This is a genomic window from Stenotrophomonas sp. FR010, from assembly GCF_047520755.2.
GTDB classification, from domain to species: domain Bacteria; phylum Pseudomonadota; class Gammaproteobacteria; order Xanthomonadales; family Xanthomonadaceae; genus Stenotrophomonas; species Stenotrophomonas sepilia.
Map to the genome: position 1 here is coordinate 1 of NZ_JAXBQT020000004.1, position 110184 is coordinate 110184.

A 110184-nucleotide genomic window follows, 5' to 3' on the forward strand; every position below is an offset into this window, starting at 1 on the left:
CGGCATGGTTCCGCTGGCGGCATGTCACCGGTAGAGTTCGAAAAGCGCTACGCGCAGAGCGGCGACTGAGTGTCTATGGAACTCTGGTCGGTCCAAGGAAAGCCTACGAGCAGTCGCCTGCGGCGGTGAGGAAATGGCTCGATGAGGACTACCCGGCGATTGCGGCACGGGCCAAGCTCGAAGGGGCTGAGATTCAGTGGGGCGATGAGAGCGGCATGCGCAGCGACGATGTGCGCGGACGCAGCTACGCGCCCAAGGGTGAAACGCCCGTGGTACGGGTGCCCAACAAGCGCCATGGCCTGTCGATCATCTCTACCGTCACCAACAAAGGGCAGATGCGCTGGCGCATCTTTGATGGTGCAATGAACTCGGACATCCTGATCGACTTCTTCAAGCGTTTGATCAAAGGACAAACGAAGAAGATATTCCTGATTCTGGACAACCTGCGGGTGCACCACAGCAAGCCGGTCAAGGGGTGGTTGGTCAAACATACCGATGAGATCGAGGTGTTTTACCTGCCCAGCTATAGCCCGGAACTCAATCCTGACGAGATGGCCAACGCAGACCTCAAGCAAGCCGGGACCAAATTGGCTCCGGCACGCACCAAGCTGCAACTGGTCAAGGCCACGGCAAGGCATTTGCGCAGTGTGCAGCGTCAACCTGAGCGGATCAAAAAATACTTCGAGCATGGCCCCGTTCGCTATGCTGCTTGATTCAAGTTCATTGATGCCGACTCAATAGCTATGACCAAACCGCGCCGCAGCCCCCGTACCGATGGCGAGCTGACCCGTACCCGCATCATGGAAGCCGCAGGATCGTTGTTCGCGGCCACCGGGTACGCTGAAACCACCAGCAAAGCCATCGCTGCGAAAGCCGGCGTGGACCTCGCTTCGATCAACTATCACTTTGGCAGTCGTCGCGGCCTCTATCAGGCCGTTCTTGTCGAAGCTCACCGGCGGATCATCAGCTTCGACGATCTGCAACAAGTCGTCGAAGGCGCGCTGCCCGCGCGTGAGAAGCTGAAATGGTGCATCGACAGACTGACCGAAGCCACGATAGGAAACGACGGCTGGCACGCACGGCTCTTTGCACGCGAGTTGCTAGCGCCGTCGTCGAATCTTCAGGTTCTATACCAAGAGGATCTGGAACCGAAGTTCACCTTCATCAGGCGCGTCATCGGCGAGGTCACTGGCATTCCTGAAAGCGACCCAGCATTGCTTCGCTGCATGATCAGCATTGCGGCTCCCTGCTTGATGCTGCTGGTCGCAGGCAACGGCGGACTACCAGGCCCCCCGCAGCAGGTGCTACGGATGCCAAGGCAAGAACTGACGTCACACCTGCACAAGTTCGCTCTTGCAGGGCTGGAGGCGATTGGCCGGGAATATGCTGAGAGTACGCCGAAGGGGCGCAAATCACCCTCGAAGCGACGCAGGGCTAGCGAGACGTGAGTGTGGGCGGCGCGTGCTTCGTCTACCGCAGGGATGCGACTGTCAGCTCAAGGATTGCCCTCGTTGTCGCCCGATCTCCCATGAAACACTGCCGCCGCGCACAGTCGCTGCAATCTGCTGCCCCAGCCGTTGCTCGATCACTGGCTTCCACGGCACCAGGCTGAACCCCTTGCCGTCATCGAGCATCGCGTAGCGCCCGCTGGCGAGCATGACGTTGCGCCGGTAGATGCCGGCCACGCGCTGCCCGTCGCCTACGGGGCGATGCTCCAACCCGGTTTCCGTGGCAATGTCCTTTGCGGCCTGGGCCAGTTCCCGATTGCGCAGAGTCGCCAGCAGATTGCGCGCCAGGATCACGCGCGGGCCGCGCTTCTCGGCCAATCCCTGTTCGGCGAGGAAGTCGGCGCGCTGTTGCAGCGCCTGTCGGGCTTCGCCGCCGAAGCCCAGCTCGCCCAGGCCCTTGCCGCCGCCGATCAACTGCTGATCCAGCCAGGTCGCGCCGATCACGCGGGCCTGCCGCTCGATGGGCAGGTGCGATTTCAGCTCCACAGCCACGCCGCCGAGGCGCTGTGCGTCGTACAGGCGACCGCGCTCGGCCAGGTTGTCCGGCACTTTCCATAGCCCCTCAGCCACGCGCTCCACGATGCCGGCCCGACGCAGGGCTTCGAGCCGGCGGACGTGGGCCGCGACGACTTCCTGCGGATCTCGGCCGGGAACGGCCTGACCTTGCGCGATGGCGAGGTGGTGATCGGTGCGGTACAGGCCATCGCTCGCCAGCGCAGCGATGTTGCGGTCGGCCGCGCGCACGTCGGCCGATCCCTTCACCTCCACCACGGCGCCGGTCTGGTAGTTCGCCAGCTCGTCGCGGACGTTGAGCGCGACGTAGTGGGCCTTGCCGTCCACCCCGTCGATGACCAGATAGCCCCGATCACGCAGCTCGTCGGCCAGCCCCTTCGCGGCCACGCGGCCGATGACGGTACGGCCATCGTCGCTCGGCTCGAACACCGCCAGCTCGCGCAGCTCGCCGCGCATGGCCCGCTGCATCGTGCGGATGATGTCGCCGCGCTCGCCCAGGGCGCGCAAGGTCTTCTCTGCATCTGTATGAATGGCCCAGGTTCCGGGCTGCATTTCGTCGGCCAGGCCCATGCGCTGCAAGCGTTGCAGTCGGCCGACCAATAGCAGGCGTTGGCGTTGCAGCTTCGGTTCGTTGAAGCGTTCGATCTGCACTCGGCCGTCCTCGCCGGCCTCGCGTTGCAGGGTGCGATCCAAGCTCGTCCACCGCTCTTGCTCTACCTCGCGCTGCAAGGTCTGCTGTATCTCCAACTCGGTGCGCGGCCCCAGCCATTCGGTCGCCAGCTCGGCGGCGCGATGGCGAAAGCCGTGCGCGATGTAGTCGCCGGCGATGATGAGGTCTTTGCCGGTGTCGTCACGCCCGCGCACGATCAGGTGAGTGTGCGGGTTATCGGTGTTCCAGTGATCCACCGCCACCCAATCCAGGCGCGTGCCCAGGTCGGCCTCCATGCGGCCCATCAGGTGCCGGGTGTAGGTGCGCAGGTCTTCCAGCTCCTCGCCATCCTCGGGCGAGAGGATGAAGCGAAAATGGTGCCGATCGTCGGCGCAGCGTTCCTTGAACGCATCGAGGTCGGCTTCGTCGGTCTGCGTCCCGTAGGCTTGGCCCGGCTCGCCATCGCGGCCCACGCCATCGCGCTCGATGTAGCGCAGGTGCTTGGCGAGCGACTGCGGGCTGGCCTGGCGCTGGTTGACCAGCAGCGTCTTGATGGTCACGCGCCGCGACATGGGCGTCAGCTTCGCGCCCGCGAAGCGCGCCGCCGTGTGGCCGCGTCCCAGGCGCGAGCCGGGGCGCTGGCCAGCGCGTGCGCCGCTGCCGCTGGCTGCGGGACGGCGCACCGAGGACTTGCCGCTGCTGGCCTTGCCCGCCTGCTTGAGCACCTTGGAGATGAAGCCCTGGCCCCGGTTCTTCGGGGCGCTGGGGCGGATGCGGAAATCGTCATCGCGGCGGTCGGTCATGGCTGTGCTCCCTGCAAGCGCCAGCGTGTCCGGTCGTGCGAAGCACGCGGACATGCCTGGATTGGCGCGGGCTTCGCGCCCCACGCGGCACGGCGGCGAAGCCGCTGCGTGCCGCGCCACCCCCATGTGCAGACAGGCTTTCGACGCGGCCCGGTGCCGCGTCCTTTTGTCTTGCCTTCCGCCTTTGCCCCTCGCTGTCGCTCCGGGCAGCGGCGGCCCGGCGGCGCTGCTGCGTGAGCAGCCAGCGCGCCGGCGAACGCGGGCACGGCCGCAGGCCGGGCGCGTTCGAAGCAAGACGACTGCACGTTGGACGGCTGCGTCGAAGGCAGCGCGAAGTGCGGTGCGAATGCACCCGCACTGCACGCGCGACGACACGGCGACGAACAGCAGAACGACACGCCCGATGGCACGATGAGGTGCACGGCGACGTGCAGCGAATCGGCGGCCATCATGGACGAGACTCCAGCCAAACCGGATGCGCGACGCCGAGCACGGCGGATGCGTTGACCGGCCCGAAATACCGGCTGTCGAACGACGCCGGGTTGGTCACGCTGAGCAGGAACAGTTCGCCGGGTTGAAGGCGACGGCATTGCTGCCGGGATGGCAGCGGCCGGCCCCAGCGATCAGCAGGCAGTACGGCGGCCGAAGGCACGCCGTCGATGCGGACGATGCGGCCAGTGATGCACACCTCCTGCGGCGCGGCGGCGCCCACGCGCTTGAGCAGCGGCACGCGCGCCGGCAGGTAGCCTCGCTGCGCGGCCAGCGCGGCAGCGTCTGGCGGCAGCGTGGTCAGGACGATGCTGCCCACGGAGAAGGAACGTGGCAGCGAGCCGGTGCCGTCGCCCAGCGGATCGACGCGATACCAGCCGACCGCCACGCTGTCGGACGGGTTGTAGATCAGGCGCGGCAGCGGATGCACGAAGGACGCCCAGGCCAGCGCAGCGAGGCCGCAGGCGGAGAGGCCCGCCAGCACGATGCGAGCGCGCAGGCGCGAGCGAGGACGCGGCGCGGTGCCGGCAGTCGAAACGGCGGTCATGGCAGCGCCCTCCCGGTCAGCCAGGCGGCGTGCCGCTCGGCGGTGTAGTCGGGCAGCGGCAGGCGCGCAGCGAGCCGGTTGGCGAGCGTGCGCCAGTACACGGGCGAGGTACCGACAGGCGCGATGCCCAGCGCCTCGATGGCGTCGATGCGCTCCAGCACGGCGCGCACCTGATTCTCGCCCTCGGCGTGCAGCAGCAGGCGCGCGCCCGGCTGCACGCCGGGAATGCGCTGCGCCGCATCGAGCGGCGTGCAAGCCTGCATCACCATGAGCTGCCAGCGAATCGTGCCGTAGTCGTTGGCCTGCCAGCGGATGCGGCAGTACATGGCGCCCGGCTGGAACACCGCGCAGCGCCGCCAGCGGTCGAGCTTAAGCGTGCGCGCGGGTTCGCCGAAGCGCAGGTAGAGCTTGAAGCGCGGTTCGATGTAGGTCAGCGCCACGCGCGTCAGTGGCGCGCAGGCAGGCTGGCCGGAAGGTGCTGCGAGCGCAGCCGTGGCCGCGAAGGCAACAGGCGCGGGGGCAGGCGAAGCAGATGCGGTCATGGTGTGTTCTCCCGGAGATGCTCTGGAAACTCACGCTCCAGCAGGCCACGCAGCAGATCGGCCACGGTCACGCCTTGCGTGAAGGCCGACACCTTGATGCGCGCGCGCAGCGCGGGCGTGATGTCGAGGGTCAGGCGGGCGGTGTAGAGGTCGCCCTTGTTCAGCGCAATGGCGTCGCCCTGACGAATCCACGCCTCGGCGTGCGGATTCGCGGGCGGACGCGCGCCGATACCGATGCGCTTTGCCGTGCGCTTGCTGTTCGGTGGCGGCCTCGCGGTCATGTCGGCCACCGCAGCAGTTCGTCCACTAGCGCGGTGATTTCGCGCGCGGCGGCGCTGTCCGGCGCCGTCTCGCGCGCAAGCCGGCCAGCGGCCACGCTGTCGGCAAACACGATGCGCTGATGCACTTCCGCGCGCAGCGCCGGAAGCGGCTGGTCGGCGAGTGCCTGGCGCGCTTCGCGCCCGATCACGGTGGTACTGACGCGCCGATTGATGACGAAGGCCGCACGCAGCGCAGGCCGAAACACCTGCGCCTCGCGGATCAGCGCCACCATTTCGGCGCTGGCCCACAGGTCGTAAGGGCTGGGCTGCACGGGGATCAGCACGCGCTCGGCCGCCAGCAGCGCGGAGCGCGCCAGTGCCGCGATGCGTGGCGGGCCGTCGATGATGACGTGATCGGCTCGCCTAGCGAGTTCTGGCGCCTCTTGGTGCAGCGTTTCGCGTGCGAGGCCCACGGCGCTGAAAAGCCTTGGCAAGCCTTGCTGGCTTCTGCGCTGTGTCCAGTCCAGCGATGAACCCTGCGGGTCGGCGTCCAGCAGAACGACGTGCTGACCGCGCATCGCAAGCTCGCCGGCGATGTGCGTGGCGAGCGTGGTCTTGCCCACGCCGCCTTTCTGGTTGAGCAGAGCGACGATCATGGCGCGGCCCTCCGTGCTGGAAAGCCGGGCTCTTGCTGCTGCGCTTGTGGCCGCGCGGTGGTTATCCACCGCAGCGGCGTTTCTCTACTAAAAGTTAGAGAAATTAAGTTAGGGAAGTTAGAGGGCGCGCAAACCCAACACTGACACGGGTTTGCAGCCCATCGGCACGCCTGATAGCACGATAGTCCCACGCCTGATAGCACGATACCCCGCACGCCTGATAGCACGACACCATCCACAGGCTTTTCCCGAGTTATCCCCGTGCCGTATGCGGCACGGGCCGGAAGGTCAGCAGCTCCATGCCGTTGTCGGGCATCCGCTCGATGCTCAGGACGTAGCCGGGCAGCGACTGACGCGCAACGAGCGCGCGCAGATCGCAGGCGAAGTCGTAGGGCTTGGCGGTGCTGCCGGATTTCTGGTGCAGGTAGCGAAAGTCGAACTGCCAGCCGTATGTCTGCTTGCCGCCGTGCTTGCGCACCAGGCGGTACAGCCACCGCTCGATGCCGCCGGTCAGCCGGAAATACGCCGGGTCGATGGTCAGCACCAGGGCGGCATCGAGCACGCCCGCGTAGAACCAGTCCGGCAGGATCAGTTCGATGCCCAGCGGCGTGCCGCTGGCATCGGCCAGTTCCTTCCATTCGTTGATCCACGAGAAGCGGTGCAGGCGCCGCCCGGTCGTCTCGCGGATGGACGTGGCCACCGTGGTCGATTGCAGCCGGTCGAGCGCGGCCTTGAGGCGCTGGTAGTCGCGCAGCGACTTGCCGCGCCCGATGAAGCGCAGGATCTCGTAGGGTGTGGCGCGCATCAGCCGCGATGGCCGCAAGCCCGCGTCCTTCGCCTCCACGATCTGCGAGGCCGCCCATATCAGCACGTCCGCATCCCAAATCGTGGCGATGCCGTGCTCGGCCGTGCCTTCCACGCGAATCGTCACGTTGCCCGCACGGAAGTCGATGGGCTTGACCCGCTTCGACTTGCCGAGCGAGAAGAACGGATAGGCCATCAAGTCCTGGCTGTCGCGCGGCGCCATGTCGCCGGGCAAGGCGCGGAACAGGTCGAGCTGTTCGCGCTCCTGCAACGGCCGCTGCCGGGACGGCAGCACGGTGCTGGACATGGCGATGGCCTGCCGCGCGCCGCCGATCAGCGCGCACGGCTGTCGGCCGAGTGGTGCTCGGCGTATTCGGGATCGGAAGTCGTCTCGAAGCTGCGGTCGGCGGCCCAGGCATCGAGGTCGGCCACGGCGTACATGACGCGTCTGCCGAACTTGCGAAAGCGCGGGCCGCCGCCGATCACGCGCTGCTTTTCCAGCGTGCGCGGCGACAGCCGCAGGTACTCGGCGGCCTCGTCGTTGGTGAGATAGCGTTGGGGCTGCGCAGCAGCGGTCGAGAAAGCGGCGGCAGGCCGCAAGGGAGTGGGACGCATGGTGTGAACCTCCATCGGTTGAAAGCGCCCGGCCACACAGCGCGACCGGATGGAGGCAGTCTCAGAAAACCAAGCTGTCCTGCTCAGGGCCGTTTTGCGTCGTCGTCAAAACGACCCTTCTCAAGTGGCGGAAGCTGTGCTAGGCGGCGATAGCCGCCGCGCATCAGCGCATCGCCGCGCCGCACCAGGCGGCGCACCTTCGAGCGCAGGCCGCCGTCGCTGTACCAGTCGGCCGCGGCGTCGGCACCGAACAGTCCTTCGCCCACATCACGCAAGGACGCGCCCGCAAGGGTCGCGTCGAGCGCCTGCAAGGTGTGCAGCTCCAACAGCGTGGAAGGTGTTGGCCGCGGCTTGGTGGCGGCGAAGGTCGCGCCGGGCGCATGACCGCGCGCAGGCGCGGCAGTGCTGCCCCGCTGGGCATAGGCGACGGCCATGCCGTCTTCCAAGCCGGGCGCCAGCGCAAAGCGCAGGCAATGGCCTGGGCTGCTCGCGATCAGCGCCAGCTTCTTGCCATCGTGGAACAGTTGTTTGTGACCGGGGATGCGCCAGAACGCGAAGGCGGTTGCATCCTGCGGTGGATCAGCATCGGGGTAGAGCTGCACTACGGCGGCATGACCAGGTAGCCAAGCTGGATGCGCGTCACGCGCATCCAGCATCGGGTCTTCCAGCAGGCGCAAACCCCAGCGATGCGCTGCTTCAGGCCGGCGATGACGGCGCAGCCAGTCGAGCCGGTAGTCGGGATACCTGCGCAGGTACTCCCAGGCGAGCGCAAGGCCATCCAGATGCAGCACGTACAGATACGCGGCAGTCGGATACCAGTGCTCGGCGCTGCGATCGACCATGACGCCACCTCCCTGCGAACAGGACTGGCCGCCACGGCAGGGCTACGCGCTACATCGCCATCGTCAGAAAGTCATGAGTTAAAGAGGCGGATGGGGCTGTCAAGACCGATTGGCTCCGATGCGTTGCGGTATTCGTCTCAATGCTGCGGCGGCAGTGCCCCGATGTGGGGCGCTGTACAGGCCAGCCTGCCGCAGCCCGCGCCAAACATCATGTCTATTTGGGTCAGACTGGTGGGGCTACGCCGCAAGAATCTCGATTGAGACTTACCCGGTATGACACCAGACTGAAAAAGTCACAGTAGGCCGTAGTCAGTCCGGGATTGCTCCGTCGCGCTCGGCCAGCCGGGTGTATTCCGACAGCGTGCGCGTGGGGCGGAAATAGAGGTCGCGCATCACGGGCTGCTGGCGCGGCCCGACGATGCCGGCCAGCTCGGACAGCTTGACGGTTCCCTGCGCCGGCATCCCGATTCCCAAGTCGATGAGTCCCCAGGCAGTGTCGCCATCGGCGGGATCGAGCGCGGCCAGCAGCCAGGTCACATGCGCGTCCGGCGTGAACAGCCGCACCACGGGCACCGGGTCGATGGCCCGGCCAGCGGCGCGGGCCTCGCCGTTGGCGAGCAGTTGCGCGCGCTCCGGGGCGGTGGCGAGTGGCTGGGACATGGTCGGCAATCCCACAAATCCAATGATGCACGGATACGGTTTCACGCCCAAGCGCAGAACCGTCAAACCGGATTTACGCCTCCGTGCGCAAGCACGGATGCGCTTGCGTGGCTTTGCTGGAATCCGCCGATGCGGATTTCCGTAAAGGCACAAAAACGTAGAACACCAAATGAACACTATAGATTGTAGTCCTATAGGGCGCAATGGGCTGTCATCTTGGTTTTTCGAGGGAAACCATAGGTGGCGGCTGGGAACTCATTGGCGAAGGCGTTGAAGATCGTTAGAAAGGCGCGTGGCTTGAGCCAGGAAGCCTTCTCTGACGTGTCCAGCCGCACCTATATGAGCACCCTCGAACGCGACCTGAAAAGCCCGACCCTGCATAAGCTGGCCGAGCTGTGCGAGGTGATGGAGATCCACCCGCTCACGCTGCTGACGCTGGCCTACGCGGGCGACAGCCCGCACAAGGCCGACGAGCTGCTGGCGCAGGTGCGCCAGGAGCTGGAGGCGGTGTTGAAGGAACGCGATGCGGCAAAACCGCGCGCGTGACGCGGTGATGTGCTGCGAACAGCAGCACAGCGCCCCGCCGCGGTGGGCGGGGCGCTGCGGCGGTCACGCCGCCTGGGGCTTGCTGCGCGACCAGATCAGGTCGTGCGTGCCGTCCTCGCCTTCGATCAGGCGGGCATAGACCGGAGCCGGGAACGAAGGATCGTCGAGGGTCACGGACTTGTATTCCCGCCCGGCCTCGCTGGTCTTGTTCCACGCCGCGCCGATGTCGTGGCCGGCGGCCTGGAGGCGGAAGTCGGGGGCGTTCTCGCTGCTGGCCTTGTCGTTGGGAACCAGCTTGACCTTGACGTTGAGCGTCAGGGTGCGCAGCGTGCCGGTGAAGCCGTCTTTGTCGGTGGTGAAGGTGCCGATGTTGGCCATGATGTTTTCTCCTTTCGGTTGAACAAGGTTCGCGCCCATCGCGTCCTTGTTGTGATCCGGCCGGCGGGGGACGGGCTGGCTGCACCGCTTGCGGTCGAAACGCAGTGGAGAGCCGGGAGGCGAAAAGAATTTGCTGCGCGAGGAAGCCGTGCAGCGGCGGGGAAATTGTTTTCGCCGGACGGTTGCAGCCATAAGCCCGAGGCGCAGCCGCACCCCCGCTAGGATTCACAACGAGACAAGGTCGCCTTGGGCCGAACCACTCCGAAAGGAGATGGGGCCGACTCGGCATCCCCGCCCGGAGGCTTTTCCGGCTCGCCCGCTGACGCGGGCCAGGTCAACCACCCGACGACAGGCGAGAACGCCCACGCTGCACCTTGCGGCGCCGGTCTTGAGGCGTGGCGTGGAAGCTCCATAGCGATGCCGGGCGGGTTGTCCGTGAACCGTCCTTCGTGACGTGATGGGCAGGAACCGCCAGCGTTGAGGACGACACGCATCCGCACAACCTGCCGCGGCAAGCACCAGCGTGTTCGCAAGCACTCCGTCCCCAATGGCGGTGGACAGGCACGACTGACCCGCTGGAGTCGTGCACCACCTTGGTGTAAAGTGGTGCATCATCTGATCCGACAGTATTTAGGCCATGCCAGCAACAAAAGACATTGCTACCTCAAAGCCCAGGCGTGATTCGGCTCCGAGGGCGTCCGTGACCTTTCCTCCCGAGCTATACGAAATGCTCGAAGCCATCGCCCGGAGCAAGAAAGTCTCTGTCGCTTGGGTCGTACGCGATGCTACGGAACGGTATGTCGCGGAACAGTGGCCGCTGCTGGGGAAGCCACAATGAGTTCCGTGCTAGTTGCCCAGCAGAGTGCCAGGGGACTTGCCGCCCGGCAGTCGTCCTTGCCGGGACTTTGCCCGGTCGCGCAGGCTGTCGAAGTACTTGCAACCGACGCAGGCATCGAGGCGCGCGGTGCCGTATTTACACGCCGCGAAATCGTCGAGTTCCTCCTTGATCTCTGCGGGTATAAAGCCGACCGTCCGCTGCACAAACTCAAGCTCCTTGAACCGTCGTTTGGCGGCGGGGACTTCCTGCTGCCGGCTATCAAGCGGCTTCTGGCAGCGTGGAACACCTCGGATGATCCGCGCATGTCCGTGAAGGCTCTGGCAGGCGCTATTCGTGCGGTCGAGCTTCATCGGGAGACCTTCACGCAAACGCGCGGCCAGGTCATCGACTTGCTGTCCCGAAGCGGCTTTACGGCTTCGCAATCCATCGCGCTGGCTGATGCGTGGCTGGTCAATGACGATTTCCTGCTGGCAGATCTTCCTGAACCCTTCGATGTCGTGATCGGCAACCCCCCTTATGTGCGGCAGGAACGGGTTCCCGATGTCCTGCTGACAGAATACCGCTCGCGCTACACAACGATCTACGACCGGGCCGATCTCTACATCCCGTTTATCGAACGGTCGCTGCGGTCGCTGACGAATGGCGGCGTTCTCGGATTTATCTGTGCGGACCGCTGGATGAAGAACCGCTATGGCGGGCCGCTTAGGAACCTCGTTTCCGAGCAGTTCCATCTGAAAGTCTACGTCGATATGGTCGATACGCCGGCCTTTCATTCGGAGGTGATCGCCTATCCGGCCATCACCGTCATTGCGCGTGAGCGCGGCAAAAGTACGCGGATCGCCCATCGTCCGCCCGTGGAGGCCAAGGCGTTACACGCGCTTGCGTTGGATCTGACTTCATCGCATCTCCCTGAAAAGGGCAGTGCCGTGCAGTTGATTGACGGTGTGGCGAGCGGCGCGGAGCCGTGGATTCTCGATTCATCCGATCAGATCGCCATCATCCGGCGTCTTGAGGCAGCCTTTCCTCTTCTTGAGGATACGGGCTGCAAAGTCGGAATCGGCGTTGCGACCGGAGCGGATAAAGCCTTCATCGGGCCGATGGACGAACTCACTGTCGAAGAGGACCGCAAGCTGCCGCTCGCGATGACGAAGGACATTGCGGACGGCACCGTGAAGTGGCGCGGCCTGGGCGTCATCAACCCATTCACCGACGACGGCAAGCTTGTCGATCTCGCGCGCTATCCGCTGCTCAAACGCTATCTGGAGTTGCGGAGGGAACAGATCGCTGGGCGGCATTGCGCGCAGAAAGTGCCTGCCAACTGGTATCGCACCATCGACCGGATCACGCCGTCCATTTCCGAAACGCCGAAACTCCTGATCCCCGACATCAAGGGGCAGGCCCACATCGTTTTTGAGGATGGCAAGCTCTACCCTCATCACAATCTCTACTACATCACGGCAAGCCAGTGGGACTTGAAGGCGTTGCAAGCCGTCCTTCTTTCGTCCGTGACCCGGCTGTTTATCGCAACATACTCAACCAAGATGCACGGCGGCTTCCTGCGCTTTCAAGCGCAGTATCTGCGTCGTCTGCGTCTGCCGCGCTGGAGCGATGTGCCGCAGGCCCTCAAGACTGCGCTTATCAACGCAGCCGACGTGCGCGACCTCGCGGCATGCAATGCCGCAACATTTCAACTGTACGGATTGAGCCGCCAGGAAAAGGCGGCGCTCGGCGGAAACGGGGACTAAGTTTATGGCGCTTGATCTAGCGGACTATGAAACGAAAGCACGGGATGCTGTTATGGCGTTCTGGGGAAATCGAGAGAAGGCGCGACAGAAGCAAGTCGAAGCTGGGGTCGTCGATCAGGGCGAGCGCGCCAGTGTCACCGGTGGCAAGAACATGGATGGATTCGTCGCGCTGATAAAGGACATCGTGCGCGCCAACGGCCTTGCTCATGCACAACTCCATTTGGAACGTCGCGTCCTCACACTGCCCGGATATTTCCGGCCAACAAAGCTCTGGGACTTACTCGTCATGAATCAAGGTCGTCTCATCGCGGCCTTCGAGTTCAAGAGTCAAGTCGGGCCGTCCTTCGGCAACAACTTCAACAATCGCACTGAAGAAGCCATCGGTACGGCGCATGATCTGTGGACGGCTTACCGCGAAGGCGCATTCGGGGAACAGACCAAGCCCTTTATCGGCTGGCTGATGCTGCTGGAGGATTGCCCGAAATCTGCCACGCCGGTTCGGGACACGTCGCCGCACTTCCCGGTCTTCCCGGATTTCAGGGATGCGTCCTACGCTCAGCGCTACAACGTCCTTTGCCGAAAGCTGATGCAGGAGCAGCTTTACACGGTAGCGTGCATCCTGACATCACCGCGCACTGCTACTACGACCGGCGACTATGCGGAGCTTTCCGAAATGACGGGGCTGCGCACCTTCGTAACGGAGTTCGCTGGGCACGTCGCAGCCGAAGCGTCGCGGACCTAAGAGGGATGCACCTTGCCTATCGTCCTAAACGCTTTCCCTCTCAAAACTCCCGAGCTGGAGCTTGAAGCCCGCCAAGTTCCCTATGACAAAGAGACGCTGGACGGCTTTCGCGCGACGCACGGATCGACCCACTCGTTCCGCCGGCAGGGCGACAATATCCTGATCTTCTCGGGGGACGGCACCTTCCCCGTGTCCGGCACCCAGCAGGCCATCGCGCTCAAGGACAATTTCGGCATCTTCTTTTCGCTGGTGAAGGACGGTCTGACGCGGCACTTTGCGGGTCTGGGCCGCAATCCCTCCGGCTTCAACCCTATCGAACTGGTAAGCACCAGGCCGGAAGACAATCTTCTGGTTCCGATTCTGGGCGATGCTTACCCCTTCAAGGTCTGCGCTAAATACGCCATCGACACGCGCACCATTCTGGGCCAGCCGTACCTTGTCATTGATTGCACAACGCGCCGGGTGGTCAAGGAGAATGGCCTGTTCTTCCTCAATGCCGGGTTCGATCTCACAGGCCGTTACGTGGTCACGCAGCAGGACGACGGATGCAGGAAACTCTTGGGCTCGGTGAACGCCCGCAAGGGCGAAACGCTCTTCATCACGCGGCCTGACGGCGAGGTCGTTCAGGCCGAGGCGAAAGACGTTTATCTGGAGGCCAGCCGCGAGAACTTCGATGCCTACATCCTGCATACGCACGCCACGAAGAAAGACGCTATCGTCGAGGGTATCCGGCAATCCGTCTCCATCTTTAATGGAGGTGAGAACAAGAAAGCGCGCATCGACACGCTTAAGAAGTACATCCAGTCGAAGAACATTACTCTGATCGACGGAACTCGCATTGAGATCGAAGATTCGCCCAACATTCAGAAGGATTGCGGGCAGATGCCAAAGCCGGTGTTCGTATTCAACGACAACGGCGAAGCGGATTGGGCCGAAAAGGGCCTGACCCAGAGCGGCCCGTATACGAAGCGAACCTTCGATAGAAACGATCCCTCTATCTGTGTGATCTGCGCCCAGCATGACAAGGGTCGCGTCGAGCAGTTCGTCCGCAAGCTTCTCAAAGGTATCTCGAACAGCAAATATTTCAGCAACGGCCTTGAAGGCAAGTTCACGCTCGGAACAAGCCGCGTTGAAGTGTTTTCGACGGCGACTGACAGCGTGGAGGCGTATAAGAACGCCATCGAAACCGCGGTTCGGAAGAAAGCGGATGACGGCGGGCGGTGGGACTTGGCGCTCGTTCAAGTCCGGCAGTCCTTCAAGAAGCTCAAGGTCACGGAGAATCCGTACTATCTCGGCAAGAGCCTCTTCTTCCTGCATCAGGTTCCGGTACAGGACTTCACCATCGAGCTTCTATCGCAGTCCGATTACTCGCTCGGCTACTCGCTCAATAATATGGCGCTGGCCTGCTACGCCAAGATGGGCGGCGTTCCGTGGCTGCTCAAATCCTCGCCGACGCTTTCCCATGAACTCGTCATCGGCATCGGCAGCGCGAATATCGGGCAGGAGCGCGGGGCCGATAACCAGCGGATCATGGGCATCACCACTGTCTTCTCCGGCGACGGCAGCTACATCGTCTCGAACACATCCAAGGCCGTCGTGCCGGACGCCTACTGCGATGCGCTGACCTCGGTGCTCAGTGAAACCATCGAGAAAATCCAGAAGCGCATGAACTGGCAGAAAGGCGACACGATCCGCCTGATCTTTCACGCGCAGGTCAAGAAATTCAACAAGGACGAGATCGCAGCCGTGCGTGCCGTGATCGACAAGTACCGCGAATATCAAATCGAATACGCCTTCGTGAAAATCTCGGAAGATCACGGGCTGCATATGTTCGACTCGGCGACAGCGGGCGTGCAGAAGGGGCGGCTCGCTCCCTCGCGCGGGAAGACCTTCAAACTCTCCAAACATGAAATGTTGGTCTATCTGATCGGCCAGCGGGAATTGCGGCAGGACACGGACGGGCATCCGCGCGGTGTGATCCTTGATGTTCATAAGGACTCGACTTTCAAGGACATCAAGTATCTGAGCGCGCAGCTCTACAGCTTCGCCTCGCATTCCTGGCGCAGCTATTTCCCGAATCCCATGCCGGTGACGATCAGCTATTCCGACCTGATTGCCCGGAATCTTGGATGGCTCAACCAGCTTCCTGGCTGGAACGACTCGGTGATGATCGGGAAGATCGGGCAATCCCAATGGTTCCTGTAGAAAAAGACAATGCGTACCAGTTGCGCGAGCACCTGCACCTCAAGGTTATTGAGAGTGCGCACGCTGATCCGTTCAAAGCCTGCTTTCTGCATTTCCTAGGATTGTCGAAGGACGACCCGTCATCCTTCGACTTTTCGGCGCTCTCCTTGTATCACCGCTGCGCGATTTCGGGCCTCGGCGTTCTCAACGAAACCGTCTCCAGCCCAGATGTCTCGCGCCTGCTCGGGCAGGCCGCAAAGATCGACTCCACGCCGCGCCCATGGGTTTCGGACGTATTCGGTGTCATGGCCGTGAAATGGCTGGTCGGGCGGATGAACGATGCGCGTGTTGCCCGCGAGTTCGAGAATTGGATATCCGGTTTCCTTGCGCAGCAGGCGGGCGGTGACCATCTCAATCTCTTCGAGAAAGATATCGCGGCGTATGTCCTCCGCGGCGAATCCTCTATCTATGCCAGCGCGTGCGTACCGCTCTTTCTTCACTACCGGACGATACGGCGGATCGACGATCACCAGAACCGCATGGCCCTGATCGGCCGTTTCATGGGCGAGTTCCGGGCGCAGGCGCAAGGCGGCGCCTCAACGGCGCTCTTGAGTTTGATGGTTTACGTTTTCGACCAAGTAAATCAGGACGTGGCTGCCGTGCCGCCAAAAGGCTGGAGTCTCGATGACCTCTTGGAGTTTCTGGAGCATATCCCTGTTGGCCTCAAACGATGGACGTGGGAGGATGCGGGCCGCACCAGGGGCGCGGAACCCGTCAAGTGGCCGGTAGAGAACGAATACCACGTCCAGAATCTTCTTTATTTTCTGCTCGGGCCGATCTTCAACGACATCGCAGACGAAGTGAACCTCCAGCCCGTCGGACAGAAGAATCCGCGCATTGATCTTTACCTGCCCTCGCTCCACACGATCATTGAGGTCAAATACCGGAAGGACGTGAAGAAGTCCTTCCAATCGCTTATCGGCGAGATTGCCGAAGACGCTTCGCTTTATCGCGCCGACGCGAAATACAAAGACGCGCGGATCGTCAGTATTCTGTGGGACTGCACGCGCGCGACACAAGAACATGCCAAATTCAAGGAAGGCGTCTTAAAGATCGACGGAATTGATGGGTGTGTAGTAACTAACGCGCCCTCAACTATGAACTAGCGAAATTCAGGTTCTTGACGACACTGGGTCGCGAGCTTCGACACGTTTGCTTTGATCTTTGTGAAACGTGTGCAGCAGAATAGCTGCCGCTTTTTGAGGTGCAGAAAGGCCCCAGCTTGGCGCGCCGGGGCCATGTTACGGAATCACGCGGCCAGTGCCTCGGCGGGCTCATCCGCCATTACCTCGGCACCTTCCGGGGCGTCCTGCGGCGCAGCTTCCGGGCCTTCGGTCTTGAAGATGGCGGGCATCCAGCCCGTACCATCGGCCAGCCGCTCGGCTTCGCTGGCAATGTCGGCCTTCTTGAGTTTCGCCAGCCGGGTGACGGATTCCGGTGCAAACGCGCCCACGGCATCCAGAATCACAGCCTTGGAAACGTGCTTGAAGTAGCCTTCTGCGGTCGGCTTCCACCATGCGGCCATGTCGAGGCCCACGGCTTGCGCCAGTTCCTCGCCGGGCCGGTGCGCCGTAGCGCGAGGCGTCACCACGTCCACCGTGGAAGCCACGCACACGGCCAGCAGCCGCACCAGCTCGTCTTGCGACTTTGCCAGCAGCGCGGCGAACAGTTCCGTGCTGTCCTCGGGCAAGGCTTCGCCGGCCACCTGTTGCAGTTCGCGCAGCGCCACGGCGGCGGGCGATTCCGGCCAGTCCGGGGCCATGCCTTCCAGCCGGTCTTGCACCGTGAGGCGCACGCCCAGCGGCAGGCCGTCGCCGTAGGCGTCGGGCTGCAAGACGGTCTGCACCATGCCATGCACCAGCGCGGCCAGCGCGACGTGCGGATGCCGTGCGACTTCGATTTGCAGCGCCGCCGTGCGATGGGCACTCAACCGCTGCGCCAGCCGGTCGGACAGGCTCGCGGCCTTGGGCGCGTCGCCGGCGTCGTCGCCTTCGTCGTTGGCGGCTTCGCCTTCCACGCTGCCGAAACCGCGCCGCAGCTTTTCCAGCGTGCGCAGCGCCTTGGCCTCGGCTTCGCGCAGTAGGCCGCGATGAATGACGGCCTCGCCGTGGCGGTCGATGGTGACGATGGCACCGGCCACCTCGCGCACCTCGGGGGCATAACCGTGTAAGGCGTCCTCCGCGGCTTGCAGTTCCCCGACCACCTGATCGCGCCGCTGTTCCAACTTCTCGACCTTGGCTTCGTCCTCGGCGTCGCAGGCTTCTTCCAGTTCGGCGTCGATCTTTTCGAGGCGGGTTTCCAGCGAGGCGATGCGGCGGGCCTCGCGGGGGGTCGGCTCGCGGCGATGGCGCGGGGCGTTCTGGAACGCCTGCCGTTCTTCGTAGGCCAGATGCGGCACGGCCTCCACCCATGCCCAGCCCTCGGCGCGCACGTCCTCGGCCAGCGTTGCCAGCTTGTCGCGCATCAGCGTTTCCAGCACTTCGGTATCGGTGAGGTAGGTTCCGGCATCGCCTTCTGCGAACAGGTCGCGGCGGATGCCACCGCCTGCCGTCCGGTAGGTGTCCAGCCCGACGAAGCGCACCAGCGCGTGCGCGGCGTCGATTTCGCGCTCGGTCAGGCGCTCGCGCAGCTTGGAAGGGCTGCGCTGCCATTCCGGCGCACCGTAGAACGCGGCTTCCTGCGCGGCGTGGTCGTCGGTGATGGTTAGGGCCATCAACTGTTCCAGCGTCACGCCACCGGCGCGATAGTCCGCCATCAGGCGCGGCGAGACATTCGCCAGCTTCAAGCGGCGCTGCACCACCAGCGGGGACACGCCGAAGTCGGCGGCAATGTCCTCGATGGGCCGTCCTTCCTTGACCAGTGCGGCGAAGGCCGCGAACTGGTCGGCGGGGTGCATGTTCTCGCGCTGCACGTTCTCCGCGAGGCTGACGGTGCGAGCGGAAGCATCGGCCACCAGCAGGCACGGCACTTCGTAGTCGGCGGGGATGCGCTTCTTCTTCGCCAGCAGCTTCAAGGCGGTCAGGCGGCGGTCGCCTGCGACGACTTCGTATTGCTCGCCATCTGCGGCGAGGATGACGATCAGATTTTGCAGCAGGCCGATGCGGGCAATGCTCGCGGCCAGTTCGGGGATGGACTGGCGCGGGGTCGTCCGCACGTTGCGCTTGGAACGGCGCGGGAGCAACTGTGAGAGGGGAACCAAGATCAGGTTCTTGGTCGGGTCGGCCACTTCCAGCGGTGCAGCGGCTTCGATGGCGACGGCTTCGGTTTTGAGTACGGCGTTCATGGTGATGACTCCTTGCGGTTGGGGTGCAGCAGCGAGAGAAGCGGCAAGGGCTGCTGCCTGCCCCTGCCGCGTGGGGATTCAGGCTTTCAACTGGCGCAGGCCATCGGCCAGCAGCCACAGGGCGCGGTTCAGGCGCACGCTTTGGTCGATGCCCTGCACGGGCCGGGTGGTCTGGCGGCGGCCATTCGCGGCGCGGGCGGACAGGCCGCCTTTGGTCAAGTTCTCCTGCATGCGGTTGAACACGCTCCACAGGTCGCGGCGGTCGTCGTCGTGGCGGCGCGGCATCAGGATTTGCGATTCCGTGATGGGCGCGGGCTTGTCCTCGTCGTACTTCAACGCCAGCGCAGCGCGGGCGAACACTTCCGATTCCCCGGCGTCGAGCGTGATGGCGCGCATGGCATCGCGGGATTCCTGCGCCCGGTCGAAGCCATGCAGGACTTCGTAAGCGCCTTCGATGACGTGCCCGGCTACGTCGCCCTTGTGCGGCACGCGCACGTCGGCCACGGTGTCGCCGCAGACAAGGCCATTGCTGCAAACGAAGCGGAACATCCCGGCCAGCATCTGATAGCTGCTGGTGCCGTCATGGGAGTTCAGCAGGATGATTTCGTTGGCCTCGCGGCCGTTGATCTGGCTGGCGTGGCGCAGCCGGATCATGTGCTTGGTGTAGTCGCGGCGGTCGTCGTGGCGCACGCGGGTCTGCGTCACCATGAAAGGCTCGAAGCCTTCCCCGCGCAGTTCTTGCAGCACGGTGGCGGTGGGGATGTAGCTGTACCGCTCGGAGCGGCTTTCGTGCGGGGCGTCCGCGAAGATGGACGGGGCCACGGCCCGGATTTGGTCATCCGACAAGGGACGTTCCGAACGCAGCACCGGGGAACGGGAAGCGAAGCGGGATGCGAGTTGCATGGTCTTTCTCCTGACAAAGAAGGTTTGCTGTTCACACCGCACACCGGATTCCTAGATTCGGAGCCCAGCCTTTCGGCTGTTCGGTGCGGTCGGCACGAGGAACCCGGTTGGCCCTGTTGCCACCGTCTTTCCTGAGTTCATCGCCCGCGACGGTCAGGAGCGCGCGGACGGGGACCGTCAAGGAGGCAAGCGCAGGGTTGGTGCGGCCCGCAGGCGCAGCCGAGGACACGGCCCTGCGCGCCTTGACGGCACACGGCCGCGGGCTACAGTCGCGGTGAAGGTGATGAAGTCAGGGGAGACGGCTGGACATGACAACGGCCGCCTCGATGTGCAGACCGCACGCAAGCGAAGCGCGCAGGCCTGAAGCTGGAAGCTGGGCCGGAGGCGTCAGGGATGTGGAAGGCTGGCGAATGCCAGTCCCGTAAGGGATGAGCGAATAGCGAACCTGGAGCAGCCCGGTCCGCGAGGCGGAGACGCACAAATTGTTCGTTTATTCTCTACGCTTGATATGTGTGACTTGCACTCAATGACGAGAAAAAAATGAAGATGATGCACGCCAACGAGATTCGCGCAGGCGACGTTCTGCTTTGCTATAAAGATGCAAAAATCGACCCGGTTGGGAAGGGCATCACTCGCGTTACGGACAGCGAATACACGCACGCCGCAATTTGTATCGGGCCTTGTGTTGCGGCAGAAGCAACGGTTTCAGGTGGTGTAGGCAAGGTTAAGATTGAAGACCTAATCAAACGCTACGATCATGTCGCAGTGTTCCGCCAACCCGATGCGTGGCGACCGCCAGAGCGCGTTCAAGCCATGAACGCTTTTGTAGATTCCATCGTGGCGTCTGGGGCGAAATACAACCTGCGCGACGTGGTGACTTTCAAGAAGAGAAGCGACGTTCACCAGCTTTCGCTCACTGAACAGCTCCATGCGTTCTTCAATGGAACGTACACATCCGCACCTATCGAGAAAGGTCGCTATTTTTGTTCCGAGCTTGTGGCGAACTGCTTTGTCGTCACTGGATTCATAGACCCGAGCGCGGCAGTGATTTACAAGTCGAATGTCACGTCGCCGGGTGCGTTGGGGCGAGATCCCACGTTCGGAACATTCTGCGGGTATGTTTCGAGTGTGCCGAATTACTCGGTGCCGGCTACGGATGAGTTTTTCAATCACTCGACATTCGATGAAATATTTGGCGATGGCGCATAGCGACGAGCCACTACATAGGCGGGTGCGGGCCGTAGGTATCAACGATAGAAGCCCAAGGGGGCGAGGCTCGATGTGAAACACGACAGCGTGGCCGGCCATAGACCGGAAGCGCCAAATATTGAGAATGAAAATAGTGCAAACTGCTATCGGCAGCGACCGACAGGTATGGGCCAATTACCTTGGCCGAATCATTTTTTCCATGAATGAGATCGACTGGCTTCTAGGGCGAATCCGCGTAGATGTGTTTAAGGAAAAATTGTCGGTGAATTGGCTCAACAAGACGTTCTCTGATCGTCTCGTTTCCATTGCAGAGGAAATCAAACAAGTGCCAGGTTCGCCAGCAATGGACGAATTGAAGCGTCTCATCGGGCGTACCGAGCCTCTCAATGAAGCACGCAATCACGTTGCCCATGGGATGCTTGGATTGGTCGGTGCGCCTGAAGGCGCACCGCGCGGCGCGTCGTTCGTGATGACCCGCTATCACAAGAAGAAAGTGCACGAAATCACCTTCGATATGCTGGTAGAACGAACGAAAGAGGCGATGCAATTAAGTGATGACTACTCCCAATTCTGCGCAATGTGCCGGTTGCACGCGGAGTTCATTGCCCCGTATCCGCGTAGCTAGATGCAGTAAAGGCGTAGCAAAAAGGGGGGCGAAGCCCCCCTCGCTCAGATCAGGCCACGTTCGGCAAAGGACGTGGTGGTGCCGCCAGCCACGATGATGTGATCCAGCATGCGGACATCCACCAACGCCAGCGCCTCCTTGAGTCGCTGGGTCAGCACCTTGTCGGCGCCGCTCGGCTCGGGATTTCCGCTCGGGTGGTTGTGCGAAACGATGGCCGCCGCCGCGTTGAGCCGCAGCGCCTCCTTGACCAGTTCGCGCGGATACACCGATGCGCTGTCGATGGTGCCGCGGAACATCTCGGCGTACTCGATCAGGCGATGCTGTGTATCGAGGAACAACACGGCGAACACCTCATGCTCGAAGCCGGCCAGCTTGGCGCGCAGGTACTCCTTGACCGCCGCCGGCGAACTGAACGAGGCACCACGCTGCATCTTGTGCTCGATGGCCTGGCGCGCGGCTTCCAGAATCTGGTCGGCCGTCGCCAGCAGGTAGCGGCCTTGTGCATCGCGCACCATCAGCGAGGCATCGAACGAGGAAAAGGACAGTTGCGACATGATCGTGCTCCGGTTGCTCGGGCGGAATTGCCCGGAACCGGCGCCAGCACGGCGCAGCGCAAGCAGTCAGGGGTCGCAGACGGCCGCCAGGACGCAGGCGCGCATGGCGCGCCGCCCTTGACGGCGAGAACGCCGTGATACGGTGAAGGGAACAGCAAGACCGCCCACACCCTCCCACTGCACACAGTCGCCTTTTGGGGCAAACGGGAGCGCGCAGGCCCGGGAGGGCCGGAGGCGTCAGGGGTCAAAGCCGAATGGCCGCGACTCGGCAGGAGGCGCGGGGCGCAGCCCGAGAACCAGACGGCGCATCGCGCCGGGACGCACGGCCTTGGCTTTCATGGATATTGGGGCCGCGGGTCGGCCAGAATGTGCGAAGCGCTTTGTTACTATTCCAAAGGACAAGTCCGGGGCGATCGGGTATCCGGAAGAATCCAAATACATCTGTAGGGACGACATGACGACGCCACAGCCGACCACCTTCGGTCAACAACTTTTCTTCAGTCCGGAAGCCGGCACTTGGAAGGCGCTCAGGCCGGACGCGGCTGGCGAGGCCGATGATGCGAAGAGGCAGCAGATGCTGTCGGAGGCCGCCGCAGCGCGCGAAGAACTGAAAGCGGTATTGCTGTCCTCGCTTCAGATGCAGCATGTGGTTGCACTCGCAGGAAGTGGAACATCTCTGGGAGAGATCAACGGTCCTTCGATGTGGACGCTGTGGGACCACTGCGTGAACTCGAATCCCGACACTGGAAAGGATGAGCGGAAGCCGACCGAGCAGGCTGAAGCTGTCATTTCTGAGATCGGTTATGAGACTGCCGTCGAACATGAGAACATCGAGGCCCTTCTTTCGCGGTGTGACGCATACCTTCAGATCAAGAAGAGCGAGCAGGTCGAAAAATTCGTATCCGCCTCAAAGGCCGTGATCCTGAAGAAGTGCTCCGCTTTTCTCAATGGAGCCGACGATTCAAAGTTGGCGAGCCATCGCACGTTCCTACATCGACTGTCTCGTCGCCGCGTCCGCGACTCGCGGATGAAGTTGTTCACGACGAACTACGATCTGTGCTTTGAGCGCGCTGCTGGCAAGCAGGGGCTGGTCTTGCTCGACGGTTTCTCGTTCACGCAGCCCAGGCAATTTGACCCGCGGTTCTTCCTATACGACATAGTCCGCCGACCTTCGACCGGCGATGAGGTCGGCAATCCGCTGGAGGGTGTGTTTCACCTCTACAAATTGCATGGTTCGGTCAACTGGGATCAGTCCAGTTCGGGCGATATCGAGATCAAGACCGATCCAACACCGGAAACGGCCTGTCTCATCTATCCCGCCAAAGGAAAATACCAACAGTCCTACGTACAACCGCACCTGGAACTGATCTCCCAGTACCTGGCGGCGCTGCGTGAACCGAATACCTGCCTCATTGTCTCGGGGTTCGGCTTCAATGACGATCACTTGTCTGAACCTATTGTCGCGGCGGTCCGCACCAACCCGCATTTGCGGTTGATCATCGTCAATCCATCGGCGGACGACCTGACCTCCCGGCCCAAGGAGAAAAATCGATACTGGGATGCGCTCTACAGCCTCGCCAAACAGGGCGAGGACGTGTGGCTGATCAATGCCACGTTCAGCGAGTTCGCCGAGATGATTCCGGACCTCAAATCGCTGACGCCCGCGCAGCGGCTCACGCGCGACATCAAGTCGCTGGTAAAACCGACATGAGTACCGCGCTTGACGTCACCGACGCTTTTCCGCGCGGATTGCTCCGACCGGAGTTGTATGTTGGCCAGTTGTGCTCCGGTTCCGCCCAGGTGGTGAAGTTCAACCTCAACGAGGCGGGCTCGCCCAGCGGTTCCCACTTTCTGGGTGGCCGATACGGAAAAGGTGAGGTAGGAGAGTTCGTCCTGATCGAGGGACAGATCAACCTCCTGCTTGGACGGGTGGTCGAGATCCATTTGCCAGATGCCGACAGGCGCCTGATCGACACCTCGCATGGCAGGGTGCCGGATCTGGACGGCATCGGGACGATCCAACTGCTGGGCTCCATCGCAATGGACTCACTTCGAATCTCGGCGGGCGTTGACTCCTATCCTCGCTTGGGCGACCGCGTCTACGCTGCGCCGCACAGCTTCATCGCCAACTTGCCGAAGTTCATGGAGGCGGCGGAGGCCGAAGCGAGCCACGTCCTTCTCAAGCTGGGCTCGATCGATGTCGCGCCTGAAAGCTACGTGTCGGTCAAGCCGGAGAAACTGTTCGGTCGGCACTGCGCGATTCTGGGCGCCACTGGCGGCGGCAAGAGTTGGACGACCGCTCGGATCATTGAAGAATGCCTGCGCTACAAGACCAAGATCATCCTCTTGGACGCGACGGGGGAATATCGCGGGTTCGACGGAGAACACGTCTCAAATCTTCACCTGGGTGCGCCGGTCAGCACTGCGAAGTCTTCTGCTTCTTGTTCGTTGCCGCACACGTCCTTCATGGAGTCGGACTTTATCGCGCTGTTCGAGCCTGCTGGCAAGGTTCAGGGGCCGAAACTGCGTGCGGCGATTCGCAGCCTTCGACTCGCCACTCTCGCTCCTCATGTTGCGACAGGCGGGATTATCAAGAAGATCGATCAGTCTAAGGTCCCGATCCTGACCGAAGAAGCCAAGGCTGGCATCGCGGAGAAACTTGATGATCCACAGCAAGCGTTCGACGTTTGGAAGCTCGTTTCTCAGATCGAGCAGGAGTGCGTTTACCCGGACGGATTCGGCGTGGCCCGGGGATCAAAGGACACCACAAAATGGGGTGGCGACTCGGGCGAGGTCTCGTACTGCCTGTCCTTGATGTCGCGCATTAGCGGCATTCTCAGTTCATCGTCCTTCGATTGTGTCTTCAAGTCGAAGGCTCCTGCATTGACGGAAAGCATCTCGTCCTTCGTCTCCAACGAAGATCGGTTGCTTCGGATATGCCTGAGCGGCGTTGCCTTTGAGTTCAAGGCGCGCGAGATCATCGCGAACGTGATCGGACGGCATCTTCTCAACATGGCACGCGATGGCGCATTCAAGAGTTGCCCTGTTGTCGTCATCGTCGATGAGGCACACAACTTTCTCGGGCGGCATATCGGAGCCGATGACGCGGTTGCCCGCCTGGACGCATTCGAGTTGATCGCCAAAGAGGGCCGTAAGTACGGACTCAATATCTGTCTGTCAACTCAGCGCCCACGCGACATAACGGAAGGTGTTCTGAGCCAGATGGGAACACTCGTGGTACATCGGCTCACGAATGATCGGGACCGCGAGGTTGTCGAACGCGCCTGCGGCGAAATCGACCGATCGGCATCGTCGTTTCTGCCCAATCTGAAGCCCGGCGAGGCTGCGATCATCGGCGCCGATTTCCCCATCCCGTTGACCATTCAAGTCTTCCCGCCGAGCGCGAAGCCTTTTTCTGACGGTCCCAACTACCAGACCCACTGGAAGGTATAGGGATCGCCTGAATTTCGAGTAGGCTGCCGAATGATTTGAGGATTAACGGCGGTGAGTCGAACTTGCCGACGATGGAGAAGCCCGCTGGGGGCGAGACTCGCACAGCGAGGCCTGATGTGCAGCAAGACAGCGCGCCGGCGGCGCGCCGGGACGCCCAAGCTGACACCAGGGCATGAACGGGAGAAATTGTCGTATCAGTGATACGAGAATCGGCGGGCGCTTTCCCGCCGAGGGTCAAGTCACGTGCGCGGACGGAGGCGAAGGCAGCGGCTGCACCGCCAAGCGCAGGCCCATCGCCTTGAGGATGGCGGTCAGGCTGTTCAGGGCGGGATTGCCCTTCGGCGACAGCGTGCGGTAAAGCTGAGTCGGGTTCAGGTGAGCCTGTTCGGCCACCGCCTGCACGCCACCGACTGCCTGTGCAAGCTGGCGCAGCACGGTCATCAGCTCGGCCTGGTCGCCATCGGCTAAGATGTTGTTGATGACTTCCAGTGCGAGCGCTGGATCGCTGCGGTACAGCTCGGCCATCGCCTCGTCATGGGGTCTGCTTCTCATTCGTCGGTTCTCCGTTGCCAGTCCTGCCAATAGTCCACCGCCCGGTCAATGTCCGCATCCTGCGTGCGCTTGTCGCCACCGCACAGCAGCAGCACCAGCCGCTGGCCCGCCAAGCCGTAATACACCCGATAGCCTGGCCCCACGTCGATGCGTAGCTCCCACACGCCATCGCGGCAAAACTTGTGGTCACCGAAGTTGCCTTGCTCGACACGGGCCACGCGACGGATGACCGCCACCTTGGCTTGGGCATCACGCAAGCGCCGTAGCCAGTCGGTGTAGAGATCCTTCTGGCCGTCGGCCGTGAGGTAGTGCTCGATTCGGTACATGGTCAGTTTCGTTTATAGACGAATGAAAGTCAAGGATGAAGGGGCGAGCCGGTGCCCACATTTCCGAGACACTGTCTCGGATTTCCTTGTTGGCAGGCTGCGGCAGATCCCCGCGCAACCGCAGTGGGCAGTGTCCTTCTTATGCTTCTAACTCTGCCGGGCGCTGCGCACCCGTGATCGTCTTGCGCCGGGCCGCCACCAGTTCGGCCGCTTGCCGCACCGGATCGTCCTCGGTATGGACGTAGCGCATGAACATCGCCACGGTCTTGTGTGCCGTCAGCGCCATGCCGACCTTGAGCGGCACACCGGAATTGGCAATGTCCGTCGCCGAGCGGTGGCGGATGCCGTGGGTGCCGACCTTCGGCACCCCGGCACGGTCAAGGATGCGCCGCCAAGCCTGATAGTAGGTATGGGTGCTGAGGGGCTTGCTGTGGTCGAGGATCGCCGGGCAGACATAGGGCGAATCGCCGTAGCGGGGGGCCTTGGTCAACCGCCGGCGGGCTTCCTCGCTCAACGGCTTGGACATATCGCCGGTCTTGCTGTCCGGCCAGACCACCCGGCCGTTGGGCAGGTTGAGCCAATCCCATTGCAGCAGCAAGATTTCCGACATGCGCGCCGCGAACTCGAATTGCAGCCGGACGGCCAGCAAGTGGATGGGATGCTCCAAGCCTTCGGCCTCGGCTTTCTCCAGATAGGCGAACAGCTTGGTCATCTGTTCGTCGGTGATGAGCCGGGTCGAACCCTTTTCTGGGTACTTGGGCACGTGGCGGCAGGGATTGGAGCCGTCGGGCCGATAGCCCCACAGTTCGGCCAGGTTGAACATCTTTCGGACGAGCGACAACACGCGGTTGGCCTGGGTGGGCGACTTCTCCATGCGCTTCATCAGTGCGGTGATGTCGTGGCGCGTGACCTCGTGAGCCTTCTTGCTGCCGAAGGCCGGGATGATGAAGCTGTCGATCTGGTACTGGTAGCCGGCCTGCGTGCTGGGCTTGTTGTGCGGCTTGGAATGGTCATCCATGAACCGGCCGCACAGCTCCTTGACCGTCGGTGCCTTGCGGGCTTCGGCCTTGTCGTGGCCAGGGTCGCCGCCGCGCCGGACTTCGGCCAGCCAGTCTTGCGCCAGCGACCGGGCTTGTTCGACCGTCAGCTCGCCGAATTGACCGAGTGCCGGCTTGCGCCGCACGCCGGAATTTGTGCGGTACTGAACCATGAATACCTTGCGGCCGGTTGGTGTAACCTTGCATAAGAAGCCTGGAATGAGCGTGTCACGGAGTTCCACGTCGCAGGTCTGCGCCTGCGCCGTGTCAACGACGGACTTGGTGAGTTTGATCTTTGCCATGAGGTGCTCCTGAAAGGCACCGATTCCAGGAGCCGACTAGGAGCCGGGCGGAAGGGGACCGGGGCGGTTTGCATCGCGTACCGGGATATGATGGAAGTCATTGGCCTCGGGGAAAACCTGCTACAGCAAGCCTCATCCAAGCCCAGCGTTAGCCCGGTGCGGATGCCATGCTCAGGCTTAAAATCCGCCGGGGGCAACCCCATGCCGGTTCGATTCCGGCTCCGGGCACCATCGCACTTTTCACGACGAACGTCAGATTGCACGCGAGTAGCGCGGCTGCTCGCAGGCGGCACGCAGGTACGGGTCGAAGCACATCGCCAGCAGCCGCAGCAACGGCCGTCCAGGCTCGCTGGCGCGCACTACACCGTCACGGTACTCGGCGAGGCCGTCTTCCTGCAGCCGCTGCACCGAACGCAGGTCTTCGGCGAAGTACTGCTCGAAATCCACGCCATGGCGCTGGCCCAGCACCGCACCGTCCACCTCGCCCTGGCACATCAGCTGCTGGATGAGTTCTGCGCGCAGCTGGTCGTCGGCGCTGAGCGCCACGCCGCGCCACACCGGCAACTGCCCCTGGTCCACGGCATCCTCCCACGACGGCAGGTCGCGCGGATTCTGGCTGTAGGTGGCACCGATGTGGCTGATCGCACTCACGCCCAGGCCGAGCAGATCGGTGTCGGCGTGGGTGGTATAGCCCATGAAATTGCGATGCAACTGCCCGGCGCGCTGCGCACGTGACAGATCTTCTTCCGGCAATGCGAAGTGATCCATGCCGATGTACTGGTAGCCGGCCGCAGAGAGTTTCTCCACCGCCAGGCCCAGCAGCGCCAGCTTGTCTTCCGGCGAAGGCAAGCGGCGTTCGTCGATCTGCTTCTGTGCGCGGAAAAGATGCGGCAGGTGTGCGTAGCCGTACACCGCCAGGCGATCCGGGCGCAATGCCAGCACCCGTTCCAGGGTGCGGCCAAACCCTTCCAGGCTCTGTCCCGGCAGCCCATAGATCAGGTCGACGTTGACCGAACGCATGCCGCTGTCGCGGCAGGCCTGCAGGATGTCCAGCGTCTGCTGCACGCCCTGCACGCGGTTGATCGCTTCCTGTACCTGTGGGTCGAAATCCTGCACGCCCAGGCTGGCGCGGTTGAAGCCCAGCCGCGCCAGCATGGCGACATCGCGGGTATCGATGAAGCGCGGATCGAGTTCGATCGAGAAATCGCGCTGCGGCGAATCGCTGAAATCAAAGCGCCGGCGCAGTCCTTCCACCAGCGTGGTCATCGCCTCGGCCTCGAGGAAGTTCGGCGTGCCCCCGCCCAGGTGCAGCTGGATGACCTCACGGCCGTCCTCGAACTGCGGCGCCAGCAGGTCGGCCTCGGCCAGCACGCGCGCGACGTAGCTGTGGCCACGGCCGCGGTCGCGGGTGATCACCCGGTTGCAGCCGCAGTAGAAGCAGGGGCTGGAGCAGAACGGCACATGCACGTACAGCGACAGCGCGCGGGCCAGCTGGTTGCTGTCGGCGATTGCCCGGCGCAGTGCCGGCGCATCGAAGCCATCGTGGAAATGAGGCGCGGTCGGATACGAGGTGTAGCGCGGCCCGGGCCGGTCATGCCGGCGCAGCAGGTCGGGGTCGAAGGTCCAGGCCAGGCCACCGGCGGCGGGAGAGAACGTGTCCATGCCGCCAGCATCGCGCCGGGCGGACGCCACCGCCTTGACCCAGATCAATCGCGGGTGGGGATTCCCAGCACCGGCAGGCCGACCTGCGGCCAGCGCAGCATCTGGTAGCGCTTCCAGAAGGTGTCACCGATGCGCGCGGCGACGTCGTTGGCCAGCGCCTGCATGGGCGGGTTGCCGCACTCGGCGGTGGTGATCCGGAACAGCACCAGCCAGCGGTCGAACAGGTCCTTGTCCAGCTCGATGGCCATGTGCTTGGACATCGGCGAGCCCTTGAAGCGGCGCGTACCGCGCAGCATTGCCGACCAGAAATCGACCAGCTGCGCCAGGTGTTCCGGCCAGTCGCGGACGTGTGCCTCGAACACAGCCCCCAACCGCTCTTCCTCGCGCACGCGCGCATAGAAGTCGTGGACCAGGCGGGTCACTTCCTGCTCAGTGCACAACCCGGGCGAGGCGACGGGCAGGACGGGCGGCGGCGTTGCGTTCATCGGGGCACCCAAAGCTTGCCGGCAGTGTGCCGTAGCCGGCCGGCACCGCCGTTGATCCAGATCAATGTCGGCGCAGTCCGCTGCACCTAGGCTGGCACGCGTGCAGGAAGCATGCCCTGCGGATGCTGCGCCAGCCTCGGCGGAGTATACGCGCCGCCCTCATTCCGATCCGGGACAGCATGAACAGACCCTCTCCCAGCCGCCGCCAGCAGCTGATCCAGCACTGGGGCGCCATCCTCTGGCCCAGCTTCATCGCTGCAGGCCTGGCCAGCGTGGTGTTCTTCGCCTTTGTCGACCCGCTGCGTCTGCAGGCGATCAGCTTTCCGGGTACGGCGATCAGCCGCGAACTGGGCTATACGGCAGGATTCTTCATGTTCTGGTCGGTGACCGCACTGTCCAGCGCGGTCACCTGGTACCTGCAGCGACCGATGCCAAGCGACGACGACGACGAGCTGCCGCTGGGATGAGCACGCCCTGCACCGGAATCCCACGCCGCTGGCATTGGCGCGGCGCGCTCAGCATGCTCTTGCTGGCCTTGTTCTATGCCCTGCCATGGCTGCGCTGGAATGGGCGGCAGGCCCTGCTGCTGGACATCAACGCGCGGCGCTTTGACCTGTTTGGCTGGACATTGTGGCCCAGCGATGTCGGCGTGCTGATCGGGTTGCTGGCGGTGCTGGCGGTCGGCCTCGCGCTGCTCACCCACCTCGCCGGCCGCATCTGGTGCGGCCACGCCTGCCCGCAGACGCTATGGCGCCGCGCCTTCGACTGGATTGCGCGCGCCATGGCCCGGGCTTTGCCAGCGCCCGTCGTGGGCCCTGCCACCCAGCTGGCATGGGGGCTGCTGTCGCTGTGGACCGGCATCACGTTCGTCGGTCTGTTCAGCCCGATCGAAGAACTGGTGGTCGCCGCGCCGCATGCCGGCTGGAGCGGCTGGGAAACGTTCTGGGTGCTGTTCTATGCCGCCGCCACCTGGGGCAATGCCGGCTTCCTGCGCGAGCAGGTGTGCCGTTCGCTGTGCCCGTTCGCGCGTCTGCAGCCGCTGCTGACCGATCCGCATACACCGCGCATGTTGTACGACGCGCGCCGCGGCGAACCGCGCGGCATGCGTCCGTCGGGGCTGGGGGGCGTGCTCGGACGCGGCCGTGGCCTGCTCGATCCGACCACCGCGCAGGACTACGTGTTCCGCGCTGCACACCCGCTGCTGGCCGGACCGATGCCCACCTTCAGCGCCGACCGCCTGGGCGACTGCACCGATTGCGCTGCCTGTGTCAGCGCCTGCCCGATGCAACTGGATATCCGCCAGGGACCTCAGGCCGATTGCCTGGCCTGCGGCGCCTGCCTGGAGGCCTGCTCGCAGCAGCAGCACCAGGCCGGTTTCGGCCCGGGGCTGGTGCGCTACTGCAGTCCGCAGGCCATGGCCGGGCAACCGCGGCAATGGTGGCGACCGCGGACCCTGGCACTGCTGTCGATGCTGCTGGCGCTGTTGGCCTGCGGCGCCTGGCGCCTGCTTTGAATCAACGGATCAACGCGGCCCGTTGGCGTGCGGCGGCACCAGCTGCGCACGTCGGACGATGCCCAGCTGCTCGATGATCAGCGCCATTTCATTGGTGACTTCGGTACGCTCGGTCCCCTGCGGGACCAGGCGGTCCAGCACCTGCTGGTAGGTATCCCAGAACGCCGGACCGCATCCGTGTTTGTGATAACTGGCTTCCAGTTCGCGGCGTACCCGTTCAGCCAAGCCATGCATGCCGTATTCCATACGACCTCCGTTGGACTTGTTCTGCATCGTTGACGGTCTACCGACTCACTTGCGAGCTACTGAAAGACTCCCGGGCTTCACGTCCGGTTGATCCCAATTAGTCATAGATTTCACGACAGGTCAATTACATACCGCGACTTTCGTGATCGAAATTATTAATCGTTCACGAAACCACATACGGGGAGATGGGGTGCCCGGATGGGTCGGACCCGACACACTGCCCCGATTTCCCCGGTCCCGCCCTGGTAGGCGCCATCGATGGGCCAGCCCCGTTTCATCGAAGTTTCCAATATTGCTAAGCATACTTAGCAAATGCCGCTTAGGGTGCTATATGCGACAAAAGGCGGCGCAGTTGAGGCTTACTCGCCCTGCGTATCCTCAGTCGCGGGGAACAGGTTGGGATAGCGCTGATGCAGGATGTATTGGCGTAGCGCAGGAATCGGGAAGTTCTTGGGCCATTGCGACACGGCAGATCGGCTTATGCCAAAAAAGCGCGCCAGTTCGGCATCGGTCCGGAAACCCAGCCGGGCGCGCACCTGCCCCTTGCTCCAGAATTCGGTCACGGTCGGTCCTTCTGTTAACCAGACTTATTCTTGGAACAAGGGAACTTTGCGATCCACGCGTTAAGCTGGCTTGCATAGATGAATACTCTCGGCCAACGACTCGCCATTGCCATGAAGAAAGCCGGGCACCCTCGCCCGGCCGATCTGGCCCGCGCCGCCGATTCGACGACGGCAACCATCAGCAACTGGCTCAACGACCATGTCAGCCCCGCCCATGTGAAGGCCGAACAGCTGTTCCGCATCGCCGATGCGGCCAAACTGGACGCGCGTGAACTGCTGTACGGCGTGAGCGGGCTTGGCGTCGGTGAGCGGGGCAATACCTATATCCCCAGCCAGGCCCACCTGGATGTCTGGCAGGACGCCTACGAACTGGTCAGCCATCTGGTGGAGGAGAAGGGATTGCAGATCGACCATCGCCGCCACGCGGCCCTGGACCTGCTGGCCTTCGAACTGCTGATGGACGGCTTCAGCCGCAGCAAGGTCATCCGGGTGCTGACGACCTCGATGACGTGAATGCACCGCCACTGGTAGCATGGTCGCGGATGGGGATGGGGCTCCCCCGATAACCGCCCGAAAGGGCTGATGGCTCCTGCCAGGACGAACCGGTCTTCGTCGATGGCGGGCCGTGCCTGCCGTCGGCGTTCGCCATCGAATCAGCGAACCCGCAACCGAGGCACGTGATGCACGCATTGAACAATTATCTGCTGGTCTTCATCGGCGGCGGGCTCGGCGCCTGCCTTCGCTATGCCTGCAACCTGATCGGTTCGCGGGTATCAGTCGGCAGCCCGTGGCCATGGTCGACCTTCCTGATCAACATCAGCGGTGCACTGCTGATGGGCGTGCTGGTCGAAGCCTTCGCCCTGCGCAATGGCGCCTCGCCGCAGTTGCGCCTTCTGCTGGCCACCGGCGTCCTCGGCGGCTACACCACATTTTCCACCTACGCGCTGGAAATCGGACTGCTGCTGCAGCGCGGCCAGCATGGCCTGGCGGCGCTGTATGCCGGCGGTTCGGTGGCACTGGGCCTGGTCGGCCTGTTCGGTGGCATGAAACTGGCCCGGCTGGTGCTGGGCTGAGGCTCAGCCCGCGCCGGCGCGGGCCTGTCCGCGCCACTCCCGCGGCGACTGTCCGGTATGTGCCTTGAATGCGCGCGACAGTGCGGCTTCGCTGCCATAGCCGACGTCGTCAGCGATCCGCTTCAATGGGCGCCCCTGGCGCAGCGCCTGCTGTGCCAGGCCCACCCGCCAACCCTGCAGGTACTGGCCCGGGGTAGTGCCCATCGCCTCACGGAAACTGGCAGCAAAGACGCTGCGTGACATGCCGGCCACCTCGGCCAGGTCTTCCAGGGTCCAGGACTGTGCGGGCGCCTCATGCATCGCCACCAGCGCCAGCCGCAGCCGCGGATGCCCCAGCCCGGCAAACAGGCCACCACGCATCTCGCCCCCTTCCATCAGCTGCCGCAGCACCTGGATCATCACCACCTCGAACAGCCGGTTGACCATCGCCGCACGCCCGCAGCGCTGCTCGAAGGCTTCTTCGAACAGCAGCTCCAGCGCTGCGTTGCCGCCGTACAGATCGGCCAGCGGCAGGCAGATGAAATCGGGCAACGCCGCGCTGATCGGGTTGAGCCGCCCGCCCTCGAAATGCAGATTGGCGCAGGCCATGTCGGCGCCATGCTGCGGATCGGTACTGAATCGATGCGGCATCGGCCGTGGGTACAGCAGCAGGCTCGGCACCTCGACCTGGACGGTCTGCTGGCCATGGCTGACCTGCAGCGGGCCACGTCGCACCAGGTGCAGCTGCCCGGCGTCATCCTCGCCCGCCAGCGAGTTGATGCCGCACAGCGCGCCGGCATGGAACACCGAGGCGGTAACCGCAAAGCGTTCAAGCAGAATGGCGAGCCGGTCGACCATGACGGGACCCTGGGTAAAGTAGAAAGAGATCAAGGCGACACATCGTATCGGAATCCTCCCGTAGCGGACGTGATCAATTCCGGGAGCGGGCGCCCCCCCAGCCCGCCCTTCCTGCGGCAGTGCAGCGCGCGCAACATTTCGCTGGCATCTATGCTCGGGGTCATTCCCCCATGGAATGACCCCGATGCCCGCCCTGCTTCGATGCGCCCTCGCCCTCGGCCTGCTGCTGCCTTCGACGACCTTGCTGGCGTCAGCGCCAACGGCGGCACGCACGCTGAGCGGCGAGCTGCAGGGCGCGCCGTGGCGCCTGGACGTGCCGGCCGACTGGAACGGTGACCTGGTGATGCTGGCGCACGGCTACGAGCCGGTAGGCGTGCCACGTGCTACGCCGATGGCCGCCAATGACGGCACCGCGCCACTGCTGGCTGCAGGCTACGCCGTCGCGCAGAGCGCCTATGCCAGCCAGGGCTGGGCGGTGGCCGATGCGATCACCGACATGGAACGCCTGCGCCGGCATGCAGTGGCTGAACTCAAGCATGTGCGCCATGTCTGGATGCTGGGATTTTCGATGGGCGGCGCCGTGACCGTCGCCAGCCTCGAGCGGTTCCCGCAACACTACGCCGGTGGTGTGTCGCTATGCGGCGCCAATCTCAGTGGCGAACAGATCGCGAGTGATCTGCTGACCACGCTGGTCGCTTTCGATTACTTCTTTGCCAAGGCCGAAGGCCTGCCTGCTGCGGGACTGGTCTCACGCGAAGCGGCTGCGCTGCCACAGGGCGAACTGTACCAGGGCATCTCCAATGCGCTGCAACGCAGCCCGTCACATGCCGCGTTGCTGGCACAGCGGCTGCAGGTGTCAGCTGATGCACTGGCCGGCACGATCAGCCTGCATGCTCTGGTCCTGCACGAACTGGCCACGCGCAGTGGCGGCATGCCGGTGGGCAACACAGGTGTGGCTTACAGCGGCTTCGGTGACGACATGGCGTTCAATGCCGGCGTGCAACGTGTCGACGCCGTGCCTGCCGCGCAGGCCGCTGTCCGCAGGGAGCTGGCATTGAGCGGTGCGTTGAGGCGACCGCTGGTGATCCAGTTCAACAACAACGACCCGACGATCGTGCCGCGCATGCAGACGGTGTATCCGCAGACGGCCGCACGGGCCGGCGCCCGTCCGCTGCCACAGGTGCTGCCGCCCGTTGGCGAAGGCCATTGTGGCTTCTCCGGCGCGCAGATCATCGAGGCGTTGAAGGCCGCGCAGCGTTGAGCAATCGCGGCCCACGCGCAGGTCAGCCGCCCAGCGTGCCCATCGTGAAGGTGTAGCCCGAGCTCATCAGGAATTCGCGCATGCGCATTTCCGCGCGCCGTGGTGAGGCCAGGTTGGCCGGCGCGTACAGGGCATACACCAGGCCCGACCCTTCGATATGCTCGCGGCGCACCCCGCAGCGGGCGGTTTCCGAGGCGATGACCCATCCGTCCTTCAGCCGATCAGGGCCAATGGATTGCCCGTTCTTCAAGCGGAAGGTCAACCAGCGCACATCTGCCGTGACTTTGCTCATTTCCGTTTCGCTCCGTGGCTGGAACGACGCGTGATGTCCTTGCTCGCCATTGCGGCTCCCTGAGACGTGGAACTCGACCATAGCGCCTTTCCATGTCGTGGCCCGCTGAGACTGGTGACCGGGGCGTGGCGGACTGCTGCAGGTGAAGCAGCGCGGCGTCGGAAATGGCGGCGGCAGGGAGCATCCTGCCGGCGCAGTTCACAGGCAGGGAACCCGACTCACGCAGCGCGGTCGCTGCCCTGGTTCAAGGCGTGCAGCGCATCGCCCAGCGCCTGGATTTCGGCACGCAGGGCCAGCCGCTGCAACCACCGCCCGGGGATTCCGCGCGCACCATGGAATGCGCCCGCCAGCTGCCCCGCAATGGCGGCCGTGGTGTCGGCGTCCTCGCCAAGATTGGCCGCCTCGAGTACGACGGCTTCAAAGGTGTCGTGGCGATCAAAGCACCAGAGTGCAGCTTCCAGACTGTCGACAACATAGCCATTGCCACGGATCTGCTCACGCGCGGCACCGCGGTAGCCGCCCGCCGCGATCTGCCGCAGCCGCGCGCTCTCGACAGGGACATTGCTGAGATCCAGCACCGCGTCACGGGTGCCACCTGCCAACGCCCGCTCCAGCGCGACCGCCAGCAAGCGGCACGCCTCCAGGCACTCCTGCGCAGCGTGCGTCGTTCGCGAACTCAGCTCGGCCATTGCCTGCAGGTCGGGAGTCCCGGCGTAGCGCAATGCCACCGGCGCCAAACGCATGATCGAGCCATTGCCAGCGCTGCGTGGGTCGTCACTACCCGCCAGCGGTTGGCCGTCCTGCAGGAACCGGTCGATGGCAGCCCGCGTTGCCATACCGATATCGAAGCACTCGCCGGTCGCACTCCAGTACCCATGCCGGTACCAGTTGGCGTAGCGGTTCATCTGATCGTGCACATCGAAGGTGTCACAACGCACCAGGCTCTCGGCCAGGCACATCGCCATGGAGGTATCGTCGGTCCATTGCCCCGGCTGCAGCTGGAAAGGCCCACCACCTACCATGTCGGTGATCGGGGTGAAGCTGCCACGAGGCTTGAACTCCAGCGTGGTACCGACGGCATCGCCGCACGCGAGGCCGAGCAAGGCGCCGCGGAAGTGATCAATCTGGTTCATCACACGAGTGTAGCGCCGCCGCATCTGACATGACTGACTGCCGGGCGGTGATCGCGCGAGCGGGGAATTGATCGCAGCAAAACAAAAAAGCCCTGACCGGAGTCAGGGCTTTTCAATTGGAGGCCTCAAGCGGAATCGAACCGCTGTAAACGGATTTGCAATCCGGTGCATAGCCACTCTGCCATGAGGCCAACGTACTGCGCGCCAGGAACCTAGCCCTGACAAGACAAAACCCCAAGATGGGGCCTGTCGGAACATGGAGCGGGAAACGAGACTCGAACTCGCGACCTCAACCTTGGCAAGGTTGCGCTCTACCAACTGAGCTATTCCCGCGTAAGCCGACATGCTACCGGAAATCCGGAAAACACACCAGCGATTTCACTTTTCTGACTGCGCGTAAAGCCTTGTGGCCCAACGTGCCCCGCCTTGCCGTGGCGGGAGAAAAACAAGGCCCCTACCGGGGCCCTGTAGAATCTGGAGCGGGAAACGAGACTCGAACTCGCGACCTCAACCTTGGCAAGGTTGCGCTCTACCAACTGAGCTATTCCCGCAGATTCCATTCGACCTGCGTCGAAGGAGCGCTATTGTGTCCAAATTCCTTCACGCCGTCAACAGTCTTCACATCATGCGGTCACGGGCGTCCGCACTGGGTTACGCTGCCCCGCCCAAGCACGGACACCCCCGATGCCGAGACGCTACGTCCGCCTGTTCTGGTTGCTGGTCGCGCTGACCTGGTTGGCGCTGATCGCCGCACTTGTCAATGCTGGCTTCACTCCGGACTACTGGCTGCTGCATCGCCTGGAAGGCGCCCAGCTGCCCTATCCGACCAGCACCGTCATCGTGTTCGCGTTGCTGGGCACGGTTGAACTGGTGGTGGCGGCACTGATCGTGCGCCCGTGGAAACTCAAACGCCTGTGGCTGCGCCTGCTGATCGCCTTCGCCCTGCTGCTGGTGTGGTCGATACCGTGGATGCTGTCGGCGATGCACCAGCCGCCGGTACAAGGCATGCACCTGCTGTGGTTGCTGCTGCTGGACGTGGGATTGCTGCTGGCGCTGTGCGTGGTGTCGGCGGTGAGCGCGTGGCGGGCGCTCTGGCGGCGCGGGTCACCACAGACTCCCCCGCCGCAGCGCTAGAGGCTTACTTCCGGAACTCCACCCGCACGTGCTGGCCGAAGCGCGCCTTGGCTTGCCCGTCGAACTCCAACACGCACTCCACCACCTTGGCCATGCCACGTCCTGCATCTTCAGGCAGGCGTGCCTGCGCAAACACCGGACTGATGCGCACCACGCGTGCAGGCGGCAGCGTGCCCATGTTCTCCGCACCATCACTGTCCGGCACGACAGTAGCCCTCATGCCCACCTGCACGGCATCGGCGTAGGCGGCGCTGAGTTCGGCACGCACCTGCAGCGGGCGCGCCGGCAACAACGAGATCGCCGGCTTGCCGGCCTGCACGAAGGCGCCGACGCCCGGCACCTGGCCGACCACGGTGCCGGCTTCCGGCGCGCTCAACGACATCTGCTGCAGTCTCAGCTTCGCGTGCTCCAGCTTGTGCTGCGCCATGTCGACCTGCGCACCGGCCACGTCGACATCGGCACGCACAGCAGCCAACTGCTGTTTGGCCGCATCGGCCTGCTGGTTCGAGGACACGCCTTCGCTGGCGCCCGTGGACAGACGGATGGCGCTGCGCTCCAGTTCGCGCAGCTGCGCCTGGCTGCCCTTCAGGCGGTCATTGGCCAAGGCCAGATCGGCGGTGGCCATCGCCACCTCCTGCTGCAGCAGGGCACCATCCAGCGACAGCAGCAACTGCCCCTTCTTCACCGTGGCGCCTTCCTTCACCGGCGCTGCAGTGATCGAGCCATCCACCGGCGGCGCCAGTGCGATCAGGCCACCTTCGACGTCAATGATGCCCCGCGCCACGGCGACCTTGCCGGCGGCGGCAGTACCCTCCTTGCCTGAGGGGGCCGATGCAGCGGTAGGCGCTTCCCTGGAACAGGCGCCGAGCAGCAGTGCCGCGGACAGGGCCAGGCTGAGGGGAAGTAGATGCGACGTCTTGGTCATGGGGCGGACTCTACGGTTTCGTTCTGGCGGCGGTCATCACGGACCATGCCGTCTTCCATGGCGATCACCCGATCGGCATGCCGGATCAGGCGCGGATCGTGGCTCACGCACAGCACGGTGGCGCCATGCGCACGTGCGTAGCGATGCAGGATGTCGATCACGCGCTGGCCGTTCTCGGCATCCAGCGCGCTGGTGGGTTCGTCTGCGAAGATCAGGGTCGGCGACTTGGCAAACGCGCGGGCAACCGCCACGCGCTGTTTCTCGCCACCGGACAGCTGAGCCGGGCGCATGTGGCTTCGATGGCCGAGGCCGACTTCTTCCAGCGCCTTGCGGGCCAGCGGCTCGCTTTCGCGATTGCGCATGCCGCGGTAGCCCAGCGGCAGCTGCACCTGTTCCAGCGCAGTCAGTGCCGGGAACAGGTTGAAGCCCTGGAACACGAAGCCGACATGGTGCAGGCGAAAACGCTCCACTTCATTGCGGGTCATGTGGCCCACGTCCTGGCCCAGCGCGTGCACGCGACCGCCATCGGGTGCGGACAGGCCGGACAGCAGCGACAACAGCGTGCTCTTGCCGCAGCCGGACGGGCCCGACACCAGGGTCAGCTCGCCGGGATAGATGTCCAGCGACAGGCCGCGCAGCACCGGCACCTGCACATCACCGGACATGAAGCCTTTTTCCAATGCGTCGGCCCGCAGGGTCGGAGCGACGGCGCGTGTAGAAGTCATCGGCCGGTCCTCAACGCAGCAGCAACGATGGATCGGAGCGGACGACACTGCGCACCGCCATGATGCTGGAGAGCATGGCCATCACCGCCACCAGCGCCACGCAGCCGAGGATCACCATCGGTGTCAGCTGCACCGGCACGCGCTGGGTCTGCGCGATCAACAGCACCACCGTGCTGAAGGCTGCCGCCAGCAACATGCCCACGCCGCCGATCAGCAAGGCCTGCTCGAACACCACCCGCGCCAGCGCGTAGCGACCGGCACCGAGCGCATTGAGCGTGGCGTACTCGCGCACTGAGCCAGCCACCACCGACGCGAACGACTGGTTGGTGATCACCGCGCCGACGAAGCAGACGATGACGGCCATGAACAACACCGCGATGCCCGCGCCGGTATCGAACAACCAGTACTGCTGAGAGCGGCTGGCGAATTCCGGCGCGGTCCAGAACTCGACCGGCGTGGCCCGGCCCATCGACGCGGACAAGCGGTCACGCACACGACCGGCCAGGTCCGGCGAGCGCAGGCCCGCCACGAAGTAGGTACTGCCCTCATGTGGGTCGGTACCGGCGATGGCACGCGCAGTATCCAGCGAGGCCAGCACGTTGACGCCGCCCAGGCCCCGCAGGCCCGGTTGTGCAGCGACCACGCGCACCGCCTTGCCATTGATCCAGGCACGGTTGTTCTGCAGGTCCACGCCCAGCGTATCCAGATCGGCGCTATCGACGATCACCGCACCCGGCTCGCGCAGCTGCGCGCGCAGGTTGGCAGGGAGGATGCGCGCGAACATCATCGCATCGTCCCGGGTGGAGATACCGGACAGGTACACCGACACATTGCCGGTGCCCTGCGCGCCGGATCGCCATTCGCCATCGACCCACTCGTAGGGCTCGACGCGAGTGACATCCGGGTCCATGCGCAGATGGCTTTCCACATCCGCGCTGATTGCATGGCCGTAATTCACACTCTGGGTGCCGGGGAAACCAGCCCAGATATCAGCCGAGGACGCTTTCACATAGATCGCAGCGGTACCGAAGATGCCCAGCACCAGTGCGGCCTGCACGATCAACAGCACACCGGCAAAACACATCGCCAGCACCACCGGCAGGAACCGGCGCCACTCATAGGCCAGGGTCTTGCGGGCGAGTGCGATCATTGTGGTTCGCCCTCACCCTCGGCAGGCAGCGGGGCGCCGCCGAGGGCGCGGTACAGCGATGCAAAGGCCAGCACGCGCGCACCCTGCGCAGCGATCAGATCAGCCTGCGAGGCGAGTGCGGCGCGTTGCGTGTCGAGTCCATCGAACTCGCTGGACAGACCCAGCTGCACCTGCCGCGCCTGGCGCTTGACCTGCTGCCCGGCGGCGTCGTTGGCCGCGCGCAACGACTGGATGCTGCTGTCCTGCCGCGCCAGGCTGCCCAGCGCGCCTTCCACTTCGCTCACGCCTTCCAGCACCGCCTTGCGGTATCCCAGCAAGGCGGCATCCAGCTGCTTTTCATTGGCATGGAAGCGCGCGCGACGCTGGCCCCAGTCCCATAGCGGAATATCGATGTACGGGCCGATCGACGGGCTCGAATCGGAATTGGAGCGGGCGTTCTGGGTGAGGTTGTACGCGTACAGGATGGAGCCGCCAAGGCTGACCCGTGGATACATCGCTGCGCGCGCCGAACCCTTGCTGGCCGCTGCCTGCATCACCTCTGATTCGGCCAGCAGGATCTGCGGGCGGTGGCGCAGCAGATCCGCAGGGACCTGCTGCAGCGAGAATGTACCGAGCTTCGGCGGCGCGCGGTACGCGCGCCAGGCGGGATCCGGTCCGTCACGCCCCAGCAGCAGCGCCAGCGCGCGGGCCGCGTTGTCCGCATTTTCGCGGGTCTGCGCCGTCGCTGCCCGGGTCGCCGCCTGGCGCGCGCGCAGGCGTTCCAGCTCGCCCGGCTCATCCAGGCGCAGGCGCAGGCGAACCCGTGCCAATTGTTCGCCGCGATCATCCACGGCCTGCTGTCTGACCAGCAGATCCTGCTGGGCCTGCGCTACGGTCAGGTCCAGATAGCTGCGCACCACGTCGGCAATCACCGCCACCTGTGCGGCATTGCGCAACGCCTCGGCATTACCGGCCGAGGCCTGCGCGCTGAGATGGGCACTCTCGGCGGCGCCGAACAGGCCCAGGTCCCAGATCGCTTCGATGCCCGCATGGAAATAGGTGTCGACCGCGGCGGCGTCCTGTACCTGCTTGGCGCTGGCCGAGATCTCCGGCAGGAAGCGCGAATCCGAGGTGCCGGCGACGATCCGCACTGCCTGCAGGCGCAACGTGGCCTGCTGCAGATCAAGGTTGCCGGCGATGGCTTGATCGACCAGGCCGTCCAGCGCCGGGTCGGCCAGCACCTTCCACCACTGCCTGGCCTCCACCGCCACGCCCTGGCCCTGCGGCACCTGGGTCCAGGTGCTGGGGGTGCGATCAGGCAGGTCCGGAGCCGGCACCGACATGCAACCTGCCAGCGCCAGGCTGGTCAGCAGTGCGCCCGGGCGCAGCAATGCTTGCAGGGAGAGTCCGCGCCCGGTCCTGGGCACTGCCACTGGAGTGATACGCCTGACCACCAGCCCGCCAACGTGTAGAAGGAGCATGAAGGCTACCGTGCGATTGTGGAGCGAACATGGAGAATTGGTCCGAAAACGGTCACAACACGCGTGCGGTTCAGGCAACGATGGTGTTGGCCTTTCGCCAGCCTTTCAGTGCATGCGACGCGCGGAACGCTGGTGCAACATCCAGGCCATTGCGTCTTGTTGACGCGCTCTCCGCTTCCCTCGCCTGCGGTCGTCCCCACGACCGATGCGTCCCGCCATTCCGATTGCGACACTGACCTCGGATTCGTCACGCCGGGCGAGTGATATCACGCCCGCTATGAAGATGCCGTGGCGCGACTGTAGCGGCCCCTGCCGCCAACATCATGACAAATGAAAAACGCCCCCTTTCGGGAGCGTTCTTCATGAATCTGGAGCGGGAAACGAGACTCGAACTCGCGACCTCAACCTTGGCAAGGTTGCGCTCTACCAACTGAGCTATTCCCGCAGATTTCGTTCGACCTGCGTCGAAGGAGCGCTATTGTGTCGATATTGCTGCACGGCGTCAACAGGAATTTTCACGGGAAGCGAGGGACGGCGCCCAGGCACGCCTGCCGGCACCCTTCACGCGCGTACGCCACGACGATGGAAATAGATCTGCTCGGCGATGCGCCTCGTGGCGGACGTATGCAGCAGCGCGTTGAACGGCCAGTCCACCTGCAGATGATCCATCGCCCAGCGCAGCAGGCGCTTTCCATGGAACGCCGGCGCCACCTGCTGCGCCACCCGTTCCGCTTCCGGCCCTTGCCCACGCAGATGGCGGGCAATCGCCTCGCCGACCGCCCAGCCATGCCGCCACGAGGAGTGGATACGTCCGGCGGAGAGCGGCGAGACGATGCCCGCCGCGTCGCCGGTCAGGATCAGCCGGTGGCCAGTGATCGGACCATCCGGTCGGCCGCAGGGCACCAGGCCGGCGCGGGTGGCCGAGGGGCGCGCCGAAGGCGGAATGTTGACCACACCGCGCACGTGGTCGAGGAAACCCTCAATGTCCGGCGGCCGCACCCGTTGCGGATCGTGACGCAGCGCCAACCCGACCTGCAGACCGCTCGGATTCTGGGCGACCCAGCCGATGTAGCCCGGGGCGTAGCGCTTGCTGACGAAGCAATGCAGCGCATCGCCCTGCGCCACCTGCTGACCGGCGAACTCACGTTCTACGCCGTAGAGGTTGTCACGTACCTGGCCGAGGCCGGTGCGCCGGGCCACGCGTGAGCGCGCGCCATCGGCGCCAACCAGATAGGCGCAGCTCCCTGCCCCTTCCACCTGCCAGCCGTCACCGCGGCGATGGGCGTCGGTGAAGGACTGCTGCAGGCGCAGGTCGACACCGTTCGCATGCAGTTCGCTGGCCAGCCAGCGCATCAGGTTCGGCGTATCGGTGGTGAGGAAGTAGTAACCCGGTGCGGCCAGCAATACGCTGCGCAGGTTCGGCGCATAGAGGCGCACGTTGGCGACCCGTTGCACCAGATGTTCGGGCATGCGCCCCAGCCAGGTCTGCTCCATCGCTTCCTTCACCACGATGCCGGTGGTGTGCAGCCGCCCGCCGGGGTCGGCCTTGCGTTCCAGCACGCAGACGCGCAGGCCGTACTGGGCAGCAGCCAGTGCGCAGGCGGCACCGGCGAAACTGGCGCCAACGATGACCACATCGTGATCGTAGGCGGGGGAAGTGTGAGGCATTGCGGCATCGCCGTGGAGAGTCGGAGATGCAGCTTCGCTAGCGCGGATGGAGGGGCGATAGAGTGTGGGTGAAGTGGGGATGAAGCATGCAATTTGCCAACGGGAAAACGTCTTCAGTTTCGGGATCGCTTTTCTGCTTCGACTCTTTGCGCATCACCTCATCAGGAAACGCAACTTACTCTCCTGATGCATTCATTATTACCTATTCAGCATATTCTGCAACTAGTTGCATGTTTGATCCTACTTCGAGCATCTATAACGAAATGTCGCGATTCCATCGCTCTGGCAGCACTATCGAATGTCACTTCGCACAACCCATTGGGCCTCGACAGGACCTCTCATCTTGGCAACCAGCCGCACCACCCTTTCACTGCTATTGGTTTCGATGGCATTAATCACATCGGGATGCCGGACGGCGGCTGTCATCAGCAAGGAAATTGCACTTTCCACGACCACGCGCGCATCTTCGAGAACATTCAACTTGACAGCCCAACTGCCGGCACAGCTGCACATGACTCTTGTCGCACACTATGCACCACGAGATGCGAAAGATCTGAACTGCAGCGGAGTAACTTCCTTTGTGAGCAACATCCCCGGCCCGAGATCTGTCACAAAGGCATTTCATCTATCCAGCCCGGATGAATCCAAGCCATCACATGTAGACATCCCCGTGCATTACTCCATCGGAGCTTGCAAACTGCCACTGGAAACGGTCGGACTAACACTCCAGAACGAACCTAGAAAGAGCGCAATCAATTCAGGGGAGTACCGCTTCCATCTACATGTCCGAGATGCAACCGAAGACGCTACTTCTCTGAATGCGGGGATCAAGGAGCTTCGACTCACCCAGCACTGCAAGCAACTCGTTCATCGAAGCAGCTCTTCCAAGGAAGAGTTGAGGAAGTTACTGATCTGCGACGGGAGAAAAGAGGTCAATCTCGATCGTAAGAATCTTAAAGAAGTGAGCGTTCGCCTACACGTTACGCTGGACCCGATCGAAGCTCCTCTCTATCAGAAAAATGACAAGGATTGTCAGGGAGCGCTACTGATCCACGCACCATGCATCGCAGCCAACGAAGCACCGCGCGCTACGAAAGGACCGCCGCATCAGACTCCGACCTTATGAATCAGCATGAGGACTGCCTCGTCCTGTCGTCTACCTTCTTGATGGATTCAATTTCGCGACCTTCCGTCTGCTTCCGGCCAGTGCAGAACAACACCGAATAGGCCTCTGCTGAGTGCACAGAAGAATTCAGCCTGAACACGTACGCCAAGCCTGGCCGCAATTCCAACACTCTCTCCTTTCCTCTCAAGGGTTCGACAGCGTATGAGCTGGGCACACGCCCATATGAGAAGCAGTCACCGGGTTTCAGCATCAATGGTGCAGCACCATCCTTCAGTTCAATGCTCCAGACCCCATCGTTCTGATCACTGGCTTCAGACAACGTTGCCCAGCCTATGGGGAAAGGTGATCGGGCCTTTTTCGGAAGGCAGATCGCAGGCCGCCCATCAATAAGGGAAACTTCGGCTTGCTTGTCATATCCCAGAGGAGTCGCATGCGCATTGACGGAAAAAACAAGCATCCCGACGGCAACCAGCGGTCGAATCATTATGGAACTCCGGATGTAGATGAATAGAAGGTTTCGGCGTCCATTCATATCAAAGAAGCTGGCATGCCAACGCCCGTCCATTGAGCGATGAGCATTGCGCCGTGCAGTCAATATGCAGATGGAAAAGCAGCTGAGCGCAAGGGGCCCACCAACACAGCTTCTCCATCAACTCGTACTTTCTTGGTTCTTCCTGGCCCATCACGTCAGCAATGGCAACTGTACCAAGGGGCAAGCCCGGCTGAACTCACTGTGAGAGAGAGGTCGCTTGCGAAAGCGCTACCGATGCTCTGGATATCGCACAACGCCGAGGTCTCTGCCATGTCAGCTGACCATTTGCGACATTCTGCGCAGCTGTCGAGCACTACGATCAATTCATTCAAAGTTGCCTGCGTTGTTCACTCGCCACCGACGTCCACCTTGCATCCAGCCACAACCGTTTCGTGCGACGACCAACAGGTAGGTGCCGTCCGCAAAGCTGACACCAACGATGACCATGTCGAGATCCCAGGTGGAGAGAGATCGCAGCGTCCACTATCGGGCAGAAGCAACGCCCCGTTCGAGAACGTTGCTTGCAGGACTTCTTTGCGCCGTCAGGCCACCACAATCCGCAGCGGATCTGCAGACGCCAGGATCTCCGCACGCTCACCCGTGGGCGGATAGATCCATTCGGTGTTGATCCGGGTCCTGAGCGCCTTGACTTCAGCGCCGGACAGCGTTACCTGGCGATCCCAGCCCTCGGTGTAGACAGCACTCCACGGCCGCAGGTCCAGGCAGGTCACGTACTTGGGCTGCGCATACGGAATCCTCGCTTCCCCGATCAGGTCAGCCGCGGCGTTGTGTCCGGTGGGGCGCCCCAGGTTCATCGCGTGCTGGCAGGACATCATCGCCACGTTGCCCTCGTCATCGGTGGCGGCATGCGCGCAGTCGCCGGTGGCGAACACCGCGTCGACACTCTTCGCCTTGAGAGTGCGATCCACATGTAGGCGACCCACCGCATCGTGCTAGCCAGGAATCTGAGCAGTCAACGCGGCATCCACGCGGTGATGATCAATGCGCAGAAGGCCATGCGCGCAGAACTGGCACGTTCCAACCTGGCCTCGATTGCCGAGGGCGTGCAGGGCAAGGGACGCCCGGCGAGTTTCGCCGGTGATGTGCAGGAGTGGTTCGCGGACCGCCAGGTGGCACGCGAGGAAGCGCGCATCACCGGCATGCGTTGGCGCGCGACGGCGCAGGACAATGATTGATCTGCGCGGGTACCGCCGCGCATAACGAAAAACGCCCCCTTGCGGGAGCGTTTTTCTTGAATCTGGAGCGGGAAACGAGACTCGAACTCGCGACCTCAACCTTGGCAAGGTTGCGCTCTGCCAACTGAGCTGTTCCCTCCGGCGCCCACCAACCTTCGCCGGATGACTGGCACGGTTCCAAAGGCTGGCGTCCCCTTCCTCGTCGCCCATAAATGTTCGGTCACATTGGATTCGAAACATGGGCGTTTGCTGCGTCTTTTCGGACTATTTGCATGGACCCATTCCGCCCAGCATAGCAACGTACAACAAGCCATTCGGAATGAGTACACTGCCAAGAGGCCGAGCAGATGCTTATTCAGAGTTTCGAGACAGACGAGTTTATCGAGCGGCAGAACGATTAGTTTGCAGGGAGTGATTCCGGTTCGCTTTAGGAAGAATGAAATGACTACGCTTGATGACATTGCCAAGGACCTTGGCGATACATTCCCATATCGTAAGGTATGTCTTTCACCCGATGATGTACCTAAAGATGTCGCACTGCCCAGGAGCTGGGAGAACTTTGGACTCAGGCCGCACGTCGCCCCGTTCTTTCCTGATGGCTGGCGCTCATTCTCCAATGAGTTCCCATCCACAATTGCACTATTCAAGGACTGCCTGCTGGGCACAGCACTGCTACTAGGTGATGAAACTGAATTGGCGTACATCTTTCATGACGGAAACTGCCTCTACTACTACGTAGGTGGAAGGCCCGTCGAAGGTGCAGCCACAGAGACCTTTGAGTTCAAGCATCTGCCCAGCAGACTGCAGGACTTCTATCGCGAAGTGCACGACGGTTACACCTTCTTTCCTGCGCGCTCCATGGGCCCGCAACGCCTTGGCGACCAGTCACGGGTCTCCGAACTGGTCGATGAGGCAGACGACTCTTTTGCGGCAGGTTGGATCACCGTCTTCTCGAACGGTGGCGGAGACTATGTCGCAGTGAACGCCGACAGCCATGGTGATTCGGATGGCCTGATCTGGTGGCATGAGCATCCTGCAACTCCAGAATTCGACATTGATGTTTTCAGAGTGATGGATGCATGGATGGGAATTTTCCTGGCGGACACCAAGCCTCGCGCGCAACTGCTTGGCAAGCCCCGCTAGCTGCTCGCCCGCTTCCAACCTTCTCCATTGATAGCGGACTGGCCTGAGACCAAGTCAGGCGCGCGGTGATGGTCGACTGGCCTGACGACAAGCGTTGATGCCCCATCCCCTCACACAAATGTCGAGCAATTCTCAGACCCCGGCCGCAATCGGCTCAACATGCTTCGGTGGCCCACAACGAAAAACGCCCCCTTCCGGGGGCGTTCTTCTGAATCTGGAGCGGGAAACGAGACTCGAACTCGCGACCTCAACCTTGGCAAGGTTGCGCTCTACCAACTGAGCTATTCCCGCTTGGGAGGCGAAATTTTACCTATTCCAAGAATGGCGTCAAGCGCTTTTTTCAGGACCTGCGAGGCGCCCAGCACCGCGCTATCCACGCATGGCGTGGATCTACCACGGCATCCCCGCAAACCGATGGATCCGCACCATCCGTGGACGCAGCATTTCCAGTACATCCACGCCATGCGTGGATAGCGCATCGATGGGGTCAGGGCCCTTTCCTTCGGAAAGGGATCCGACCCCGGGGCTCAGTTGCCCAGCTTCTTCTGCCGTGCACGCTCGCGCGCGGCGCGCTCGTCATCGCGCAGGCTCGGCCAAGCGGCGTGCAGGTACTGCAGGCCCGACCACAGGGTCAGCACCGCGGCAATCGCCAGGGTCCAGTCGCCGATGTGGAACACCGGCCAGCCCATCCAGATGTCTTCCACCGGCACGTTCGGCGCCACCGAATACAGCAGGCACAGCAGCGCGACCATCTGCGCGGTGGTCTTGATCTTGCCGATCATCGCCACGCGCACCTTGGCGCGCTGGCCCAGCTCGGCCATCCATTCGCGCAGCGCCGATACCGCGATCTCGCGGCCGACGATCACCGCCGCCCAGAATGCCATCCACGGCGTCGGATGGCCCTGCACGATCAGGAACAGCGCTACTGCCACCATCAGCTTGTCCGCAACCGGGTCGAGGAACGCGCCGAAGGCCGACTCCAGCTGGTAACGGCGTGCGATCCAGCCGTCGAGCCAGTCGGTGATCGCGGCCAGGCCGAAGATCGCCGCCGAAGCGAAGTTGGTCCAGGTGTAGGGCAGGTAGAACACCAGCACCAGCACCGGGATCATCACGATCCGCAACAACGTCAGCCAGGTGGGCAGGGTCAACTTCATGCTTGCGTGCTTCTCTCTCTACTCGGCCGCATCGGGCGTGGCCAACCCGTGCAGGTTAGCGTAGATACGTGCCGCGAGGGCGTCATTGATGCCTTCCACCTTGGCGATTTCCGCTTCACCAGCGGCTTTCAGGCCCACCAGGCCGCCGAAATGCTTGAGCAGGCTGGCGCGGCGGCGCGGCCCGATGCCGGGGATATCCTCCAGCTTGCTGGTCATCCGTGCCTTCTGGCGGCGCCCACGGTGGCCGGTGATGGCGAAGCGATGCGCCTCGTCGCGCACCTGCTGGATGAACTGCAGCGCCGGGTTGGCCGCGCCCGGGCGCAGCTCGCGGCCATCGGGCATCACCAGCGCTTCGTGGCCGGCGCGGCGCTCCACGCCCTTGGCCACGCCCACCAGCAGCACGCCTTCCACGCCCAGGTCGGCCAGCGCGGCCTGCGCCTGCGCCAACTGGCCGGCGCCACCGTCGATCAGCAGCACATCCGGCAGCACGCCCTGCTCTTCCACCGCGCGGCGGAAACGGCGGTCGATGGCCTGGCGCATGGCGGCATAGTCGTCGCCCGGCTCAATGCCGCTGATGTTGAAACGGCGGTACTGCGCGCGCACCGGACCGGCGGCGTCGAACACCACGCACGAGGCCACGGTGGCCTCGCCCAGCGTATGGCTGATATCGAAGCACTCGACCCGCTTGACCGGCTCGGCCAGGCCCAGCATCTCGCGCAGTGCGTCGCTGCGCGCGTGCTGCGCGTTGCGGCTGTTGAGCTCGGTGGCCAGGGTCAGCTGCGCGTTGCGACTGGCCAGCTCCACGTAGCCGGCACGCTCGCCGCGCACGTTCCACTTCAACTGCACCTTGCGCTCGGCCGAGGCGGACAGCGCGGCGACCAGCAGATCGGCGTCGGGAATCTCGCGATCCAGCAGGATCTCGCGCGGTGGCTCGAATTCGATGTAGTACTGCGAGACGAACGCGGCCAGCACTTCCTCCGGACTCTCCTCGCCGTTGGTGCGCGGGAAGAATGGGCGGGTGCCGAGGTTGCGGCCATCGCGGAAGGCCAGCAGCAGCACGCAGGCCTGCGAACCCTGCATGGCCACCGCCAGCACGTCCAGGTCGGCGGCGCGGCCGTCCACGTACTGGCGGGTCTGCATGCTGCGCAGCGAGGAGATCAGGTCGCGCAGGCGCGCAGCCTGCTCGAACTCCAGCGCCTCGCTGGCGGCCTGCATCTGCTCGCCCAGCTCGCGGGTCAGTTCGTCGCTCTTGCCTTCCAGGAACAGCGCAGCGCGGCGCACCGACTCGGCGTAGTCCGGCGCCGGCACCAGCTCCACGCAGGGCGCGCTGCAGCGGCCGATCTGGTATTGCAGGCACGGCCGCGAGCGGTTGCGGAACACGCTGTCCTCGCAACTGCGCAGCTTGAACAGCTTGTGCATCAGGTTCAGCGTTTCGCGCACTGCGGTCACGCCCGGATACGGCCCGAAATAGCGGCCGGGAATGGCGCGCGGGCCACGATGCAGGGCGATGCGCGGCCAGTCCTCGCGGGTCAGCAGCACATGCGGGTAGGTCTTGTCGTCGCGCAGCGAGACGTTGTAGCGCGGCGACAGCGACTTGATCAGCTGATTCTCCAGCAGCAACGCCTCGGCTTCCGAGCGCGTCACGGTCACGTCCATGCGCGTGATCTGCGAGATCATCGACATGATCCGCGCGTTCTTCGGGCTGCCGTTGAAATAGCTGCCGACGCGGTTGCGCAGCGCGCGCGCCTTGCCCACGTACAGCAGGGTGTCGTCGGCCGCGTACATGCGGTACACGCCGGGGGCAGTGCTGAGCTGGGCCGCGAAGGCCTTGCCGTCGAAGGCCGGGGCGGGAACGTCGGTCATTCGCTGATCGGGACTTCGCTGAGCACGCCGCTGTCGGGGTCGAATCGCAGCACGGCATGGGCGTCGGTCTCGGCGATCCACACCGCACCTGCGCCCACGGCCAGGCCAGCCGGGCCGTGCAGGCGGCGCGGCAGCGGCTGGGTGGTCAGTTCACCGCCGCCCAGGCGCAGCGTGCGCAGGCGACCGTTGCCGGTGTCGGCGATCCACAGCAGCGGGGCGTCCGCGCCCAGTGCGATCGCCTGCGGGAACTGCAGGCTGGCCTGCGCGCGCGGGCCGTCTTCACTGCCGAAGCGCCACGGCCCCTGCCCGACCAGTGTCTGCACCAGGTCACCACGCAGTTGCAGTGCACGGATCGAGGATCCCAACGCATCGGCGACGTACAGCACCTGCTGCACCACGGCCAGCGCGGTCGGTTGCGCGAAGGCAGCCAGATGGCCACTGCCATCACGCTCGTCGATGGAACCACTGCCGGCGCGCCATTGCAGGCTGCGCTGGCCCAGGTGGTAGCTCCAGATGCGGTTGTCGCCGGCCATTGCGATGTGCAGCTGGTTGTCGGCGATGGCCAGGCCAACCGGATGGTCCAGCGAGACCTGCCGCGCCTGCGCCACCGGGCCCTCCACCGGCGCGCCGAGTCGCCCGTTGCCGCACAGCGTGTCGACGATGCCGGTCAGCAGATTGATGCGGCGCACGGCATGGTTGCCGGTATCGGCGACGTACAGCGAATCGCGCTCCAGCACCAGCGCCTGCGGGCGGTGGAACGCCGCTTCGGCGAGATTGCCATCCATGAAATCGGCGGTGCCGAGACCGAACTGACGCAGGATGCGGCCGCCATGGCTGCATTCGAGAATGCGGTGATGACCGCTGTCGGCGATGTACAGACGTTCGGTGCTGACCGCCAGCCCCTGCGGGAAGCGCAGGGCCTGGCGCGGTTCCGGATGCAGTTCGCTGCCGCCACGCGGCGGCGCCGAAGGTGCGCCCTGGCACAGCGCGTTCAAGGCGCGCTCCAGTTCACCGGGCGCGCCCTGCCCGACCAGCCGTTGCTGTTCACGGCCCTGCGCGTCCAGCAGCACCATGGTCGGCCAGGCGGTGACGCCGAAGCGGCGCCAGCCATCCCAGTCGGCATCGAGCAGCACGGGCATGGTCAGGCCCTGACGGCGCAGCAGCTTCAGTGCGGCCGTGGCATCGCGTTCGAAATCAAAACGCGGCACCTGCAGCACCAGCGGCTGCAGCTTGCCCGGGTGGCGCGACAGCCATTGGCCGAACTCGGCCAGGCGTTGCGCACTCCAGGCGGAGGCCGCATTGACGAACAGCAGCGCGACCGGCCGGCCGCGCAGTTCGGTCAGGGTGCAGGGGGTGGCATTGAGCCAGGTGGCGAATTCGGGCAGGTCCGGGACGGGCTGGACGTTCATGACCTGATTATGCCGGAGTCGGCGTCATGCAACAGTCGTGCCACCGCACGTTTTGCAGCATCGTCGACCAGCGACCAGACCTGTTCGAAATGATCGCTGCCGCCGGTGTAGGGATCAGGGATGGCTACCCGCCCCTGCCCGCCGGACCAGGGCAGATACAACGCCAGCCGTTCACGCTGGGCCGCCGTCACCAGGCGCCCGGCATCACGCAGGTTGGCCTCGTCGGCACACAGGATCCAGTCGAAACGTTCGAAATCCACGGCCTGCAGCTGGCGTGCGCGCAGGCCGCCGATGTCCACGCCGTGCCCGGCCGCGCAGGCGATCGCGCGGCGGTCCGGCGGCTCGCCCACGTGCCAGTCGCCCGTGCCGGCCGAATCGACCTGCACCCGCCCGGCCAGCGGCGAGGCATCCAGGCGTGCGCGCAGCGCCCCTTCGGCCATCGGCGAACGGCAGATGTTGCCGAGGCAGACGACCAGCAGCCTCATCGCGCGGCCATCGCCTGCAGCAGCCCCTCGGCGCGCTCCAGGTCCTCGGGCGTATCGATGCCCGGTGGGAACGGCTCGGGCGAGATCGCCACGCTGATCGGGTAGCCCGCTTCCAGCACGCGCAGCTGCTCCAGCGATTCGACCTGCTCCAGCTGGCCCGGCGGCATCGCCGCGAACTGCTGCAGGAAGCCGGCGCGATAGCCATAGATGCCGATGTGGCGCAGCCAGTGATGGCCGTCCGGCAGCGTGTCGCGGCTGCGTGCGAAGCCGTCGCGGTGCCAGGCGATCGGCGCGCGGCTGAAGTACATCGCCTCGTTGCGCACGTTGCGCACCAGCTTCACGACGTTCGGGTCGAACAGGGTGTGCGCGTCCTCGACGGTCGTGGCGAGAGTCGACATCGGCGCAGTGCCAGCGACCAGCGCATCGGCCACCGCGCGGATGCCGGTCGCCGGCGCGAACGGTTCGTCGCCCTGCAGGTTGACCACCACCGTGTCATCGGCCCAGCCGGCAATGCGTGCGCACTCGGCCAGGCGATCGGTGCCCGAGGCATGCGTGGTCGCGGTCATCGCCACCTTCACCTCGGCCAACCCGGACAGCGCATCGGAAATGCGTTGATCGTCGGTCGCCACCCAGACCTCGCGGGCACCGGCCTGCAGCGCGCGGCGCGCCACATGCAGCACCAGCGGCTCACCGCCCAGCGGGCGCAGCGGCTTGCCCGGCAGCCGCGAGGCGGCAAAGCGGGCCGGAATGGCGACGACGAATTCGGTCATGCGGGCGGTTCTCGGCAGGCTCGTTACAACGGGAATGCGGCCAGCGGCGCGTGAATGCAAGCGCCGCCGCGCCACTCAGTTCGGTCGCAGCTTGTCCAGGCGATCGGTCAACGCCACCCAGAACGCGGCGGGCAACTCGGCGCGCAGCGGAACCGCGTAGTGCCAGTCGTTGCCGAACGCCCGGCATTTCACCGCATCCTTTTCGGTCATCAGTACCGGCAACTGGCTGCCGAAGGACAGGTCCTGCGGCTGGTAGGCCTGGTGGTCGGCGAACGCATGCGGCACCACGCCGATCCCGCGCGCGCGCAGCATGTCGAAGAAGCGCTGTGGATGGGCGATGCCGGCCACCGCGTGCACCCGCTGGCCCTTGAAGTACGCCAGCGGGCGCGCGCGGCCACCGGCCAGCGGCTGCGCACTGTCGATGTGCAGGGACATTGGCCACTGGCCGAAGCCACAGGCCTGTGCCGCGGTCTCCTCATCGGCCTGGCCGAGGTTGACCACGCGGAAATCGCACTCGCTCGCGCGGCTGACCGGCTCGCGCAACGGCCCGGCCGGGATCATCCGGCCATTGCCATAGCGACGCTGGGCATCGACCAGTTCGATCTCGATGTCGCGCGCCAGCCGGTAGTGCTGCAAACCGTCGTCGCAGACGATTACATCGCAGCCGGCCTCGATCAGCGCCTTGCCGGCGGCGACACGGTCACGGTCCACGCGCACCGGCACGCCGGTCTTCCAGGCGATCAGCACCGGTTCGTCACCGCCCTTCGCGGTTGGCGTATCGGCCTGCACCCACAGCGGCTTGTCGGCGTCTTCGCGACCATAGCCGCGGCTGGCCACGCCCGGCTTCCAGCCGGCCGCGCGCAGGCGCTCGACCAGGGCAATCGTCAGCGGCGTCTTGCCGGTACCACCGGCGGTGATGTTGCCGACCACGATGACCGGCACCGGCAGCGAGTGGCGCTTGCGCCAGCCACGCCGATAGGCGCGCCGGCGCAGTGCGGTGACACCTGCGTACAGCGGCGCCAGCAGGCGCATCGCCCACGGAACCGGGGTGCCGTCATACCAGTACGGCGGGGTCTGGGTGCCCTTGCCGGCCATCAGTCCTGCCTTTCGCGGAACTGCATGCTGTGCAGATGCTGGTACAGGCCGCCCAGTTCGAGCAGCTCCTTGTGCGTGCCGCGTTCAACGATGCGGCCATGATCCATGACCAGTACCTGGTCGGCATGCTCGATGGTCGACAGCCGGTGCGCGATGACCAGCGTGGTGCGTTCGGGCATCAGGCGCTGCAGCGCGTCCTGCACCAGGCGCTCGGATTCGTTGTCCAGCGCCGCAGTGGCTTCGTCGAGGATCAGGATCGGGGCGTCGCGCAGGATCGCGCGGGCAATGGCCAGGCGCTGGCGCTGGCCACCGGACAGCAGCGCGCCGTTCTCGCCCACCGGGGTCTGCAGCTGCTGCGGCATGCGTGCGATGAACTCCCACGCGTTGGCGGCCTCGGCCGCCGCGCGGATCTGCTCGTCGGTCGCTTCCATGCCATAGGCGATGTTGGCGGCGATGGTGTCATCGAACAGCATGACCTTCTGCCCGACCATTGCCACCTGCCGGCGCAGGTCGGCCAGCGGGTAGTCGTCCAGTGCCACGCCGTCGAGGGTGATGACACCGCCGCTGGGCTCGTAGAAGCGTGGCACCAGCCGGATCAGGCTGGTCTTGCCACTGCCGGAACGGCCGACAATGGCCGTCACCGTGCCTGGCCTTGCAACGAAGCTGATGTCGTCCAGGGCGATGCCGCTGTCCTCGCGGTAACGCAGCATGACGTGGTCGAACGCCAGTTCGCCCCGCACGCGCTGCACGCGTCGCTGCCCCTGGTCGCGCTCCACTGGCATGTCGAGGATGCCGAACAGGCGCTCGGCAGCGGACACACCGCGCGAAATCGACGTCTGTACGCTGGTCAGGCGGCGCAGCGATGGAATGATGGCCATCATCGATGTCATCAGGCCCATGAACTGGCCGGCATTGAGCCGGCCCGCCAGGGCTTCGCGGGTCGACACCCAGACGATCACCGCCAGCGCCAGTGCAGCCAGGAACTGCACCACGCTGGAGGCGGCGGCGCGGGTGACCTCGACCTTCATGTTCAACGCCAGCATGCGGTTGGCCAGGCGCGAGTAGCGCGAGATCTCATGCTGCTGGGTGCCGTGCACCTTCACTTCCTGCTGCGCGGCCAGCGACTGCTCGGCAGTCTGCGCCATGGTGCCCATGCCGTCCTGGATGCCACGGCTGATGCGCCGGTAGCGCTTGCCCACGTAGGACACGATGCCACCGATCAGCGGCACCACCAGCAGCATCGCCAGGGTGACCTTGACACTCATCTGCAGCATCACCGCCAGCATCGCGATGATGGTGAGGGTGTCGGCCACCACGGTCTTCAGCGCGTCGGCGCTGGCCTGGGTGACCTGCTCGGTATCGAAGTTCAGGCGGCTGACCATCACCGGCGTCGCTTCGGTATCGAAGTGCGACGACGGCAGGTGCAGGTACTTCTGCAGCACCTGCTCACGCAGGTCGCGGACCACGCTGCGACCGGTCTTGGCCAGCGTGTAATCACTGACCCAGGTGGCCACGCTGCGCATCAGGAACAGGCCGAGGATGGTCAGCGGCAGCACCACGGCCGCGCGCGGCTGCGGGTCGACGAAACCTTCGTTGACCAGCGGCTCCATCAGCTTGGTGAAGTGGTAGCCGGCCAGGGCCTCGACCACCATGGCGATGACCGCGCCCACCATGAACACCCAGTAGGTGCGGGTGTAGCCCAGCAGACGTTTGTAGATCGGCCACACCGGCGCGTGATGGGAACTCATGGACGCACCTCTGGCGCAGTTGCAATGGCGATACGACGGAAACCGAGTTGACCGAGCGCGTCCTGCGCGGTCACCACGGCCTGGTAGGGAGTGCGTGCGTCGGCGCGCAGCAGCACGGGCTGGCTGCGGTCACTGCCGGCCACGGACGCGATGGTCTGCTTGACCGACTCGACGTCGCTGCGCAGCACTTCCTGGTCATTGATGAAATAACGGCCTTCGGCGTTGATCAGCACGCTGAGCGAACGCGGCGGCTCGTTGTTGGGCTGCTGGCTGGCGGTGGGCAGCTGCACCTGCAGCGTCGAGCGCGCATCGAAGGTGGTGGTGACCACGAAGAAGATGATCAGCACCAGGATGACGTCGATCAGCGGGACCAGATCGATATGCGGTTCATCCTGGGAGCGGTCATTGCCAATACGCATCGATCAGGCCTTCGCCGCAGCGGCGTTGGCCGGTCGCGCCGGCGCGACCGGGTTCATCACCCCGGGGCGACCGTCGAGTGTGTCCAGCAGGGCACTGGCTTCCTGCTCCATTTCCACCACGTAGCCGTGGATGCGGCCCTTGAAGTAGCGATGGAACATCAGTGCCGGAATGGCCACGATCATGCCCGTGGCGGTGCACACCAGCGCCTTGCCGATACCGCCGGCCAGCTGGTTCACGTCGCCCACCCCATGGTCGAGGATACCCAGGAACATCTGGATCATGCCGATCACGGTGCCCAGCAGGCCCAGCAGCGGGCCGGCCGAGGCAATGGTGCCCAGCGCGTTGAGGAAACGTTCCATGCGGTGCACCAGGTGGCGGCCGGTGTCCTCGATGCGCTCGCGGATCTGGTCGCGCGGACGATTGCGAGCTTCCAGCGCGGCCGCCAGCAATGCCCCCAGCGGCGAGTTGGCACGCAGGGTCTGCAGGTGCGCCGGGTCAAGCTTGCCGCGTGCGGCCCAGTTGCGCACTTCCTGGCCGAGGCCGGGCGGCAGCACTTCAGTCCGCCGCAGGGACCAGAAACGCTCCAGGATGATCGCCAAAGCCAGTACGCCCAACAGCAGCAGCGGCACCATCGGCCAGCCACCGGCCTTGACCAGTTCCCACACGTTTCAACCCTCCGGCCCAACGGCCGCTTGTTTGATCGGCGATAGGATAACAGCCGACCGCGCCCGCCCAGCGGCATCCCACCACCGGGATGCATGGATACGCTGTTCACGCAGCTGCAGCCCTTGTGCGCCAAGCCATACGCGGATCGCCCCGGACTCCGCAGTGGACACCACCTCGGCTCCCTGCGCCTGCCAGCGCCGGACCACGTCCCGGCGCGGGTGGCCGAAGCGGTTCTGGTGCCCGGCCGAAACCAGCGCCAGCCGGGCTGACACCGCCGCCACCCAGGGCGCGCTGGAGCTGCCGCCGCTGCCATGGTGCGGCACCAGCACCACATCCGCCTTCAGCGCCGCCGGAGACGCCCGCAGCAGCGCCTGTTCGGCCGGGCGGCCGATGTCCCCGGGCAACAGGACCCCACCATGCGCGCTGGCCACGCGCAGCACGCAGCTGTCCTCGTTTTCAGCCCGCTGGCTGCCGGCATCCGGGTGCAGCACCTGGAAGTCGACGCCGTCCCAGCGCCAGCGCAGGCCGCGCTGGCAGCGCCCGGCCCCGGCGATCGCGCTGCCCGGCGGCGCCAACAGGGGCAGCTCCGGCAACTGAAGGCGCAGGCTCGGCAGGTTGCCGGCATGATCGAGATCGTCGTGACTGATCAGCACGCGGTCGGGCCGTGCCTGCCCCAGCGCCCGCAATGACGGAACCAGGACCCGCTCACTGCCCTCACCCCCGATCGGCGGTCCCACGTCGTACAAGAGCGCATGCCGCGCGGTACGCAACAACACCGCCGTGCCCTGCCCGACGTCGTGTACCAGCAGCTCCAGCTCCCCCTCGGCCGGCCGCTCGCGCAATGGCCACAGCAGCGGCAGGCACAGCAGGAGGCCAGCCAGCCCGCCCCCGGCACCGCGTGGCAGCAGCCACCAGAACACGCCCAGCAGCGCCGCCGGCACTGCCCAGGCCGGTGCCTCGGCCAACCACCACATCGCCTGTGGATGCGCCGCCAGTGGCTGCAGGGCCTGCCAGCTGATTTCGAACAACCACGCCGCTGCACGCCACGCCCAGCACCCGGCGCCGTCATGCAGCACCTGCAGGGCGGTGCCCAGCAGTGATAAGGGCACCACCAGCAATGTCCACCACGGGATGACCGGCAGGTTCACCAGCGGCCCCAGCCAGGCGGTGCCACCGAACAAGGCGATGCCCAGCGGCAACAGGCCGACGCTGGCCACCCCTTGTGCGGCCAGGAACCCGCGCAGGTTGGCGACCACCCCACGCGGACGTCCCTGCGGCAGGCACCAGACCAGCCACAGGACGCCGCCGAAGCTGAGCCAGAAACCCGCGGACAGCACTGACAGGGGCGCCGGCAGCAACAGCGCCAGCGCCGCCAGGGCAAGCCCCTGCACGAGACCCAGTGGGCGCCGCCCGCTACGCGCCAACGCCACCAGCCCGATCATCAGTGCGGTGCGCACGGTCGGCAATTCACCGCCGGCCAGCACCGCATAGCCCGCTGCGGACAGGGCCGCGGCGCAGGCCGCCGCCTGGGGGCGTGGCCAATGCCGGCCCAGCAGCGGGCACAGCCACCACAGCCCTCGGCACAGCAACGCCCCCAGTCCCGCCACCACCCCGACATGGAACCCGGAAATGGCCACCAGATGGGTCAGGCCCAGCGCCCGCAACTGATCCCAATCGGCGTCGGACAGGCCACGCGTATCGCCCAGGGCAAGCGCCTGCACGAAGCGCGCAGCCGGATGGGCCACCTGCACGGCGATGGCGGCGCTGGTGCGTTCACGCCATGCCAGCAGGCCATGTGCAGCCTCAAGCTCACGCGCACTGGCCGGCGCCCGAACCGTGCCGTTGCCGGCCACGCCGCGCAGCAGCGCATGGCGTTCACCGTCGAAACCACCGGGATTGATCCGCGAACGCGGCGCCCGCACGCGCAGGGCCAGATGCCACTGCGCGCCGGCCAGGACCTGATGGCGCCCACGCCCGGCGTCGGTGCCATCAGCGGCACGCCAGGCATCGTTCCAGGTGACCTGCAGGCGCTTGCCGCGCAGCGATGGCAGTTCGCTGTTCTCGCTGACCTGCAGCAGGAAGCGGGTGTGCGCGGCTCCATGGTCCGGCAGGTCGATGACCCGTCCACTGACCACCACATCCCGTGCTGGCTGGCCTGGCGGCAGCTGTTCCTGCATTGCCCAGTGCCCGTGCATCGCCGTCCATCCGGCGCCCAGCAGCACGACCGCGGGCAGGCGCCCCCGCCAACGCAGGCCCCACCCCGCCATGCCAAGCACGATCATCACCGTGCAGACCCACAGCGGCGGCAGCCGCGGCAGCTGCACGCAGGCCAGCGCCCCCAGTGTCAGCGCCGCAGCGGCGCCACTGCCCAGCAAGGGAGACGGGGAAAGCTGGACGGCCATGGGTCCAGCCTGCCGCTACCGGCGGCAGCTTGCCTATCGGGACTTGCCCCGCAAACGCGTCAGCGCCGGACGCTGCCGCGATGGAAATTGACCCGGAAGCTTGCGCCGCCTCCCGCAGCCTCACCGACACTGACCGAGCCACCGTGGTGCTGCACGATCTCTTTCACCAGGTGCAGGCCCAGGCCACTGCCGCTGCCCGCCGCGCGCAGGCGATGGAACGGCTCGAAGATCGCCTCGCGGTCGCTCACTGGAATGCCCGCGCCCTGATCGCTGACCTCCAGCAAGCCGCGCGCATCCAACCGCACGCAGATGGTGCCACGGCCACCACCGTGCACGATCGCGTTGTGCACCAGGTTGGCAATCACCCGCCCCAGCGCCAGACTGTCGCCGTGGATCCACACCGGCGATTCCGGCGCGTCCACTTCGAATCCATAGCCGGCGCCCACCACCAGCGGCGCCAGGTCTGCGGCGGCCTCACGCACCAGCAGCGCCAGGTCCAGCTGCTGCAATGCGCCGACATTGCGGTCAAGGCGCTGCAGATCGAGCAGGTGCTCGGCAACATTGCCCAGCCGCGCCACGTCGGTCAGCAACTGCGATTTCAGCTCACCCTGTGGCAGCTGCGCCAGGCGCGCCTGCACCACGGCGATCGGCACGCGCAGCTCGTGCGCCGCGTCGGCGAGGAACTTGTCGCGCGCGGCGTAGCCCTGCTGCACCTTGTCGATGGCATCGTTGAACGCTTCCACCAGCGGCGCCACTTCCGTGGAGACCAGCCGCGCATCCAGCCGAGCACCGGGTTGGCCGATGTCCAGTTCCTTGGCCTGCTGCGCAGAACGGCGCACACCGCGCATGGCACGGTGGATCACGGTCGGCATCACCAGCAGGGTGACCACGATCAGTGGCAGGAAGAACCACAGGCCGATCAGGCGCAGCACCATCAGCGCACCATCCAGCAGCCCGCCCTTGGGCGCGCCACCGACCATCACGGTGATGCGGCGCCCGTCCTCGTTGCGGATCATCACCCGCGCCACGTCCAGGTAAGGGGGCACCAGCGAGCCCAGTTCCGTGGCGCCCACGGTCGGCAGCCGCGCCAGCATCGGCGCGTGGATCGCTGGGATGGTGCCGCGCTCCAGCCACATGCCCTTGTCATCCACCGCGGCGAACCAGAGATTTCCCCCGGCGTTGGCATCGAGCTTGTCCCAGCGCGCCTGGTCCAGCACCAGGCGGCCACCTTCGCTGTGCACCGCCTTGGCCACCGCCTCGGCAACGAACATGTCCATGCCCCAGGAGTCCTTGTCACCCCAGGTCAGGATCAACGCGACCACCGCGAACAGTACGGTGAAGGCCTGTGCCAGGAACAGGCGCCAAGCCAGGCCAAGGGTGATCGAACGGATCGGACGGGCCATCTCAGGCCTCCGCCAGCAGGTAGCCGACGCCCCGGATCACGTGGATCTCCACCCCCGCCCCGGCCTGCTGCAGCGCTTTGCGCAGCTTGGAGATATGCGCATCGAGCGCATTGGACTGGATCTCATCATCGAACCCGTACACTGCAGCCTCCAGGGCACTGCGGGTCACCGTGCGGCCCTGCCGCATCGCCAACGCCTGCAGCACCAGCACCTGCCGACGTGGCAATGCCAGGGGCTGGCCCTCCACCTGTGCCTGCAGCGATTCGAAATCGAACTCGAGCCGCCCCAGCCGCAGGCTCGGCGTCACCATCGCCGAAGGCCTGCGCGATACGGCGCGGATGCGCGCCATCAGTTCCTCGATCGCCACCGGCTTGACCAGATAGTCATCGGCACCGACGTCCAGGCCTTCGACCTTGTCCGACAGCGTGCCCTTGGCGGTCAGCATGATCACCGCCAGGTTCGGCCGCAGCGCACGCGCCGACGCGACGAATCCAGCACCATCGCCATCGGGCAACTGTCGATCGAGCAGCAGCAGCTGGTGCACCGGTTCGCGCAACGCGAGCGCGGCCTCGGCCAGGCTGCCGACCACATCGGCGACCACGCCCTGCCGCTCCAGGCCCGATTGCAGGGCGCGGGACAGATCAGGATCGTCTTCGACCAGGAGGATGCGCATCAGGAACTCGTCTACCGGAAACGCTGCCGATCATAGTGCCTGGGGCCATGGTTTTGCGCCCATGCATGCCAGCGGTTGCAGGCGCAATGTTCTGACAATGTTGCCCCTTCAGCATGCGCAGCCATCACCCGCAACGCGGCCGAACGATGCTGTCGCTGCCCCTGACAAGGACCCCCATGGCCTCCGTCTCCCCCACCGCAGAAGCCCACGCGATCCTGCGTGCACCGGACCTGGACAGCGCAGAACGCGCCTATCTGGGACTGATGCCCGACCTTGAACATGTGAATGCACTGGCCCGCCGTGCAGTGAGCCTGTCACGCGTTGCCGACGCGGCACGCGGCTATGCGTTGTCGATGACTCTGGTCGGACTGCGCCTGCAGGAGCTGGAGATGGGCGAGCCAACGGCCAGGGAACATCGCCAGGCCACCCTGCGCAGCCTGCGCCAGGCCTTCAGCGCCTGACAGCACCCGCACAGGCACTGCCGCCGCACCGGCGGCAGCGGGAGTGATCGGGTCAGCAGGACCCGCCACCCGGCAGGCCTGGCGCGGCGGCGTCATTCAGCGCAGCGTGGTCCACGCCAGCAGCGCGCACAGGATTGCGACCCAGATCACGGCCTTGAACGTGCCTTCCAGCATGTTGCCGCCGAACAGGCGTTCCAGGAGCGGATTGGGCCTCGACACCGGGACGTGATCACTCATGCGGCAGCTCCTTGCAGTAATGGCGCGTTTGCGCAGTAGCGCCGAGTCTACGCCTGCGCGGCCCGGATTCATCGCCATCTGCCTGCCTTTGGCGGCCCAATTCCCGCCTTCGTCGCAGGCCGGCTGCGATGCCCGGCCGACCCTGCCAGCCTGCACGCACTTTCCCGCTGGAGCACCGTGCCATGCCGATGCTTGCCCTGATCCTGCTGTTCTCCAGCCTGTTCGGCGACGGCTGCGGGCCCACCGAAGATGCCCTGCGCAGCCAGATCCTGCGCACCGAGGATCGGCAGGCCATGCATGAAGCGCAGCCCCTTCAGCTCTATCACCTGCGCCAGGACCGCGTGCTGCGGCTGGGCAGCCAGCAATCGCCAGACGACACTGGCGCCAGCCCTCATCCGGCACCGGCCCCGGTACGTGTGGCGCAGCTGTGGGAACGCGTCGACGGCCAGTGGCGCATCCAGAGTTCGATCAGCATTACCCACTGATTTCATGCCAATGAACCGGCACGGATGCAGCTTCGCAGGAACGCCAGGCTCGCCGGAACGAAAAAAGCCGGCCCCGGGGCCGGCTTTCATCGTTTCCACGGCTTCACCGGCAACGCCGGGAGCAGGTGGTGGGCGGTACAGGGTTCGAACCTGTGACCCCTACCATGTCAAGGTAGTGCTCTACCGCTGAGCTAACCGCCCATCTTGTTCTTGCCGCCCGAAGGCTGGCCTTGCTACGTAAAAACCCGGCGCCAGGGCCGGGCTTTGCAGTTCACGACAGCCCTCTTCCGAGGACTTCGTGGTGGGCGGTACAGGGTTCGAACCTGTGACCCCTACCATGTCAAGGTAGTGCTCTACCGCTGAGCTAACCGCCCGTTTTGCTTCTGCATTTCCGCGATTGCGTCGGTGCAGGCCGCGTATATTACGGATGCGGGCCGTGAAGCGCAACACTTTTGTGAAGATGATGCTGCACTGCCACGTTCAGCCCAGGCTGGCTTCCTTCAGCTGCCGGATCTGGTCACGCACCCGTGCGGCATCTTCGAATTCCAGGTCCTTGGCGTGCTGGTACATCTGCTGTTCCAGCGCCTTGAGACGGGTCGCCAGCTGCGCCGGAGACAGCGAACGATAGTCGGCCGCTTCTTCGGCCACACCCGCCCGGCCCTTGCCCCTACCCTTCTTGGCTTCCTTCTCGGCGGCATCCGAACGCGCGCCTTCAAGGACATCGACGATCGGGCGCGCCACCGAGCGCGGCACGATGCCATGTTCTTCGTTGTACTCGACCTGCTTGGCACGGCGCCGGTCGGTCTCATCGATCGCCGCCTGCATCGAGCGGGTGATCTTGTCGGCGTACAGGATCGCCTTGCCACGCACGTTGCGTGCGGCGCGGCCGATGGTCTGGATCAGCGAGCCAGTGGAGCGCAGGAAGCCTTCCTTGTCGGCATCGAGGATCGCCACCAGCGATACCTCGGGCATGTCCAGGCCTTCGCGCAGCAGGTTGATGCCGACCAGCACGTCGAACTTGCCCAGGCGCAGGTCGCGGATGATCTCCACGCGCTCGACCGTATCCACGTCCGAGTGCAGGTAGCGCACGCGGATACCGTGTTCGGTGAGGTACTCGGTGAGGTTTTCAGCCATGCGCTTGGTCAGCGTGGTGACCAGCACGCGGTCGCCCGCCTTGATGCGCGCGTTGGCCTCGCTCATCAGGTCGTCGACCTGGGTACCGACCGGCCGGATCTCCACCACCGGGTCGATCAGGCCGGTTGGGCGCACCACCAGTTCGGTGATCTCGTCACCGGCTTCACGCAGTTCATAGGGCCCGGGCGTGGCCGACACGTAGATGCTGCGCGGGCAGCGCTCCTCCCATTCCTCGAAGCGCAGCGGGCGGTTGTCCAGCGCCGACGGCAGGCGGAAACCGAACTCAACCAGGGTTTCCTTGCGCGAGCGGTCACCCTTGAACATGGCGCCGATCTGCGGGATGGTCACATGCGATTCGTCGATCACCAGCAGCGCATCCGGCGGCAGGTAGTCGAACAAGGTCGGTGGCGGCTCGCCGGCATTCTTGCCGGTCAGGTGCCGGGAGTAGTTCTCGATGCCGTTGCAGTAACCGACCTCGGCCATCATTTCCAGGTCGAACTGCGTGCGCTGGGCCAGGCGCTGCGCTTCCACCAGCTTGTTCTGCGCGTAGAGCTGCTCCAGCCGCTCCTTCAGCTCTACCTTGATCGTCTCGATCGCCGCCAGCACGCGCTCGCGCGTGGTCGCATAGTGCGTCTTCGGGTAGACCGTGAAGCGCTGCATGTTGCGCAGCGTCTCGCCGGTGAGCGGATCGAACAAGGTGATCTTCTCGACCTCGCCATCGAACAGTTCAAGGCGCAGTGCTTCGCTGTCCGACTCGGCCGGGAACACGTCGATCACTTCGCCGCGCACGCGGAAGGTACCGCGCTGCAGCTCGTACTCATTGCGCGTGTACTGCAGCTGGGTCAGGTGGTTGATCAGATCGCGCTGGTCGATGCGCTCACCCTTGGACAGGATCAGGCGCAGTGAAAGGTAGTCTTCCGGCGCACCCAGGCCATAGATCGCGGACACCGTGGCCACCACGATCGCGTCCGGGCGCGACAGCAGGGTCTTGGTCGCGGCTAGCCGCATCTGCTCGATGTGTTCGTTGATCGAACTGTCCTTCTCGATGAAGGTGTCCGACGACGGCACGTAGGCTTCGGGCTGGTAGTAGTCGTAATAGCTGACGAAGTACTCCACCGCGTTGTGCGGGAAGAACGCCTTGAACTCGCCATACAGCTGCGCCGCCAGCGTCTTGTTCGGTGCCATGATCAGCGTCGGCTTCTGAACGTTCTGGATGACGTTGGCGATGGTGTAAGTCTTGCCCGAGCCGGTCACGCCCAGCAGGGTCTGCTTGGCGATGCCGGCCTCGAAGTTGCTGGTCAGCTTCGCGATGGCGTTGGGCTGGTCGCCCGCCGGCGAATACGGCGAGACAAGTTCAAAACTGTCGCTCATGGTGTTGCCAGTTCCCGGGAAGGGTGAGTATACGGGGCGAGGAGTGACGGCCGGCTGAGGGGTTGCCGGGCAGACCCCTACGGGGATTCCCGATGGCGGCCGCACAGCCGGGCGCGGAGGCTGGATGCATGCGCACTGCCCAAGCCCCCTGCCCGCTCGGCCCCCGCTCTGCGCGGGGCGTGCACCTGACCGAACTGCTGGTGGTCATCACTGTGCTGGCGGTGCTGCTGGCCGCGTCCTGGCCGGCGCTGCAGCCCCTGTTGCTGCGGCAACGCGCCGATGCACTGCAACTGACCCTGCATGCCAGCCTGTCCGGCGCACGCAGCGAGGCAGTGCGCAGACGGGAGCTGATCGGCCTCTGCGCCAGTGTCGACGGCCAGCACTGCAGTGACGACTGGAGCGCCGGCTGGATCATCTACCGCAGCGGCGACCAGCGCGGGGAGCCTGCCTCGCCGGAGGCGATCCTGAGCCACCAAACCGGGCGTTCGGACATATCGATCCTTGCCCAGGCCAGCAGCGGGCGCCCGCAGCTGTTCTTCCAGGCAGATGGACGCAGCCCGGGCGCCAATCTGACCCTGCGCATCTGCGCGGGCAACAAGCTGCATGGCGCATTGATCGTCAACAACGGCGGCCGCGTCCGAAGCGAGCGCGTAGATCGCGGCACCCCCTGCTGAACGCTTGCGCAGAAAAACAAAAGCCGCGACTTCTCGCGGCTTTTGCAATATCTGGCGCCCGAAGTTGGACTCGAACCAACGACCCCCTGATTAACAGTCAAGTGCTCTAACCGGCTGAGCTATTCGGGCGGGGAGGCGCATTGTACTGATCGATTACAGGAAGATCAACACCTGTTTCACCAACAGCTGGCAACGCCGCCGTCGGCCGTCTTGCGGTTGGCCTGGTCCACGCTCAACTTGCCACAGCTGTCCTTGGCCTGCGTGCCCTGCGGGGTGGCAGTGATGGTGAAGCTGGTGCCGTCGCCCTTGTAATCCAGGTTGTAGCGCGCAGTCCCTCCATCACGCGGCGACACCTTGGTCGGCAGTGCGTAGCCGGTGTAGGAGTTGTTGCTGGTGTGGTAGCGCTCCGCACGCTGCGCATACTCGGCCAGGTCCGCCTTCACCACGGCGCGATGCGATCGGCGCACGTACTCCTGGTAAGACGGAATGGCGATCGCCGCCAGGATGCCGATGACGATCACCACGATCATCAATTCAATCAGCGTGAAGCCGGCCGCGCGGCGAGGCATGGGAGTGTGCAACATGGGCGTGGATCCTCGCACTTGGGTTACTGGAGCTGGCGCCAGGACTGGCGACCGCACGGGTAAGGCAGATACAGCGACTGGCTACCCGCAGCACCCACCGCCATCCAGCAGGAGCTGCCACCGGGCGGTGCCTTGTTGTCCGTCGGACGTGGCAACACCGACAGCGAGACGTCACGCACTGGCGCGGTTCCTCCTGTCTTCAGTGCAATGGCCGCGGTGCCGGAGCCGGGTCGGCTGCCGGTCGGCGAGCCATAACGGACGTTCTCCAGCATCGGCAGGCCACTGATCGACGACAACCCGAACAGCCAGTTCGAACCACTGGTCGAACAGCCGACCGTTTCCATGTTGGGTACATAGGTCGGCATGAAGACAATGCCACTGACCAGGATCGGGTTACCTACCGCACGTTCACCGTTGCCGGCAGGCAGCTGGATCATCCAGCCACGGGCGTTGGCCGGCGCCGCACCCGCGGTGATCTTGCGCTCATCAACGCCTGCAGCGGCGGCCGCGGCCGTGTACGGAACCAGGTTGGCGGCGGTCACCGTCGAGGTCACCGTCTTGCCCGACAGATCGTTCACGGCGTACAGCGCCTGCTGCGACTTGTCATCCTTGTCGCTGGTGAAGGAGAAGCTGCCGGTGCCGAAGTAAAGCATCACGCCGCCCGAAGGACCGGTCGCGGCGGTCATGCCACCGGTGATCGGCTGACGGTAGGTCCTGTTGGAGGAGTCCTGGGCAACCTGGCTGGTGAACATCGGCACGGTCAACGTGGTATTCGCACTGCTGGTCAGGTCGAACTTCCACACGGCGCCACGCTGATCGGCGGCATAGACGGTGTCGGCCAGGCCATCACGACCGCGCGCATCCTGGTTGGTACCGGTCCAACGATCGACAACGACCACATTGCCCAATCCGTTGTCCCCGGAGATGCCGGCGCCCGAGGTACCCTCGACGGCTTCGATCATCCGGATGTCGCCACTGGCCATATCGACCACGAACAACACCGCCTTGCCGCTGGCGCTGCCGTAGCCATTACCGAAGATCGCCTTCCAGGCCACGCCGGTGCCACTCTTCACCGGCACGATCACCGGCTTGCCCAGCACGAAACCGATGTTGTTGCGCACCTCATCCCGCAGCGACGAATTGATGTCACTGATTTCCCACAGCACGTTGCCGGTGCCGAAACTGCCCGGCGTGGTGACATCCAGTGCGAACACCGAACGGCCACCCGCACCCGTGGTGCCTACCAGGCTGGTCTGCCAGGCGGTGCCGTTGAACGTATCGGACACCGTCACCGGACCATCGACGTAGTAACGATGACGGAAGGTCTGATCGGCCGTGTCGGACTTGTAGGGGAACAGCAGGTTGGCCATGTGGCCCAGCGCCGTGGCCGGGATGTAGGCAAAGCTCTCCGTGCCACCGGTGCCGTCCTGCTTGGCGTCGGCCTTCATGCCGCCGTCGAAGGCGTGCAGCATGCCGTCATTGGCGCCGACATAGACCATGTACCGCTGCGACTTGGCCTTGGTGGCCAGGTAGTCCGTATAGCTCTTTGCGTAGGTGCCCCCGAGCTGGCGGTAACCGTAGTCGTCCAGCGGCGAGCTCACCACCGGCGCCGAATTGACGATGTCACCCAGCGGCGTGGTGCGGTCGCGATACTTGCCGCCGTTGCGGACTTCGGTCGAGCTGTCGGCACTGAGATAGTTGATGGCACTGGCCAGATCAGCCTTTATCGCCGTCAGCTTGTCGGTGGAGCACACCAGCATCGTCGCGTACTTGCCGTCAGGCTTGCTGCACAGGTCCTGCAGGCTGATGCGGGCGCTGTTGAAATCCACGGGCGAACCCAGCTTGTTGGCGACGATCCGGCGGCCGGACGATGTCAGGCGGCTGGAGGCTTCCCACACCTCGGTGAGCTCGGCCACCTGGTCGGCGTTGACCTTGACGCTGGACGCGGTCAGCTTGCTAGACCAATCAGTGCCGCTGTTGGTGATGTCATAACGCGGGGTGACCGCCAACGAGCCGGTACCGATGCGTGCACCACTGATACCGATCGTGCCTGAAGGCGACGCACCACCGGTGATCGAGGACAGTACCCGGCGCATGGCCTCGGTGATGTCGGCCGGCGTCTGCGCATTGATGAACTCACCACGGCTGTTGACGGCCGCGTGCCACAGTTCATCGATGACCGTACCGTCGTCAACATTCAGCGGGTTGCCGTTGCCAGCCCAGTTCGGCGGGTTCTTGTAGGGATCGTCGGTCGCTGCCTGGTTGACGCCATAGATCTTGCCCTGCGCGCCCAGGGTCACGCCGTAGAAGTTCATGTGCAGGTCGGTCTGGCAGTCCAGGCGCTTCCAGTCCGGGCTGCTCTTGTCCAGCGAACTGCACTTGTCACTGACCGGCACCTGGCCGGCCGGGAAGCTGGTGCCGGTGCGCAGGGGTGTGCGGGCGCCGGCATAGGCCGCCGCCGCGATGTCGGCGATGGTATTGCTGTAGCCATCGGCGAACGGAATGGACGGCAGGTGCGTGGAATTCACCGAGTCCGCATCACCGAACGATCCGTTGGGTGCATTGCCGGAGTTGGTGTAGCCGTCGGTGAACAGCATGCCGCCATTGCGCTGGCAGGCCAGCTGCACGGGGGCGTCGGCATCGGTACGACGGAACTGGTCGACCAGATATTCAACCGCGCGGCGGTTGGGCGTGCCGCCATTGCCGGTGAGCGTGTAGATCTGCTTGTAGAGATCGGCACGATTGGTGACCATGTCATACATGGTCGCGTTGCTGAGCTTGTTGATGGTGAAGTAGCCCACGCGCATCGTGTCAACGCTCACCAGCGCCGCAGTCGACGAACCGACGATCGCCAGCACGCGGTTGCGGTGGTACTGGAACCAGTTGGCAAAATTCTGGATCGCGGCGTTGTAGGCGGCCGGGCTCGAGTAGTTGCCCGGCTTGATCTGGTAGCGGCGCATGTCGCAGCTGGGACCACAGGCCCCTGCGATCAGCGGCCGGCTGGCATTGTCCGTCTTGTAGCCCGCCGGAGCCGGTGCCGCCGCAGGCAGGTAGAACGTGGCCGGGAAATAGGTCACCGCATAGGTGGTGCTGCTGGTGATGCTGGTCGCCGCAGTGCTCCAGCCACGGCCGGTGTAGTAGGAGTTGCCGGTGCCGGACAGGTCGGGAATCCGCATACCGCTGACAAACTGGAACTGTTCCGCCGTCGTGGAACGGTCGGTCGTCATGTTGTAGACAGCATTGTAACCGCGCTGGGCCGAACGCGGATCGGCGCGGGTCTGGGTGATCGAGGCATTCGGCCACAACGTGCCATCGGCATTGGTCCACGGCCGGTAGGTCACGTCCGGGTTGAAGTAGCTGGCGTTGTAGACATGGGAACGGGCAAAGCCGTAGATGTCCAGCGGCGGAATGGCCCGGCCCGGTGAATATTCCTTGTTGAATTCCGCGTGCGGGTACAGGTAGAGGTAGCAGTCCACCGAACTGGTCGAACACGCCGAACCGACACTGAAGAAGCTTCCGTCATTGTTGAAGAAGCTTCCGGTGCTGGTGTTCCAGCGCATGCGGCCGTCACCACCGGGGAACATGCGTTCGAAGTTCATCGAACCCGAATCGTCCACCGCCATGATGAACGCCGGTGTCGCGCGGGTCTGCACGTTCATCGGCTCCTGTGCCAGCACGCCCTGCGCCTGTGCGGCGAACAAGGTATGCGCCAGATAGCCGCCAGCGGCCAAGACGGCAAGGCCAACGCCTGCCAGGATCCTGCGGTTGCGAGTGTTCATGGGCTCCCCACCCTCACAGCTTGAATACGGTATCGATCGCCGCACGCGACGTCGCATCACTGGTGGTATCACCGGCATAGGTCGTGATCTGGTAGACCGGCGTTGGCTTCTCCACCGACTTGCCCATGTCCAGCGCACCCTCCCCCTGGATGCAGCCCTGGATCTCACGGACATAGATGGCCGGCTTGCTGCCCAGCTTGGTTTTCGCGACCCAGGCCGACGGATCGAAGCCGTCATCGCACTGCTGGCTGATGTCGGCGGACACTACGGCCGGATTGGTACCGGCATCCCTGCGGTTGGCGATGTTCTCCACCGCGTTCTCGGCGCTGCGTGCTGCGCCTTCGGCATTCTGGAATGCCATGTTGGTCGCCCGGTAGCCGGCCGCCATGCGCTCCTGCATGCCGGCCACCTGCATGCCGATCACGCCCAGCAGGGCCAGCAGCACCAGCATGATCAGCGCGACGTAGAGAACGGCACCCTGCTGTCGCGCCTGGGCAACGAAGGGACGGCGCCGGAAGGAAGGATGAGTGCGCATGGTCGTCAGTTCCCGAACAAGCGGTTGCGCAGCGCAACGGACGCTTCATAGGCGCCCCGATGGCGCTGATCGTAAGGATCGGCCGGGGCAAAGCCCACCCCCAGGATGGCCGGATAGGTGGCCGCACTGCCCGGCGCTTCGGCCGACGCACGCTGCGGGCTGCGCGCCAGCAGACCGACCTGCACCATGCCGACGCGGCGCCACTGCCCTGCGGCGGCGGCATCGGTGCCGGTACTGACCGCACTGGCCACGCGCTGGTCGACAATGCGGCCGGTCGGCGGCGTAGGCAGGGCGATATCCGGGGTGGCATCCAGTCCGTACAGGAACTGCATGTTCTCGATGCCTTCCACCAGCTCCTCGCCATCGGCGTAGCCGCCGGCGCCATTCGCGCGTGCCCGGTAAAGCGCCGGCTCGCCATTGGGGTTGCTTGCGATGTAGTACGCCATGCCATCGGCGCGATACAGCATGGTCATCGCGTTGTTGATCGAATAGTTGCTCAGGTCGACCTTGTCCACCTTCACCGTCGAACCGCTGATGGTGGCCGGGAACACGTCGGCACGGGTGCAGTCGGCTATGCCGAAGACCGTCGGCGCACCTGCGGCGTTGGCCTTCAGCCGGGCCATGCCATCACTGGAGACGGTCAGCGTGGTCGCGCCCGCGGCCACGGAGATGCCGGTCACCACGGCCCCTTCCGGACTCATCAGGCGCAGCACCAGGATGTCGCTGCCCGGCAGTGGCGCCGGCTTGAGGTTGGCGATGCTCTTCGGCACCGACTGCGCCGCGCTCCACGCGCGGCCCAATGTCAGCGTGGTGCCCGGCGCCGTGCCTGCAGCCTCGTATCCCTGCACCGGAACCGAGAAATCCTGCGGGTCGCCACTGCCCGAGCTGATGCCCAGGTGATAGCCGACATCGCCGGTGTTCTTGACCACATGGGCCTGGTCGTTGACGCAACCGAAGTGGCCAGCCATGCGCAGGTCACGCTGCAGGAAGTCCAGCGCGAAGCGCGCGTTCTCCTGGGTACGGGCCGCACCTTCGGACAGGCGCGATGCCGCACGCGAGGCGATGAAGATCTGGGTGACGCCCAGCATCAGGACCAGGCCGATGACCATGGCGATCATCAGTTCGATCAGCGACAGGCCTCGGACGCGCGAAATTGGACTCATGGGCATGTTCACAGGAAGGTCGTCAGGCCGAAGGTGGTAAGGCTGTCGGGGTCCTTCGGATCCCAGCGCTGGTCACCCCAGCTGATGGCCACGGTGACCTCGCCGGTGCTCTGCACGAAGGTCACCTGCGCGCTGGCCTTCTCGCCCAGCGTACGCGCGACCTCGCACTGCCAGCGTGCCACGTTCGCCTGCGGCGTCACGGCAGCGCCAGTGGGCCAGGCACAGGCCCCGCTGGGCTTCACCGAGCCGGCCGAGAACGAGGCCGAGGAATAGGCGCCACCGGCCAGGGTGTCGGTGCGCTGCGCGCGCATCAGTTCGATCAGGTCGTTGGCCAGGTTGGTCGCCTGGGTACGGTAGTTCGCGCTCTGCACGAAGCGGACGTTGGTGGTCTGCAGCAGGGCGAAGCCCAGCAGCCCGAATGCCAGGATCAGCACCGCCACCATCACTTCGATCAGGCTGAAGCCCCCCTGCGACGAACGCGGGTGGGCCAGGTTGCGGCGGCTCATGAGCAGGTTCCCTTGGTCACCCGGACCTGGCCGGATTGGTTGATCGTCAACGTGCTTTTCGATTCGCCGGCCTTGCACGCATCCGGCGACAGCACCAGCGTCTGATCGGCGACCGCCCTGCGCCGGCCGCGCCCGTCGAAGGCGATGACCGCGCCCGGCGGGCCAACTACGCTCAGCTGCGGATTGCCCTGTGAAAAGCGCAGCGCGACGTCATTGCTGCCCATCTGGCCGTCGCCATCCAGGTCCGACCAGGCCAGTACCCCTTTGGACCAGTCGCCGTCACAGGCTTTGCCATCGGCGCTGCCACAGACGCCGCCACCGTTGCTGTTGCGGATGCCTTCGCTGCGGGCCAGGTTGGCCAGCGCGATCAGCTCGTTGTTGGCGGTCGCCAGCCGGTTCGAGCGGATCATGCCGCGGAAGCTCGGATAGGCGATCGACGCCAGGACCACGAAGACGGCCAGCGTGACCATCAGTTCAACCAGCGTGAAGCCGTTTTGCCGGCGCAAAGACATTGGACGCTCCCCAGCGTGTTGGTGGCCACGATGGGCCATCGCCCCGCCACCGGCAAGCGGCGGCAGGATGAACGGTCAATCCGGGGCGACGGGCGTCAAAGGCTTGACGACCCGTCCTCCCCTGCCAGTGCCGGCGCGATCCCCATCACGCCGGCCCGGGTTCAGGCCAGCACCTGGTAGCAGGGCTGGTACTCGCCGGAGATCTTCATCCGGCGCTGCTCGACGAAGGCGCGCAGCAGCGCATCCAGCGCCTGCATCATGTCCGGGTCACCGTGGATCTGGAACGGCCCGAACTGCTCGATGCGGCGCATGCCGTCTTCCTTCACGTTGCCGGCGACGATGCCCGAGAACGCGCGGCGCAGGTCGGCCGCCAGCGCGTGCGGGGCACGCCCGTGGTGCAGGTCCAGCGCCGCCATCGCTTCGTGGGTGGGTACGAACGGCTGCTGGTACTCCCACGGAATCTCGATCGACCAGTTGAAGAAGAACGAGTCCTTCTGCGCCAGGCGGTGCTCGCGCACGCGCTTGATGCCGGTGGCCATCTTCTTCGCAACCGCCACCGGGTCGCCGATGATGATCTCGTAGCGCTCGGCAGCCGCATCGCCCAGGGTCAGGCGGATGAAGCGATCAATCTGCTCGAAGTACGGTGCCGCTACCGTCGGGCCGGTCAGGATCAGCGGGAACGGCAGGTCCCTGTTCTCCTCGCGCAGCAGGATGCCGAGCAGGTACAGGATCTCTTCGGCGGTACCGACGCCACCGGCGAACACGATGATGCCGTGCCCGATGCGGACGAAGGCCTCAAGGCGCTTCTCGATGTCCGGCATGATCACCAGGTGGTTGACGATCGGGTTCGGCGACTCGGCGGCGATGATGCCCGGCTCGGTCAGGCCGATGTAACGCGTCACGGTACGGCGCTGCTTGGCGTGGGCGATGGTGGCACCCTTCATCGGGCCCTTCATCGCACCCGGGCCACAGCCGGTGCAGATGTCCAGGCCGCGCAGGCCCAGTTCATAGCCCACCTGCTTGGTGTACAGGTATTCGTCGCGCGAGATCGAGTGTCCGCCCCAGCACACCACCAGGTTCGGATCACCCGGATTGAGGATGCGCGCGTTGCGCAGCAGGCCGAACACCGCGTTGGTGATGCCCTCGGATGACTCCAGCTCGGCCGCGTAGGCCGGGCCCATTTCGATGGCCATGTAGGCCAGGTCGCGCACGACGGCGAACAGCAGTTCGGCGACACCGCGGATGATCTCGCCGTCGACGAAGGCCATCGCCGGTGCGTTGACCAGATCGATGCGCACGCCGCGATCCTGCTGCGCTACCTGGATGTCGAAATCAGGGTAGAGATCGCGCGCGGCGCGCGGATCGTCCGAGGCGCTGCCGCTGGTCAGCACGGCCAGCGCGCAGCGGCGCAGCAGCTCATGCATGCCGCCGGCGGAGGCATCGCGCAGGCGTGCCACCTCAGCCCGCGACAACACATCCAGCCCCCCGCGCGGGTAGATCCGGGCATCCTGCACCGGCAGTGCACGGGCCGATTTTTCGTTCGTGGTCATATCCAATTTTTCGCTTCCTTCAAGGTTTCCGACTGTACTGCCGCCCCCTTAAAAAGCAAAACGGCCGGGAAGCCCGACCGTTGGATGTGTACCGCCCGCGTCCGCCATTTCGGGACCGCATCGGCGGCGTTGGCACCGCGCATATTTCTGGATGCTACGCCGTTGCCCCACGCCCTGCAAGAACTTTCGCCTGAACGGAAAACGGCCGGGTTTCCCCGGCCGTTTCCACTTACCACTTCAAGCGCTGATGGATCAGAACTTGTACTTCAGGGTCAGCTGCATCGACCAACGCGACACGGCGGTGTTGCCCTTGTCGTTGTTGTTTTCCTGGATCGCAGAGCTGTCGGCACCGGTGAACGAGTACACGTACTTGCCGGTGGCCGGATCGATACCCGCGTAGTTGGCAACGCGGCGGGTCGAGTAGAAGCCGTAATCGTCGATCAGGCCCCACTTCTTGTTCAGCAGGTTGCCGACATTCATGATGTCCAGCGCGATCTCGCCCTTGTGGCTCTTCACGAAGCCCGGGAACTCCTGGCTGATGCGGACATCGAAGGAGTTGATCCACTTGGCGCGATGCCGGTTGGCCGGAACCACGCTGCCGCGGTAGGCATCCAGCTCCGGGTTCTGCGCCAGCCAGTCGAAGAACGCCTTTTCCATGGTCGCGCCGCCAGTGAACAGCACGTCGCCCGGGCCCTTCGGCACGTAGAACAGATCGTTGGTGGTAGCACCGTCGCCGTTGGCATCGTTGTAGAAGATGTAGCTGTACGGACGGCCCGAGCGACCTTCGTAGAACAGGCCGACGCGGGTGGCGTTGTCACCGAAGAAGTTGTGCTTCCACTCCAGGGTGCCGGTGATGCGGTCCTTGAGCGCGTAGCGCGAGTTGTAGGCCACGTCTTCGTTGGAGTTGAAGATCAGCGTGTTGTTCCAGTTCGAGGTGTTCTGCGAGCTGGACAGCGGGCTGACTTCCTTCGACTGGGTATAGGTGTAACCCAGCGACCAGCCCCAGTTCTCGGTCAGCGGCTTGGCCAGCGAGAAGGTGGCCTGGGCGCCACGGCCCTTGTCGGTATTGCGCATGACCAGCACGTCACCCATGCCACTCGGGCGATTGGCACGGTCGACCGCACCGTTGGTGCCAGTGGTCATGCCCAGGTCCCCGCGGGTGTTGGCCGGGTTACGGCCCTGCGGGTTCCAATAGATCGCGCGGCCATCCGGACCGGTAACGGTCGGCGCGCCAATGTCCAGGCGGTCGAAGTAGATGCCGTCCTTGACCTTGGTCACCAGCAGTTCGGCCGACGCCACGATGCCGTACCACGGCAGTTCATGGTCGAACGCCAGGTTGGCCTTCCACACCGACGGCAGGCGGGTGCCCGGCGCGATGATGTCCACGTTCTGGCGCGCAGTCGCCGGGCCACCTGCCGGGATATACGGATTGTTGCCGTCCGGAGTGAAGGAGCCGACCGGCGGATTGCGCTGGTCATACTCGATGTAGTTCAGGCCGGTGTTCTGGTAGGCACCCGCAAGCCACACATTCGGGGCGGCGCCACCGAACAGGCCCACGCCACCGCGCAGCTGGGTCGGACGCTCGCTGTCGAAGGTGTAGTTGAAGCCAACACGCGGCTGCACCAGGTTCTTGTCGACCAGCTTGGTGTTGTTGAAGCCGTACAGCTGCTCGATGCGCGGGTTGTACAGGCGCTGGCTGCTGAAGTCAGGCATGTCCACGCGGACGCCGAACATCAGGCTCAGGTTGTAGTTGATCGCCCAGGTGTCCTGCACGAACACGCCGGTGTTCTTCAGGGTGAAGTCGGCCGGGATGTCGCTGCGGCTGCCATCGGCACGCGGCGCACGCAGCTGGTAGCGCGCAGCCCTGCCTGCCAGGAAGTCGTTGACGCTGTTGAATTCGTAGACGCCGTTGAGGTTGCGGCCATAGAAGTTCATCAGCTCGTTCTTCGAGTAATCGAAGCCGAACTTGACGGTGTGGTCACCGATGTACCAGGTACCGGCACCAAAGGCGCTCAGCTCCTTCGACTCGACGATGTTGACATGGGTGTTCTGCTCGGTACCGACGTACAGCGAATCATTACCCGAACGGATGCGGATCTGCGGCATGTCGACCAGCGGAACGCGGTTGGCCGAGTAATCCTTGTGCGAAACCTTGAATTCGGTCGAGAAGTTCTCGGACCAGTCGCTGAACAGTTCACCCATCCAGGTTTCGTATTCGGTCGGCTGCTGGTACCAGAAGTTGCTCAGCGAGATGGCGCTGCTGCTGACCTGCGGGAAGCGAACGACGTTCTGCTCCATCTTGTTGTAGCGCAGGGCCGCACGGTGGTTCTCGTTGATGTTCCAGTCCAGCTTGACTGCGTACTCTTCGATCTCGGTCTTGCTGTTCGGCGCCGACAGGCTGCCCGGGTCATAGCCCAGATTACCCAGGTAGTTCTGGACATCAGTGATGTCCTTCTGGGTGATCGTGCCCTTGCCGATCGGCGTATCGCTCAGGCTGATGCCGGCGGCCGAACGCTCGTACTTTTCATAGTTGGTGAAGAAGAACAGCTTGTCCTTGACGATCGGGCCGCCGAAGGTCATGCCATAGGTCTTCTCGTCCTCGAAGCCGTTGAAGTCCTGGCGGTCACCTTCCAGGCGCGAACGGACCATGTCCTTGTCGCGGTAGGAGCCGTACACAGTGCCGTGGAATTCATTGGTACCCGACTTGGTCACGGCATTGATCACCGCACCAGTGCCACCGGCGATGGTGGTGTCGTAGTTGGCCAGGTCGATGTTGATTTCCTGGATGGCATCCATCGACACCGGCTGACGCTCGGTCGGCAGGTTGTTGGAGCCCAGGCCGAACGGATCGGAGGCGCTGATGCCGTCGATGCGGATGGCGTTGTAACGGGTGTTCTGGCCACCCGCCGAGATCGCGCCGTCTGCCTTGCTGACCTGCGAGATGCGCGGGTCGAGACGGACGTAGTCCTGGATGTTGCGGTTGGCCGACGGCAGCGCATCCATCGTTTCGCGGGTGACGTTGGTACCGGTGCCCATCTTGTTGGCGCTGAACAGGTCCAGGCCGCCGGCGGTGGCGACAACGTTCACCGCGTCCAGGTTGGTCGCAGCCAGGTCACCGCCCAGGTTGGCGTTGACGGTGTTGACCTGGTTCAGGTTCAGGTAGACACCTTCTTCGGTCTTGGTGCCTTCACCGGACTTGGTGATGGTGATGGTGTACGGACCACCCACGCGCAGACCGCGCGCGTTGTAGCGGCCCGACGCATCGGTGGTGGCACGCGAAACAGTGCCCGACTCGGTGTGGGTGATGGTGACTTCAGCGCCGGCGACAGGCTGGCCTGCGGCGGACATCACCTGGCCGCCGACACCGGCAGAGGTGCTCTGGGCGAAGGCGGGAGCGGCGGCAAGTGCAGCCACGAGACCAAGGGTAAGCTTGGACATCCGGAGTGGGTGGGTCATTTTTCGGTAGCCTCGATGCGAGTTGGCGATGGCGGAAAAAAAGCGCATCCAAGCAGCCCTGCGGGTGGCTGATCGGAGAGTTATCTGGGGTTCCCTACCGCTCGGCTGAAGGCAGCCCTAACGGTTAACACTAGATTAACACGCTACGCCATCAATGTGACGGTTGTGCGACAAACGGCACCGGTTCGCAACGCAATCGTGACGGGTTCTTCACTCCATCTTCCCACAGGGCTCACCTTTCCCGAGGCGTCTCACCGGCATCGAGAATCTGCCCGCGCCAGGCGCTACCAGCGGCGGACAGCAGGGTCACCGCAGCGGCCGCCGCGGCTTCCGGGCCTTGCGCAGCCGGGTCCTGGTCCACGGAATAGGCGCGGGCCCGAAGCGCCGTGCGCAGGGGGCCGGGGTACAGGCCGCTGACCCGGATGGGACTGCGGCCCAGTTCATCGTGCAGGCTGGCGATCAGGCCACGCAGGCCGTGCTGGGCCACGCCATACCCCCCCCAATAGGCCTGCCCCACCCGGTCGGGGGCATCGACCGCGAACACCAGAGCGGCATCCTCGCGTTGCCGCAGCAGCGGCAGGCAGGCCTGGGCCAGCCAGGCCGGCGCGGTCAGGGTGACATGGACCGCACGGGCGAAACTGGCCGGGTCAGCCAGTTCAAACGGAGTCAGCCCGGGGAAATGCGCGGCGCAGACCAGCATTCCATCCAGCCGCCCCAGCTCGCGCTGCAGGGCCTGGGCCAGTTCGGCATAGTCATCGGGGCTGGCGCCTTCCAGGTCCAACGGGTACAGAAGCGGTTCCGGACCGACCGCCTGGACCTGGGCGTAGACCCGGTCCAGCCGGCGCGGCTTGCGTCCCAGCAGGACCACGGTGGCACCGGCTGCGGCTGCGGCGACCGCCGCGGCACTGCCCAGCCCTCCCCCGGCGCCGGCGACCAGTACGACGCGATCCTGCAACGGGCGGCCATCGATCGCCCCGTCAGTCGGTGACGTCGACGGCCAGGCACTCATCCCTGGGTCGCCTCTCCGACGATGCGCTTGAGCTCGCCGGATTCAAACAGTTCCATGACGATGTCGCAGCCGCCGATCAACTCACCGTTGATGAACAGCTGCGGGAAGGTCGGCAGATTGGAAAAGCGCGGCAGGTTGGCGCGGATCTCCGGCTCTTCGAGCACGTTGACAGTGCGCAGGGTGACGGCGCCGGCTGCCATCAATGCCTGCACGGCGCGGCTGGAAAAGCCGCACATCGGGTATTGCGGGGTGCCTTTCATGAACAGCACGAGCGGGTAACGATCGACCTCGGCCTGGATTTGCTGCATTACCGCCACAACCACACTCCTTGCTTCGCCGGACAAACCGACCGTGATGGTCGGCTAGACTGCCCACGGTAGCCGCCATTGTAAGCGGATGGAACAGGCTACCGCCGTCCCCTGGCCACGAACCTGTCCATGCCCGTCGAATTGCCTGCCCTGCCCTACCTCCCCGGCTCCCTGCAGCCCCACCTGTCCGCGCAGACCGTTGAGTTGCATCACGGCCGCCACCACCGCGCCTACGTTGACGCGGTCAACGCCGGCACTCTCGGCACCGAGTGGGAGGAGGCGTCACTGGAAGAGATCGTGCGCCATGCCCAGGGCACGCTGTTCGATGCGGCCGCCCAGGCCTGGAACCACGGCTTCTATTGGCAGTGCCTGCGCCCGCGCGGCGGCGGCGAGCCGCAGGGCCGGCTGGGCGAGCTGGTCAAGCGCCAGTTCGGTGATGCGCAGCGCCTGCGCGAGGAATTCAACCGCACCGCGCTGGGCCTGTTCGGCTCGGGCTGGGTGTGGCTGGTGCAGCACCCCGGTGGCCAGCTCGGCATCCAGGCCACCCGCAACGCCGGCACGCCACTGACCGGCGAAAGCACCCCGCTGCTGTGCTGCGATGTCTGGGAGCACGCCTACTACACCGATTACCAGAATGATCGCGCGCGTTACCTGGATGCCTTCTGGCAGATGGTCAACTGGGAGTTCGCCGAAAGCCAGCTGCGCTGACTGCCTGTAGAGCCGAGCCCATGCTCGGCTGGCCGGACAGCAGCCGAGCATGGGCTCGGCTCTACAGATGAAGCTTCACGCGTTCTCGTGCGCGGCCACCGCGTCCATCACCCGCGCCGAATACACCAGCGCGGCGCCGGCATTGAGCGACACCGCCACGCCCAGTGCTTCGGCGATTTCCTCGCGGCTGGCGCCATGCTTCAGCGCAGCGTCCACGTGCACGGTGATGCAGCCGTCGCAGCGGGTGGTCACCGCCACCGCCAATGCGATCAGCTCACGGGTCTTGGCATCCAGGTGGTTGGTCTGGGCACCGGCATTGGCCAGGGTGGCGTAGCCCTTGACCGTGTCCGGCGAGAGCTTGCCGATCTCGCCGATGCGGCCCTTCAGTTCCTTGCGGTAGGCATTCCAGTCGAGCATGGTCGTGACTCCTGTGAAAGGAGCTCCACGCTACCACCGGCAATGGTGCGCCGATGCCTGCACCGGCGCGCCACACCGTTGCAGGCATACAAGGTTGTGCCGGCCATTGGCCGGCACGCCCGGGCTCAGCGGTTGCGCAGCGCGTGCACTGCCGGCGCTACCTGGGCCTGGCGGTCCAGCTCCAGGCCGACCTGGTCCAGCGCATCGGCCAATGCAGCGGCATCATCGTCGCGCAACGTGGCGTGGCCGACCTTGCGACCTTCGCGCGGCTCCTTGCCGTAATCGTGCCAATGGCCACTGGGCTGACCCAGCACCGGCGCCGGATCGGGCATCTCGCCCAGCCAGTTCAGCATGCAGGCATGGCCGAGCATGCGGGTGCTGCCCAGTGGCAGGCCCAGCACGGCACGCAGGTGATTCTCGAACTGCGAGGTCTCGCTGCCTTCGATGGTCCAGTGGCCGGAGTTGTGCACGCGCGGTGCCATCTCGTTGGCCAGCAGTTCGCCGTCGCGACAGAACAGCTCCAGTGCGAACACGCCCACATACTGCAGGTGCTCGGCGACGCGGCGGGCATAGCCGATCGCTGCCTGCTGCTCGGCGTCGGACAGCACCGCTGGTGCCACGCTGGCCGACAGCACGCCGTCGACATGCCAGTTGCCGGTGACCGGCCAGGCTTCGAAGCTGCCATCGCGGCCACGCACGGCCACCACGCTGACCTCGCGTTGGAAGGCCACGAAACCCTCCAGGATCAGTCCGGTGCGCTCCACCTGGGCACCGAGCGCATCCCATGCGGCGTCGATGTCGGCTTCGCTGCGCAGGCGGAACTGACCCTTGCCGTCGTAGCCGAGGCGGCGGGTCTTGAGGATGCACGGCAGGCCGAACTCAGCCGCCTTCGCCGCCAGCTCGTCGCGGTTACGGATGTCGGCGAAGGCCGGCAGCGGAATACCCAGCTGCTGGAACAGGGTCTTCTCGCTCAACCGGTCCTGGGCCACCGCCAGCGCGGCCGGCGGCGGATAGACCGGCACGCTGTCGGCCAGGAACTGTGCACTGTCGGCAGGTACGTTCTCGAAATCGAAGGTGACCACATCGACCTTGGCGGCGAAGTCCGCCAGGGCCTGGCGGTCATCGAAGGCGCCCACGGTGAGCGGCGCCAGCGGGCCGCTGCAGGCGTCGGCGGCCGGGTCGTACAGTTCGAAGCGAAGCCCCAGCGGCGCACCGGCCAGGACCATCATGCGGGCGAGCTGGCCGCCGCCCAGGATGCCGACGGTCAGGCTCATTGGCGCGGATCGTCGTGGGCCATCACGTCTTCGGTCTGGCGTGCACGGAAGGCATCGAGCGCCTGGCCGATCGCCGGCTGGTCGCTGGCCAGCATCGCCGCCGCGAACAGCGCGGCGTTGGAGGCGCCGGCGTTGCCGATGGCGAAGGTGGCGACCGGGATGCCGGCCGGCATCTGCACGATCGACAGCAGGGAATCCATGCCGTTGAGGGCCTTGGACTGCACCGGCACACCCAGAACCGGCACGGCGGTCTTGGCCGCGATCATGCCTGGCAGGTGCGCGGCCCCGCCGGCACCGGCGATGATCGCGCGCAGGCCACGCGGGCCCGCCTGCTCGGCGTAACTGAACAACACATCCGGCGTCCGATGCGCGGACACCACCTTCACTTCGAACGGAACACCCAGGGCTTCAAGCTTCTGGGCGGCGTGCTGCATGGTTTCCCAGTCGGAACGGGAACCCATGACGATGCCGACAAGCGGCGCGATCGGGTTGGGGGTCATTGGCCGTCACCTGCCTTAAAGACGTATTCTAGCCGTCTTCCACGCAAGACGAAGAACCATGGATCGCAAGCTGCTCGACCTGCTGGTGTCCCCGGACACCCGCCAGCCCCTGTCCCTGCTGGATGGCAAGGGCCTGGAAGCCCTCAACAAGGCCATTTCCGCCGGCACGGTGACCAAGGCCGATGGCAACCCGCTGGCGCAGCCGCTGCGCGAGGCGCTGGTCAGCCGTGACCGCAAGCAGGTGTTCCGCGTCGACGACGGCATCCCGGTGCTGCTGGCCGAGGAAGCCATTCCGACCGCCCAGATCGCCGACTTCCCGACCGCATGAGCACGCTGCCGACGCCGGATGCGGCCGTTGTCGCCGCCGATGTCGCGCGCGCACTGGCCGAGGACCTGGGCAGCGGTGACGTCACCGCCGCCCTGCTCCCCGACCAGGCCGACAGCGCCTACCTGCTGTGCAAGCAGGATGCGGTGATCGCCGGGCGCCCCTGGTTCGACGCCACCCATCGCGCGCTCGACCCTGACGTGCGCATTGAATGGCACATCGCCGAAGGCGATGCCGTCACCGCCGGCACCGTGCTGGCCCTGCTGCACGGGCGCAGCCGCAGCCTGGTCAGTGCCGAGCGCACATCGCTGAACTTCCTGCAGACGCTGTCCGGCACCGCTACCACCACTGCCCGCTACGTGGCTGCGGTGGCCGGTACCGGTACCCGCATCCTCGACACCCGCAAGACCCTGCCCGGCCTGCGCCTGGCACAGAAGTACGCGGTGCGCTGCGGCGGCGGCGAGAACCACCGCTTCGGCCTGTACGACACGGTGATGCTGAAGGAGAACCACATCCGTGCTGCCGGTTCGCTGGCCGCGGCGGTGGCCGCCGCACGCCGGCAGTGGCCTGCGCTGCCACTGGTGGTCGAGGTCGAAGACCTGGCACAGCTGCGCCAGGCGCTCGAAGCCGGTTGCGAACGCATCCTGCTGGATGACTTCAGTCCCGACCTGCGCCGCGAGGCGGTGCGCATCACGGCCGGACGCATTCCGCTGGAAGTCTCCGGCAGCGTCGGCCTGGGCGGCCTGCGCTCGATCGCCGAGGATGGCGTCGATTGCATCTCCATCGGCGGACTGACCAAGCATGTGCAGGCCATCGATCTGTCGTTGAAGCTGGGCCCGCCGCCGGCTTGAGGCCTACGCGACCTTGTGGGGCCGAGCCCACGCTCGGCGGCTTCTCGATCTGCGGCGCACCCGGCACCCGCTTTGCGCGATGAGCCGAGCGTAGGCTCGGCTCTACACGACCCGGGCGCCTTCACGGCTCGGCTACGCCAGCCTCTGCGACGCTGCGGGCATCCCCCACAGGAGCCGCGCATGCGCCGGATGCTCTTGCCTGCCTGTCTGCTGCTCGCGGCAGCCCCCTTGTCCGCCGCAGCCGCTGAAGCCTGCGATGTCCCTCCCCGCTTCGGCCTGAGCCCCTTGGCGGTGGCCATCCGCAATACCGCCTGCAACGAGCACCGGCTGTGGTTCCGGCCCTTCATCGATCGCGATGGCCGCGCGGCGAGTCTGAGTGTCACCGAGGCCGAGAACGAACACCTGGCCGACAACGGGCTGATTGCCTGGCAGCGCGTGGCCGGCTACTGGCGCAACAGCGGCACGCTCAACGCGATGGGCAGCATCGCCGGTGCCAGCAGCTGCGTGGCACCGCTGGGTACGCGCTACACCGACAGCGACTGCCGCGCCTTCCTGATCGACAATCCGTGGTCGGCCGCTTTCATTTCCTGGGTGATGGTGCAGGCCGGCGTTCCCGGCTTCAACACGTCGCCGCGCCACATCGACTACATCCGTGCCGCGTACCAGGGCGGCCCCTCGGGCGTGCCGTACCGGCTGGTCGACCCGGCCACGGCCAAGCCCGCGCCAGGCGATCTGCTGTGCTTCCTGCGCGACCGCAGCAGCACGCTCAGCTACAGCGGGCTGGTGCAGGCGCTGGGCAACGGTTCGGTGGGCCACTGGAAATCGCATTGCGAAGTGGTGGTGGCTGCCAACCTGGGGGGCGACCAGACCCTGTACCTGGTCGGTGGCAACGTGATGAACACCGTGGCGATGCGGTTGCTGCCGCTGGACCGCACCGGGCTGATCAAGCTGCCCCCGGCACGCGAACGCAACAGCACCGGCATCGACCCCAGCTGCACGCCGGGCCGCGAGGACGAATGCAGCTTCAACCGCCAGGACTGGGCGGCCCTGCTGCAGTTGACCGCGACCGCGCCATTGGTGATGCCGTCACCCTCCGCAGCGCCGATGCAGGCCGTACCGGCCAACGCGCCCGCAGCACCGATGACGGGCCAGCCACCGCCGAGCCGGTGATACCCGTGCTTGATCCAGCGCGCGTTCGCCGCCATCTTTGCGGGATCGACCTCTGACGGCTGACGCCATGCCTACCCTGCTGCTGTTGCTGATTGCCGGCGGAATCATCTACTTCTTCTGGAACGCCGCACGCTCGGCCGCCGAGCGCGCGGTCGAGCTGGGACGCAACGCCTGCCGCGCCGCCGACGTGCAGTGGCTGGACCAGGCGGTGCACGCCACCGGCCTGCGACTGTCGCGTGGTGAGGATGGCCGGCTCGGTTTCGAGCGCACCTTCAAGTTCGAGTATTCCTACGATGGCATCGATCGCCACGTGGGCCGCATGGTGCTGCGTGGCGACCAGCTGATTTCGTTCACCGGCCCCGGTGCCGCGCGGATCAGCCAGATCCGGCCGGATGTGGAGGATGCCGAGGATGCCTAGGGTTTGAAGATTTGCCGGCCAACGGTCGGCACCCACCGCCAGACGGGCAAAGAAAAACGCCGCCCATCGGGCGGCGTCGGAATGGTTACTTGACCACGCGCAGGTTCGGGCGGCCCTTCGGCGGCGGGCTGGCCGGCGGCGTATCGTCCGGCGGCGTGCCTTCCTCGTGCAGCAGCTCATCGCTGGTCGGTGCGGTTTCGCTGCCCGGAATGTCATCCGGCAATGCCATGCCCTGCCCGGTCTCGCGGGCGTAGACCGCCAGCACGGCGCTGATCGGCACCTGCACCGGGTAGCTGGTTCCGGAGAAGCGGGCCGAGAAGCTCACCATTTCGTTGTCGATCATCAGCCGCACGACAGCACGTTCGGCGATGTTGAGCACGACCCGGCCATCCTTGACCGCCGAAGGCGGGACCTGCACGCCGGGGACGCCGGCGTCGACCAGGATGTGCGGGGTCAGCTGGTTGTCGTTGATCCATTCCACCAGCGCCCGCAGCAGGTACGGGCGGTGGCTGGTCATGTGGAAGAAGTCTTCGGTCATGCGTGAAGTGTACGCGCCCGGCGCCCCGCCGGGGCGGATCGTCTGCAGGCCGGTCGGCCTGCAGACGGGTAACGCGGGGACGGATCAGACCGGCAGATCGCGCAGTTTCTTTTCCTGCTCGGTCAGGCTGCGGACAAATCCCGGATGGCGGAAGATGCGGTTGCCGTAGTCCTCGATCGCCTTGCCATCCTTCGGCAGCGGCACATCCAGCGACTGCAGGCGCCAGATGATCGGCGCCATCGCGCAGTCGGCCAGGCTCATTTCCGGATTGAGGAAGAACTTGCTGGCCTTGAACAGCGGCAGCGAGGCGGTCAGCAGTTCCTTCAGGCGCTTGCGCCCGGCCTCGGCCTGGGTCTTGTTGCCCAGCTGGATGGCCTGCACCTGCGGCACCCAGTCGTGCTCGATGCGCAGCATGGCCAGTCGGATGCGCGCACGCGACAGCGGGTCGACCGGCATCAGTGGCGGATGCGGGTAGCGCTCATCCAGGTACTCGCTGACCACCGATGCGGCGTACAGCACCAGCTCGCGTTCGACCAGGGTCGGCACCGAGTGGTACGGATTGAGGTCGATCAGGTCTTCAGGCGGGTTCTGCGGATCGACCGGAACGAAGTCGAAGGTGACGCCCTTGGCCGCCAGGACCAGGCGTACACGGTGGCACAGTACGTCGTCGTTCGAGGAAAACAGCGTCAGTGTATTGCGCATGCGTACGCTCGCCGCCATCAAAGGCTCTCCCACGACAGGAGACCGCCTGCCGCATCGGCGCCGCCGGCACCGTGCCAGCGGTCGACTCCTCCCCGAGTGTGCAACCGACCATCACAAAAGCCAATAGGCCCATGCGATGGCCGGCGGCAGAATCAGTGAACGTCCTTCCAGTACTCCTTCTTCAGCAGATACAGCAGGAAGGTCAGCAGGGCCAGGAACAGGATCACCCACACGCCCAGCTGCTGGCGCTTGAGTGCGGCCGGTTCGCCGGCGTATTCGAGGAAGTTGGTGATGTCCCGCACGGCCTGGTCGTACTGCCCGGCATCGACCGATCCCGGCGTTTCAATCTTCAGGCCGGTCACCGGCGGGTCCATGCCGGGCGCTTCCGCCTTGCCGTGCACTGCATGCTGCAGCCCCTGCATCTCCCACAGCGGGTTGGGCATGGAGGCGTTGGCGAACAGCGCGTTGTTCCAGCCCAGCGGGCGACTGCTGTCCAGATAGAACGACTTGAGATAGGTGTAAACCCAGTCACTGCCCCGCACGCGCGAGATCAGGCTGAGATCGGGCGGCATCTTGCCGAACCATTTCTCCGCGTTCTCCTTGGGCATCGCCACCGGGATCGGGTCGCCGATCGCCGAGCCGGTGAAGTTGAGGTTGTTCATCACCTCTTCTTCGGTCAGGCCCAGGTCCTGCGCCATCCGCGAGTAGCGCAGGTACTTCAGCGCATGGCAGCCGGAGCAGTAGTTCATGTACAGCTGCGCACCCCGCTGCAGCGAGGCGCGGTCACCGAGGTCGTTGCCGGCCTGCAGCAGCTTGGTGCCGCCCTCGGCGGCGGAGGCCAGGAAACTGCCCAGCATCAGGGTGGCCGTCAGGGCCAGCCGGACCATCCAGCGCTCAGTCATGCGTGGTCACCCTCTCCGGTACCGGCTTGGTCTTGTCCAACCTTGTCCATAGCGGCATGGTGATGAAGAACGCGAAGTACAGGAAGGTCAGCACCCGCCCGATGTAGGTTTCATGCACGTCGGTGCCCGGGCCGGAGCCGATCACGCCCAGCCACACGAAGCACACCGCCAGCACGCCCAGCATCACCTTCGAGATCCAGCCGCGGTAGCGCACCGACTTTACCCTGGCCTTGTCCAGCCACGGCACCAGGAACAGGATCGCAATGGCCGAGAACATCACCAGCACGCCACCGAGCTTGTTCGGTACCACGCGCAACATCGCGTAGTAAGGCGTGTAGTACCAGACCGGCTTGATGTGTTCGGGGGTCACCAGGCGGTTGGCCTCGGTGAAGTTGTCGTGTTCCAGGAACAGGCCGCCGAAGCCCGGTGCGAAGAAGATGATGAAGGCGGCGATGATCAGCAGGAAGCCGGCGCCGACACCATCCTTGAGCGTGTAGTACGGGTGGAACGGAATACCGTCGGCCGGCGCATTCGGCGACCAGCGGTTGCCCTTCGGTCCTTTCTTGATCTCCACGCCATCGGGGTTGTTCGACCCCACTTCGTGCAGCGCGCCCAGATGCAGCACCACCAGCAACAGCAGCACCAGCGGCAGTGCGATGACGTGCAATGCGAAGAAGCGGTTGAGCGTGGCGTCACTGGGCAGGTAATCGCCCATGATCCATTCGGTCAGGCCGTTGCCGATCACCGGTATCGCGCCGAACAGCGAGATGATCACTTTGGCGCCCCAGAACGACATCTGGCCCCACGGCAGCACATAGCCCATGAAGGCCTCGGCCATCAGCACCAGGTAGATCAGCATGCCCAGGATCCACACCAGCTCGCGCGGCTTCTGGTAGCTGCCGTACAGCAGGCCGCGGAACATGTGCAGGTAGACCACGATGAAGAACAGCGAGGCGCCGGTGGAGTGCATGTAGCGGATCAGCCAGCCCCACTCCACATCACGCATGATGTATTCGATGGAGCCGAACGCCTCCGCGGCGCTGGTCTTGTAGTGCATCGTCAGGAAGATGCCGGTGACGATCTGGTTGACCAGCACCAGCAGTGCCAGCGAACCGAAGTAGTACCAGATGTTGAAGTTCTTCGGCGCGTAATACTCGGTAACGTGCTTGCGGTAGACCGGCATCAGGCCCGGCGCGCGGGCATTGACCCAGTCGGCGACGCCGCTGGCGGTGCGGGCGAGGATATTGGCCATCAGGCTGCCCCCTGCGGATCGACACCGATGATGATGGTGTTGTCGTCCTGGTAATGGTGCGCGGGCACCTTCAGGTTGATCGGTGCCGGCACATCCTTGAAGACGCGGCCGGACATGTCGAAGCGCGACTTGTGGCAGGGGCAGAAGTAGCCCCCCTTCCACTGCGGGTCGTAGGGCTCAGGCCGGATCTCGGCGACCATTTCCGGCGAGCAGCCCAGGTGCGTGCACAGGCCGACCAGCACGGAGATGTCCGGCTTGATCGAGCGCAGCTCGGGGTTCTGCTTCAGCACGTAGTCCGGCTGCTGGTCCTTCTCGCCGGACTCGGGGTCCTTGAGGCGGCCATCCAGCCCGTGCAGTGCATCCAGGATCGCCTTGGACCGCTTGACGATCCAGATCGGCTGGCCACGCCACTCCACGATCAGGCGTTGGCCTTCCTGCAGGGCGCTGATGTCGGCCACCACCGGTGCACCGGCAAGCTTGGCACGGGCACTGGGGTTCCAGGATTTGATGAAAGGAACGGCGGTGAATCCGACGCCGACGGCGCCAACCACAGCAGTGGTGGCAGAAAGAAAACGCCGACGTCCGGTGTTGACTGGATCGTGTACCCCATCGTTGGCCATCCGGCACTCCGATATTGATTAGGTAGCTTTAAGGCTGCCAGCGGATCCGGTGGGGGCCAGAGCCGCATTGAATCATGGGCGAGTGTAGCGGAACCGTCGCGCGCCACACAACGCATTGCAACAACATTGATTACGGGGTTGCCGGCCAGCGGCCGGTCGGTACCGGCCATTGCCCAGGGGTTGCCGGCCAGCGGCCGGCACTACTGGTGTGACAATGCGGTGCGGTAACGCTCGGCCAGCTGCCCAACCCGGCGCACGTAGTACTGGGTCTCGCTGTAGGGCGGCACGCCACCGTGGCGGTCGACCGCGCCTTCGCCGGCGTTGTAGCCGGCCGCGGCCAGGGTCAGGTCGCCATTGAAGCGCTTCAGCAACCACGCAAGATACTGCACGCCACCACGGATGTTCTGCCCCGCATCATAGGAGTCGCTGACCCCGAAGCGCGCGGCTGTCGGCGGCATCAGCTGCATCAGCCCCTGCGCGCCGGCGCGGCTGAGCGCGGTCGGGTTGTAGGCCGATTCGGCGTGGATGATGGCACGCACCACGGCCTCCTCGACGCCGAACTCGCGTGCCGCCGAGGTGATCTCGGTCTGGAACGCGGTGGTGTTCAGGCGCACCGAACCGAAGTCCACGCGCGGGTTGACGCCGCACGCGTAGCAGCGCTCCATGAAACTGTAGCGGATGGTGCGCACCGGACCGAGGTTGGCCACCTGGGTCGGCCGCGCACTGGTGTAGTGGCGCACCCCATCCTTCATGAAGGAATAGACCTGGCCGCTGACCATCCGCCCGGCCCGCGAGGCCGTCGGTGCCGCGGCAGGCGCGGGTGCAGCAGGCGTCGGCGCGACCGCAGCGGGCGCAGCAGCGCTGGCCGCCACAGCGACCGGATTGCGTTCGATGCTGGCCACCGAGGTCGGCGCAGGCTTCGGTGCGGCCACCACGGGGCGCGGTGCCGGGCGGGTATCGCGGCTGTAGCTGATGCTGCTGCAGCGCGCGCCGGCCACTCGCTTGCTCACGTAGCTGGTGACCCCGTCGGCGCCCTGGCACTTGTACAGGGTGCCGGCGCTGGCCGGCGCAGCGGTCAGCGCAGCGATGATGATCGCCGTTGTCCCCAGTATCCCCTTCATGCCGCGAGTGTCCCAGCTTCGCCGGGGCTTGCCAAGCGACGCGGCTCAGCCTGTGACCGGCGGCACAGCCAGCACCTGGCCCAATCCGGCCAAACGCTGTGCCAGCTCATCGCGCAGGCCCGGCGGTGTGGTCCACAACGCCACCGGCACCCGGTCCAGGCTGAGGATCTGCGCCAGCATCATTCCGCGGCTCTCGGCGCCCATGCGCAACAGGCAATGGTCGGCGCCATCAGCCTCCAGCACACCACACCACGGCGGGATGCGCCCTTCCAGCTCGGTGCGGCTGCCGGCCAGGCGGACGATGGCCTGCAGCGCGAAGGGCGCCTGGCTGACCGCCTGCCGCACCATCACGTCCGGGGGCGCGGGCGTGCGTCGATGCATGCCCGGCCCGGCGCATTCGCGCACCGCGCCCATCCGGTCCACGCGCAGGGTGCGCCAGTCCTGCCGGCCCAGATCCCAGGCCAGCAGGTACCAGCGCCGCCCATAGTTGACCAGGTGCTGCGCCTCGACCTCGCGCTGGGTCACCGCCTCCTGCGCACTGCGGTACTCGAAGGCCAGCCGTGACGCCTGCCGGCAATGCTGGGCCAGCCGTCCCAGCAGGCGTGCGTCGGTGGAGGGAAGGTCGGACAGGGTGGCCGTCGCCGCATGCACCTCGCCGGCCTGCTGGCGGCGACGGGTCGGCACCAGCGGGTCGAGCTTGGACAACAGGCCCCGGGCGGTGTCGTCGATGCCAGCGACGGTCGCGGACGCGGCCCGCAGCGCGATCGCCAGGGTGGTCGCCTCTTCCTCGTCCAGCAGCATCGGCAGTACCGGTGCCCCGGCCCCCAGCTGATAGCCGCCACCGACCCCCGACGAGGCCCGGACCGGATAGCCCAGTTCGCGCAGCCGCTCGATGTCACGCCGGATGCTGCGCCGGTCCACGCCCATGCGCTCGGCCAGCTCAGCCCCGGACCACTGGCGGCGGGCCTGCAGCAGGGCGATCAGGCGCAGCAGTCGATGGGCGGTATGGCGCATGAAGAATCGAGGACAGAAGTCGTCCGCAATGGTGCCCGAGGATGGCTTCCAGTTCACCACCCACCGCAAGGAGCAATGCCATGACCTCACGCCAGATCACCCTGTACCACGCCGCCCGATCCCGCTCGAGCGGCGCCGTGGCCCTGCTCGAAGCGCTGGGTGCCGACTACCGCATGCAGGTGCTGGACCTGAAGGCCGGCGCCAACCTGGCCCCGGCCTATCTGGCCATCAACCCGATGGGCAAGGTACCGGCCATCGTCCACAACGGCGCGCTGGTGACCGAACAGGTGGCCATTTATCTGTACCTGGCCGACCTGTATCCGGAAGCCGGGCTGGCGCCGCCGATCAGCGATGCCCTGCGCGGGCCCTACCTGCGCTGGATGGCCTTCTACGGTGCCTGTTTCGAGCCGGCGATGATCGACAAGGCGATGCACCGCGAGCCGCCGCCGCGCCTGATGTCGCCGTACAACGACGCCGAAACCGTGCTGCAGGTGGTCGAGGCCCAGCTGGCACAGGGTCGCTACCTGCTCGGCGAGACGATGAGTGCCGCCGATGTGCTGTGGGGCAATGCGCTGGCCTGGACCACGGCCTTCGGTCTGGTGCAGCCTGCGCCGGCCACGGCTGATTACATCGCACGGATGAGCGCGATGACCGCCTTCGACCGTTCGCGGCAGATCGATGCGGAGCTGGCGGCGGCATAAGCAGCGCCGGCTGGCTTTCCTTGTAGAGCCGAGCCCACGCTCGGTTGGCTTCAGTAGAGCCAGGCCATGCCAGGCTGCCCCATGGGAAGCGGGAAGAGCAGCCGAGCGTGGGCTCGGCTCTACAAGGGCGCGGCGGCTGGCGCGGGATGCGGGTAGAATTGCCCGCTTTCCCGCCACCCGAATGGATTAAGCGCCATGACCGGGACGCCAGACGTCTTTCCGCCCGCCACCCCGGGCGGTACCCCGCTCGTTGCCCTGCCCGCTGGTCCGCGCAAGCCCGACCAGGTCAAGGGCAAGCTGTACATCAAGACCCACGGTTGCCAGATGAACGAGTACGACTCGGCCAAGATGGCTGACGTGCTTGCCGCCAGCGATGGCCTGGAACTGACCGACAGCCCGGACGACGCCGACGTCATCCTGGTCAACACCTGCTCCATCCGCGAGAAGGCGCAGGAGAAGGTGTTCAGCCAACTCGGCGTGTGGAAGGGCCTGAAGAACAAGGGCCGCGAGGTCATCATCGGCGTGGGCGGCTGCGTTGCCTCGCAGGAAGGCGAAGCGATCATCAAGCGCGCCCCGTTCGTGGACCTTGTGTTCGGCCCGCAGACCCTGCATCGCCTGCCGGAACTGATCCGCGCGCGGCGCGAGCAGAAGCGCCCGCAGGTGGACATCAGCTTCCCCGAGATCGAGAAGTTCGACCGCCTGCCCGAGCCACGCGCCGAAGGTGCCTCGGCGTTCGTGTCGATCATGGAAGGCTGTTCCAAGTACTGCTCGTTCTGCGTGGTGCCCTACACCCGCGGCACCGAAGTCAGCCGCCCGTTCGAGGACGTGGTGGTGGAAGTGGCGCAGCTCGCCGCGCAGGGCGTGCGCGAGATCAACCTGCTCGGCCAGAACGTCAACGCCTATCGCGGCCCATATGGAGACGGTGAGTTTGCCGACCTCGGCCTGCTGATCCGCACCATCGCCGAGATCGATGGGGTCGGCCGCATCCGCTTCACCACCTCGCACCCGCTCGAGTTCAGCGATTCGCTGATCGACGCGTTCCGCGACGTTCCGCAGCTGGCCAACTTCCTGCACCTGCCGGTGCAGGCCGGCAGCGACCGCGTGCTGTCGGCGATGAAGCGCGGCTACACCGCGCTGGAATTCAAGTCGAAGATCCGCAAGCTGCGCGCGGTGCGCCCGGACATTTCCATCAGCTCGGACTTCATCGTCGGCTTCCCCGGCGAGACCGATGCCGACTTCGAGAAGACCATGAAGCTGATCGAGGACATCGGCTTCGACCACAGTTTCTCCTTCATCTATTCGCGTCGACCGGGTACACCGGCGGCCGATCTGGAGGACACGATCAGCGATGCCGAGAAGCACGCTCGCCTGTCGCGCCTGCAGGAGCGCATCAATGCGCACGCCGCCAGCATCTCGCAGAAGATGGTCGGTACCGTGCAGACCGTGCTGGTGGAAGGGCCGTCGCGCAAGAACCCGAACGAACTGACCGGCAAGACCGAGAACATGCGGTCGGTGAATTTCCCGGCGCCTGCGCGGTTGATCGGCCAGTTCGTGGATGTGCTGATCACCGAAGCGCTTACCAACTCGCTGCGTGGGCGCGTGGTGGCGGAATAAGGCTAGGGTGTGCCGACCAACGGTCGGCACCCACCGGAAATGATGCCGGCCAGCGGCCGGCACTACCGAATGACAGGCCTCAATCCAGGCGCTTGCGGAAACGCAGGATCGCCAGGGTCATCATCACCACGATGAAGGCCAGCAGCGCCAGTGCGTCGTGCCACAGCTCCCATAGCGAGGCGCCGCGCAGCATGATGCCGCGCACCAGGCGCAGGAAGTGGGTCAACGGCAGCACTTCGGCCAGCCACTGCACCGGCCGCGGCATGCCGGCGAACGGGAACATGAAGCCCGACAGCAGGATCGACGGCAGGAACAGGAACAGGGTCATCTGCATCGCCTGGAACTGCGAACGCGCGCGCGTGGAGATCAGCAGGCCCAGCGCCAGGTTGGCCAGCACCAGCAGCACTGCGGCCAGGTAGATGTCGAGCAGGCTGCCGCTGATCGGCACCTGGAACAGCCAGGTGCCCAGCACCAGCACCAGCGTGGTCTGCAGCAGGCCGATGGCTGCATAGGGCAGCACCTTGCCGACCATCAGTTCGCTGCGCGATACCGGCGTGGCGATCAGCAGTTCCATGTTGCCGCGCTCGCGCTCGCGTACCACCGCCACCGCCGTGAACATCACCAGGGTCATGGTCAGGATCACCCCGATCAGGCCGGGCACGATGTTCACCGCCGAGCGCCGTTGCGGGTTGTAGAAACTGGTCACGCTGACCTGGCCACTGGCAATGCTGCCTTCGCGCAACGGCCGCGTATTGCTGGTCGGGCGCGTATCCAGTGGCACCTGCGCCAGCTGGATCGCCGCACTCTGCACCACGGTATCGCTGCCATCGACCAGTACCTGTACCGCTTCGCGTCCATCGAAGCGGCGACGCTCGAAGTCGGCCGGCACCACGATGCCGACGCTGATCTCGCCGCGGCGCAGCGCCTGCATCAGCTGGCCCGGGCTGTACGCTTCAGTACGCGGCGTGATCACCCCGGTGGCGACCATGTCCTGCACCAGCGCGCGTGAGGCGGCGCTGTTGGCCTGGTCGGCGATACCCGCATCGAGGTGGCGCAGGTTGAGGTTGATCGCATACCCGAACAGCAGCAGCTGCATCACCGGAATGCCGACGATCATCGCCAGCGTGATGCGGTCGCGGCGCAGCTGCCGCAGCTCCTTGAGCATGATCGCCCACAGCCTGCGCAGGTTCATGCCGCTGGCTCCCTGCCACGGCCACGGGTGGCGGCCACGAACACGTCCTCCAGGTTCGGCGCCACGCTCTCGATATGCGCTTGCGGGTCGGCGCTGGCCAGCGCGCGCCGCAGCGCCGCGACATCCGCTGCGCCTTCGTTGCACAGCACGCGCAGATGGGTGCCGATCTGCGCCACGCTCAGCACGCCGGGCAGCTCGGCCAGCACGCGGCTGGCCTGGCGTGGCTGCGATGACGTGACCTGCAGCGTTCGTCCTTGCAGCCGTGAACAGAGCTCGGCCGGCGTGCCGTCGGCCACCAGTGCGCCGCGATCAAGGATCGCCAGGCGATGGCAGCGCTCGGCTTCGTCCATGTAATGGGTCGACACCAGCACCGTGGTTCCCGCGTCGGCCAGTTCAAACAGGGCCTCCCAGAAATCGCGGCGCGACTCGGGATCGACCGCGCTGGTCGGCTCGTCCAGGAACAGCAGTTCGGGCGAATGCACCACGGCGCCGGCCAGGGCCAGGCGCTGCTTCTGCCCGCCGCTGAGCGTACCGGCCAGCTGCGGCTGCCGGTCCTGCAACCGGTACTGCTGCAGCAGCGCATCGACCCGTTGCCGGGCCTGGTTGCGCGGCAGGTCCTGGATGGCGGCGAGGAATTCCAGGTTCTCGCGTACCGACAGGTCTTCGTACAGCGAGAAGCGCTGGGTCATGTAGCCGATGCGCCGGCGCAGTGCTTCGGCCTGCTCGGGAACCGCCAGGCCCAGCACCTCGATCTGCCCCGCACTGGGTTCGAGCAGGCCGCACAGCATGCGGATGGTGGTCGACTTGCCTGACCCGTTCGGGCCCAGGAAGCCGTACACCTGCCCGCGCGGGACGGTCAGGTCGACCTTGTCCACGGCCAGCAGTTCACCGAAGCGGCGGGTCAGGCCCTGCGCATGCACCGCGATGTCCGCACCGGTGTTCAGAAGCGCACCTGCACCGGCAGTCCGGCCGGAAGCTTCTGCATGTCGCTGGCTGCATCCACGTCGATCTCGGCGAGGTAGCTCAGGCGCTCGACGTCATCGCCGGTCAGTGCGTAGTACGGGGTGAATGAAGGCTCGCTGCGGATCGCGCGCACATGGCCCTTCAGTACGGTGCTTCCTCCCTCCAGCTGTATCTGCGCCGGCTGACCGACCTTGACCTGCAGGCGCAGCGGCTGCGGCAGGTAGACGCGCGCATAGGGGCGCTCGCCGACCAGCATCACCGCCAGCGGCGCCCCGATCGGTGCCTGGTCACCCTGCCGGTAGGGCAAGGCATCGATCACGCCATCGCGCGGTGCGCGCAGCTGCAGCTTCTGCAGGTTGACGCCCTGCACCACCTGCTGCGCCTGTGCGGCGTCGGCGGCCGCCTGGCCCTGGGCGATGTCCTGCGCGCGACTGCCGTGCACCCGTTCCAGCCAGGCCTGCTCGGCGGCACGCACGCTGGCCGCGGCATTGCCGGCGGCCGCCCGTGCACGGTCCAGCTCGGCGGCGGCGATCAGGCGCTGGCGTGCCAATGGTTGCACCCGACGATAGTAGGCAGTGGCCTCAGCAGACTGCGCGCGCAACGCGGCCAGTTGTGCCTGGGCCTGTGCGATCTGTTCCTGGCGCGGGCCAAGCTTCAGCTCTTCCAGCTGGGCCTGCGCGCGCGCCGTGTCGGCCTGCGCCGCCGCGAACTGCGCGTCGCCGCGGGCGGGGTCGAGCTGCATCAGCACGGCCCCGGCCTTGACCCGCTGGCCCTCGCGCACCTCCACCGTGGCGATCACCTCGGCCGCCGGCGCCGGCACCGTGATCCGGTCCCACTCCAGCGTGCCCAGCGCCGTTGGCGTTGACTGCCCACAGCCCGCCAGCAGGCCGATGCCCGCCAGCCCGAGTCCACGCATCCCGTTGCCGATGCCCATGCCATTCCCTCCTGCGACGGCGACACGTTGCCACCTGCCCCGTGCACCCTCAATGATTCCGATCAGCCCTGACGGTTTTTTCGCCACGCGCGGACAGGCCTTTTGCTGCAAGGTTCCTCGCCACCTATCCACAGCTTGATTCAGCATCATTCCACAGCCGGTGTGGAGAACCGGACGGGGGCAGCCGTACTGGGTGCCTGGCAGCGGAAGATGCGCTGCCGTCACAGGCGCCGGCCGACCGTGACGGTTTTTTCACCACCACCTCGTCCGCCTTGTGGCACAAGCACTGCGAAGGCCTATCCACAGCTTTTCGCGCCCCCCCGTCCACACCGGGTGTGGAAAACCGCGTATCGGCCCGCCGCTGGCCGCATGCCCGGTACGCGCGTAACCTTGTCACCCCGAGTCCATCGCGGTGGACGGCGACCCCACCCCACCCCAAGCAATGAAAAGCATCGATCATCGAGACTTCACCCTGTCGCCGGAAGACAACGAGCGACTGGCCAACCTGTGCGGCCCCTTCGATGGGCACCTGCGCCAGATCGAGCTGAAGCTCGGCGTGGAGATCGCCAATCGTGGCTTCGTGTTCCGCATCAGCGGGCCCAACGAAGCCATCGTGGAGGCGCAGAAGCTGGTTGAAGCGCTGTACGCCGAAGCCGGCGAAACCACCTTCGACAACCACGCCATCCACCTGCGCCTGGCGCAGGCCAACGTCGAGCAGATCGCCGAGCGCTCCTACGAAGCGCAGGACGTGGCGATCAAGGTCAAGCGTGGCACGGTACGCGGCCGCGGCGCCAACCAGGGCCGCTACCTGCACCAGATCGCCACGCATGACATCAACTTCGGCATCGGCCCGGCGGGAACCGGCAAGACCTTCCTGGCCGTGGCCAGCGCGGTCGAAGCACTGAACGAGTCGCGGGTGCAGCGCCTGATCCTGGTGCGCCCGGCGGTGGAAGCCGGCGAGAAGCTGGGCTTCCTGCCCGGCGACCTGAGCCAGAAGGTCGACCCCTATCTGCGACCGCTGTACGACGCCCTGTACGAGATGATGGGCGTGGAAAAGGTGGTCAAGCTGCTGGAGAAGAACGTCATCGAGATCGCGCCGCTGGCCTACATGCGCGGCCGCACGCTCAACGATGCGTTCGTGATCCTGGACGAGGCGCAGAACACCACCATCGAGCAGATGAAGATGTTCCTGACCCGCCTGGGCTACGGCTCCACCGCGGTGGTCACCGGTGACCTGACCCAGACCGACCTGCCCAAGCACGTGAAGTCCGGCCTGCGCGACGCCATCGATGTGCTGCGCGAGGTCGAGGGCGTCAGCTTCACCTTCTTCGAATCCCGCGACGTGGTCCGGCATCCGCTGGTGGCGCGCATCGTCAGCGCCTACGACCGCCGCGACCTGCATCAGATCCAGCCTGGAGCGACGCCATGACCCGTGGTCCCGTGCGACTGGACGTCGCCGTCAGTTATGCCCTGCCGCGTACCGGGCTGCCTGCGGCAGTGAGCTTCCGCAAGTGGGTGGCCGCTGCGTTGAAGGGCCGCATCCGCGAGGCCGATCTGGCCATCCGCGTGGTCGATGCCAAGGAAGGCCAGTCGCTGAACCGCCATTACCGTGGCAAGGACTACGCCACCAACGTGCTCAGCTTCCCGGCCGAAGTGCCCGAAGGCCTGCCCAAGGGCGTCAAGTTCCCGCTGCTGGGTGACCTGGTGATCTGCGCACCGGTGGTGGCGCGTGAAGCCGACGAACAGGGCAAGGCGCTCAACGCCCATTACGCGCACCTGACCGTGCACGGCGTGCTGCACCTGCTTGGCTGGGACCACGAGGACGACAAGGAGGCCGAGGCGATGGAACAGCTGGAACGGGAGATCCTGGCCGAGCTGGGCATCGCCGATCCCTACGCCGGCGAGCGCTGAGGCCTATACAGCCGCGCCTACGCTCGGCTCCAACGCATCGCCCCCCGCAAACCTGACCGAAATGCAGCCGAGCATGGGCTCGGCTCTACAACGGGAATTTCTTTGTGCTGCTGCGTATTGCCCTGCTCCTGCTGCTCGTCGCGTCCGCCCCGGCCGCTGCCTTGGATCTGCCGGCCCTGATCGAATGCCGCCAGGGTGTGGCCGAGCAGGCCGCGCTGGCGCCCCTGCTGGCTGATCCACTGAAAGCCGTCGCCCACGGCCTGCAGCCGCTGCCCCAGGGCAACCAGTTCATGAGCGAGTATCGCCTGGCCCAGCCGATCAGCGTGTTCGACGTGACCACCGAGCGGGTGGCGGTGGCCGGCGCCAGCATCATGGCCGTCCTCGACCAGGCCGACCCACGCCCGCTGGCCAAGCGCCTGGCGCTAGAGATCGGCTACGACCAGGACGGCAAGTTCATGGCCGGTCGCGAGCTGGTCAGCCGCGACGTGACCGACCCGAAGACCGGCGAGTCTCAGATCGAGTCGATCATCCTCAGCGTCTCCACCGTAGCCTCCCACCCGGGCAAGACCCTGGCCGGCTGTACCTACAGCCTGGACCTGCCTGAGGAAGAAGCCCCTGCCCGGCCTGAACTGGCCCCGCCGCCGATCACCGGACCGGGCAGCGACGGTCACTGACAGGCCGCCACATCCTGCTAGACTTGGGCCAACGCCCGGCCTGCCGGGTGCCTTTTTTCCAGAGATGTCAGAAGACGACAGTAGTAGCTCCCCTGCGGAGCACAGTGAAAAGAAGCGCGGTTGGCTTGAACGCCTGACCTCGGCCTTCTCCGGCGAACCCCACACCCGCGACGAGCTGGTCGCTGTCCTGCACACCGCGCAGGAAGAGGGTCTGATCGCCGCCGATACCCTGAAGATGATGGAAGGCGCCATTTCGGTGGCCGAGCTGACCGTGGGCGACGTGATGATCTCGCGCTCGCAGATGGTCTCGCTGCCGGTCGAAGCGCCCTTCCTGGAACTGATGAAGCAGGTGGTCGAATCCGGCCATTCGCGTTTCCCGGTGCACGGCGAGAACAAGGACGACATCCTTGGCATCCTGCTGGCCAAGGACCTGCTGCGCGGCGTGGTTGCCGACAATGGTCCCGCCAATGTACGTGAACTGCTGCGCCCGGCAGTGCTGATTCCGGAGGCGAAGAAGCTCAACGTGCTGCTGAAGGAGTTCCGCCTTTCGCGCAACCACATGGCCATCGTGGTCGACGAGTACGGCGGTGTCGCCGGCCTGGTCACCATCGAGGACGTGCTGGAGCAGATCGTCGGCGAGATCGACGACGAGCACGACGAGGCCGAGGATCCGTCCGCGCAGATCGCCATCCAGTCCGACGGCCAGTACGTGGTCGACGCGCTGACCCCGATCGGCGACTTCAACGAGCGCTTCGGCGCGACGTTCTCCGACGAGGACTACGACACCATCGGTGGCCTGGTCACCGAGGCCGTGGGCCACCTTCCGGAAGTCGGCGATGAGCTGGCGCTGGACCGCTTCATGTTCCGCGTGGCCCGCGCCGATGCGCGCCGGGTGCAGGCCTTCCACGTGACCGTGCTTCCGCCGGACGCGCAGGACGACACTTGAAGCGCCGCGGCCTGATCCTCATGGTGTGGCTGGCACTGTGTGTGCTGGCCATGACCATGGCCCTGCCGCTGGCGGCCTTCGCGCAGCCGGCGGCAGCCGTGCCCGCACCTGCCACCGCCACCGCCAACGCCGCGGCCCCGGTCCCGCGTATCGGCGTGGTGACCATGCAGCCGGGCACCGTGTTCTTCGAACGCTTCGGGCATGACGCCATCGTCGTGGTCGATCCGGCCAGTGGCGAAGCGACCTCGTACAACTTCGGCTACTTCGATCCGTCCGAGGACGACTTCATCAGCCGCTTCGTGCGCGGCGACATGATGTATTACCTGGTGGCGCTACCGCTGCAGCAGGACCTGTCGTACTACGACGAGACCGGCCGAGGTGCCAGCGTGCAGTGGCTGGACCTGCGCCCTGACCAGGCGCGTGCCCTGGCCGCTGACCTGGCCGAGCGGGCCAAGCCGGAAAACGCGCGCTACCACTACGACTACTACACCGCCAACTGCGCCACGATGGTACGCGACACGGTGGACAAGGCACTGGGCGGTGGCCTGCAGTCGCAGTTGTCGGGGCGTTCGCGCGGCAACACCTACCGCAGCGAGTCGGTGCGCTTGGCCTCGCCCGCCCCGTGGATGTGGCTGGGCTTCGATGTCGGCCTGGGGCCGTTCGCCGACCAGCCGCTGTCGCGCTGGCAGGAAGCGTTCGTGCCGATGCGCCTGGCCGATGCGCTGCGCCAGGCACGCAACAGTGATGGCCGACCGCTGGTGCAGTCCGAACAGGAACTGCTGCCGCACCGCATTGATCCGGAGCCGAAGGAATTCGCGCGTCGCTGGTGGCCGTGGCTGCTGCTTGGTCTGGCCGTGGCCGGCGGCGTGCTGGTGCTGCGCAACCGCCCGCGCCTGCTGGCCGGGCTGGCCCTGCCGTTCTGGCTGCTGTGCGCCTTGTTCGGTGGCGTGCTGGTGTTCCTGTGGGGCTTCAGCATCCACTACGCCGCCTGGGCCAACCGCAACCTGCTGCTGCTTTCGCCGGTGGCCGTGCTGCTGCTGCCCGGAGCAATCCGCCTGCTGCGCCGGCGCGTGCCGGGCCGCATGTTCAGGGTCGTGCTGTGGCTGCTGGCAGTGCAGGCCGTGGCGGCGCTGGTGCTGCACTGGCTGAGCCTGCAGGCGCAGTACAACGTGCAGTGGATCGTGCTGCTGCTGCCCGTCCACGTCGCGCTGGCGTGGGTACTGGGGCGCCATCCTCACTTGTCCGAAACACGGCGCTGACGCACGATGGCGGGCATGTCATTGCCCGCCTCCGCTTCCGCCCCGGCTTCAGCCAACCCCGCCTGCGTCATCAACTGCGTCCACTACGATGACGAGGGCAAACGCCACGACATCACCCTGGACGCCATCAGCGATGTCATTGCCAGTGGCAATGGCTTCGTCTGGGTCGGCCTGTACGACCCCAACGACGATGTGCTGCTGAAACTGCAGGAGGAATTCTGCCTGCACGACCTGGCCATCGAGGATGCGCGCAACGCGCACCAGCGGCCCAAGGTCGAGACCTACGGCAATTCGATGTTCGTGGTGGTGACCACCGCGCAGATGGTCGACGAGCGCATCCAGTATGGCGAAACCCATGCCTTCCTCGGTCCGCGCTTCCTGGTAACGGTGCGCCACGGCGCCTCGCTGTCCTACGCGCCGGTACGTGCTCGGGTCGAGCGTGAGCCGCAGCTGCTGAAGATGGGCCCGTCGTACTGCCTGTACGCGGTGACCGACTTCGTGGTCGACAATTACCTGCCGATCGTGCACCGCTTCCGCGACACCCTGGACCTGCTGGAAAAGGACATCTTCGCCGAGAACTACAAGCGCAGCACCGTGGTGCGCCTGTACGAGCTCAAGCGCGAACTGAACAAGATGCGGATGGCGGTGGCGCCGCTGCAGGATGTGCTGGCCCAGCTGCGCCGCTATCAGGGCGAGCTGGTTCCGGACGAAGTGAAGCTGTACATCCGTGACGTGCACGACCACGCGGTACGCATCAGTGATGTGATCGACACCCTGCGCGAGATGCTGGGCACCGCGCTCAGCGTGAACCTGTCGCTGGTGACGCTGGCGCAGGGCGAGACGGTCAAGCGCCTCGGTGCGTGGGCCGCGCTGCTGGCGGCACCGACGCTGATCACCAGCTGGTACGGGATGAACTTCAGCCACATGCCGGAGCTGAGCCAACCGTGGGCCTACCCACTGATGATCGTTGGTGTGGGCGGCGTCTGCGTGGGCCTGTACCGGTTGTTCAAGCGCGCGAAGTGGTTGTGACCCGCTGGTGGTAGTGCCGGCCGCGGGCCGGAAACCAGGGCAATGCCGGCCAGCGGCCGGCATTGCCATTCGGCATCAAGCTACGTAAACGGTCTTGATGTTCATGAACTCATGGATGCCGTGGTCGGCCAGTTCCCGGCCAAACCCAGACTGCTTGCTGCCGCCGAACGGCAGCCGCGCATCGCTCTTGACGATCGCGTTGACGAACGCGGCGCCGCATTCCATGCGTTGCGCGAAGGCTTCGCCGCGCACCGGATCGCGCGTCCACACGCTGCCGCCCAGGCCGAAGCGGGTGTCGTTGGCCACGCGCAGTGCCTCGCTCTCATCAGCGACCCGGATCACCGCAGCCACCGGACCGAACAGTTCCTCGTCGTAGGCCGGCATGCCCGGGCCGACCTGGTCGAGCACCGTGGCCGGATAGCCGGCGTGGGTGCCGGCAATCGGCTCGCCGCCTATCAGCACCCGCGCACCCTTGGCCACGCTGGCCTGTACCTGCTTGTGCAGTTCATCGCGCAGGTCGGCACGGGCCATCGGCGCCAGCGTGGTGCCCCGCTCATCGGGATCGCCGTACTGGCGCTCGGCCGCAGCTTCAACGAAGCGACGGGTGAATTCATCGGCCACCGCCTCGACCACGATGAAGCGCTTGGCCGCGATGCAGGTCTGCCCGCTGTTGTCGAAGCGCGACTTCACTGCTGCCGCAACCGTCTTGTCGAGGTCGGCATCGTCGAGCACCACGAAGGCATCGCTGCCCCCCAGCTCCATCACCGACTTCTTCAACTGGCTGCCGGCGTTGGAGGCGATCGAGCGCCCTGCCCGCTCGCTGCCGGTCAGCGTCACCGCCTTCACCCGTGCGTCGCGCAGCACGTCGGCGGCCTGGTCGTTGTCGATGTGCAGCACGTCGAACACGCCGTCCGGCAGGCCGCCATCACGGCACACCGCCAGGATCAGGTCGGCACACTGCGGCACGTTGCTGGCGTGCTTGAGCAGGGCCACGTTGCCGGCCATGAACGCCGGTGCGAGGAAGCGGAACACCTGCCAGATCGGAAAATTCCACGGCATCACCGCGAACACGCAGCCGATCGGCTCGTAGCGCACGTAGCTGCGCTGCGCTTCGGTGTCGATCAGCTGCGGCTTGAGATAGTCGGCCGCATGGTCGGCGTAGTACTCGCAGGCCGCCGCGCACTTGTCGACCTCGGCCAGCGCTTCGGCCTTGAGCTTGCCCATCTCGTGGGTCATCGCCTGCTGCAGGTCGTCGCGGCGCGTGCGCAGCTGCGCCGCGATCTGGCGCAGGATCGCGCCGCGTTCCTGCAGCGAACGCTCGGCCCAGCCAGGGAACGCATCGGCGGCGGCCTGCAGGCGCTGCTCGATGTCGGCAGCGCCCATCAGTTCATGGCGGTAGGTCACCTGGCCGGTGGCCGGGTCGACGATCTCGACGGTCATGGGGGATCTCCATCTGGAAGACCCCCATTGTGCGCCGCCGGCCGTGAGCCGGGTGTTGCCGGCACAGTGGACGGATCGTGTACTCAGCCGTTGTCCTGCCGCGCCAGCTGCAGGTCGCGCTGGCGCCGCTTCTCGGCGCGGGCATTGATGTACCAGCCGATCACCGCGGCGATCGATACCGCCGACACCAGCAGCGTGGCCAGTGCATTGATCTTCGGGCTGATGCCCATGCGCACCGACGCGAACACCTTCATCGGCAGCGTGGTCGAGCCCGGCGTGGCGACGAAGCTGGCCACCACCACGTCATCCAGCGACAGGGTGAACGCCAACAGCCAGCCCGCCACCAGCGCCGGCGCGATGATCGGCAGGGTGATGCGGGTGAACACGGTCAGCCGGCTGGCCCCGAGGTCCATCGCCGCTTCTTCCAGCGACAGGTCCATTTCCTGCAGGCGCGAAGACACCACCACGGTGACGAAGCACAGGGTGAAGGTGACGTGCGCGATCCAGATGGTGGCCAGGCCGCGCGCCGGGAAGCCGGGAATCGCGCCCATCGAGGCCAGCAGCGCCATCAGCGAGAAGCCCAGGATCACATCCGGCATCACCAGCGGCGCGGTGACCAGCGCACCGAACAGCGGCTTGCCACGGAAGCGCTTGAAGCGGGTCATCACCATCGCCGCCAGCGTGCCCAGCACGGTGGCGGTACAGGCGGTCCAGAACGCCACCACCAGGCTGGTCCACATCGCATCCATCAGCGCGCGGTCGGCGAACAGGTCACTGTAGGCGCGGGTGGAGAACCCGGCCCAGACCATCGCCAGCCGCGAGCTGTTGAACGAATACAACATCAACAGCAGGATCGGCAGGTACAGGAAGGCGAAGCCGAGCAGCAGCACGCCCAGCCCCAGGCCCTTGGCGGTACGCGGGCTCATGCCTGCTTCCCTTCCAGCAGGCGCTGCTGGGATCGGTTGAACAGCAGGATCGGCACCAGCAGCAACAGGATCATCGCCACCGCCATCGCCGAGGCACCCGGCCAGTTGCGGTTGTTGAAGAACTCGTTCCACAGCTGGCGGCCGACCATCAGCGTCTCCGACCCACCCAGCATTTCCGGAATCACGAATTCACCCACTGCCGGGATCATCACCAGCATGCAGCCGGCGATGATGCCGGCCTTCGACAGCGGCAGCGTGATGCGGAGGAAGGCCTGCCATGGCCTGGCACCCAGGTCGTAGGCCGCTTCCAGCAGGCGGTGGTCGTGCTTGACCAGGTTGGCGTACAGCGGCAGCACCATGAACGGCAGGTAGCAGTAGACGATGCCGATGTAGGCGGCGGTCGGCGTATCGATCAACTGCAGTTTCGGCAGGCCCATCGACGTCATCAGCGTCTGCAGGCCGGTGAACTGCAGGAACTGGTCAAGCAGGCCGTTGCGGTCCAGGATCGCCTTCCACGCATACACGCGGATCAGGAACGAGGTCCACGACGGCAGCACTACCAGCATCATCGCCACGTTGCGTGCGGCCGGCGACAGGCGGGCGATGGCGTAGGCCATCGGGTAGCCGATCAGCAGGGTCAGGAAGGTGGAGATGGCCGCGATCCTGATCGAGCTCAGGAAGGCCTGCGCATAGATCGAATCGCGGAACAGCGCCAGGTAGTTCTCCAGGTTCAGCTTCAGCGAGAACCCGCCGTCACCGTACTGCAGCAGCCAGGTATACGGCGGCGAGCCGACCCGGCTGAGCGAGAAACTGATCATCAGCACGATCAGGAACGGCACTGCGAAGAACAGCAGCAGCCACAGGTACGGAATGCCGATCACCGTGGCACGCAGCCCCGGCAGCCAGCGCTTCAGGCCGGCGACGCTCATGAGGTGAGCACCACGCCGTCGTTGTCGCGCCAGTGCACCCACACCTCGTCGCCCCAGGTGAAGCCATCACTGGCCCAGCGCTGCGAGTTGGCGAAGTTGGCCAGCACCTTGGCGCCGCTGGGCAGGCGCACGTGATACACCGAGTGGCTGCCGAAGTAGGCGATGTCCTCGATCACGCCCTGCGCCTTGTTGGTGTGCCCTTCCGGCTCGTCCTTGCCGATCATCACCTTCTCCGGGCGCAGCGCGAATGCGACCGGCTGCCCTTCGTAACAGGTGATGCCATGGGCGATGTAGATCGGCGCCGGGAACAGCGGGGAGCGCACGGTCACGTACTCGGGCAGGTCCTCGTCGATCACCCCGTCGAACAGGTTGACCGAACCGATGAACTCGGCGACGAAGCGGTTGGCCGGCTGCTCGTAGACCTCGTCCGGCTTGCCGACCTGCTGGATCCAGCCGGCATCCATCACCGCGATGCGGGTGGCCATGGTCATCGCTTCTTCCTGGTCGTGGGTGACCATCACGCAGGTCACGCCCGACGATTCGATGATGCTGACCAGTTCCAGCTGCATCTGCGAGCGCAGCTTCTTGTCCAGCGCGCCCATCGGTTCGTCCAGCAGCAGCAGCTTCGGCCCCTTGGCCAGCGACCGCGCCAGCGCCACGCGCTGCTGCTGGCCACCGGACAGCTGGTGCGGCTTGCGTTTGCCCAGGTGGCCCATCTGCACCAGGTCGAGCATCTCGCCGACGCGCTTGCTGATCGCATCCTTGCCCAGGCCATCCTGCTTCAGGCCGAAGGCGATGTTCTGCTCGACCGTCATGTGCGGGAACAGGGCATAGGACTGGAACATCATGTTGACCGGCCGCTGGTACGGCGGCAGCGCATCCAGGCGTTGGCCATCGACGGTGATGCTGCCCTTGGTGGGCGTCTCGAAGCCGCCCAGGCAGCGCAGCAGGGTCGATTTACCACTGCCGGAGCCACCGAGCAGGGCAAAGATCTCGCCCTTGCGCACGTCCAGGTTGACGTCGTCGACGGCGACGAAACCGTCGAATTCCTTGCGCAGATCACGAATGGAGAGATAGCCGGGCGCACCGGTCGTGTCGACGACGGCGGCTACCGGCTGGGCTTCAACGGGCATGGGGGCTCCGGGAGCGGGCGGTGGACAGCGGCGGCCATTCTAACGGCCGGGGGCCGAAGGGGATATGACGGGAGTGGGTGGAAGCGGCCGCTGGCCCGCCCAGGGCCCCCGAGGGCATGTCGGTTTTCCCCGCGATGGTGGCCTGTCCGCCCCAAGGCCCGGGCTCCCCTGGACGACCCTGCAGCCGTCCCGGCCAGACACTGCGGGCGGCAGCCCGATCTGCAACATTTTTCAGAACGGGATCCATTGAAAGCCCCGGACATTCCCCGCGCAATGTCCCGCATCTAGGCCTTGCATGGACCGCCCCTGGTGATTTCCCCGGACAGCCCCTCCCCTTTCCCGCCCCGCCTGCCGGGCTGCCTGCCTGCACGGCTGCCGCTGGTCATCATCGGCGCCGGCCAGGCCGGGTTGTCGCTCAGCGCGCTCCTGCAGGAGGCCCGCGTCGAGCATCGCGTGCTGGAGGCCGAAACCGTGGGCGCCAGTTGGCGGCGGCGCTGGGATTCGTTCCAGACCAACACCGCCAACGCGACGATGGCCCTGCATGGCCATGCCTATGCGGGGGATGAACCGGAAGGGTTCATGGGGGCCCCGGAAGTGATCCGACGGCTGCGAGACTATGCCGACGAGCGCGCGTTGCCGATCAGCGAGGGGTGCGTGGTCCATCGGGTCGGGCCGGAGTCCGGTGGCTATGCCATCGACAGCAGCCGGGGGCTGATCCATGCCCAGGCGGTGGTGGTCGCCACCGGTGAATACCGCCGGGCGCGGTTGCCCCGGGCCCCTTTCGCGCCCGCAGCAGGCCTCACCGTGCTGCACTCCAGCGACTACCGCAGTCCCGGCCAGCTACCCGCGGGCGCGGTGCTGGTCATCGGCGGCGGCCAGTCCGGCGCACAGATTGCCCAGGACCTGTGCGACGCTGGTCGCAGCGTGTACTGGTCGTTGGCCGATCGTCATTCGCACACCCGTCGGCTGCGCGGCAAGGACTCGATGACCTGGTGGGACATGGCCGGGCGCATCCATCAACACGTAAGCCAATCGGCGGCCGTACTGGCAGGCGAGCCGGACGCGCTGCGCAAGGCCCGCACCGCAGAGTTCCCCCTGATTTCCGGCAAAGGAAGTGCCGGCCTGGGCAGTTCGATCAGCCTGCTGGCGATGCACCGCGCAGGGATCAGGTTGCTGGGACGGTTGCAGGAATTCAATGGAAACACCGCCCGCTTCGCCGATGTCCGCCCGCAACTTCGCACCGCGATCGAAGCGACGCGGGCCGAGTACGCCTATCTCGATTCGCTGGCCAGCGCGTACTACGCCACGCGGCCCGAACCGCGCACCGACGATGCCCGCTACATTCCCGAAGAGGTCTATCTGCACTGGGAGCCGGACGTAGCCCCGGATGAACTGGATCTGCCGGCGGCAGGCATCCGCTCGGTGGTGCTGGCCACCGGTTTCGTCGCCGAATGGCCCTGGCTCGATGTGCAGGGCGCGCTGGATGCCCACGGCTATCCGCTGGGCGAGTTTGGCGTTTCCCCGCAACCGGGCTTGTTCTTCATCGGCATGCACAACCTGCAGCGGATGAGTTCGTCGTTCCTGTGCAACGGCGGCCGCGATGCACGCGACCTGCTGCCGGCCATCCTGAGGCACCTTGGCCAGGCCGACGGTACCGATTCCGGCACGGTGAAGCGGTGAAGCAAGGCGGCCGCCGGGCAAGGCCCGGCGGCGCCAGACCGGCTTAACGGCCGGTCTTCACCTCGGTCCACAGCCGGGTGTAGAGCTTGTCGGTCTCCGGCGTGTTGATCGAGTAGGTGAACATCTTCTCGGCCACGTCGGCCGGCGGGTAGATCGTCGGGTCGGTGCGGATCGCCTCGTCCACCAGCGGTGTCGCGGCCGGGATCGGGTTGGCGTAGTGGATGAAGTTGGTGTTGGCCGCGGCGACCTTCGGTTCCAGCAGATAGTTGATGAACCTGTAAGCCGCTTCCGGGTGCTTGGCGTCCTTCGGGATCGCCAGCATGTCGAACCACTGCGGCGCACCTTCCTTCGGGATCGAATAAGCCACGTGCACGCCATTGCTGGCTTCCTCGGCGCGGTCGCGGGCCTGGATGATGTCACCCGACCAGCCGACCACCAGGCAGGTGCCGCCATTGGCCAGCGAACCGACGTACTGCGAGGAGTGGAAGTTCTGCACGTACGGGCGGATCGACTTCAGCAAGTCGGCCGCCTTCTGCAGCTCGGCCGGGTCGCCGCTGTGCGGATCCAGGCCCAGGTAATGCAGCGCGATCGGGATCATGTCGGCCGGCGTATCCAGGATGGTCACGCCGCAGTCCTTCATCTTGCTGATGTTCTCCGGTTTGAACACCAGGTCCCAGCTGTTGGCGATATCGGTGCTGCCGCCGAAGCGCTGCTTCAGCATGTCCACGTTGTAGCCGATGCCGGTGGTGCCGATCATGTACGGCACGCCGTACTGGTTGCCCGGATCCTGGGTGGCGATGCGCTTCATCACCGCCGGATCGAGGTTGGCCAGGTTCGGGATCTTGCTCTTGTCCAGCGGCAGGAACACGCCGGCCTGGATCTGGCGGCCGAAGAAGTTCAGGGTCGGCACCACCACGTCGTAGCCGCTGTTGCCGGCCAGCAGCTTGGTCTCGACCATCTCATCGCTGTCGAACACATCGTAGGTCACCTTGATGCCGCTCTCCTTCTCGAAGGTCGGAATGGTGTCCTCGGCGATGTAATCGCTGTAGTTGTAGACGTTCAGGACCTGGCTGTCCTGCGCGCCGCCGTTGCCACCGCCACAGGCGGCAAGCATGGCGGAGGCCAGGCCGAGCGTGAGGATACGCAGCTTCATCGGGTGCTCCAGAATGCGGGAAGGGGGGCCGGCGGAGCCGGCGACGGGTGCCAGCCTACCCCCCGGCGGCGGATTTTTCTATTCCAGATGCTCAGACGTTCAGCAGCAGGAACTCGCGCTCCCACGAGCTGATGACGCGGAAAAAGGTCTCGTATTCCTTGCGCTTGACCGAGATGTAAGCGCGGCAGAAACGCTCGCCCAGCAGGGCCTGGAGCTCGCTGCACTGCTCCAGCCCGTCCAGCGCCTCGCCCAGCGAGCGCGGCAGGTTGTAGCCCAGTTCCTTCGCG

Annotated in this window: 110 protein-coding genes, 8 tRNA genes and 1 riboswitch (1 of these 119 only partly in view); of the genes, 37 read left to right on the top strand and 81 right to left on the bottom strand. The window is 65.3% G+C overall.

The window, feature by feature from the left end:
* On the top strand, positions 1 to 713 hold a 713-nt coding region (locus ACM0PK_RS04740), incomplete at its 5' end, for an IS630 family transposase (RefSeq protein ID WP_495498512.1).
* A gap of 30 nt (positions 714 to 743) precedes the next feature.
* Positions 744 to 1448, top strand: a complete 705-nt coding sequence (locus ACM0PK_RS04745) for a TetR/AcrR family transcriptional regulator (protein WP_414608094.1) — start codon at positions 744 to 746, stop codon at positions 1446 to 1448.
* 42 nt (positions 1449 to 1490) lie between these two features.
* On the opposite strand, the gene ACM0PK_RS04750 is transcribed toward ACM0PK_RS04745, so the two are convergent.
* The 9 genes from ACM0PK_RS04750 to ACM0PK_RS04790 form a co-directional block, all read right to left on the bottom strand.
* On the bottom strand, positions 1491 to 3473 hold the full coding sequence (locus ACM0PK_RS04750) for a relaxase/mobilization nuclease domain-containing protein (RefSeq protein ID WP_031656922.1): 1983 nt from the start codon (positions 3471 to 3473) through the stop codon (positions 1491 to 1493).
* A 448-nt stretch (positions 3474 to 3921) separates the two neighbouring features.
* Entirely contained in the window at positions 3922 to 4509 is a 588-nt protein-coding gene (locus ACM0PK_RS04755; protein ID WP_041110951.1) for a S26 family signal peptidase, read from the bottom strand.
* Positions 4506 to 5051 (bottom strand): DUF2840 domain-containing protein, encoded by a 546-nt coding sequence (locus tag ACM0PK_RS04760; protein ID WP_414608095.1) that lies wholly within the window; start codon positions 5049 to 5051, stop codon positions 4506 to 4508. Before ACM0PK_RS04760 ends, ACM0PK_RS04755 begins: the two co-directional genes overlap by 4 nt.
* Positions 5048 to 5332: a chromosome partitioning protein ParB gene (locus tag ACM0PK_RS04765; protein ID WP_414608097.1), complete on the bottom strand. Its 285-nt coding sequence runs from the start codon at positions 5330 to 5332 to the stop codon at positions 5048 to 5050. The genes ACM0PK_RS04760 and ACM0PK_RS04765 overlap by 4 nt, the downstream gene beginning before the upstream one ends.
* Positions 5329 to 5967 carry a ParA family partition ATPase gene (gene parA, locus ACM0PK_RS04770; RefSeq protein ID WP_033834762.1) on the bottom strand — a complete coding sequence of 213 codons (639 nt, stop codon included), beginning with the start codon at positions 5965 to 5967 and terminating at the stop codon, positions 5329 to 5331. The genes ACM0PK_RS04765 and parA overlap by 4 nt, the downstream gene beginning before the upstream one ends.
* Before the next feature lie 253 nt (positions 5968 to 6220).
* Positions 6221 to 7078, bottom strand: coding sequence for a replication initiator protein A (locus tag ACM0PK_RS04775; RefSeq protein ID WP_041110956.1), 858 nt, complete (start codon positions 7076 to 7078; stop codon positions 6221 to 6223).
* 26 nt (positions 7079 to 7104) lie between these two features.
* Positions 7105 to 7386 carry a helix-turn-helix transcriptional regulator gene (locus tag ACM0PK_RS04780; RefSeq protein ID WP_414607946.1) on the bottom strand — a complete coding sequence of 94 codons (282 nt, stop codon included), beginning with the start codon at positions 7384 to 7386 and terminating at the stop codon, positions 7105 to 7107.
* An 83-nt stretch (positions 7387 to 7469) separates the two neighbouring features.
* Positions 7470 to 8228, bottom strand: coding sequence for a DUF2285 domain-containing protein (locus ACM0PK_RS04785; RefSeq protein WP_041110960.1), 759 nt, complete (start codon positions 8226 to 8228; stop codon positions 7470 to 7472).
* Positions 8229 to 8537: 309 nt separating this feature from the next.
* Positions 8538 to 8888 carry a DUF2958 domain-containing protein gene (locus ACM0PK_RS04790; protein ID WP_053243682.1) on the bottom strand — a complete coding sequence of 117 codons (351 nt, stop codon included), beginning with the start codon at positions 8886 to 8888 and terminating at the stop codon, positions 8538 to 8540.
* A gap of 240 nt (positions 8889 to 9128) precedes the next feature.
* Here ACM0PK_RS04790 and ACM0PK_RS04795 point away from each other — a divergent pair, with 240 nt between their 5' ends.
* On the top strand, positions 9129 to 9434 hold the full coding sequence (locus ACM0PK_RS04795; protein ID WP_041110964.1) for a helix-turn-helix domain-containing protein: 306 nt from the start codon (positions 9129 to 9131) through the stop codon (positions 9432 to 9434).
* Positions 9435 to 9497: 63 nt separating this feature from the next.
* Here ACM0PK_RS04795 and ACM0PK_RS04800 read toward each other — a convergent pair whose 3' ends face one another.
* Positions 9498 to 9812 carry a DUF736 domain-containing protein gene (locus ACM0PK_RS04800; protein ID WP_041110966.1) on the bottom strand — a complete coding sequence of 105 codons (315 nt, stop codon included), beginning with the start codon at positions 9810 to 9812 and terminating at the stop codon, positions 9498 to 9500.
* 834 nt (positions 9813 to 10646) lie between these two features.
* Between ACM0PK_RS04800 and ACM0PK_RS04805 the strand changes: the two genes are divergently transcribed.
* From ACM0PK_RS04805 to ACM0PK_RS04820, 4 genes are read left to right on the top strand one after another with little or no spacing between them, the layout of a single operon-like run.
* Positions 10647 to 12395, top strand: coding sequence for an Eco57I restriction-modification methylase domain-containing protein (locus tag ACM0PK_RS04805; protein WP_414607947.1), 1749 nt, complete (start codon positions 10647 to 10649; stop codon positions 12393 to 12395).
* Between the two features lie 52 nt (positions 12396 to 12447).
* Positions 12448 to 13137: a PaeR7I family type II restriction endonuclease gene (locus tag ACM0PK_RS04810; protein ID WP_414607948.1), complete on the top strand. Its 690-nt coding sequence runs from the start codon at positions 12448 to 12450 to the stop codon at positions 13135 to 13137.
* A gap of 12 nt (positions 13138 to 13149) precedes the next feature.
* Positions 13150 to 15342 carry a Piwi domain-containing protein gene (locus ACM0PK_RS04815; protein WP_414607949.1) on the top strand — a complete coding sequence of 731 codons (2193 nt, stop codon included), beginning with the start codon at positions 13150 to 13152 and terminating at the stop codon, positions 15340 to 15342.
* Positions 15267 to 16487 carry a PD-(D/E)XK nuclease domain-containing protein gene (locus ACM0PK_RS04820; protein ID WP_414607950.1) on the top strand — a complete coding sequence of 407 codons (1221 nt, stop codon included), beginning with the start codon at positions 15267 to 15269 and terminating at the stop codon, positions 16485 to 16487. The genes ACM0PK_RS04815 and ACM0PK_RS04820 overlap by 76 nt, the downstream gene beginning before the upstream one ends.
* A gap of 143 nt (positions 16488 to 16630) precedes the next feature.
* Here ACM0PK_RS04820 and ACM0PK_RS04825 read toward each other — a convergent pair whose 3' ends face one another.
* A complete protein-coding gene (locus ACM0PK_RS04825) occupies positions 16631 to 18607 on the bottom strand; it encodes a ParB N-terminal domain-containing protein (protein WP_495498514.1) in 1977 nt (658 codons plus the stop codon).
* Between the two features lie 135 nt (positions 18608 to 18742).
* Positions 18743 to 19567: a DUF932 domain-containing protein gene (locus ACM0PK_RS04830; RefSeq protein WP_414607952.1), complete on the bottom strand. Its 825-nt coding sequence runs from the start codon at positions 19565 to 19567 to the stop codon at positions 18743 to 18745.
* A 540-nt stretch (positions 19568 to 20107) separates the two neighbouring features.
* On the opposite strand from ACM0PK_RS04830, the gene ACM0PK_RS04835 reads away from it, so the two are divergent.
* Together ACM0PK_RS04835 and ACM0PK_RS04840 are read left to right on the top strand one after the other, a co-directional pair.
* Complete coding sequence (locus tag ACM0PK_RS04835) at positions 20108 to 20776, top strand: C40 family peptidase (protein ID WP_414607953.1); 669 nt, start codon at positions 20108 to 20110, stop codon at positions 20774 to 20776.
* 199 nt (positions 20777 to 20975) lie between these two features.
* Positions 20976 to 21401, top strand: coding sequence for a hypothetical protein (locus ACM0PK_RS04840; RefSeq protein ID WP_414607954.1), 426 nt, complete (start codon positions 20976 to 20978; stop codon positions 21399 to 21401).
* A gap of 44 nt (positions 21402 to 21445) precedes the next feature.
* Here the strand turns inward: ACM0PK_RS04840 and radC are convergent, their stop codons facing one another.
* Complete coding sequence (radC, locus tag ACM0PK_RS04845; protein WP_414607955.1) at positions 21446 to 21955, bottom strand: RadC family protein; 510 nt, start codon at positions 21953 to 21955, stop codon at positions 21446 to 21448.
* 454 nt (positions 21956 to 22409) lie between these two features.
* On the opposite strand from radC, the gene ACM0PK_RS04850 reads away from it, so the two are divergent.
* The gene (locus ACM0PK_RS04850; RefSeq protein ID WP_414607956.1) at positions 22410 to 23666 is read left to right on the top strand and encodes an SIR2 family protein; all 1257 of its coding nucleotides are present in this window, start codon (positions 22410 to 22412) and stop codon (positions 23664 to 23666) included.
* The gene (locus ACM0PK_RS04855; RefSeq protein ID WP_414607957.1) at positions 23663 to 25408 is read left to right on the top strand and encodes an ATP-binding protein; all 1746 of its coding nucleotides are present in this window, start codon (positions 23663 to 23665) and stop codon (positions 25406 to 25408) included. Before ACM0PK_RS04850 ends, ACM0PK_RS04855 begins: the two co-directional genes overlap by 4 nt.
* Positions 25409 to 25642: 234 nt before the next feature.
* Here ACM0PK_RS04855 and ACM0PK_RS04860 read toward each other — a convergent pair whose 3' ends face one another.
* The 5 genes from ACM0PK_RS04860 to ACM0PK_RS04880 form a co-directional block, all read right to left on the bottom strand.
* A complete protein-coding gene (locus tag ACM0PK_RS04860; RefSeq protein ID WP_414607958.1) occupies positions 25643 to 25960 on the bottom strand; it encodes a helix-turn-helix domain-containing transcriptional regulator in 318 nt (105 codons plus the stop codon).
* Entirely contained in the window at positions 25957 to 26286 is a 330-nt protein-coding gene (locus tag ACM0PK_RS04865) for a type II toxin-antitoxin system RelE/ParE family toxin (RefSeq protein WP_197540956.1), read from the bottom strand. Before ACM0PK_RS04865 ends, ACM0PK_RS04860 begins: the two co-directional genes overlap by 4 nt.
* A gap of 139 nt (positions 26287 to 26425) precedes the next feature.
* Positions 26426 to 27625, bottom strand: coding sequence for a tyrosine-type recombinase/integrase (locus ACM0PK_RS04870; protein WP_414607959.1), 1200 nt, complete (start codon positions 27623 to 27625; stop codon positions 26426 to 26428).
* Between the two features lie 252 nt (positions 27626 to 27877).
* A complete protein-coding gene (gene hemN, locus ACM0PK_RS04875) occupies positions 27878 to 29287 on the bottom strand; it encodes an oxygen-independent coproporphyrinogen III oxidase (RefSeq protein WP_072166936.1) in 1410 nt (469 codons plus the stop codon).
* A 44-nt stretch (positions 29288 to 29331) separates the two neighbouring features.
* The gene (locus tag ACM0PK_RS04880; protein WP_111202143.1) at positions 29332 to 29772 is read right to left on the bottom strand and encodes a group III truncated hemoglobin; all 441 of its coding nucleotides are present in this window, start codon (positions 29770 to 29772) and stop codon (positions 29332 to 29334) included.
* 179 nt (positions 29773 to 29951) lie between these two features.
* Between ACM0PK_RS04880 and ACM0PK_RS04885 the strand changes: the two genes are divergently transcribed.
* Together ACM0PK_RS04885 and ACM0PK_RS04890 are read left to right on the top strand one after the other, a co-directional pair.
* Complete coding sequence (locus tag ACM0PK_RS04885; RefSeq protein ID WP_014036651.1) at positions 29952 to 30239, top strand: hypothetical protein; 288 nt, start codon at positions 29952 to 29954, stop codon at positions 30237 to 30239.
* Positions 30236 to 31285, top strand: coding sequence for a 4Fe-4S dicluster domain-containing protein (locus tag ACM0PK_RS04890; RefSeq protein WP_111202145.1), 1050 nt, complete (start codon positions 30236 to 30238; stop codon positions 31283 to 31285). The genes ACM0PK_RS04885 and ACM0PK_RS04890 overlap by 4 nt, the downstream gene beginning before the upstream one ends.
* A 9-nt stretch (positions 31286 to 31294) precedes the next feature.
* Here the strand turns inward: ACM0PK_RS04890 and ACM0PK_RS04895 are convergent, their stop codons facing one another.
* Positions 31295 to 31531 (bottom strand): hypothetical protein, encoded by a 237-nt coding sequence (locus tag ACM0PK_RS04895; RefSeq protein ID WP_005416001.1) that lies wholly within the window; start codon positions 31529 to 31531, stop codon positions 31295 to 31297.
* A gap of 359 nt (positions 31532 to 31890) precedes the next feature.
* Positions 31891 to 32094: a helix-turn-helix domain-containing protein gene (locus ACM0PK_RS04900; RefSeq protein ID WP_005416000.1), complete on the bottom strand. Its 204-nt coding sequence runs from the start codon at positions 32092 to 32094 to the stop codon at positions 31891 to 31893.
* A 111-nt stretch (positions 32095 to 32205) separates the two neighbouring features.
* On the opposite strand from ACM0PK_RS04900, the gene ACM0PK_RS04905 reads away from it, so the two are divergent.
* Together ACM0PK_RS04905 and crcB are read left to right on the top strand one after the other, a co-directional pair.
* Positions 32206 to 32607, top strand: a complete 402-nt coding sequence (locus ACM0PK_RS04905; protein WP_061478466.1) for a helix-turn-helix domain-containing protein — start codon at positions 32206 to 32208, stop codon at positions 32605 to 32607.
* A 22-nt stretch (positions 32608 to 32629) separates the two neighbouring features.
* A riboswitch (Fluoride riboswitch) is annotated at positions 32630 to 32693 on the top strand.
* An 81-nt stretch (positions 32694 to 32774) separates the two neighbouring features.
* Positions 32775 to 33167 (top strand): fluoride efflux transporter CrcB, encoded by a 393-nt coding sequence (gene crcB, locus ACM0PK_RS04910; RefSeq protein ID WP_111202146.1) that lies wholly within the window; start codon positions 32775 to 32777, stop codon positions 33165 to 33167.
* Between the two features lie 3 nt (positions 33168 to 33170).
* On the opposite strand, the gene ACM0PK_RS04915 is transcribed toward crcB, so the two are convergent.
* Positions 33171 to 34004, bottom strand: a complete 834-nt coding sequence (locus ACM0PK_RS04915; protein WP_005415997.1) for an AraC family transcriptional regulator — start codon at positions 34002 to 34004, stop codon at positions 33171 to 33173.
* A 184-nt stretch (positions 34005 to 34188) separates the two neighbouring features.
* On the opposite strand from ACM0PK_RS04915, the gene ACM0PK_RS04920 reads away from it, so the two are divergent.
* Complete coding sequence (locus tag ACM0PK_RS04920) at positions 34189 to 35265, top strand: alpha/beta hydrolase family protein (RefSeq protein ID WP_065195793.1); 1077 nt, start codon at positions 34189 to 34191, stop codon at positions 35263 to 35265.
* 22 nt (positions 35266 to 35287) lie between these two features.
* On the opposite strand, the gene ACM0PK_RS04925 is transcribed toward ACM0PK_RS04920, so the two are convergent.
* The 5 genes from ACM0PK_RS04925 to ACM0PK_RS04945 form a co-directional block, all read right to left on the bottom strand.
* A complete protein-coding gene (locus tag ACM0PK_RS04925) occupies positions 35288 to 35557 on the bottom strand; it encodes a hypothetical protein (RefSeq protein WP_005415995.1) in 270 nt (89 codons plus the stop codon).
* Positions 35558 to 35775: 218 nt separating this feature from the next.
* A complete protein-coding gene (locus ACM0PK_RS04930) occupies positions 35776 to 36690 on the bottom strand; it encodes an ADP-ribosylglycohydrolase family protein (RefSeq protein WP_414607960.1) in 915 nt (304 codons plus the stop codon).
* Positions 36691 to 36807: 117 nt separating this feature from the next.
* Positions 36808 to 36881 (bottom strand) — tRNA-Cys (locus ACM0PK_RS04935).
* A 66-nt stretch (positions 36882 to 36947) separates the two neighbouring features.
* Positions 36948 to 37023 (bottom strand) — tRNA-Gly (locus tag ACM0PK_RS04940).
* A gap of 142 nt (positions 37024 to 37165) precedes the next feature.
* Positions 37166 to 37241, bottom strand: a tRNA-Gly gene (locus ACM0PK_RS04945).
* Between the two features lie 133 nt (positions 37242 to 37374).
* On the opposite strand from ACM0PK_RS04945, the gene ACM0PK_RS04950 reads away from it, so the two are divergent.
* Entirely contained in the window at positions 37375 to 37824 is a 450-nt protein-coding gene (locus ACM0PK_RS04950) for a hypothetical protein (protein WP_065179822.1), read from the top strand.
* A 4-nt stretch (positions 37825 to 37828) separates the two neighbouring features.
* Here the strand turns inward: ACM0PK_RS04950 and ACM0PK_RS04955 are convergent, their stop codons facing one another.
* The 6 genes from ACM0PK_RS04955 to ACM0PK_RS04980 form a co-directional block, all read right to left on the bottom strand.
* Positions 37829 to 38749, bottom strand: a complete 921-nt coding sequence (locus ACM0PK_RS04955) for an HlyD family secretion protein (RefSeq protein ID WP_065186117.1) — start codon at positions 38747 to 38749, stop codon at positions 37829 to 37831.
* Complete coding sequence (locus ACM0PK_RS04960) at positions 38746 to 39474, bottom strand: ABC transporter ATP-binding protein (RefSeq protein WP_032954076.1); 729 nt, start codon at positions 39472 to 39474, stop codon at positions 38746 to 38748. The genes ACM0PK_RS04955 and ACM0PK_RS04960 overlap by 4 nt, the downstream gene beginning before the upstream one ends.
* Positions 39475 to 39484: 10 nt before the next feature.
* Positions 39485 to 40624 (bottom strand): ABC transporter permease, encoded by a 1140-nt coding sequence (locus ACM0PK_RS04965; protein ID WP_005415989.1) that lies wholly within the window; start codon positions 40622 to 40624, stop codon positions 39485 to 39487.
* Positions 40621 to 42084: an efflux transporter outer membrane subunit gene (locus tag ACM0PK_RS04970; RefSeq protein WP_109813814.1), complete on the bottom strand. Its 1464-nt coding sequence runs from the start codon at positions 42082 to 42084 to the stop codon at positions 40621 to 40623. Before ACM0PK_RS04970 ends, ACM0PK_RS04965 begins: the two co-directional genes overlap by 4 nt.
* A gap of 369 nt (positions 42085 to 42453) precedes the next feature.
* Positions 42454 to 42529, bottom strand: a tRNA-Gly gene (locus ACM0PK_RS04975).
* Positions 42530 to 42645: 116 nt separating this feature from the next.
* Positions 42646 to 43752 carry an NAD(P)/FAD-dependent oxidoreductase gene (locus ACM0PK_RS04980; RefSeq protein ID WP_134970128.1) on the bottom strand — a complete coding sequence of 369 codons (1107 nt, stop codon included), beginning with the start codon at positions 43750 to 43752 and terminating at the stop codon, positions 42646 to 42648.
* 343 nt (positions 43753 to 44095) lie between these two features.
* Between ACM0PK_RS04980 and ACM0PK_RS04985 the strand changes: the two genes are divergently transcribed.
* Positions 44096 to 44878, top strand: a complete 783-nt coding sequence (locus ACM0PK_RS04985) for a hypothetical protein (RefSeq protein ID WP_414607991.1) — start codon at positions 44096 to 44098, stop codon at positions 44876 to 44878.
* A gap of 1 nt (position 44879) precedes the next feature.
* Here the strand turns inward: ACM0PK_RS04985 and ACM0PK_RS04990 are convergent, their stop codons facing one another.
* Together ACM0PK_RS04990 and ACM0PK_RS04995 are read right to left on the bottom strand one after the other, a co-directional pair.
* Positions 44880 to 45362, bottom strand: coding sequence for a hypothetical protein (locus tag ACM0PK_RS04990; protein WP_146205507.1), 483 nt, complete (start codon positions 45360 to 45362; stop codon positions 44880 to 44882).
* Between the two features lie 590 nt (positions 45363 to 45952).
* On the bottom strand, positions 45953 to 46339 hold the full coding sequence (locus tag ACM0PK_RS04995; RefSeq protein ID WP_219992811.1) for an NAD(P)/FAD-dependent oxidoreductase: 387 nt from the start codon (positions 46337 to 46339) through the stop codon (positions 45953 to 45955).
* An 87-nt stretch (positions 46340 to 46426) separates the two neighbouring features.
* Here ACM0PK_RS04995 and ACM0PK_RS05000 point away from each other — a divergent pair, with 87 nt between their 5' ends.
* Both ACM0PK_RS05000 and ACM0PK_RS05005 read left to right on the top strand, forming a co-directional pair.
* Positions 46427 to 46606, top strand: coding sequence for a hypothetical protein (locus ACM0PK_RS05000; RefSeq protein ID WP_134970126.1), 180 nt, complete (start codon positions 46427 to 46429; stop codon positions 46604 to 46606).
* 441 nt (positions 46607 to 47047) lie between these two features.
* Positions 47048 to 47749 carry an SMI1/KNR4 family protein gene (locus ACM0PK_RS05005; protein WP_146205506.1) on the top strand — a complete coding sequence of 234 codons (702 nt, stop codon included), beginning with the start codon at positions 47048 to 47050 and terminating at the stop codon, positions 47747 to 47749.
* A 215-nt stretch (positions 47750 to 47964) separates the two neighbouring features.
* Here the strand turns inward: ACM0PK_RS05005 and ACM0PK_RS05010 are convergent.
* The 13 genes from ACM0PK_RS05010 to ACM0PK_RS05070 form a co-directional block, all read right to left on the bottom strand.
* Positions 47965 to 48040, bottom strand: a tRNA-Gly gene (locus tag ACM0PK_RS05010).
* 236 nt (positions 48041 to 48276) lie between these two features.
* A complete protein-coding gene (gene pgsA, locus ACM0PK_RS05015; RefSeq protein ID WP_005412825.1) occupies positions 48277 to 48903 on the bottom strand; it encodes a CDP-diacylglycerol--glycerol-3-phosphate 3-phosphatidyltransferase in 627 nt (208 codons plus the stop codon).
* A gap of 18 nt (positions 48904 to 48921) precedes the next feature.
* Entirely contained in the window at positions 48922 to 50766 is a 1845-nt protein-coding gene (gene uvrC, locus ACM0PK_RS05020) for an excinuclease ABC subunit UvrC (protein WP_088497723.1), read from the bottom strand.
* On the bottom strand, positions 50763 to 52175 hold the full coding sequence (locus ACM0PK_RS05025) for a hypothetical protein (RefSeq protein ID WP_414607992.1): 1413 nt from the start codon (positions 52173 to 52175) through the stop codon (positions 50763 to 50765). Before ACM0PK_RS05025 ends, uvrC begins: the two co-directional genes overlap by 4 nt.
* Complete coding sequence (locus tag ACM0PK_RS05030; RefSeq protein ID WP_111202156.1) at positions 52172 to 52660, bottom strand: low molecular weight protein-tyrosine-phosphatase; 489 nt, start codon at positions 52658 to 52660, stop codon at positions 52172 to 52174. The genes ACM0PK_RS05025 and ACM0PK_RS05030 overlap by 4 nt, the downstream gene beginning before the upstream one ends.
* Positions 52657 to 53430, bottom strand: coding sequence for a 3-deoxy-manno-octulosonate cytidylyltransferase (gene kdsB, locus ACM0PK_RS05035; protein WP_053500516.1), 774 nt, complete (start codon positions 53428 to 53430; stop codon positions 52657 to 52659). The genes ACM0PK_RS05030 and kdsB overlap by 4 nt, the downstream gene beginning before the upstream one ends.
* 75 nt (positions 53431 to 53505) lie before the next feature.
* Positions 53506 to 54525: a tetraacyldisaccharide 4'-kinase gene (lpxK, locus tag ACM0PK_RS05040; RefSeq protein ID WP_065186114.1), complete on the bottom strand. Its 1020-nt coding sequence runs from the start codon at positions 54523 to 54525 to the stop codon at positions 53506 to 53508.
* The gene (gene msbA, locus ACM0PK_RS05045; protein WP_061478481.1) at positions 54525 to 56273 is read right to left on the bottom strand and encodes a lipid A export permease/ATP-binding protein MsbA; all 1749 of its coding nucleotides are present in this window, start codon (positions 56271 to 56273) and stop codon (positions 54525 to 54527) included. The genes lpxK and msbA overlap by 1 nt, the downstream gene beginning before the upstream one ends.
* Entirely contained in the window at positions 56270 to 56692 is a 423-nt protein-coding gene (locus ACM0PK_RS05050; protein WP_005415977.1) for an ExbD/TolR family protein, read from the bottom strand. Before ACM0PK_RS05050 ends, msbA begins: the two co-directional genes overlap by 4 nt.
* Before the next feature lie 3 nt (positions 56693 to 56695).
* Positions 56696 to 57358, bottom strand: a complete 663-nt coding sequence (locus tag ACM0PK_RS05055; RefSeq protein WP_061478482.1) for a MotA/TolQ/ExbB proton channel family protein — start codon at positions 57356 to 57358, stop codon at positions 56696 to 56698.
* Between the two features lie 3 nt (positions 57359 to 57361).
* Entirely contained in the window at positions 57362 to 59761 is a 2400-nt protein-coding gene (locus ACM0PK_RS05060) for a DNA internalization-related competence protein ComEC/Rec2 (RefSeq protein WP_414607993.1), read from the bottom strand.
* Positions 59762 to 59820: 59 nt separating this feature from the next.
* Positions 59821 to 61164 (bottom strand): sensor histidine kinase, encoded by a 1344-nt coding sequence (locus tag ACM0PK_RS05065; protein WP_134971327.1) that lies wholly within the window; start codon positions 61162 to 61164, stop codon positions 59821 to 59823.
* Between the two features lies 1 nt (position 61165).
* Entirely contained in the window at positions 61166 to 61837 is a 672-nt protein-coding gene (locus tag ACM0PK_RS05070; protein ID WP_049415866.1) for a response regulator transcription factor, read from the bottom strand.
* A 176-nt stretch (positions 61838 to 62013) separates the two neighbouring features.
* Here ACM0PK_RS05070 and ACM0PK_RS05075 point away from each other — a divergent pair, with 176 nt between their 5' ends.
* The gene (locus tag ACM0PK_RS05075; protein WP_111007592.1) at positions 62014 to 62298 is read left to right on the top strand and encodes a hypothetical protein; all 285 of its coding nucleotides are present in this window, start codon (positions 62014 to 62016) and stop codon (positions 62296 to 62298) included.
* 96 nt (positions 62299 to 62394) lie between these two features.
* Here ACM0PK_RS05075 and ACM0PK_RS05080 read toward each other — a convergent pair whose 3' ends face one another.
* Positions 62395 to 62535 carry a hypothetical protein gene (locus tag ACM0PK_RS05080; RefSeq protein ID WP_180886216.1) on the bottom strand — a complete coding sequence of 47 codons (141 nt, stop codon included), beginning with the start codon at positions 62533 to 62535 and terminating at the stop codon, positions 62395 to 62397.
* Positions 62536 to 62717: 182 nt separating this feature from the next.
* On the opposite strand from ACM0PK_RS05080, the gene ACM0PK_RS05085 reads away from it, so the two are divergent.
* Positions 62718 to 63020 (top strand): nuclear transport factor 2 family protein, encoded by a 303-nt coding sequence (locus ACM0PK_RS05085; protein WP_111202158.1) that lies wholly within the window; start codon positions 62718 to 62720, stop codon positions 63018 to 63020.
* A 126-nt stretch (positions 63021 to 63146) separates the two neighbouring features.
* Here the strand turns inward: ACM0PK_RS05085 and ACM0PK_RS05090 are convergent.
* From ACM0PK_RS05090 to uvrB, 3 genes are all read right to left on the bottom strand, one after another.
* Positions 63147 to 63221 (bottom strand) — tRNA-Val (locus ACM0PK_RS05090).
* Positions 63222 to 63319: 98 nt separating this feature from the next.
* Positions 63320 to 63394, bottom strand: a tRNA-Val gene (locus ACM0PK_RS05095).
* A 106-nt stretch (positions 63395 to 63500) separates the two neighbouring features.
* On the bottom strand, positions 63501 to 65525 hold the full coding sequence (uvrB, locus tag ACM0PK_RS05100; RefSeq protein ID WP_111202159.1) for an excinuclease ABC subunit UvrB: 2025 nt from the start codon (positions 65523 to 65525) through the stop codon (positions 63501 to 63503).
* Positions 65526 to 65653: 128 nt separating this feature from the next.
* Here uvrB and ACM0PK_RS05105 point away from each other — a divergent pair, with 128 nt between their 5' ends.
* Positions 65654 to 66199, top strand: coding sequence for a GspH/FimT family pseudopilin (locus ACM0PK_RS05105; protein ID WP_111202160.1), 546 nt, complete (start codon positions 65654 to 65656; stop codon positions 66197 to 66199).
* Positions 66200 to 66251: 52 nt separating this feature from the next.
* Here the strand turns inward: ACM0PK_RS05105 and ACM0PK_RS05110 are convergent.
* From ACM0PK_RS05110 to grxD, 11 genes are all read right to left on the bottom strand, one after another.
* A tRNA-Asn gene (locus ACM0PK_RS05110) sits at positions 66252 to 66328 on the bottom strand.
* Positions 66329 to 66375: 47 nt separating this feature from the next.
* Complete coding sequence (locus ACM0PK_RS05115; RefSeq protein ID WP_005415966.1) at positions 66376 to 66783, bottom strand: type IV pilin protein; 408 nt, start codon at positions 66781 to 66783, stop codon at positions 66376 to 66378.
* 23 nt (positions 66784 to 66806) lie between these two features.
* Complete coding sequence (locus ACM0PK_RS05120; protein ID WP_414606853.1) at positions 66807 to 70562, bottom strand: pilus assembly protein; 3756 nt, start codon at positions 70560 to 70562, stop codon at positions 66807 to 66809.
* A 13-nt stretch (positions 70563 to 70575) separates the two neighbouring features.
* Complete coding sequence (locus tag ACM0PK_RS05125; protein ID WP_414606854.1) at positions 70576 to 71097, bottom strand: pilus assembly PilX family protein; 522 nt, start codon at positions 71095 to 71097, stop codon at positions 70576 to 70578.
* Between the two features lie 5 nt (positions 71098 to 71102).
* Positions 71103 to 72260, bottom strand: coding sequence for a PilW family protein (locus tag ACM0PK_RS05130; protein ID WP_414606855.1), 1158 nt, complete (start codon positions 72258 to 72260; stop codon positions 71103 to 71105).
* A gap of 8 nt (positions 72261 to 72268) precedes the next feature.
* On the bottom strand, positions 72269 to 72766 hold the full coding sequence (gene pilV, locus ACM0PK_RS05135) for a type IV pilus modification protein PilV (protein WP_111202162.1): 498 nt from the start codon (positions 72764 to 72766) through the stop codon (positions 72269 to 72271).
* A complete protein-coding gene (locus ACM0PK_RS05140; protein ID WP_005415961.1) occupies positions 72763 to 73278 on the bottom strand; it encodes a pilus assembly FimT family protein in 516 nt (171 codons plus the stop codon). Before ACM0PK_RS05140 ends, pilV begins: the two co-directional genes overlap by 4 nt.
* Before the next feature lie 161 nt (positions 73279 to 73439).
* Positions 73440 to 74828, bottom strand: a complete 1389-nt coding sequence (gene ppnN, locus ACM0PK_RS05145) for a nucleotide 5'-monophosphate nucleosidase PpnN (RefSeq protein WP_180885237.1) — start codon at positions 74826 to 74828, stop codon at positions 73440 to 73442.
* A 252-nt stretch (positions 74829 to 75080) separates the two neighbouring features.
* On the bottom strand, positions 75081 to 78284 hold the full coding sequence (locus ACM0PK_RS05150; protein ID WP_414606856.1) for a TonB-dependent receptor: 3204 nt from the start codon (positions 78282 to 78284) through the stop codon (positions 75081 to 75083).
* Positions 78285 to 78516: 232 nt separating this feature from the next.
* Positions 78517 to 79293, bottom strand: coding sequence for an SDR family NAD(P)-dependent oxidoreductase (locus ACM0PK_RS05155; RefSeq protein WP_414606857.1), 777 nt, complete (start codon positions 79291 to 79293; stop codon positions 78517 to 78519).
* Positions 79290 to 79610 carry a Grx4 family monothiol glutaredoxin gene (gene grxD / locus ACM0PK_RS05160; RefSeq protein ID WP_111202165.1) on the bottom strand — a complete coding sequence of 107 codons (321 nt, stop codon included), beginning with the start codon at positions 79608 to 79610 and terminating at the stop codon, positions 79290 to 79292. The genes ACM0PK_RS05155 and grxD overlap by 4 nt, the downstream gene beginning before the upstream one ends.
* Positions 79611 to 79730: 120 nt before the next feature.
* Here grxD and ACM0PK_RS05165 point away from each other — a divergent pair, with 120 nt between their 5' ends.
* Positions 79731 to 80309, top strand: coding sequence for a superoxide dismutase (locus tag ACM0PK_RS05165; protein ID WP_032954072.1), 579 nt, complete (start codon positions 79731 to 79733; stop codon positions 80307 to 80309).
* Between the two features lie 75 nt (positions 80310 to 80384).
* Here the strand turns inward: ACM0PK_RS05165 and ACM0PK_RS05170 are convergent, their stop codons facing one another.
* The 3 genes from ACM0PK_RS05170 to purE form a co-directional block, all read right to left on the bottom strand.
* Positions 80385 to 80726: a carboxymuconolactone decarboxylase family protein gene (locus ACM0PK_RS05170; RefSeq protein WP_019659022.1), complete on the bottom strand. Its 342-nt coding sequence runs from the start codon at positions 80724 to 80726 to the stop codon at positions 80385 to 80387.
* Between the two features lie 125 nt (positions 80727 to 80851).
* Complete coding sequence (locus ACM0PK_RS05175; RefSeq protein ID WP_414606858.1) at positions 80852 to 82000, bottom strand: 5-(carboxyamino)imidazole ribonucleotide synthase; 1149 nt, start codon at positions 81998 to 82000, stop codon at positions 80852 to 80854.
* Positions 81997 to 82500, bottom strand: coding sequence for a 5-(carboxyamino)imidazole ribonucleotide mutase (gene purE, locus ACM0PK_RS05180; protein WP_005412808.1), 504 nt, complete (start codon positions 82498 to 82500; stop codon positions 81997 to 81999). Before purE ends, ACM0PK_RS05175 begins: the two co-directional genes overlap by 4 nt.
* Before the next feature lie 58 nt (positions 82501 to 82558).
* Between purE and ACM0PK_RS05185 the strand changes: the two genes are divergently transcribed.
* From ACM0PK_RS05185 to ACM0PK_RS05200, 4 genes are all read left to right on the top strand, one after another.
* A complete protein-coding gene (locus ACM0PK_RS05185; RefSeq protein ID WP_414606859.1) occupies positions 82559 to 82828 on the top strand; it encodes a Trm112 family protein in 270 nt (89 codons plus the stop codon).
* The gene (nadC, locus tag ACM0PK_RS05190) at positions 82825 to 83676 is read left to right on the top strand and encodes a carboxylating nicotinate-nucleotide diphosphorylase (protein ID WP_005415952.1); all 852 of its coding nucleotides are present in this window, start codon (positions 82825 to 82827) and stop codon (positions 83674 to 83676) included. Before ACM0PK_RS05185 ends, nadC begins: the two co-directional genes overlap by 4 nt.
* Positions 83677 to 83856: 180 nt before the next feature.
* Positions 83857 to 84846 carry a DUF2272 domain-containing protein gene (locus ACM0PK_RS05195; protein WP_414606860.1) on the top strand — a complete coding sequence of 330 codons (990 nt, stop codon included), beginning with the start codon at positions 83857 to 83859 and terminating at the stop codon, positions 84844 to 84846.
* A gap of 67 nt (positions 84847 to 84913) precedes the next feature.
* Positions 84914 to 85264, top strand: a complete 351-nt coding sequence (locus ACM0PK_RS05200) for a DUF3301 domain-containing protein (RefSeq protein WP_049414899.1) — start codon at positions 84914 to 84916, stop codon at positions 85262 to 85264.
* 85 nt (positions 85265 to 85349) lie between these two features.
* Here the strand turns inward: ACM0PK_RS05200 and ACM0PK_RS05205 are convergent, their stop codons facing one another.
* The 7 genes from ACM0PK_RS05205 to ACM0PK_RS05235 all read right to left on the bottom strand — a co-directional run bounded on the left by ACM0PK_RS05205 (position 85350) and on the right by ACM0PK_RS05235 (position 91413).
* Positions 85350 to 85802: a ClpXP protease specificity-enhancing factor gene (locus tag ACM0PK_RS05205; protein WP_019659028.1), complete on the bottom strand. Its 453-nt coding sequence runs from the start codon at positions 85800 to 85802 to the stop codon at positions 85350 to 85352.
* 84 nt (positions 85803 to 85886) lie between these two features.
* Positions 85887 to 86522 (bottom strand): glutathione S-transferase N-terminal domain-containing protein, encoded by a 636-nt coding sequence (locus tag ACM0PK_RS05210; protein WP_005415948.1) that lies wholly within the window; start codon positions 86520 to 86522, stop codon positions 85887 to 85889.
* A gap of 134 nt (positions 86523 to 86656) precedes the next feature.
* Complete coding sequence (locus ACM0PK_RS05215; protein WP_005415947.1) at positions 86657 to 87406, bottom strand: cytochrome c1; 750 nt, start codon at positions 87404 to 87406, stop codon at positions 86657 to 86659.
* Positions 87399 to 88658, bottom strand: a complete 1260-nt coding sequence (locus tag ACM0PK_RS05220) for a cytochrome b (RefSeq protein WP_049451337.1) — start codon at positions 88656 to 88658, stop codon at positions 87399 to 87401. The genes ACM0PK_RS05215 and ACM0PK_RS05220 overlap by 8 nt, the downstream gene beginning before the upstream one ends.
* On the bottom strand, positions 88658 to 89278 hold the full coding sequence (gene petA, locus ACM0PK_RS05225; RefSeq protein ID WP_004151998.1) for a ubiquinol-cytochrome c reductase iron-sulfur subunit: 621 nt from the start codon (positions 89276 to 89278) through the stop codon (positions 88658 to 88660). Before petA ends, ACM0PK_RS05220 begins: the two co-directional genes overlap by 1 nt.
* Positions 89279 to 89478: 200 nt before the next feature.
* Positions 89479 to 90399 carry a lytic transglycosylase domain-containing protein gene (locus tag ACM0PK_RS05230; protein WP_180885231.1) on the bottom strand — a complete coding sequence of 307 codons (921 nt, stop codon included), beginning with the start codon at positions 90397 to 90399 and terminating at the stop codon, positions 89479 to 89481.
* 45 nt (positions 90400 to 90444) lie between these two features.
* Positions 90445 to 91413, bottom strand: a complete 969-nt coding sequence (locus ACM0PK_RS05235; RefSeq protein WP_414606861.1) for a helix-turn-helix transcriptional regulator — start codon at positions 91411 to 91413, stop codon at positions 90445 to 90447.
* An 80-nt stretch (positions 91414 to 91493) separates the two neighbouring features.
* Between ACM0PK_RS05235 and ACM0PK_RS05240 the strand changes: the two genes are divergently transcribed.
* The gene (locus ACM0PK_RS05240; protein ID WP_414606862.1) at positions 91494 to 92114 is read left to right on the top strand and encodes a glutathione S-transferase family protein; all 621 of its coding nucleotides are present in this window, start codon (positions 91494 to 91496) and stop codon (positions 92112 to 92114) included.
* A gap of 195 nt (positions 92115 to 92309) precedes the next feature.
* Complete coding sequence (gene miaB / locus ACM0PK_RS05245) at positions 92310 to 93728, top strand: tRNA (N6-isopentenyl adenosine(37)-C2)-methylthiotransferase MiaB (RefSeq protein ID WP_072166757.1); 1419 nt, start codon at positions 92310 to 92312, stop codon at positions 93726 to 93728.
* A gap of 79 nt (positions 93729 to 93807) precedes the next feature.
* Here the strand turns inward: miaB and ACM0PK_RS05250 are convergent, their stop codons facing one another.
* The 3 genes from ACM0PK_RS05250 to ACM0PK_RS05260 are packed head-to-tail and all read right to left on the bottom strand — an operon-like array spanning position 93808 to position 96817.
* Positions 93808 to 94920, bottom strand: coding sequence for an ABC transporter permease (locus ACM0PK_RS05250; protein ID WP_414606863.1), 1113 nt, complete (start codon positions 94918 to 94920; stop codon positions 93808 to 93810).
* Positions 94917 to 95840, bottom strand: coding sequence for an ABC transporter ATP-binding protein (locus tag ACM0PK_RS05255; protein WP_069138027.1), 924 nt, complete (start codon positions 95838 to 95840; stop codon positions 94917 to 94919). Before ACM0PK_RS05255 ends, ACM0PK_RS05250 begins: the two co-directional genes overlap by 4 nt.
* A gap of 20 nt (positions 95841 to 95860) precedes the next feature.
* Positions 95861 to 96817, bottom strand: coding sequence for an HlyD family secretion protein (locus ACM0PK_RS05260; protein WP_188241118.1), 957 nt, complete (start codon positions 96815 to 96817; stop codon positions 95861 to 95863).
* A gap of 442 nt (positions 96818 to 97259) precedes the next feature.
* Here ACM0PK_RS05260 and ACM0PK_RS05265 point away from each other — a divergent pair, with 442 nt between their 5' ends.
* The 6 genes from ACM0PK_RS05265 (at position 97260) to ACM0PK_RS05290 (ending at position 102636) form a co-directional block, all read left to right on the top strand.
* Positions 97260 to 98246: a PhoH family protein gene (locus ACM0PK_RS05265; RefSeq protein WP_005415936.1), complete on the top strand. Its 987-nt coding sequence runs from the start codon at positions 97260 to 97262 to the stop codon at positions 98244 to 98246.
* Complete coding sequence (gene ybeY, locus ACM0PK_RS05270; protein WP_049412052.1) at positions 98243 to 98728, top strand: rRNA maturation RNase YbeY; 486 nt, start codon at positions 98243 to 98245, stop codon at positions 98726 to 98728. The genes ACM0PK_RS05265 and ybeY overlap by 4 nt, the downstream gene beginning before the upstream one ends.
* A 107-nt stretch (positions 98729 to 98835) precedes the next feature.
* A complete protein-coding gene (locus ACM0PK_RS05275; RefSeq protein WP_414606904.1) occupies positions 98836 to 99402 on the top strand; it encodes a hypothetical protein in 567 nt (188 codons plus the stop codon).
* Positions 99403 to 99466: 64 nt separating this feature from the next.
* Positions 99467 to 100348, top strand: coding sequence for a CorC family transporter (locus tag ACM0PK_RS05280; protein WP_100471821.1), 882 nt, complete (start codon positions 99467 to 99469; stop codon positions 100346 to 100348).
* Positions 100345 to 101607: a lipoprotein N-acyltransferase Lnb domain-containing protein gene (locus ACM0PK_RS05285; protein ID WP_414606864.1), complete on the top strand. Its 1263-nt coding sequence runs from the start codon at positions 100345 to 100347 to the stop codon at positions 101605 to 101607. The genes ACM0PK_RS05280 and ACM0PK_RS05285 overlap by 4 nt, the downstream gene beginning before the upstream one ends.
* 6 nt (positions 101608 to 101613) lie before the next feature.
* Positions 101614 to 102636 (top strand): magnesium and cobalt transport protein CorA, encoded by a 1023-nt coding sequence (locus tag ACM0PK_RS05290; RefSeq protein ID WP_065195776.1) that lies wholly within the window; start codon positions 101614 to 101616, stop codon positions 102634 to 102636.
* Between the two features lie 75 nt (positions 102637 to 102711).
* On the opposite strand, the gene ACM0PK_RS05295 is transcribed toward ACM0PK_RS05290, so the two are convergent.
* The 4 genes from ACM0PK_RS05295 to ACM0PK_RS05310 all read right to left on the bottom strand — a co-directional run bounded on the left by ACM0PK_RS05295 (position 102712) and on the right by ACM0PK_RS05310 (position 107064).
* A complete protein-coding gene (locus tag ACM0PK_RS05295; protein ID WP_111202171.1) occupies positions 102712 to 104076 on the bottom strand; it encodes an NAD-dependent succinate-semialdehyde dehydrogenase in 1365 nt (454 codons plus the stop codon).
* A gap of 83 nt (positions 104077 to 104159) precedes the next feature.
* Positions 104160 to 105002 (bottom strand): ABC transporter permease subunit, encoded by an 843-nt coding sequence (locus ACM0PK_RS05300; RefSeq protein ID WP_111202172.1) that lies wholly within the window; start codon positions 105000 to 105002, stop codon positions 104160 to 104162.
* Positions 104999 to 105931 (bottom strand): ABC transporter permease subunit, encoded by a 933-nt coding sequence (locus ACM0PK_RS05305; RefSeq protein WP_069137955.1) that lies wholly within the window; start codon positions 105929 to 105931, stop codon positions 104999 to 105001. The genes ACM0PK_RS05300 and ACM0PK_RS05305 overlap by 4 nt, the downstream gene beginning before the upstream one ends.
* The gene (locus ACM0PK_RS05310) at positions 105928 to 107064 is read right to left on the bottom strand and encodes an ABC transporter ATP-binding protein (protein WP_005415926.1); all 1137 of its coding nucleotides are present in this window, start codon (positions 107062 to 107064) and stop codon (positions 105928 to 105930) included. The genes ACM0PK_RS05305 and ACM0PK_RS05310 overlap by 4 nt, the downstream gene beginning before the upstream one ends.
* 291 nt (positions 107065 to 107355) lie before the next feature.
* On the opposite strand from ACM0PK_RS05310, the gene ACM0PK_RS05315 reads away from it, so the two are divergent.
* Positions 107356 to 108744, top strand: coding sequence for a flavin-containing monooxygenase (locus ACM0PK_RS05315; RefSeq protein ID WP_414606865.1), 1389 nt, complete (start codon positions 107356 to 107358; stop codon positions 108742 to 108744).
* 43 nt (positions 108745 to 108787) lie between these two features.
* On the opposite strand, the gene ACM0PK_RS05320 is transcribed toward ACM0PK_RS05315, so the two are convergent.
* Positions 108788 to 109897, bottom strand: coding sequence for a polyamine ABC transporter substrate-binding protein (locus ACM0PK_RS05320; RefSeq protein WP_005415924.1), 1110 nt, complete (start codon positions 109895 to 109897; stop codon positions 108788 to 108790).
* Between the two features lie 91 nt (positions 109898 to 109988).
* A protein-coding gene (locus tag ACM0PK_RS05325) for a glutamine synthetase family protein (RefSeq protein ID WP_049416306.1) crosses the window boundary here: on the bottom strand, positions 109989 to 110184 show its final stretch. The gene runs 1202 nt beyond the window's last position; only the last 196 of its 1398 coding nucleotides appear in the window; its start codon lies off the right edge, out of view; its stop codon occupies positions 109989 to 109991.

Coding starts and splice junctions, on each gene's coding strand:
- ACM0PK_RS04745 (WP_414608094.1), top strand. CDS start 744: ATGACCAAACCGCGCCGCAGCCCCCGTACCGATGGCGAGCTGACCCGT.
- ACM0PK_RS04750 (WP_031656922.1), bottom strand. CDS start 3,473: ATGACCGACCGCCGCGATGACGATTTCCGCATCCGCCCCAGCGCCCCG.
- ACM0PK_RS04755 (WP_041110951.1), bottom strand. CDS start 4,509: ATGACCGCCGTTTCGACTGCCGGCACCGCGCCGCGTCCTCGCTCGCGC.
- ACM0PK_RS04760 (WP_414608095.1), bottom strand. CDS start 5,051: ATGACCGCATCTGCTTCGCCTGCCCCCGCGCCTGTTGCCTTCGCGGCC.
- ACM0PK_RS04765 (WP_414608097.1), bottom strand. CDS start 5,332: ATGACCGCGAGGCCGCCACCGAACAGCAAGCGCACGGCAAAGCGCATC.
- parA (WP_033834762.1), bottom strand. CDS start 5,967: ATGATCGTCGCTCTGCTCAACCAGAAAGGCGGCGTGGGCAAGACCACG.
- ACM0PK_RS04775 (WP_041110956.1), bottom strand. CDS start 7,078: ATGTCCAGCACCGTGCTGCCGTCCCGGCAGCGGCCGTTGCAGGAGCGC.
- ACM0PK_RS04780 (WP_414607946.1), bottom strand. CDS start 7,386: ATGCGTCCCACTCCCTTGCGGCCTGCCGCCGCTTTCTCGACCGCTGCT.
- ACM0PK_RS04785 (WP_041110960.1), bottom strand. CDS start 8,228: ATGGTCGATCGCAGCGCCGAGCACTGGTATCCGACTGCCGCGTATCTG.
- ACM0PK_RS04790 (WP_053243682.1), bottom strand. CDS start 8,888: ATGTCCCAGCCACTCGCCACCGCCCCGGAGCGCGCGCAACTGCTCGCC.
- ACM0PK_RS04800 (WP_041110966.1), bottom strand. CDS start 9,812: ATGGCCAACATCGGCACCTTCACCACCGACAAAGACGGCTTCACCGGC.
- ACM0PK_RS04805 (WP_414607947.1), top strand. CDS start 10,647: ATGAGTTCCGTGCTAGTTGCCCAGCAGAGTGCCAGGGGACTTGCCGCC.
- ACM0PK_RS04810 (WP_414607948.1), top strand. CDS start 12,448: ATGGCGTTCTGGGGAAATCGAGAGAAGGCGCGACAGAAGCAAGTCGAA.
- ACM0PK_RS04820 (WP_414607950.1), top strand. CDS start 15,267: ATGGCTCAACCAGCTTCCTGGCTGGAACGACTCGGTGATGATCGGGAA.
- ACM0PK_RS04830 (WP_414607952.1), bottom strand. CDS start 19,567: ATGCAACTCGCATCCCGCTTCGCTTCCCGTTCCCCGGTGCTGCGTTCG.
- ACM0PK_RS04835 (WP_414607953.1), top strand. CDS start 20,108: ATGAAGATGATGCACGCCAACGAGATTCGCGCAGGCGACGTTCTGCTT.
- ACM0PK_RS04840 (WP_414607954.1), top strand. CDS start 20,976: ATGAATGAGATCGACTGGCTTCTAGGGCGAATCCGCGTAGATGTGTTT.
- radC (WP_414607955.1), bottom strand. CDS start 21,955: ATGTCGCAACTGTCCTTTTCCTCGTTCGATGCCTCGCTGATGGTGCGC.
- ACM0PK_RS04850 (WP_414607956.1), top strand. CDS start 22,410: ATGACGACGCCACAGCCGACCACCTTCGGTCAACAACTTTTCTTCAGT.
- ACM0PK_RS04855 (WP_414607957.1), top strand. CDS start 23,663: ATGAGTACCGCGCTTGACGTCACCGACGCTTTTCCGCGCGGATTGCTC.
- ACM0PK_RS04860 (WP_414607958.1), bottom strand. CDS start 25,960: ATGAGAAGCAGACCCCATGACGAGGCGATGGCCGAGCTGTACCGCAGC.
- ACM0PK_RS04865 (WP_197540956.1), bottom strand. CDS start 26,286: ATGTACCGAATCGAGCACTACCTCACGGCCGACGGCCAGAAGGATCTC.
- ACM0PK_RS04870 (WP_414607959.1), bottom strand. CDS start 27,625: ATGGCAAAGATCAAACTCACCAAGTCCGTCGTTGACACGGCGCAGGCG.
- hemN (WP_072166936.1), bottom strand. CDS start 29,287: ATGGACACGTTCTCTCCCGCCGCCGGTGGCCTGGCCTGGACCTTCGAC.
- ACM0PK_RS04880 (WP_111202143.1), bottom strand. CDS start 29,772: ATGAACGCAACGCCGCCGCCCGTCCTGCCCGTCGCCTCGCCCGGGTTG.
- ACM0PK_RS04885 (WP_014036651.1), top strand. CDS start 29,952: ATGAACAGACCCTCTCCCAGCCGCCGCCAGCAGCTGATCCAGCACTGG.
- ACM0PK_RS04890 (WP_111202145.1), top strand. CDS start 30,236: ATGAGCACGCCCTGCACCGGAATCCCACGCCGCTGGCATTGGCGCGGC.
- ACM0PK_RS04895 (WP_005416001.1), bottom strand. CDS start 31,531: ATGGAATACGGCATGCATGGCTTGGCTGAACGGGTACGCCGCGAACTG.
- ACM0PK_RS04905 (WP_061478466.1), top strand. CDS start 32,206: ATGAAGAAAGCCGGGCACCCTCGCCCGGCCGATCTGGCCCGCGCCGCC.
- crcB (WP_111202146.1), top strand. CDS start 32,775: ATGCACGCATTGAACAATTATCTGCTGGTCTTCATCGGCGGCGGGCTC.
- ACM0PK_RS04915 (WP_005415997.1), bottom strand. CDS start 34,004: ATGGTCGACCGGCTCGCCATTCTGCTTGAACGCTTTGCGGTTACCGCC.
- ACM0PK_RS04920 (WP_065195793.1), top strand. CDS start 34,189: ATGCCCGCCCTGCTTCGATGCGCCCTCGCCCTCGGCCTGCTGCTGCCT.
- ACM0PK_RS04925 (WP_005415995.1), bottom strand. CDS start 35,557: ATGAGCAAAGTCACGGCAGATGTGCGCTGGTTGACCTTCCGCTTGAAG.
- ACM0PK_RS04930 (WP_414607960.1), bottom strand. CDS start 36,690: ATGAACCAGATTGATCACTTCCGCGGCGCCTTGCTCGGCCTCGCGTGC.
- ACM0PK_RS04950 (WP_065179822.1), top strand. CDS start 37,375: ATGCCGAGACGCTACGTCCGCCTGTTCTGGTTGCTGGTCGCGCTGACC.
- ACM0PK_RS04955 (WP_065186117.1), bottom strand. CDS start 38,749: ATGACCAAGACGTCGCATCTACTTCCCCTCAGCCTGGCCCTGTCCGCG.
- ACM0PK_RS04960 (WP_032954076.1), bottom strand. CDS start 39,474: ATGACTTCTACACGCGCCGTCGCTCCGACCCTGCGGGCCGACGCATTG.
- ACM0PK_RS04965 (WP_005415989.1), bottom strand. CDS start 40,624: ATGATCGCACTCGCCCGCAAGACCCTGGCCTATGAGTGGCGCCGGTTC.
- ACM0PK_RS04970 (WP_109813814.1), bottom strand. CDS start 42,084: ATGCTCCTTCTACACGTTGGCGGGCTGGTGGTCAGGCGTATCACTCCA.
- ACM0PK_RS04980 (WP_134970128.1), bottom strand. CDS start 43,752: ATGCCTCACACTTCCCCCGCCTACGATCACGATGTGGTCATCGTTGGC.
- ACM0PK_RS04990 (WP_146205507.1), bottom strand. CDS start 45,362: ATGATTCGACCGCTGGTTGCCGTCGGGATGCTTGTTTTTTCCGTCAAT.
- ACM0PK_RS05000 (WP_134970126.1), top strand. CDS start 46,427: ATGCGCGCAGAACTGGCACGTTCCAACCTGGCCTCGATTGCCGAGGGC.
- ACM0PK_RS05005 (WP_146205506.1), top strand. CDS start 47,048: ATGACTACGCTTGATGACATTGCCAAGGACCTTGGCGATACATTCCCA.
- pgsA (WP_005412825.1), bottom strand. CDS start 48,903: ATGAAGTTGACCCTGCCCACCTGGCTGACGTTGTTGCGGATCGTGATG.
- uvrC (WP_088497723.1), bottom strand. CDS start 50,766: ATGACCGACGTTCCCGCCCCGGCCTTCGACGGCAAGGCCTTCGCGGCC.
- ACM0PK_RS05025 (WP_414607992.1), bottom strand. CDS start 52,175: ATGAACGTCCAGCCCGTCCCGGACCTGCCCGAATTCGCCACCTGGCTC.
- ACM0PK_RS05030 (WP_111202156.1), bottom strand. CDS start 52,660: ATGAGGCTGCTGGTCGTCTGCCTCGGCAACATCTGCCGTTCGCCGATG.
- kdsB (WP_053500516.1), bottom strand. CDS start 53,430: ATGACCGAATTCGTCGTCGCCATTCCGGCCCGCTTTGCCGCCTCGCGG.
- lpxK (WP_065186114.1), bottom strand. CDS start 54,525: ATGGCCGGCAAGGGCACCCAGACCCCGCCGTACTGGTATGACGGCACC.
- msbA (WP_061478481.1), bottom strand. CDS start 56,273: ATGAGTTCCCATCACGCGCCGGTGTGGCCGATCTACAAACGTCTGCTG.
- ACM0PK_RS05050 (WP_005415977.1), bottom strand. CDS start 56,692: ATGCGTATTGGCAATGACCGCTCCCAGGATGAACCGCATATCGATCTG.
- ACM0PK_RS05060 (WP_414607993.1), bottom strand. CDS start 59,761: ATGGCCGTCCAGCTTTCCCCGTCTCCCTTGCTGGGCAGTGGCGCCGCT.
- ACM0PK_RS05065 (WP_134971327.1), bottom strand. CDS start 61,164: ATGGCCCGTCCGATCCGTTCGATCACCCTTGGCCTGGCTTGGCGCCTG.
- ACM0PK_RS05070 (WP_049415866.1), bottom strand. CDS start 61,837: ATGCGCATCCTCCTGGTCGAAGACGATCCTGATCTGTCCCGCGCCCTG.
- ACM0PK_RS05075 (WP_111007592.1), top strand. CDS start 62,014: ATGGCCTCCGTCTCCCCCACCGCAGAAGCCCACGCGATCCTGCGTGCA.
- ACM0PK_RS05080 (WP_180886216.1), bottom strand. CDS start 62,535: ATGAGTGATCACGTCCCGGTGTCGAGGCCCAATCCGCTCCTGGAACGC.
- ACM0PK_RS05085 (WP_111202158.1), top strand. CDS start 62,718: ATGCCGATGCTTGCCCTGATCCTGCTGTTCTCCAGCCTGTTCGGCGAC.
- uvrB (WP_111202159.1), bottom strand. CDS start 65,525: ATGAGCGACAGTTTTGAACTTGTCTCGCCGTATTCGCCGGCGGGCGAC.
- ACM0PK_RS05105 (WP_111202160.1), top strand. CDS start 65,654: ATGCGCACTGCCCAAGCCCCCTGCCCGCTCGGCCCCCGCTCTGCGCGG.
- ACM0PK_RS05115 (WP_005415966.1), bottom strand. CDS start 66,783: ATGTTGCACACTCCCATGCCTCGCCGCGCGGCCGGCTTCACGCTGATT.
- ACM0PK_RS05120 (WP_414606853.1), bottom strand. CDS start 70,562: ATGAACACTCGCAACCGCAGGATCCTGGCAGGCGTTGGCCTTGCCGTC.
- ACM0PK_RS05125 (WP_414606854.1), bottom strand. CDS start 71,097: ATGCGCACTCATCCTTCCTTCCGGCGCCGTCCCTTCGTTGCCCAGGCG.
- ACM0PK_RS05130 (WP_414606855.1), bottom strand. CDS start 72,260: ATGAGTCCAATTTCGCGCGTCCGAGGCCTGTCGCTGATCGAACTGATG.
- pilV (WP_111202162.1), bottom strand. CDS start 72,766: ATGAGCCGCCGCAACCTGGCCCACCCGCGTTCGTCGCAGGGGGGCTTC.
- ACM0PK_RS05140 (WP_005415961.1), bottom strand. CDS start 73,278: ATGTCTTTGCGCCGGCAAAACGGCTTCACGCTGGTTGAACTGATGGTC.
- ppnN (WP_180885237.1), bottom strand. CDS start 74,828: ATGACCACGAACGAAAAATCGGCCCGTGCACTGCCGGTGCAGGATGCC.
- ACM0PK_RS05150 (WP_414606856.1), bottom strand. CDS start 78,284: ATGACCCACCCACTCCGGATGTCCAAGCTTACCCTTGGTCTCGTGGCT.
- ACM0PK_RS05155 (WP_414606857.1), bottom strand. CDS start 79,293: ATGAGTGCCTGGCCGTCGACGTCACCGACTGACGGGGCGATCGATGGC.
- ACM0PK_RS05165 (WP_032954072.1), top strand. CDS start 79,731: ATGCCCGTCGAATTGCCTGCCCTGCCCTACCTCCCCGGCTCCCTGCAG.
- ACM0PK_RS05170 (WP_019659022.1), bottom strand. CDS start 80,726: ATGCTCGACTGGAATGCCTACCGCAAGGAACTGAAGGGCCGCATCGGC.
- ACM0PK_RS05175 (WP_414606858.1), bottom strand. CDS start 82,000: ATGAGCCTGACCGTCGGCATCCTGGGCGGCGGCCAGCTCGCCCGCATG.
- purE (WP_005412808.1), bottom strand. CDS start 82,500: ATGACCCCCAACCCGATCGCGCCGCTTGTCGGCATCGTCATGGGTTCC.
- ACM0PK_RS05185 (WP_414606859.1), top strand. CDS start 82,559: ATGGATCGCAAGCTGCTCGACCTGCTGGTGTCCCCGGACACCCGCCAG.
- nadC (WP_005415952.1), top strand. CDS start 82,825: ATGAGCACGCTGCCGACGCCGGATGCGGCCGTTGTCGCCGCCGATGTC.
- ACM0PK_RS05195 (WP_414606860.1), top strand. CDS start 83,857: ATGCGCCGGATGCTCTTGCCTGCCTGTCTGCTGCTCGCGGCAGCCCCC.
- ACM0PK_RS05200 (WP_049414899.1), top strand. CDS start 84,914: ATGCCTACCCTGCTGCTGTTGCTGATTGCCGGCGGAATCATCTACTTC.
- ACM0PK_RS05205 (WP_019659028.1), bottom strand. CDS start 85,802: ATGACCGAAGACTTCTTCCACATGACCAGCCACCGCCCGTACCTGCTG.
- ACM0PK_RS05210 (WP_005415948.1), bottom strand. CDS start 86,522: ATGGCGGCGAGCGTACGCATGCGCAATACACTGACGCTGTTTTCCTCG.
- ACM0PK_RS05215 (WP_005415947.1), bottom strand. CDS start 87,406: ATGACTGAGCGCTGGATGGTCCGGCTGGCCCTGACGGCCACCCTGATG.
- ACM0PK_RS05220 (WP_049451337.1), bottom strand. CDS start 88,658: ATGGCCAATATCCTCGCCCGCACCGCCAGCGGCGTCGCCGACTGGGTC.
- petA (WP_004151998.1), bottom strand. CDS start 89,278: ATGGCCAACGATGGGGTACACGATCCAGTCAACACCGGACGTCGGCGT.
- ACM0PK_RS05230 (WP_180885231.1), bottom strand. CDS start 90,399: ATGAAGGGGATACTGGGGACAACGGCGATCATCATCGCTGCGCTGACC.
- ACM0PK_RS05235 (WP_414606861.1), bottom strand. CDS start 91,413: ATGCGCCATACCGCCCATCGACTGCTGCGCCTGATCGCCCTGCTGCAG.
- ACM0PK_RS05240 (WP_414606862.1), top strand. CDS start 91,494: ATGACCTCACGCCAGATCACCCTGTACCACGCCGCCCGATCCCGCTCG.
- miaB (WP_072166757.1), top strand. CDS start 92,310: ATGACCGGGACGCCAGACGTCTTTCCGCCCGCCACCCCGGGCGGTACC.
- ACM0PK_RS05250 (WP_414606863.1), bottom strand. CDS start 94,920: ATGAACCTGCGCAGGCTGTGGGCGATCATGCTCAAGGAGCTGCGGCAG.
- ACM0PK_RS05260 (WP_188241118.1), bottom strand. CDS start 96,817: ATGGGCATCGGCAACGGGATGCGTGGACTCGGGCTGGCGGGCATCGGC.
- ACM0PK_RS05265 (WP_005415936.1), top strand. CDS start 97,260: ATGAAAAGCATCGATCATCGAGACTTCACCCTGTCGCCGGAAGACAAC.
- ybeY (WP_049412052.1), top strand. CDS start 98,243: ATGACCCGTGGTCCCGTGCGACTGGACGTCGCCGTCAGTTATGCCCTG.
- ACM0PK_RS05280 (WP_100471821.1), top strand. CDS start 99,467: ATGTCAGAAGACGACAGTAGTAGCTCCCCTGCGGAGCACAGTGAAAAG.
- ACM0PK_RS05290 (WP_065195776.1), top strand. CDS start 101,614: ATGGCGGGCATGTCATTGCCCGCCTCCGCTTCCGCCCCGGCTTCAGCC.
- ACM0PK_RS05295 (WP_111202171.1), bottom strand. CDS start 104,076: ATGACCGTCGAGATCGTCGACCCGGCCACCGGCCAGGTGACCTACCGC.
- ACM0PK_RS05300 (WP_111202172.1), bottom strand. CDS start 105,002: ATGAGCCCGCGTACCGCCAAGGGCCTGGGGCTGGGCGTGCTGCTGCTC.
- ACM0PK_RS05305 (WP_069137955.1), bottom strand. CDS start 105,931: ATGAGCGTCGCCGGCCTGAAGCGCTGGCTGCCGGGGCTGCGTGCCACG.
- ACM0PK_RS05310 (WP_005415926.1), bottom strand. CDS start 107,064: ATGCCCGTTGAAGCCCAGCCGGTAGCCGCCGTCGTCGACACGACCGGT.
- ACM0PK_RS05320 (WP_005415924.1), bottom strand. CDS start 109,897: ATGAAGCTGCGTATCCTCACGCTCGGCCTGGCCTCCGCCATGCTTGCC.